The sequence below is a fragment of the Parendozoicomonas haliclonae genome, assembly GCF_900174585.1.
Taxonomy (GTDB): Bacteria; Pseudomonadota; Gammaproteobacteria; order Pseudomonadales; family Endozoicomonadaceae; genus Sansalvadorimonas; species Sansalvadorimonas haliclonae.
On record NZ_FWPT01000002.1, the window covers coordinates 517,662 to 632,245 of the forward strand.

The 114,584-nt window shown below is 50.9% G+C and carries 110 protein-coding genes, 1 other RNA gene and 1 pseudogene (1 of these 112 only partly in view); 51 read left to right on the plus strand and 61 right to left on the minus strand.

Translation table 11 applies throughout. The annotated features are described in order from the left end of the window. The first annotated feature begins 374 nt into the window (after positions 1-374). The 7 genes from EHSB41UT_RS05525 (at position 375) to EHSB41UT_RS05555 (ending at position 7,557) form a co-directional block, all read left to right on the plus strand. Positions 375-1,826: a tagaturonate reductase gene (locus EHSB41UT_RS05525; protein WP_087107609.1), complete on the plus strand. Its 1,452-nt coding sequence runs from the start codon at positions 375-377 to the stop codon at positions 1,824-1,826. 44 nt (positions 1,827-1,870) lie between these two features. Beyond that, positions 1,871-2,878, plus strand: coding sequence for a C4-dicarboxylate TRAP transporter substrate-binding protein (locus EHSB41UT_RS05530; protein ID WP_087107611.1), 1,008 nt, complete (start codon positions 1,871-1,873; stop codon positions 2,876-2,878). A gap of 60 nt (positions 2,879-2,938) precedes the next feature. After that, complete coding sequence (locus tag EHSB41UT_RS05535) at positions 2,939-3,442, plus strand: TRAP transporter small permease (protein WP_087107613.1); 504 nt, start codon at positions 2,939-2,941, stop codon at positions 3,440-3,442. Positions 3,443-3,460: 18 nt separating this feature from the next. Then, positions 3,461-4,750: a TRAP transporter large permease gene (locus EHSB41UT_RS05540; RefSeq protein WP_087107615.1), complete on the plus strand. Its 1,290-nt coding sequence runs from the start codon at positions 3,461-3,463 to the stop codon at positions 4,748-4,750. A 54-nt stretch (positions 4,751-4,804) separates the two neighbouring features. After that, positions 4,805-5,821, plus strand: coding sequence for a zinc-binding alcohol dehydrogenase family protein (locus tag EHSB41UT_RS05545; protein WP_278248140.1), 1,017 nt, complete (start codon positions 4,805-4,807; stop codon positions 5,819-5,821). A gap of 101 nt (positions 5,822-5,922) precedes the next feature. Then, positions 5,923-6,876 carry a sugar kinase gene (locus EHSB41UT_RS05550; protein WP_087107993.1) on the plus strand — a complete coding sequence of 318 codons (954 nt, stop codon included), beginning with the start codon at positions 5,923-5,925 and terminating at the stop codon, positions 6,874-6,876. A gap of 51 nt (positions 6,877-6,927) precedes the next feature. Further along, positions 6,928-7,557: a bifunctional 4-hydroxy-2-oxoglutarate aldolase/2-dehydro-3-deoxy-phosphogluconate aldolase gene (locus tag EHSB41UT_RS05555; RefSeq protein WP_087107619.1), complete on the plus strand. Its 630-nt coding sequence runs from the start codon at positions 6,928-6,930 to the stop codon at positions 7,555-7,557. Here the strand turns inward: EHSB41UT_RS05555 and EHSB41UT_RS05560 are convergent. The 7 genes from EHSB41UT_RS05560 to EHSB41UT_RS05590 form a co-directional block, all read right to left on the minus strand. After that, complete coding sequence (locus tag EHSB41UT_RS05560) at positions 7,547-8,338, minus strand: inositol monophosphatase family protein (protein WP_087107622.1); 792 nt, start codon at positions 8,336-8,338, stop codon at positions 7,547-7,549. The two genes, EHSB41UT_RS05555 and EHSB41UT_RS05560, sit on opposite strands and share 11 nt — an antisense overlap. Continuing rightward, a complete protein-coding gene (locus tag EHSB41UT_RS05565) occupies positions 8,328-9,086 on the minus strand; it encodes an MBL fold metallo-hydrolase (RefSeq protein WP_087107624.1) in 759 nt (252 codons plus the stop codon). Before EHSB41UT_RS05565 ends, EHSB41UT_RS05560 begins: the two co-directional genes overlap by 11 nt. Then, positions 9,083-9,961, minus strand: coding sequence for an ABC transporter permease (locus EHSB41UT_RS05570; protein WP_242667242.1), 879 nt, complete (start codon positions 9,959-9,961; stop codon positions 9,083-9,085). The genes EHSB41UT_RS05565 and EHSB41UT_RS05570 overlap by 4 nt, the downstream gene beginning before the upstream one ends. Then, a complete protein-coding gene (locus tag EHSB41UT_RS05575) occupies positions 9,958-10,806 on the minus strand; it encodes an ABC transporter permease (protein ID WP_087107626.1) in 849 nt (282 codons plus the stop codon). The genes EHSB41UT_RS05570 and EHSB41UT_RS05575 overlap by 4 nt, the downstream gene beginning before the upstream one ends. 69 nt (positions 10,807-10,875) lie before the next feature. After that, a complete protein-coding gene (locus tag EHSB41UT_RS05580; RefSeq protein ID WP_207626569.1) occupies positions 10,876-12,027 on the minus strand; it encodes an extracellular solute-binding protein in 1,152 nt (383 codons plus the stop codon). Between the two features lie 75 nt (positions 12,028-12,102). Further along, positions 12,103-13,161: an ABC transporter ATP-binding protein gene (locus EHSB41UT_RS05585; RefSeq protein ID WP_087107630.1), complete on the minus strand. Its 1,059-nt coding sequence runs from the start codon at positions 13,159-13,161 to the stop codon at positions 12,103-12,105. Between the two features lie 162 nt (positions 13,162-13,323). Next, positions 13,324-13,824 (minus strand): outer membrane beta-barrel protein, encoded by a 501-nt coding sequence (locus tag EHSB41UT_RS05590; protein ID WP_087107632.1) that lies wholly within the window; start codon positions 13,822-13,824, stop codon positions 13,324-13,326. Between the two features lie 334 nt (positions 13,825-14,158). Between EHSB41UT_RS05590 and EHSB41UT_RS05595 the strand changes: the two genes are divergently transcribed. Then, positions 14,159-22,207, plus strand: coding sequence for a tetratricopeptide repeat protein (locus EHSB41UT_RS05595; RefSeq protein WP_207626570.1), 8,049 nt, complete (start codon positions 14,159-14,161; stop codon positions 22,205-22,207). A gap of 13 nt (positions 22,208-22,220) precedes the next feature. Here the strand turns inward: EHSB41UT_RS05595 and EHSB41UT_RS05600 are convergent, their stop codons facing one another. Then, positions 22,221-23,228 (minus strand): family 20 glycosylhydrolase, encoded by a 1,008-nt coding sequence (locus EHSB41UT_RS05600; RefSeq protein ID WP_087107637.1) that lies wholly within the window; start codon positions 23,226-23,228, stop codon positions 22,221-22,223. A 184-nt stretch (positions 23,229-23,412) separates the two neighbouring features. Between EHSB41UT_RS05600 and EHSB41UT_RS05605 the strand changes: the two genes are divergently transcribed. The 8 genes from EHSB41UT_RS05605 (at position 23,413) to EHSB41UT_RS05640 (ending at position 31,802) form a co-directional block, all read left to right on the plus strand. Next, positions 23,413-24,315 carry an OmpA family protein gene (locus EHSB41UT_RS05605; protein WP_165767160.1) on the plus strand — a complete coding sequence of 301 codons (903 nt, stop codon included), beginning with the start codon at positions 23,413-23,415 and terminating at the stop codon, positions 24,313-24,315. A 316-nt stretch (positions 24,316-24,631) separates the two neighbouring features. Beyond that, positions 24,632-25,975, plus strand: coding sequence for a sigma-54-dependent transcriptional regulator (locus tag EHSB41UT_RS05610; RefSeq protein ID WP_087107640.1), 1,344 nt, complete (start codon positions 24,632-24,634; stop codon positions 25,973-25,975). 33 nt (positions 25,976-26,008) lie between these two features. Next, positions 26,009-26,329, plus strand: coding sequence for a flagellar hook-basal body complex protein FliE (gene fliE / locus EHSB41UT_RS05615; protein ID WP_087107641.1), 321 nt, complete (start codon positions 26,009-26,011; stop codon positions 26,327-26,329). Between the two features lie 33 nt (positions 26,330-26,362). Beyond that, positions 26,363-28,006, plus strand: coding sequence for a flagellar basal-body MS-ring/collar protein FliF (fliF, locus tag EHSB41UT_RS05620; RefSeq protein ID WP_087107643.1), 1,644 nt, complete (start codon positions 26,363-26,365; stop codon positions 28,004-28,006). Between the two features lie 47 nt (positions 28,007-28,053). Beyond that, positions 28,054-29,079 (plus strand): flagellar motor switch protein FliG, encoded by a 1,026-nt coding sequence (fliG, locus tag EHSB41UT_RS05625; protein WP_087107644.1) that lies wholly within the window; start codon positions 28,054-28,056, stop codon positions 29,077-29,079. Between the two features lie 20 nt (positions 29,080-29,099). Beyond that, a complete protein-coding gene (locus EHSB41UT_RS05630; RefSeq protein ID WP_087107646.1) occupies positions 29,100-29,936 on the plus strand; it encodes a FliH/SctL family protein in 837 nt (278 codons plus the stop codon). Continuing rightward, entirely contained in the window at positions 29,933-31,288 is a 1,356-nt protein-coding gene (gene fliI, locus EHSB41UT_RS05635) for a flagellar protein export ATPase FliI (protein ID WP_087107648.1), read from the plus strand. The genes EHSB41UT_RS05630 and fliI overlap by 4 nt, the downstream gene beginning before the upstream one ends. Positions 31,289-31,337: 49 nt before the next feature. After that, positions 31,338-31,802 (plus strand): flagellar FliJ family protein, encoded by a 465-nt coding sequence (locus EHSB41UT_RS05640; RefSeq protein ID WP_087107650.1) that lies wholly within the window; start codon positions 31,338-31,340, stop codon positions 31,800-31,802. 12 nt (positions 31,803-31,814) lie between these two features. On the opposite strand, the gene EHSB41UT_RS05645 is transcribed toward EHSB41UT_RS05640, so the two are convergent. The 13 genes from EHSB41UT_RS05645 to flgB all read right to left on the minus strand — a co-directional run bounded on the left by EHSB41UT_RS05645 (position 31,815) and on the right by flgB (position 42,644). After that, positions 31,815-32,279 carry a flagellar protein FlgN gene (locus EHSB41UT_RS05645; RefSeq protein ID WP_087107652.1) on the minus strand — a complete coding sequence of 155 codons (465 nt, stop codon included), beginning with the start codon at positions 32,277-32,279 and terminating at the stop codon, positions 31,815-31,817. A gap of 32 nt (positions 32,280-32,311) precedes the next feature. Further along, on the minus strand, positions 32,312-32,656 hold the full coding sequence (flgM, locus tag EHSB41UT_RS05650) for a flagellar biosynthesis anti-sigma factor FlgM (protein ID WP_165767161.1): 345 nt from the start codon (positions 32,654-32,656) through the stop codon (positions 32,312-32,314). A gap of 122 nt (positions 32,657-32,778) precedes the next feature. After that, entirely contained in the window at positions 32,779-33,933 is a 1,155-nt protein-coding gene (flgL, locus tag EHSB41UT_RS05655; protein WP_165767162.1) for a flagellar hook-associated protein FlgL, read from the minus strand. Positions 33,934-33,957: 24 nt separating this feature from the next. Beyond that, complete coding sequence (gene flgK / locus EHSB41UT_RS05660; RefSeq protein WP_087107658.1) at positions 33,958-35,913, minus strand: flagellar hook-associated protein FlgK; 1,956 nt, start codon at positions 35,911-35,913, stop codon at positions 33,958-33,960. 56 nt (positions 35,914-35,969) lie between these two features. Next, the gene (locus tag EHSB41UT_RS05665; RefSeq protein WP_087107660.1) at positions 35,970-36,290 is read right to left on the minus strand and encodes a rod-binding protein; all 321 of its coding nucleotides are present in this window, start codon (positions 36,288-36,290) and stop codon (positions 35,970-35,972) included. A gap of 13 nt (positions 36,291-36,303) precedes the next feature. Continuing rightward, positions 36,304-37,419, minus strand: coding sequence for a flagellar basal body P-ring protein FlgI (locus EHSB41UT_RS05670; protein ID WP_087107662.1), 1,116 nt, complete (start codon positions 37,417-37,419; stop codon positions 36,304-36,306). Positions 37,420-37,431: 12 nt separating this feature from the next. Continuing rightward, entirely contained in the window at positions 37,432-38,148 is a 717-nt protein-coding gene (locus tag EHSB41UT_RS05675; RefSeq protein ID WP_087107663.1) for a flagellar basal body L-ring protein FlgH, read from the minus strand. A 17-nt stretch (positions 38,149-38,165) separates the two neighbouring features. Continuing rightward, positions 38,166-38,951, minus strand: coding sequence for a flagellar basal-body rod protein FlgG (gene flgG / locus EHSB41UT_RS05680; protein WP_087107665.1), 786 nt, complete (start codon positions 38,949-38,951; stop codon positions 38,166-38,168). A gap of 159 nt (positions 38,952-39,110) precedes the next feature. Further along, complete coding sequence (locus tag EHSB41UT_RS05685; RefSeq protein ID WP_087107666.1) at positions 39,111-39,848, minus strand: flagellar basal body rod protein FlgF; 738 nt, start codon at positions 39,846-39,848, stop codon at positions 39,111-39,113. Positions 39,849-39,862: 14 nt separating this feature from the next. Further along, positions 39,863-41,077, minus strand: coding sequence for a flagellar hook protein FlgE (gene flgE / locus EHSB41UT_RS05690; RefSeq protein ID WP_087107668.1), 1,215 nt, complete (start codon positions 41,075-41,077; stop codon positions 39,863-39,865). Between the two features lie 61 nt (positions 41,078-41,138). Beyond that, entirely contained in the window at positions 41,139-41,792 is a 654-nt protein-coding gene (locus EHSB41UT_RS05695) for a flagellar hook assembly protein FlgD (RefSeq protein WP_087107670.1), read from the minus strand. Between the two features lie 25 nt (positions 41,793-41,817). Further along, entirely contained in the window at positions 41,818-42,246 is a 429-nt protein-coding gene (gene flgC / locus EHSB41UT_RS05700) for a flagellar basal body rod protein FlgC (RefSeq protein WP_087107671.1), read from the minus strand. A gap of 14 nt (positions 42,247-42,260) precedes the next feature. Next, entirely contained in the window at positions 42,261-42,644 is a 384-nt protein-coding gene (gene flgB / locus EHSB41UT_RS05705) for a flagellar basal body rod protein FlgB (RefSeq protein ID WP_087107673.1), read from the minus strand. A gap of 242 nt (positions 42,645-42,886) precedes the next feature. Here flgB and flgA point away from each other — a divergent pair, with 242 nt between their 5' ends. Beyond that, entirely contained in the window at positions 42,887-43,606 is a 720-nt protein-coding gene (gene flgA / locus EHSB41UT_RS05710) for a flagellar basal body P-ring formation chaperone FlgA (RefSeq protein ID WP_087107674.1), read from the plus strand. A 3-nt stretch (positions 43,607-43,609) separates the two neighbouring features. Here flgA and EHSB41UT_RS05715 read toward each other — a convergent pair whose 3' ends face one another. The 9 genes from EHSB41UT_RS05715 to EHSB41UT_RS24920 all read right to left on the minus strand — a co-directional run bounded on the left by EHSB41UT_RS05715 (position 43,610) and on the right by EHSB41UT_RS24920 (position 51,876). Continuing rightward, positions 43,610-44,566 (minus strand): flagellar motor protein MotB, encoded by a 957-nt coding sequence (locus EHSB41UT_RS05715; RefSeq protein WP_087107676.1) that lies wholly within the window; start codon positions 44,564-44,566, stop codon positions 43,610-43,612. 14 nt (positions 44,567-44,580) lie between these two features. Further along, positions 44,581-45,432: a flagellar motor stator protein MotA gene (gene motA, locus EHSB41UT_RS05720; RefSeq protein WP_087107678.1), complete on the minus strand. Its 852-nt coding sequence runs from the start codon at positions 45,430-45,432 to the stop codon at positions 44,581-44,583. Positions 45,433-45,434: 2 nt separating this feature from the next. Beyond that, positions 45,435-46,172 (minus strand): sigma-70 family RNA polymerase sigma factor, encoded by a 738-nt coding sequence (locus tag EHSB41UT_RS05725; RefSeq protein ID WP_087107680.1) that lies wholly within the window; start codon positions 46,170-46,172, stop codon positions 45,435-45,437. A gap of 24 nt (positions 46,173-46,196) precedes the next feature. Continuing rightward, complete coding sequence (locus EHSB41UT_RS05730; protein WP_087107682.1) at positions 46,197-46,679, minus strand: flagellar basal body-associated FliL family protein; 483 nt, start codon at positions 46,677-46,679, stop codon at positions 46,197-46,199. Between the two features lie 20 nt (positions 46,680-46,699). Further along, positions 46,700-47,983 (minus strand): flagellar hook-length control protein FliK, encoded by a 1,284-nt coding sequence (locus EHSB41UT_RS05735; RefSeq protein ID WP_087107684.1) that lies wholly within the window; start codon positions 47,981-47,983, stop codon positions 46,700-46,702. Positions 47,984-47,991: 8 nt separating this feature from the next. Further along, a complete protein-coding gene (locus tag EHSB41UT_RS05740; RefSeq protein ID WP_087107686.1) occupies positions 47,992-48,318 on the minus strand; it encodes a hypothetical protein in 327 nt (108 codons plus the stop codon). Further along, positions 48,311-48,748: a flagellar export chaperone FliS gene (gene fliS / locus EHSB41UT_RS05745; protein WP_087107688.1), complete on the minus strand. Its 438-nt coding sequence runs from the start codon at positions 48,746-48,748 to the stop codon at positions 48,311-48,313. Before fliS ends, EHSB41UT_RS05740 begins: the two co-directional genes overlap by 8 nt. A gap of 38 nt (positions 48,749-48,786) precedes the next feature. Next, positions 48,787-50,154, minus strand: a complete 1,368-nt coding sequence (fliD, locus tag EHSB41UT_RS05750) for a flagellar filament capping protein FliD (protein WP_087107690.1) — start codon at positions 50,152-50,154, stop codon at positions 48,787-48,789. Between the two features lie 162 nt (positions 50,155-50,316). Further along, positions 50,317-51,876 carry a flagellin N-terminal helical domain-containing protein gene (locus EHSB41UT_RS24920; protein WP_087107692.1) on the minus strand — a complete coding sequence of 520 codons (1,560 nt, stop codon included), beginning with the start codon at positions 51,874-51,876 and terminating at the stop codon, positions 50,317-50,319. A 440-nt stretch (positions 51,877-52,316) separates the two neighbouring features. On the opposite strand from EHSB41UT_RS24920, the gene EHSB41UT_RS05760 reads away from it, so the two are divergent. The 9 genes from EHSB41UT_RS05760 (at position 52,317) to EHSB41UT_RS05800 (ending at position 61,697) form a co-directional block, all read left to right on the plus strand. Further along, positions 52,317-52,586 carry a flagellar biosynthetic protein FliQ gene (locus EHSB41UT_RS05760; protein ID WP_087107693.1) on the plus strand — a complete coding sequence of 90 codons (270 nt, stop codon included), beginning with the start codon at positions 52,317-52,319 and terminating at the stop codon, positions 52,584-52,586. Between the two features lie 33 nt (positions 52,587-52,619). Then, positions 52,620-53,399 (plus strand): flagellar biosynthetic protein FliR, encoded by a 780-nt coding sequence (gene fliR / locus EHSB41UT_RS05765; protein WP_087107695.1) that lies wholly within the window; start codon positions 52,620-52,622, stop codon positions 53,397-53,399. After that, a complete protein-coding gene (gene flhB, locus EHSB41UT_RS05770; RefSeq protein ID WP_087107697.1) occupies positions 53,400-54,536 on the plus strand; it encodes a flagellar biosynthesis protein FlhB in 1,137 nt (378 codons plus the stop codon). A 155-nt stretch (positions 54,537-54,691) separates the two neighbouring features. Then, a complete protein-coding gene (flhA, locus tag EHSB41UT_RS05775; protein ID WP_087107699.1) occupies positions 54,692-56,794 on the plus strand; it encodes a flagellar biosynthesis protein FlhA in 2,103 nt (700 codons plus the stop codon). A gap of 182 nt (positions 56,795-56,976) precedes the next feature. Continuing rightward, the gene (locus EHSB41UT_RS05780; RefSeq protein WP_133060410.1) at positions 56,977-58,029 is read left to right on the plus strand and encodes a flagellar motor switch protein FliM; all 1,053 of its coding nucleotides are present in this window, start codon (positions 56,977-56,979) and stop codon (positions 58,027-58,029) included. 14 nt (positions 58,030-58,043) lie between these two features. Then, positions 58,044-58,436, plus strand: coding sequence for a flagellar motor switch protein FliN (gene fliN, locus EHSB41UT_RS05785; protein ID WP_087107703.1), 393 nt, complete (start codon positions 58,044-58,046; stop codon positions 58,434-58,436). Then, positions 58,436-58,759, plus strand: a complete 324-nt coding sequence (locus EHSB41UT_RS05790) for a FliO/MopB family protein (protein WP_087107705.1) — start codon at positions 58,436-58,438, stop codon at positions 58,757-58,759. Before fliN ends, EHSB41UT_RS05790 begins: the two co-directional genes overlap by 1 nt. Then, positions 58,759-59,499 (plus strand): flagellar type III secretion system pore protein FliP, encoded by a 741-nt coding sequence (gene fliP, locus EHSB41UT_RS05795; RefSeq protein ID WP_087107707.1) that lies wholly within the window; start codon positions 58,759-58,761, stop codon positions 59,497-59,499. The genes EHSB41UT_RS05790 and fliP overlap by 1 nt, the downstream gene beginning before the upstream one ends. Positions 59,500-59,921: 422 nt before the next feature. Then, complete coding sequence (locus tag EHSB41UT_RS05800; RefSeq protein WP_087107709.1) at positions 59,922-61,697, plus strand: N-6 DNA methylase; 1,776 nt, start codon at positions 59,922-59,924, stop codon at positions 61,695-61,697. Here the strand turns inward: EHSB41UT_RS05800 and gspM are convergent, their stop codons facing one another. The 11 genes from gspM to gspC form a co-directional block, all read right to left on the minus strand. After that, on the minus strand, positions 61,698-62,231 hold the full coding sequence (gspM, locus tag EHSB41UT_RS05805) for a type II secretion system protein GspM (RefSeq protein WP_087107711.1): 534 nt from the start codon (positions 62,229-62,231) through the stop codon (positions 61,698-61,700). Continuing rightward, positions 62,228-63,400 carry a type II secretion system protein GspL gene (gspL, locus tag EHSB41UT_RS05810; protein ID WP_087107713.1) on the minus strand — a complete coding sequence of 391 codons (1,173 nt, stop codon included), beginning with the start codon at positions 63,398-63,400 and terminating at the stop codon, positions 62,228-62,230. Before gspL ends, gspM begins: the two co-directional genes overlap by 4 nt. A gap of 40 nt (positions 63,401-63,440) precedes the next feature. Continuing rightward, positions 63,441-64,412, minus strand: a complete 972-nt coding sequence (gspK, locus tag EHSB41UT_RS05815; protein ID WP_087107715.1) for a type II secretion system minor pseudopilin GspK — start codon at positions 64,410-64,412, stop codon at positions 63,441-63,443. Further along, entirely contained in the window at positions 64,409-65,029 is a 621-nt protein-coding gene (gene gspJ, locus EHSB41UT_RS05820) for a type II secretion system minor pseudopilin GspJ (RefSeq protein WP_087107717.1), read from the minus strand. The genes gspK and gspJ overlap by 4 nt, the downstream gene beginning before the upstream one ends. Positions 65,030-65,034: 5 nt before the next feature. Beyond that, positions 65,035-65,421: a type II secretion system minor pseudopilin GspI gene (gspI, locus tag EHSB41UT_RS05825; RefSeq protein ID WP_087107719.1), complete on the minus strand. Its 387-nt coding sequence runs from the start codon at positions 65,419-65,421 to the stop codon at positions 65,035-65,037. Further along, entirely contained in the window at positions 65,418-65,972 is a 555-nt protein-coding gene (gspH, locus tag EHSB41UT_RS05830; protein WP_242667250.1) for a type II secretion system minor pseudopilin GspH, read from the minus strand. The genes gspI and gspH overlap by 4 nt, the downstream gene beginning before the upstream one ends. Before the next feature lie 18 nt (positions 65,973-65,990). Further along, on the minus strand, positions 65,991-66,446 hold the full coding sequence (gspG, locus tag EHSB41UT_RS05835) for a type II secretion system major pseudopilin GspG (RefSeq protein WP_087107723.1): 456 nt from the start codon (positions 66,444-66,446) through the stop codon (positions 65,991-65,993). A gap of 30 nt (positions 66,447-66,476) precedes the next feature. Beyond that, on the minus strand, positions 66,477-67,697 hold the full coding sequence (gspF, locus tag EHSB41UT_RS05840; RefSeq protein WP_087107725.1) for a type II secretion system inner membrane protein GspF: 1,221 nt from the start codon (positions 67,695-67,697) through the stop codon (positions 66,477-66,479). A 2-nt stretch (positions 67,698-67,699) separates the two neighbouring features. Continuing rightward, the gene (gene gspE / locus EHSB41UT_RS05845; RefSeq protein ID WP_087107727.1) at positions 67,700-69,217 is read right to left on the minus strand and encodes a type II secretion system ATPase GspE; all 1,518 of its coding nucleotides are present in this window, start codon (positions 69,215-69,217) and stop codon (positions 67,700-67,702) included. Continuing rightward, a complete protein-coding gene (gspD, locus tag EHSB41UT_RS05850; RefSeq protein ID WP_087107729.1) occupies positions 69,207-71,288 on the minus strand; it encodes a type II secretion system secretin GspD in 2,082 nt (693 codons plus the stop codon). The genes gspE and gspD overlap by 11 nt, the downstream gene beginning before the upstream one ends. Positions 71,289-71,358: 70 nt before the next feature. Next, positions 71,359-72,213: a type II secretion system protein GspC gene (gene gspC / locus EHSB41UT_RS05855; RefSeq protein ID WP_087107731.1), complete on the minus strand. Its 855-nt coding sequence runs from the start codon at positions 72,211-72,213 to the stop codon at positions 71,359-71,361. 351 nt (positions 72,214-72,564) lie between these two features. On the opposite strand from gspC, the gene EHSB41UT_RS05860 reads away from it, so the two are divergent. Continuing rightward, positions 72,565-74,661: a PhoX family protein gene (locus tag EHSB41UT_RS05860; protein WP_087107733.1), complete on the plus strand. Its 2,097-nt coding sequence runs from the start codon at positions 72,565-72,567 to the stop codon at positions 74,659-74,661. An 80-nt stretch (positions 74,662-74,741) separates the two neighbouring features. Here the strand turns inward: EHSB41UT_RS05860 and tatA are convergent, their stop codons facing one another. Then, positions 74,742-74,936, minus strand: coding sequence for a twin-arginine translocase TatA/TatE family subunit (gene tatA / locus EHSB41UT_RS05865; protein WP_087107999.1), 195 nt, complete (start codon positions 74,934-74,936; stop codon positions 74,742-74,744). Positions 74,937-75,117: 181 nt separating this feature from the next. Here tatA and EHSB41UT_RS05870 point away from each other — a divergent pair, with 181 nt between their 5' ends. After that, positions 75,118-76,005: a D-hexose-6-phosphate mutarotase gene (locus EHSB41UT_RS05870; protein WP_087107735.1), complete on the plus strand. Its 888-nt coding sequence runs from the start codon at positions 75,118-75,120 to the stop codon at positions 76,003-76,005. Between the two features lie 73 nt (positions 76,006-76,078). On the opposite strand, the gene EHSB41UT_RS05875 is transcribed toward EHSB41UT_RS05870, so the two are convergent. Continuing rightward, complete coding sequence (locus EHSB41UT_RS05875; protein ID WP_087107737.1) at positions 76,079-77,722, minus strand: 3-(methylthio)propionyl-CoA ligase; 1,644 nt, start codon at positions 77,720-77,722, stop codon at positions 76,079-76,081. A 200-nt stretch (positions 77,723-77,922) separates the two neighbouring features. On the opposite strand from EHSB41UT_RS05875, the gene nfsA reads away from it, so the two are divergent. The 6 genes and pseudogenes from nfsA to EHSB41UT_RS05900 all read left to right on the plus strand — a co-directional run bounded on the left by nfsA (position 77,923) and on the right by EHSB41UT_RS05900 (position 83,932). After that, entirely contained in the window at positions 77,923-78,645 is a 723-nt protein-coding gene (gene nfsA, locus EHSB41UT_RS05880) for an oxygen-insensitive NADPH nitroreductase (RefSeq protein ID WP_087107739.1), read from the plus strand. Between the two features lie 54 nt (positions 78,646-78,699). After that, the gene (locus EHSB41UT_RS05885) at positions 78,700-81,012 is read left to right on the plus strand and encodes a PP2C family serine/threonine-protein phosphatase (protein ID WP_087107741.1); all 2,313 of its coding nucleotides are present in this window, start codon (positions 78,700-78,702) and stop codon (positions 81,010-81,012) included. A gap of 53 nt (positions 81,013-81,065) precedes the next feature. After that, positions 81,066-81,475, plus strand: a transfer-messenger RNA (tmRNA) gene (gene ssrA / locus EHSB41UT_RS05890). Positions 81,476-81,548: 73 nt separating this feature from the next. After that, positions 81,549-81,731 (plus strand): annotated as a pseudogene (locus EHSB41UT_RS25020) (DUF6538 domain-containing protein); the annotation flags it as partial. Positions 81,732-81,740: 9 nt separating this feature from the next. After that, a complete protein-coding gene (locus EHSB41UT_RS05895) occupies positions 81,741-83,018 on the plus strand; it encodes a site-specific integrase (protein WP_165767163.1) in 1,278 nt (425 codons plus the stop codon). A gap of 173 nt (positions 83,019-83,191) precedes the next feature. Beyond that, positions 83,192-83,932 carry a hypothetical protein gene (locus EHSB41UT_RS05900; protein ID WP_133060412.1) on the plus strand — a complete coding sequence of 247 codons (741 nt, stop codon included), beginning with the start codon at positions 83,192-83,194 and terminating at the stop codon, positions 83,930-83,932. Positions 83,933-84,010: 78 nt separating this feature from the next. Here EHSB41UT_RS05900 and EHSB41UT_RS05905 read toward each other — a convergent pair whose 3' ends face one another. After that, positions 84,011-84,616 carry a recombinase family protein gene (locus tag EHSB41UT_RS05905; RefSeq protein ID WP_087107747.1) on the minus strand — a complete coding sequence of 202 codons (606 nt, stop codon included), beginning with the start codon at positions 84,614-84,616 and terminating at the stop codon, positions 84,011-84,013. Between the two features lie 226 nt (positions 84,617-84,842). On the opposite strand from EHSB41UT_RS05905, the gene EHSB41UT_RS05910 reads away from it, so the two are divergent. Both EHSB41UT_RS05910 and EHSB41UT_RS05915 read left to right on the plus strand, forming a co-directional pair. After that, a complete protein-coding gene (locus tag EHSB41UT_RS05910; RefSeq protein WP_087107749.1) occupies positions 84,843-85,370 on the plus strand; it encodes a helix-turn-helix domain-containing protein in 528 nt (175 codons plus the stop codon). Then, positions 85,367-85,621 carry a hypothetical protein gene (locus EHSB41UT_RS05915; RefSeq protein ID WP_087107751.1) on the plus strand — a complete coding sequence of 85 codons (255 nt, stop codon included), beginning with the start codon at positions 85,367-85,369 and terminating at the stop codon, positions 85,619-85,621. The genes EHSB41UT_RS05910 and EHSB41UT_RS05915 overlap by 4 nt, the downstream gene beginning before the upstream one ends. Before the next feature lie 139 nt (positions 85,622-85,760). On the opposite strand, the gene EHSB41UT_RS05920 is transcribed toward EHSB41UT_RS05915, so the two are convergent. Beyond that, entirely contained in the window at positions 85,761-86,201 is a 441-nt protein-coding gene (locus EHSB41UT_RS05920; RefSeq protein WP_087107753.1) for a hypothetical protein, read from the minus strand. Between the two features lie 373 nt (positions 86,202-86,574). Continuing rightward, positions 86,575-87,957, minus strand: a complete 1,383-nt coding sequence (locus tag EHSB41UT_RS05925) for a hypothetical protein (RefSeq protein WP_087107755.1) — start codon at positions 87,955-87,957, stop codon at positions 86,575-86,577. A 500-nt stretch (positions 87,958-88,457) separates the two neighbouring features. On the opposite strand from EHSB41UT_RS05925, the gene EHSB41UT_RS05930 reads away from it, so the two are divergent. From EHSB41UT_RS05930 to EHSB41UT_RS05950, 5 genes are all read left to right on the plus strand, one after another. Next, on the plus strand, positions 88,458-88,730 hold the full coding sequence (locus EHSB41UT_RS05930; protein WP_087107758.1) for a hypothetical protein: 273 nt from the start codon (positions 88,458-88,460) through the stop codon (positions 88,728-88,730). A 237-nt stretch (positions 88,731-88,967) separates the two neighbouring features. Further along, a complete protein-coding gene (locus EHSB41UT_RS05935) occupies positions 88,968-89,618 on the plus strand; it encodes a hypothetical protein (RefSeq protein WP_133060413.1) in 651 nt (216 codons plus the stop codon). Next, positions 89,615-90,106, plus strand: a complete 492-nt coding sequence (locus EHSB41UT_RS05940; RefSeq protein ID WP_087107761.1) for a pilin — start codon at positions 89,615-89,617, stop codon at positions 90,104-90,106. The genes EHSB41UT_RS05935 and EHSB41UT_RS05940 overlap by 4 nt, the downstream gene beginning before the upstream one ends. Before the next feature lie 79 nt (positions 90,107-90,185). Further along, the gene (locus tag EHSB41UT_RS05945; protein WP_087107762.1) at positions 90,186-91,349 is read left to right on the plus strand and encodes a trypsin-like serine peptidase; all 1,164 of its coding nucleotides are present in this window, start codon (positions 90,186-90,188) and stop codon (positions 91,347-91,349) included. Positions 91,350-91,436: 87 nt separating this feature from the next. Next, positions 91,437-92,321 (plus strand): DMT family transporter, encoded by an 885-nt coding sequence (locus tag EHSB41UT_RS05950; RefSeq protein ID WP_087107764.1) that lies wholly within the window; start codon positions 91,437-91,439, stop codon positions 92,319-92,321. A 2-nt stretch (positions 92,322-92,323) separates the two neighbouring features. Here EHSB41UT_RS05950 and EHSB41UT_RS05955 read toward each other — a convergent pair whose 3' ends face one another. Further along, entirely contained in the window at positions 92,324-92,572 is a 249-nt protein-coding gene (locus EHSB41UT_RS05955; protein ID WP_087107766.1) for a hypothetical protein, read from the minus strand. Positions 92,573-92,967: 395 nt separating this feature from the next. On the opposite strand from EHSB41UT_RS05955, the gene EHSB41UT_RS05960 reads away from it, so the two are divergent. After that, on the plus strand, positions 92,968-93,279 hold the full coding sequence (locus tag EHSB41UT_RS05960) for an RNA recognition motif domain-containing protein (RefSeq protein WP_087107768.1): 312 nt from the start codon (positions 92,968-92,970) through the stop codon (positions 93,277-93,279). A gap of 86 nt (positions 93,280-93,365) precedes the next feature. Here the strand turns inward: EHSB41UT_RS05960 and EHSB41UT_RS05965 are convergent, their stop codons facing one another. Beyond that, complete coding sequence (locus EHSB41UT_RS05965) at positions 93,366-94,631, minus strand: alanine racemase (protein WP_087107770.1); 1,266 nt, start codon at positions 94,629-94,631, stop codon at positions 93,366-93,368. A 9-nt stretch (positions 94,632-94,640) separates the two neighbouring features. After that, a complete protein-coding gene (locus EHSB41UT_RS05970) occupies positions 94,641-96,197 on the minus strand; it encodes an aldehyde dehydrogenase family protein (RefSeq protein ID WP_087107772.1) in 1,557 nt (518 codons plus the stop codon). 486 nt (positions 96,198-96,683) lie between these two features. Here EHSB41UT_RS05970 and EHSB41UT_RS05975 point away from each other — a divergent pair, with 486 nt between their 5' ends. Further along, the gene (locus EHSB41UT_RS05975) at positions 96,684-97,235 is read left to right on the plus strand and encodes an LPS-assembly lipoprotein LptE (protein ID WP_087107774.1); all 552 of its coding nucleotides are present in this window, start codon (positions 96,684-96,686) and stop codon (positions 97,233-97,235) included. Positions 97,236-97,243: 8 nt separating this feature from the next. Continuing rightward, positions 97,244-98,296 (plus strand): DNA polymerase III subunit delta, encoded by a 1,053-nt coding sequence (gene holA / locus EHSB41UT_RS05980; protein ID WP_087107776.1) that lies wholly within the window; start codon positions 97,244-97,246, stop codon positions 98,294-98,296. Positions 98,297-98,304: 8 nt separating this feature from the next. Here holA and EHSB41UT_RS05985 read toward each other — a convergent pair whose 3' ends face one another. Continuing rightward, the gene (locus tag EHSB41UT_RS05985; protein WP_087107778.1) at positions 98,305-99,255 is read right to left on the minus strand and encodes an AEC family transporter; all 951 of its coding nucleotides are present in this window, start codon (positions 99,253-99,255) and stop codon (positions 98,305-98,307) included. A gap of 143 nt (positions 99,256-99,398) precedes the next feature. On the opposite strand from EHSB41UT_RS05985, the gene EHSB41UT_RS05990 reads away from it, so the two are divergent. Then, complete coding sequence (locus tag EHSB41UT_RS05990) at positions 99,399-100,016, plus strand: LysE family translocator (RefSeq protein ID WP_087107780.1); 618 nt, start codon at positions 99,399-99,401, stop codon at positions 100,014-100,016. On the opposite strand, the gene EHSB41UT_RS05995 is transcribed toward EHSB41UT_RS05990, so the two are convergent. Continuing rightward, positions 100,013-101,350, minus strand: a complete 1,338-nt coding sequence (locus EHSB41UT_RS05995) for a phosphatidylinositol-specific phospholipase C domain-containing protein (protein WP_087107782.1) — start codon at positions 101,348-101,350, stop codon at positions 100,013-100,015. The genes EHSB41UT_RS05990 and EHSB41UT_RS05995 overlap by 4 nt on opposite strands. 215 nt (positions 101,351-101,565) lie before the next feature. On the opposite strand from EHSB41UT_RS05995, the gene EHSB41UT_RS06000 reads away from it, so the two are divergent. Both EHSB41UT_RS06000 and EHSB41UT_RS06005 read left to right on the plus strand, forming a co-directional pair. Next, positions 101,566-101,853, plus strand: a complete 288-nt coding sequence (locus tag EHSB41UT_RS06000) for a hypothetical protein (protein ID WP_087107784.1) — start codon at positions 101,566-101,568, stop codon at positions 101,851-101,853. A gap of 64 nt (positions 101,854-101,917) precedes the next feature. Further along, positions 101,918-102,208 carry a hypothetical protein gene (locus EHSB41UT_RS06005; RefSeq protein WP_087107786.1) on the plus strand — a complete coding sequence of 97 codons (291 nt, stop codon included), beginning with the start codon at positions 101,918-101,920 and terminating at the stop codon, positions 102,206-102,208. A gap of 61 nt (positions 102,209-102,269) precedes the next feature. Here EHSB41UT_RS06005 and ilvD read toward each other — a convergent pair whose 3' ends face one another. The 4 genes from ilvD to EHSB41UT_RS24445 form a co-directional block, all read right to left on the minus strand. Then, complete coding sequence (ilvD, locus tag EHSB41UT_RS06010; RefSeq protein WP_087107788.1) at positions 102,270-104,111, minus strand: dihydroxy-acid dehydratase; 1,842 nt, start codon at positions 104,109-104,111, stop codon at positions 102,270-102,272. Positions 104,112-104,238: 127 nt separating this feature from the next. After that, positions 104,239-104,652: an acyl-CoA thioesterase gene (locus EHSB41UT_RS06015; protein ID WP_087107790.1), complete on the minus strand. Its 414-nt coding sequence runs from the start codon at positions 104,650-104,652 to the stop codon at positions 104,239-104,241. 48 nt (positions 104,653-104,700) lie between these two features. Then, positions 104,701-105,753, minus strand: coding sequence for a helix-turn-helix domain-containing protein (locus tag EHSB41UT_RS06020; protein WP_087107792.1), 1,053 nt, complete (start codon positions 105,751-105,753; stop codon positions 104,701-104,703). After that, positions 105,746-105,937, minus strand: coding sequence for a hypothetical protein (locus tag EHSB41UT_RS24445; RefSeq protein WP_133060414.1), 192 nt, complete (start codon positions 105,935-105,937; stop codon positions 105,746-105,748). Before EHSB41UT_RS24445 ends, EHSB41UT_RS06020 begins: the two co-directional genes overlap by 8 nt. Between EHSB41UT_RS24445 and EHSB41UT_RS06025 the strand changes: the two genes are divergently transcribed. Further along, positions 105,920-106,795 carry a metal-dependent hydrolase gene (locus tag EHSB41UT_RS06025; protein WP_087107794.1) on the plus strand — a complete coding sequence of 292 codons (876 nt, stop codon included), beginning with the start codon at positions 105,920-105,922 and terminating at the stop codon, positions 106,793-106,795. The genes EHSB41UT_RS24445 and EHSB41UT_RS06025 overlap by 18 nt on opposite strands. Here the strand turns inward: EHSB41UT_RS06025 and EHSB41UT_RS06030 are convergent. From EHSB41UT_RS06030 to EHSB41UT_RS06045, 4 genes are read right to left on the minus strand one after another with little or no spacing between them, the layout of a single operon-like run. Further along, a complete protein-coding gene (locus tag EHSB41UT_RS06030; RefSeq protein ID WP_087107796.1) occupies positions 106,771-107,394 on the minus strand; it encodes a DUF3833 domain-containing protein in 624 nt (207 codons plus the stop codon). The genes EHSB41UT_RS06025 and EHSB41UT_RS06030 overlap by 25 nt on opposite strands. A 9-nt stretch (positions 107,395-107,403) precedes the next feature. Then, a complete protein-coding gene (locus EHSB41UT_RS06035) occupies positions 107,404-108,696 on the minus strand; it encodes an SAM-dependent methyltransferase (RefSeq protein ID WP_087107799.1) in 1,293 nt (430 codons plus the stop codon). After that, positions 108,693-109,571: a DUF1365 domain-containing protein gene (locus EHSB41UT_RS06040; RefSeq protein ID WP_087107801.1), complete on the minus strand. Its 879-nt coding sequence runs from the start codon at positions 109,569-109,571 to the stop codon at positions 108,693-108,695. The genes EHSB41UT_RS06035 and EHSB41UT_RS06040 overlap by 4 nt, the downstream gene beginning before the upstream one ends. Then, positions 109,571-110,980: an NAD(P)/FAD-dependent oxidoreductase gene (locus tag EHSB41UT_RS06045; RefSeq protein ID WP_087107803.1), complete on the minus strand. Its 1,410-nt coding sequence runs from the start codon at positions 110,978-110,980 to the stop codon at positions 109,571-109,573. Before EHSB41UT_RS06045 ends, EHSB41UT_RS06040 begins: the two co-directional genes overlap by 1 nt. A gap of 176 nt (positions 110,981-111,156) precedes the next feature. On the opposite strand from EHSB41UT_RS06045, the gene EHSB41UT_RS06050 reads away from it, so the two are divergent. The 3 genes from EHSB41UT_RS06050 to EHSB41UT_RS06060 all read left to right on the plus strand — a co-directional run bounded on the left by EHSB41UT_RS06050 (position 111,157) and on the right by EHSB41UT_RS06060 (position 113,927). After that, positions 111,157-111,771: a sigma-70 family RNA polymerase sigma factor gene (locus EHSB41UT_RS06050; RefSeq protein WP_087107805.1), complete on the plus strand. Its 615-nt coding sequence runs from the start codon at positions 111,157-111,159 to the stop codon at positions 111,769-111,771. Beyond that, entirely contained in the window at positions 111,768-112,451 is a 684-nt protein-coding gene (locus EHSB41UT_RS06055; protein ID WP_087107806.1) for a ChrR family anti-sigma-E factor, read from the plus strand. Before EHSB41UT_RS06050 ends, EHSB41UT_RS06055 begins: the two co-directional genes overlap by 4 nt. A gap of 96 nt (positions 112,452-112,547) precedes the next feature. Further along, positions 112,548-113,927, plus strand: a complete 1,380-nt coding sequence (locus EHSB41UT_RS06060; RefSeq protein ID WP_087107808.1) for a sodium-dependent transporter — start codon at positions 112,548-112,550, stop codon at positions 113,925-113,927. Here the strand turns inward: EHSB41UT_RS06060 and EHSB41UT_RS06065 are convergent. Both EHSB41UT_RS06065 and EHSB41UT_RS06070 read right to left on the minus strand, forming a co-directional pair. Then, positions 113,905-114,519 carry a PqiC family protein gene (locus tag EHSB41UT_RS06065; RefSeq protein WP_087107810.1) on the minus strand — a complete coding sequence of 205 codons (615 nt, stop codon included), beginning with the start codon at positions 114,517-114,519 and terminating at the stop codon, positions 113,905-113,907. The two genes, EHSB41UT_RS06060 and EHSB41UT_RS06065, sit on opposite strands and share 23 nt — an antisense overlap. Beyond that, positions 114,516-114,584: the 3' end of an MlaD family protein gene (locus tag EHSB41UT_RS06070; protein WP_087107812.1), read on the minus strand. 822 nt of this gene lie beyond the right edge of the window; 69 of the gene's 891 nt are visible here — the last part of the coding sequence; its start codon lies off the right edge, out of view; its stop codon occupies positions 114,516-114,518. The genes EHSB41UT_RS06065 and EHSB41UT_RS06070 overlap by 4 nt, the downstream gene beginning before the upstream one ends.

Sequence of the window (114,584 nt, forward strand, 5' to 3'; positions counted from 1 at the left end):
ATAAAAATTCAACAACTGTTTTCTAAATAAATAAGAGGTGTCTAATAAATAATAACCAAACCTAAAGAAACGCTTTGGTTAATTTCTAAACACTCTATTCAGAAGACATCTATCTACGTGGTGCCCGATCAAGTATGGCGGCATTCTAAAACGCACATTATCGAAAACCATTGACACACATCAAACACGACTGGCTTTCGATATATTTTTTGAAACAGTGTTCCATTTTACGTATTGACGCTAAAAAGAACTGAACTTATCGTCCGCCACATCATCAGGAATGCCTCTGCTGGTTAATTAACGACCAGAACAATCAGCACCCTGTTTTTCTCATTATTTGCGTGGTGCCCTCCTGCAAATCTGGAGAAAAGACCATGACCGCACTCGGCCAATCATTTCGCACCCAGCCGAAATATACCGAGAGAGTGATTCAGTTTGGTGAAGGCAACTTTCTTCGTGCCTTCGTCGATTGGCAGCTCGATATTCTGAATGAGAAAAACGGACTGGATGCCGGTATCGTCATCGTTCGTCCGATTGATACCAACCAGCCATCACTGAACGAACAGGATAGTCTTTACACAACCGTTGTACGCGGCATAGATGACAATGGCGAAACCGTAAGCCATAACCGGGTTATCACCTCCGTGACCCGTGAAGTGCAGATTTATAAGGAATTCGAGGAATACCTCAAGCTCGCTCATAACCCTGACCTGCGCTTCATTTTCTCCAACACGACCGAAGCCGGCATCGTTTGGAACGGAGATTGCCAGTACAACGACCAGCCACAGGTCAGCTTCCCGGCCAAGCTCACCCGCTTGCTGCACGAACGTTTCGTGACGTTTGAAGGTGCTGCCGATAAAGGTCTGGTTGTTATTCCGTGTGAACTGATCGACTACAACGGCGACAAGCTGTTTGAACTGATCAAGAAGCACGCACAAGAGTGGAAGCTGGAAGAGAGCTTCACCGCATGGCTGGAAACCGCCTGCACCTTCTGCTCCACCCTGGTTGACCGTATCGTTACCGGTTACCCACGTAACGAGATTGCCGAACTGGAAGCGCAGCTGGGTTATGAGGACAAGTTCCTGGTAACTGCCGAGTACTTCCATCTGTTCGTCATTCAGGGTCCGGCCTGGCTGGCAGAAGAACTGAAGCTGGAAGGCAGCGAACTGAACATCAAACTGGTTGATGACATTCGCCCTTATAAGGAGCGCAAGGTTGCCATCCTGAACGGTGCCCACACCGCAATGGTACCGGTTGCCATGCTGCAGGGTATTGAAACTGTTGGCAACGCCATGTCTTCCGAATTTGTGAATGGCTACGTGCGTGATCTGATTGAACAGGAAGTAATTCCGTCACTGGATCTGCCAAAGGAAGAACTGGAAACCTTTGCCAACGCAGTTTACGACCGTTTCAGCAACCCGTTCATTGCCCATCGTCTTCAGGATATCTCCCTGAACTCCATGAGCAAATTCAAAACCCGTCTGTTGCCGCAAATGATTGGCTACAGCGATAAGTTCGGCCAACTGCCGAAGCGTATTGTGTTCTCCATGGCGGCCCTGATGGCTCTGTATCGTGGGGAATTCAAAGACATGACGTTCCCGTTAAATGATGACGGCTACATCCTGGAATTCTTTGAAGCTAATAAAGGTCTGTACGAATCCGAACAGGGTCTTGAGGAGCTGGCTCAGAAATTCCTTGGTATGTCTCATCACTGGGATCGTGATCTGAATGAGATTCCGGAGCTGACCAGCACTCTGGCTCAATACCTGAATCTGATTATTCACGGTGAATTTAATCCGGAATCCATTCTGGCTGTTTTGAAGTAATCGTCCCCCTAAACGATACACACTGAAGTTAATTAGGAAGCCCCATGTTAAAACAATTTAAATTGAAGACCCGTAAACTGGCTAATGTTTGCGCACTGAGCCTTGGCGCCGCTATGGCGATGACTCCTGGCATGGCCAGCGCTCTGGATATCATGGTTGCCTACGGTAATCAGCCAGGCGAGCCAATTGATAAGGCTCTGCACCTGTGGGCAGAAAAAGTTGAAGAACGTTCCAACGGCGAGATCGAACTGAAACTGTTCCCATCCAGCCAGCTGGGCGCGGAAACAGAAGTGATGGAACAGGCCAAGATGGGCGCGCCAATCATCACTATCTCTTCTTACGGCAGCCTGATGGACATCGTTCCTGATCTGGGTGTTATCAACGCGCCTTATCTGACCCAGAGCTTTGACGACAAGTCCAAGCTGCTGAACTCCGACTGGTTCAAGGGCAAGTCCGAAGAACTGAGCAAGAAAGGTCTGCAGATCGTAGTTCCTGACGTGGTATACGGCACTCGTCACCTGATGAGCAAATTCCCGGTCAAGACCACTGAGGATCTGAAAGGCAAGAAGGTTCGCGTGCAGCAGTCCCGTCTGTTTATCGCCACCATCAAGACCATGGGCGGTGTACCGACTCCAATGTCTCTGGCTGACGTATACCCGGGTCTGGCTCAGGGCGTAGTTGACGGTCTGGAAAACCCATCTGTTGTGCTGCTGGGCGGCAAGTTCCACGAAGTCGCAAAAGAGCTGAACCTGACCGGTCACACCAAGCACATGTCTCCATTCGTTGCCGGTTCTGCGTTCTGGGAAACCCTGTCTGAAGAACAGAAGACCATCCTGATCGAAACCAGCCGCGACATGGTTAAGCACGGCGCTGAACTGGTTATGGCCAGCGAGGAAGCTGCTATCGAAGAACTGAAGGCCAATGGCGTGAAGGTTAACGAAGTAGACATCGCCGCGTTTGAAGAAAGCGCTCGCAAAATGGTTCAGGCCGAGTTCCCAGAGTGGACTCCAAACCTGTACACCGACACTCAGAAGCTGATGCAGTCTCTGTAATAGGCCATAGAGGAGAGCCGGCTTCCGGCTCTCCATCTTAAAAGTTCCGGAGCGTTCCGCATGGATCAGAATTCACCTAACTCCCCTGAAGCAGCCCCAAAGAAGCGTGTCGGTATGCCCGCTTTTGAATTGGGCATCGCAGGTCTTGCTCTTTCCGCCATCGTAATTATTACCGTGTGGGGTGTTTTCACCCGCTTCGTATTGAACGATCCAGCTCCATGGATTGAAGAAGCGTCACTGGCTCTGTTTATCTGGTTCTCCATGCTGGGTGCCAGCGCTTTGATGAAAGACGATGAACACGTACGCATTGATTTCCTGATCAAGAAGTTTCCACCATCCGTACGTTTCGTACTTGATCAAATCGTTCGCAATCTCATCATTATTGCATCACTGGGATTCATGGCTTATTGGGGTTTCAAGTTAATCCCGATGTCGACTTTCCGTTTAACACCGACACTTCAGATTCCCTATTCCTACATTCACTCGGCTGTAGCAATCAGCTCAGTGTTAATGATCATTCATTGTATTTTTAATATTTACAACGCTATTTCAGAAAAGAAATAGTCGCAGGAGTTTTAAAGGATGTCTGTTGTAGTTCCTGTCGGTATTTTATTGCTCCTGTTTATGATCGGTATGCCAGTTGCATTCTCGATCTTTATCGGAACACTGTCTTATTTCCTGTTCTTCTCGAACCTTCCAATGATGATGATGGTTCAGCGCATGGCGGGCGGTCTGGAATCCGTTGCCCTGCTGGCAATTCCTTTCTTCATTATGGCTGGCGTGTTCATGAACCACTCGGGTATCAGTAAACGCCTTATCAAATTCTGTGAAGACCTGACCGGCCATATGAATGGTGGTCTGGCCCAGGTGAACGTACTGCTGAGCACCCTGATGGGTGGTCTGTCCGGCTCCAACATTGCTGATGCGGCCATGGGTGCCAAACTGCTGGTTCCTGAAATGGTGAAGCGTGGCTACTCTGCCTCCTTCTCCTCTGCAGTAACCGCTGCCTCTGCACTGATCACCCCGATCATTCCACCGGGCATCGCAATGATCATCTATGGCTACGTAAACAACGTATCCATTGGTCGTCTGTTTATGGCCGGTATTGTTCCTGGTGCACTGCTGTGTATCTCCATGATGGTGCTGGTAAACCACATTTCCAAAAAGCGTGGTTACATGCCAATCCGTGAGAAGCGTGCCAGTGCCAAGGAAATCGCTTTCTCCGCCCGTGATGCCATGGCAGCGATGACCTTGCCGCTGATCATCATCGGTGGTATCCGCTTCGGTGTGTTCACCCCGACAGAAGCCGGTGCGATCGCTGTCGTTTACGCCCTGTTCCTCGGTTTCTTTGTCTACAAGGAAATGGATCTGGTGAAGCTGTGGGATTCCCTGAAAGAATCCACTCTGGCTTCTGCCAACGTGCTGTTCATTATCTGTGTAGCGGCAGGCTTCTCCCGCTTCCTGACCTGGGAACAGGTGCCACAGTCTCTGGCCGAGATGATCACCCAGGTTGTGGACAGCAAATATATGTTCCTGCTGGTTGTGAATGTGTTCCTGCTGATCGTCGGTATGTTCCTGGAAGGTAACGCCGTCATGATCGTACTGGCTCCTCTGCTGGCGCCTGTTGCTGCCGCCTACGGCATCGACCCTGTTCACTTCGGTATCGTGTTCATCTTCAACTCCGCCATCGGCACCGTTACTCCGCCGCTGGGCACCGTTATGTTCACCACGTGCTCCATCACAAAAGTGGACATTGAAGATTTCGTTAAGGAAGTCATGCCGTTCTGGATGCTGTTGTTCGCCATGCTGGCGGCCATCACCTACATCCCGGGCATCTCCACTCTGGTTCCAAACATGGTTTACGGCGGCTGAGTCTGACTCAGGCGCCACCAAGAAATTACCTCTGACTTTTCAGGACTGTTCACAATGAAAAAACTCGTTTGCCAAGAACCTCACGTGATGGAATACGTGACTGCTGACATGCCGGCTCCTAAGGCAGGTGAAATTCTTCTGAAGGTTGAAGCCGTGAGCATCTGCGGTACCGACATTCATGCCTTCGGTGGTAACCAGCCATTCTTTGAATACCCACGTGTTCTGGGCCACGAAATCTGTGGTCACATCGCCGAGCTGGGCGAGGGTGTAGACTCCGTTGCTGTTGGTGAGCGCGTTGCTGTGATCCCTTACGTAGCCTGCGAGAAGTGCCCGGCCTGCCAATCCGGCAAGACCAACTGCTGTGAAGCTATCTCCGTTATCGGCGTTCACCAGGACGGTGGTTTCTGTGAATACCTGACCGTACCGGCCAAGAACATCCTCTCCGTTGGTGATGTGGACCCTGAGCTGGCGGCCTTTATCGAGCCATTCGCCATCAGCGCCCACTCCGTTCACCGCGCCAAGGTGGCTGAAGGCGAACACGTTCTGGTGGTTGGCGCAGGCCCTATCGGTATCGGCGCAGCTGCTATCGCCAAAGCCTACGGTGCCAAGGTTGTTGTTGCAGATATGAACGAAGAGCGTCTGGCTCACGTTCGTCAGACCCTGGGCCTGGCGACTGCCAACCCTGGCGATGCCAACTATGCAGACACCCTGAAAGCCGAATTCGATGGCATTATGCCTGAGAAGCTGATCGACGCGACCGGCAACCCACACTCCATGAACAACGCCGTTAACGTGATCCGTCACGGCGGCACCATCGTGTTTGTTGGTCTGTTCAAAGGCAACCTGGACTTCTCCGATATTGAGTTCCACAAGCGTGAAACGACTATGATGGGCAGCCGTAATGCCACTATGGCCGACTTCGCTGCCGTTCAGAAGCTGATGGCGGAAGGTAAACTGTCCAAGGAACTGATGCTGTCTCACCGTTTCAACTTCCATGAAATCGGTCACACCTATCAGCAGGACGTTGTTGAAAATAAAGAGCTGGTTAAAGGCGTTATTCTTTTCAACTAAGGATTGTGTGACCCCTTTGCGGGTGTGAAAAGCAGGGAGATACACTCCCTGCTCCCCGCAAGCAGGACATGTTTGGCAGCCAGAACGATTTGGACTTTTACATGGATAATAAGCGCATAGCGTGTATCGGAGAGTGTATGGTCGAGTTATCCGATCAGGGTAACAACACCTACAAGCGCGCTTTTGCCGGCGACACACTCAACGCGGCTGTCTACCTGTCCCGATGCCTGCAGGGCACCGGCCACAAGGTGCACTATGTGACCGCCGTAGGGGACGACACCCTCAGCGACATGATGATCTCCGAATGGCAGTCCGAAGGCATTGTGTGTGACACCATTGCTCACATCAAAGACAAGGCACCAGGGCTTTACTCCATCTCTCTGGATGAGCATGGCGAACGTACCTTTAGTTACTGGCGTAATGATTCAGCCGCCCGCCGTATGCTGGATAACGGCCTGAACGAAGAGCAGCTGGAGCGTCTGACCGCAAACTTCGATATCCTGTTCCTATCCGGAATTACCCTTGCGATCCTGGATACCGAAAGCCGTACACACCTTATGAACCTGCTGCGTAAAGCCCGGGACAATGGCGCTGAAATCGTCTTCGACAGCAACTATCGTCCGTGCCTATGGGCATCTGAAGATGCGGCCCGTGATGCTATGGGTGAAACGCTGGCACTGGCTACCATGGCACTGGTGACCTTTGATGATGAGCAGGCTCTGTGGAACGATGAGTCCCCGGAAGCGACTACCAATCGTCTGCGTGAACTGGGTATCGCCAAAGCGGTTGTCAAACTGGGCGCGGAAGGTTGTCTGACCATTGACTACAGTGCACAGGACGAAGCGACTCCGGTCACAACAATCCCTGTTGAGAAGGTTGTTGATACCACATCAGCCGGCGACTCCTTCAACGGTGGTTTCTTGTCCGCCTATATGGAAGGCAAGGATCTGGAAACCTGCTGCCAGCGCGGCAACGCATTGGCTGGTATCGTCATCCAGCATCGGGGTGCCATCATCCCGAAAGAGATCACCGATACTTTCGCGCAAACAAACTGAAACAGGGGCAACAGCCCCTTTTTCATTAAAACGATATTCAGGACTGCAACAATGTCAGCGACTGTAGAAAAGCTGAAAGAATTAAAAATCATCCCGGTGATTGCCATCGACCGTGCGGAAGACATCATTCCTCTGGGCAAAGCTCTGGCGGAAAACGGCCTGCCTGCGGCAGAGATCACCCTGCGCACTGAAGCCGGTATTGAAGCCATTCGTCTGCTCCGCGAAGCTCAGCCGGATATGCTGATCGGTGCCGGTACCGTACTGAATGCCGAGCAGGCTCGTCTGGCCAAGGAAGCCGGCGCCAGCTTTATCGTCTCTCCGGGCTTTAACCCGAATACCGTAAAAGCCTGTCAGGAACTGGGTATCGAGATTATTCCGGGTGTGAACAACCCAAGTACCATCGAAGCGGCTCTGGAAATGGGTCTGACTAACCTGAAGTTCTTCCCGGCCGAGCCATCTGGTGGCGTGAAGATGCTGAAAGCCATGACGGCTCCGTATGTTGGCGTGCAATTTATGCCGACCGGCGGCATAAATGCCAATAACATCAATGATTATTTGGCGATTCCACAGGTTGTTGGTTGCGGCGGCAGCTGGATGGTGGAGAAGTCCCTGATCAACGAAGGTCAGTGGGAAGAGATCGGCCGACTGACCCGTGAAGCGGTAGCAGCTGTTAACGCGTAAGCTGATTCAATGCCTGATAAAGTGCTGGCGCCGCAGCCAGCGCTTTTCCGCCCTGCGCCAAAAAGCTCTGATCCGGCTCAAGGATCGTATTCCCTGCTTCTTGATTCAGCAACAGCCCCGCCAAGGCATCCCAGGCATTTAACTGCCCTTCAAAGAAACCATCCACACGCCCTGCTGCAGTCCAGGCCAGCCCTATACCGGCACTGCCCAGCCGGCGATAGTCGATGCCTTCCGCCAGCAATTGTTTCCCCAATAAATAGCGGTGTTCCTGACCGCCTTTAAAGGTCACACCTGTTGCGATAACAGCTTCCTGCAGGGATGTTGTTTTACCTGCGGTCAGCACTTCACCATTAAGAGTTGCACCTTCCCCTGCACAGGCAAAAAACATTTCATCCCGCTCAGGATCCAGCGTCCAGCCACAAACCGTTCGGCCTTGGTAAACCAGAGCCACCAGCACGCAATACAGGGGGATGCCACGAATAAAATTACCAGTGCCGTCTATAGGGTCAATCACCCAAGTAAAGTCGCTGTTTAAATCGCCAGAATGGTTTTGTGTCCCAAACTCTTCACCAACAATCCGATCCTGCGGCCAGCGGGTTTGTATGGCCTGGCGGAGAAACAGTTCAACCTGCCGATCAGCTTCTGAAACAAAGTCCTGCAGGCTTTTGCTCTCAATCTGCAATTGATCACGCCGGCGGAAATAGTCTGCCGCCTTCTGCCCGGCAACCCGAATAATGGCATCCATATTCTCACGACGGGCGGCTAACGTATCAGGCGTCATGCGTTATTTCTCCAGAGGCCATATCAAACAGATCACCACTCTCTGGAACCAAGACACGCTCAATCCCTTCAACCTGAAGCATCATATTTTCTCGAAAATCTTCCCGAATATGGTAAAGACAGAATGTGGTATCAGGATTAGCATCAACCAGTTTCAGGGTATGGGGAAGATTGCCATGCCACTGTCCACCCGCTTGCTCCGTAAGCGCAAAGGTTTCGATAAAAGCCATATCTGCCTTGTTAATAAGCTGCTCGCCTTCCTGCCCAACCAAACCATCACCACTATAAAAAAGCGCCTGCTCACCCTGAACCAGAATGGATTGATTGGTCACGCTATGGGTTGTGCTGGCAAAGGTCAGTTGGAACGGGCCAACGCTGGAGATTTCATCGGTCGTTATCCACACCAGATCAAACGACCACGGCTTATCGATTCCCCAAAAGGACACTTCAACCAGATGTTTTAAACGTTCCTGACTGTCCGGGTTGCAGATTATCTGCAGCGGCTTTTTACGTTGCCTGTCGTTTAGCCGAATAAGGTAAGGCCCGAGACCAAAGCAGTGATCAGGGTGAGCGTGGGTAAAGTAGATGGCATCAATCGCTTCACCATCGGGATAACAGCTATAAAGCTTCTGGGCCGCAGAGTAACCAAGATCAATTAACAATCGCCAGTCACCCTGCTCAACCACCACGGAAGAGTTAGGGTGAACAGGGTCAGACGCCTCACCACACCCCAGAACCCGTACCTTCATTTGCCGATCCTTGCCAGCATCTCCGGGCGCATAAACTTCTCAACCACCAGCATAAACAGAATGGAAGGCACCAGCAGAATCAGGGCGGTAATCGAGGCGATCTGGTAATTGCCCTCCATGCTGGCGTTATACAGCAGCATGGGTAGTGTGATCACATCCGGCGCCCCAACAAAGAAAGTGCCGGTGAATTCATCAAGGGATTCAAGAAAGACAAAGATACTCGCAGCCAGAATTCCCGGCAGGGCTTGTGGAAGAGTAATGGTAAAGAAGGTTCTTAGCGGAGAAGCGCCCAGATTACGGGCCGCCTTTTCCAGATCCTCATCAACACCACTGAAAGCGGCAACTGTAATCCAGACCGAAAACACCAGCCCGTGCACTGCATGCACCAGAACCACACCTGCTATGGTGCCGTTCAACCCCAGCTCATAGAACAATCGGGCAATATTCATATACACCGCCAGATTAGGAAACGCCTGAGGCATCAAAAACAACAGCATAACCAGAGCCCGTACCGGCATACTCCTTCGGGCTAATGCATAACCGGCCGGAACCGAGACCAGCAGACAAACAAACACTGTCGTGAGAGCAATGATCACGCTGGTCATCAGGGATGAGAACGCATCGCTGGTCGGGCTGAATACCTGTTCCCAGTATTTGGTGCCATAAGTCACCGGCAGTTTATGGGGAAAGTACCAGACTTCAGCCACAGCCCATAAAAGAAGGTTTAATAACGGCCCGAAAATAGCAACGGCCAACAGCAGAATCAGCAGGGCCTGAATTGCAACGCCTGCGATACCGGCAGGAAACCGGAGCTGAAAACCTTTTCCGGCACTGCCTTCAATCACTGAATCTTCATGGGAAGCTGTCTGCATCATGCCGCACCTCCTTTCAGGCTCTGCTGTTGATTACGCATGGAGAAACGGAGGTAGTACCAGGCCAGCCCTGCCGTCATTAACCAGGAGATAAACCCAAGGGCATTGGCAACACCATAATCGCCATAGGAACTGATGCGGAAAGCCATATCAGCAGTCAGCATGGTTGGCGTACCTGTGCCAATCATCAGCGGCACACTCAAAACCGAAAGCATGGTCACGATCGATAGAATCAGGGCGACACCAACAGTGCCGGATACCTGCGGCAGGATAATCTGAAAAAGAATACGGGCTTTACCGGCACCCAGGTTGGCAGCAGCCTGAATCTGAGAACGCTCCATCGCCGCCATGGCACCGGCAATCATCAGCGTAGCAAAGGCTGTCTGCTTCCAGACAAAGGCAAATACGATGCCACTCCAGTCGAGAAAGGAGACAGCCTCCAGAGGTGTGATCACATCAGCAGACATCAGGGCATTATTCATCAGCCCGTTTTTCGCCAGAAACGTCCGCATACATTGAGCGGCAACAATAAAGGGAATAAACAACGGCCAGCGATAAACCGCAGCCAGTACGGCTACCAAACGACGATTGCCGGATAAAGTCAGCGTGCCACCGATAGCAATGGATAACAGTGCAATCAAGACAGCAGACAGAGACACAATACCGAGGGTATAAAGAATATCCCGCCCATAGAGTTCTATGGCTTTGGCAAAGTGAGCAAAGCCGTAACCTTCCCCCGTAGCAAAGGCAGACTCCATAGAGGCCAGCAGAGGAACAACAAATAATCCGACCACCATCAGTAGCGCCGGAACAACCATTAACAGGGTTAAAGTGCGGGACTGGTTCATAAATCAGCTACAGACAAAAAGATCAGCAAGGACAGAACAGCTCTGCCCTTTATTCAGAATTAACGGGTATCAGTTGGAAACCTTACGCTCGTAGCTTTCCTTGATATCGTCAAAGTAAGCTGCCAGCGGGAAGCTCTGACCTTTACTGGACAGATCCTGCGGCGTGATTTCCTTAAACAGCTTGTTCCAGCTGGCCTGGTCCATCTGCGACTTCACATGTTGGGCATCGATGCCCGGATACCAGTTAAAGCGCTTCACAATGCCATTGGCCTGCACTTCCGGGCTGGTTGCCAGCTCGACAAAATCACGGGCCAGCTTCATATTTTCAGCCCGCTTGGGAATCACGTAGTACATAGGCTGGCCAGGCATGCCCGGAGCAATCAGTTGCAGCTTCACACTGGGTGGTACCTTGCCCTGCGCCTGCCAGGAATAGAACATATCCACCCAAACCGGGCCCATATGAATCTCGCCACGGTTCAGCATATCGAGGGTGCCGGCATTACCCGGAGTAAAGGTCACATTCTCGTTAAAGGCTTTCAGGGCGCGCAGCGCCTTATCCCAGCCATCTTTGGTTTTAGGATCATAAGAACCGGAGGTCAGAGTGGCGGCATCGGTGCCGTAGGCATAAATCCAGCCGGTTACGAAGCTCACACCGGACATCCCATTCTTGATGCCGTTGTAGCCAAACACCTTGGGATGTTTTTTGGTAAAGGCGATCAGCTCATCGTAGCTGGCTGGCGGGTTGGCAATCACATCGCTGTTATAGGCGATAGCGGTCTGGCTATGGAACATTGGCATAACATAGCCGTCTACATTAGCACCCAGCGCGTTCTTGGTAGTGGAACGGGTCGCCAGCTTGCCGGTATTAATCTCATCCTTAAAGCGGGACAAAAGATCATCTGAAACCAGCTTACCGCCAAACTTCTGGTGCACCACGGCCACATCAATATCGTAGCTGTTGGCGCCACTCTTCTGCTGAGCATTCAGCTTTTCATAAATCTTGTTGGAGCCGGCATCTCCCGGGCCTGAACCCACAACCCGAACCTTAACCCCGGGATGACTGGCTTCAAATTTCGGGGCCAGATACTCCTTCACATAGTCCACCATATTCTGGCTTCCGGCAGTGGAAACATTCAGTACCGTTTCCGCACTGGCAGTACCTGCTCCCAATGAAGTCATAGCCGTAAGACAAAGGCTGACTAACAGATTGTTTTTCTTCATGCGTTTATCCCTATGTTCGTTTTTATGTTTATTACTGCTATCCAAGACTGCTGATCGAGTACTTATAGGTAGTCATCAGGCCGCCTGTTTTCGCGCAGGAAAGATATGGAGTACATCAGCCGGAAGCGTGACAGAGACATGAGTGCCTTCCGCCAGAGGCTCCGGGTGATCAATAAGACAGGTGGTCTCACCCAGCTGAACCGTATGACGGTAGCTCTGGCCAAGATAAGCATTCTGCAGAACTTCCCCCCTCAGGCCTGAGGCAGAAGCATCGGTACTCAATTGAATCTCTTCACTGCGGAAGCGCACATCAACAGCGCCCTCATCTAAAGGAGAGTTCAGAACAACAGGCTCGCAATGCTCTCCAAGATAGAGATGCAGCCCGTCGTAGGATTGCCGGACTAAGCCGCTCAGCCGGTTATCCGCGCCCATAAAATCCGCAACAAATGATGTTTGAGGATTGCGGTATAACTCCTGGGGAGAACCCGCTTGTTCAATGCGCCCCTGATTCAAAATAATGATTCGATCAGCCATGGACATGGCCTCTTCCTGATCATGGGTCACCATCACCGCAGTAAAACCGAGTTTCTTCTGCAGACTCTTGATCTCATGGCGCACCACGGCCCGAACACGGGCGTCAAGATTGGAAAGAGGTTCATCGAGAAGAAGAATGGAAGGCTGCACAGCCAAGGCCCTGGCCAGAGCGACCCGCTGGCGCTGCCCACCAGATAAGGCCGTAACCGGGCGGTGTTCATAACCTTCAAGGTTCACCAGCTCCAGCATCTCTTGCACACGCTGCGCGATAGCGGTTTTATCCATACGCCGCAGCTTCAAGGCATAGGCAATATTCTGGAACACCGTCATATGAGGCCACAGCGCATAGGACTGAAACACCATAGCCATATCCCGCCGTTCTGGAGGCTGACGGGTTATCTCCTGATCACCTACGAAAATCTGACCAGACTGCACAGGCAAAAAACCGCTTAACACCTGCAACAGTGTTGTTTTGCCACAACCGGAAGGGCCCAGCAGCGCAACAAACTCGCCGCGCTGAATATCAAAGGAGATATCTTTCAAAATGGGAGCAGCATCATAACCAGCGGTAACAGCAGAAACAGAAAGACTTGAGGACATAAAAAAGGCGCTGTGCAGTTCATTATTTTTAATGAAATAGACTGCCAGCGCCGGATGATGGTTTTATGACGTATTTGTTTAGAAAATATGAAAGCAAGGACTGCCAGCACCGCTGGCAACCCGCTAAATCAAGGTACTGCTTTGATTAGAAGAAGCCCTTAATTAGAAGAAGTGCAGGGTGGCGGTCAGGTTGTAGGAACCGACATCCTCACCATCCATCTTGTAGTTGGTGTAGTTCGCGCCCAGCGCGAATGGACCAAACACTTCCATATCCGCACCGACAGACCACATCACATCGTAGCCATCATCGTTCTTGAAGCGGCTGGTCTGGCTGGCATCCAGAGTCCAGCGGTGCACGCCACCCTTGGCATAAACCTGCAGATCACCAAAGTTCCAGCTTGGCTTGATGGCTGCATAGGTGGAATCCAGGGAGACATCACCACCACCCTTCACATTACTAATATCAAAGCGTCCATGATTGGTATAACCGCCTTCCACACCGATAAAGGGCAGAATGCCGGTGCCTACGTGCACGCTGTAAGCCGTTTCGTCCTTACCATCAAAGTCGGACTGGCCCACAGATACGCCGCCATACAACCAGGAGTCTGCGAAAGAAGCGGAAGAGGCAGACAGGAAGGCCAGCGCCAGAAGAGTCTTTTTCATTTTTAACCTTTTGGTTCTTATACCGGGCCACATCCAACAGGCATCCCCCAATAAACAATCACGAGAATACCCAGCCCGGCGGAAGGCTTGGATTATAGGGCGGGGAAGCTGCCACGCAACCTGTTATGCCGTCCGGTTATCCTGTCAAACAGGTCCTGCCTGCTGACAAATCGGTTAGCCCCATAGAACAGTCTCACCGTGTTTATGCTCTAAGGCGCTTTACAGCACTTGGGGCAGGATGCGGGATATGGAGTCAGTACACGGTCAAGACCAAACGAGAGAAGGGTTTATTACACGTCGGGATGGCCAGCCAGAACCCAGCAGCCCCCGGCACATGCCCAATGGTGAACATGCCCCTCGGCCTCATACTGACCTCCAACAACGGAGCACCGAACCCTGCTCACCCGACCAGACTACGGCTCACGAAGAACCATTAAACGTGGTGATGAGCCAGTGCACCCAATGGCTCACCAGCAAACAATCTCAGAAAGTGCTGGACCGGTTGGCAGCCTATAACCCGCCCGGACTGACCGAACTGGAAAAGTGCCGAATCGCTACCGTTCGACTGGTCGCTTTATTTTGTACGCCTCAAATCGAGCGACAGGAATTAAACCGGCAGCTCCAGAGTTTCGCCATGCAGGCTCTGACTCTGCTTCTTACGGGAGATGAGGAACAGGCCAAAGCCATAGAAGGCTATTGCGTGATGGTCAGCGCTCAGTTTTCCCACATGCCAGATTTAAATAAAGAATCAGACAATAAAGGTGTCTGTGAACTTATCAAAGGCATGACATGCTGGGATTGCAATAAAGCCAATGCCCTTCGCCATTTTCGTGCCAGTTGCGCTGCCGGGCATCCCGGTGGGCAATATCTTGTTGGTCGTTTCTGTTTGCGCGATGAGCAAACACAGGAGGCACAGCAGTATTTCCAAAAAGCTTTGCAACAAGGCTTTGAGCCGGCCAGAGAGTTTCACACTTACTGTCTGGCCAACCAGGCCAGAGACCAGATCCATCAATACAAGCACCCCGGTGATACTGAATCCGTTACCAAAGCAATTGAGCTGACTCGGGAAGCGGCTCTGGCGGGTGATCCTCACTGCCTTGCGCTGTTGGGTATGGCTTACTCCCAGGGAGGCAATGGCCTTAAGCAAAGCTTTGCTCTGGGCACCTGTTACAACGAGCAGGCTCTGGCCTATGGCAGTGTGGCCGCCAAAGTTGTTCGTGCCATACAACTGACCGGCTGGAGCAAGGAAAACAGCACAGCCGAAGAGATTAACAGATACTCCTGCAACCTCCGGCCGCTGGAAGTTGCCCGGATGTACAAAGATATTCGCATTGCTCTGGAGGCAGAACATCAGCGTTTAAAGGCCACACAGCTGCCATTTTTGAAAGCTATGAATCTGCCACCGGTTCCCTCAAGCCTGCTGTCCATTACCCGAAGCTTTCATGAATCACTCAATTCCGTAGATTCCAGAAGCATCACACCTGCCGGAAGAACGATTTATGCTCGAGGGCGGCTCTGCCATGACCTGATGATGCTTATGGGCATCCCCGAATCCGGTCAGGAAGAACAGGCCAGAAAGCGAATGCTGGCTCAGGATCAGGCCGATGCGATTTATTGGGTCGGCGTCACCTATGCCTTTGGTATTGGTGTTTCTGTCGATAAAGCCCGGGCCAGACAGCTGTTCAATCAGGCCTTAGCTAAAGACTACGGGCCAGCAGCGGTGATGCTGGGTTATTTCGCTCGGGAAGAGGCTGCACAGGACCCTGCGGCACAAGCCCGCCAAAACTGGTACCACGACCGGGCTATTGCCATGCAGGTTGATGGTGCCGCCTGTGAATTAATGCACTGCCGGCTTCAGGATGGTTTTCCGGCGGATGGTTATCTCACCTTTCGGGAACTGCCCCGCACCTATAAAGATGCCAATGAGAGCTTTGAGCACTACAACATTGGTCGCTGCACCCAGCAGGAAACAACCGGACGACTGGTGACGCTTGGTGATGAAGGCAGCACCCGCGCCCGATTACTGCTCTGCCGTAAGTCCATTGAGCAAAACAAAAATAGAAACGCCCGTAAGTGCCTCAGTACTGAGCCGCAACTGATTACTCCAGAAGCTTTGCTTTTACAGCAATACCTGAACGATCAAAAAGATCTGCGGCTTGAGCAGCCGGAAGAACAGATCAATACTGCCTGCGCATTTCGGGCTCTGGATTTAATCACCAATCTTAGCTGTACCCTTCAAGATATCTCGACGGACCGACTGGTTTCTCTGCTTGTCAGTCAGGCCACAGAAAGAGAGTGTCTGAGCCTGCGGCAGGAACCCGGGATTGCTGGTGTTTGTGCTCTGTTGGTGCAGATGGCCGTCAGCTCCAAAAATCCCAACGAGCAACTGCTGTTAACCCGTTGCTGTTACTGGCTGAGTGGTGAGAAGGAACATGGCCAGGCTCTGGTTCAATGCCTGAAAAGCCAGGGTATGAACAGCGAGTTGGCTCATATTGAACGTCGCCTGCACAATGAAAACACGACACAGACCGACGAAGACCAATGGCATGAGATGCCACTGGTCTCAGAGCTTTACCGGCAGCAATTAATTAGCGCCATAGAATCTGTGGGAGCCCATGAAATCTCCCTGACAATAAAGCGTACACCTTTGGGTCGCCTCTCCCAGAGCGTGCATATTCCCGATCGGCTTGGGCTTTCCTCCGGACAACTGGGCTTATGTTATGGCAACAAAGCACGCCACTCTGGAGCGAGTTGCCTATCTAAAACAGCCTGCAACCCTGACCAATTGAGCCGGCAGCTGAATGATATCGATATTCCAGTTAAAAACTGTACTTTGCCAACAGCCAAGCTGCAAAAGCATCAACAGAATCTGGCGGTGATGATTCATAACTTCTGTTCCTCTGCCAGCAACCGTGCAGAACATCCGGAACTGTGTGGACGGATTTATTATCTGATGGGCCTTTGCTGTCACCACTTGAATCTGCCCGATGCAGCTGGTGATTACTTCGCCATGGCCACAGAACAGAACCATGACGATGCCTTTTTACCGGCAGCCATTTATGCCTGGGCTCGTAGTGATGCGGTCAGCTTCCAAATCTGGCTGCTGCGTGCGCCAGAGAGTGAAGATAAACAACGCTGGGTCCAGGAAAGGGAGATGGCCGCCATCCGTCATACCTTGCTGGAAGATCAACAACATATACCTCTCACCAAAGAATCACTGAATCAGGCCAAAGAACTGATGCGGATGGGCGATCACCACGCCATCAGTGAACTGATTCTGCAAGCACTGATCAGCACAGACCCGCGAGATACTGGCCAAGCGAAACTGCGGGCCTTTATCCATGAAGCCCTGTGTTGTGCGCTGGCTACTGGCTCCCTTTCCATCCTGCCCATGGCGGCAACCATTATGATGGATCTGATACGACTCAACCTGACAGCTCCGTTAGCTTTACTGCAGGCGATGAAGTCCATAAAGCCCTGCAAGCCGGAACCGCCTCAGGGTGACAAAAAGCGTATGCAGAGGCTGTTTGCCTCCGGCCCTGAACACACCGGTCTTTCAACTTTTCAGAAGACGCTGAACGTGATTGAAAATCACGGGCCGGAAAATAATACCGATGTGCATGTTTTAACCGCCGTTCTCTGTGATCTGGGCTTTATTCATGATGAAGCCATTGTCGCCCGCTACAGCAATGGCCGTTCCGGCCAGTACAGGATGAATCAAGGGCTGCGCAAGTGCATGACCGAGTTCGTGAAAGGGAATTATCAGGAAGTGCAGAAGATCTTTCTGGGTAATCTTCCGATTCCTATCGATGCCGGCGGTCTGCTGTTCTGCCAGATGCAGGTTTTCTGTGGCACCGAGAAGCACTCTACCCTCCCCGCGACCTTGAAGAAGATGGCCGCTAAAGGAATGACAACAGCCAATACCTGTCTGGCTGCACTGTCGCTGTCCAAGGGCAATACCGATAGAGCCAGACATCACCTTGCTCCTCTCAAAGAGGCCGCAACGCCTGACCCGGATGGTTTGTGTCTGCTGGCATTTCTTACACCCACAGAGCCTGGGCTATTAAAGCGTGCCGCTTCATTCTGCTCGGCACCGGCAATCGTGCATCAGGCCATGGAAGCCATACGCAGAAATAAGCCCGAAAAAGCCAGAGCCTTGCTGACTGCCCCCTGGATAAAAAACAATCCGGAAGCCCGGTCCATGATCGCTTATCTGGATAAAGTCACCCATGCCGAGGCCGTTGCTGCAGCTGGCCAATCGCCACTGGCAATATTCCGCTTAATAACTTTGAAGCTCAGCCTGAACGACAACGATCAGCTAAACCTTGGCAAGCTGATCAGTAAGCTCGCTGACAGTAAAAATCCTGATGAGTGGCATTTCCTGCAGGCTCATCCTGATCTTTCGCTGTTGCTGAATCATCTCGATATTCTCGAACTTGAGGAAGGTTTTCAGACCAGTAACAGCCCCCTATCCAAAGCGGCTGGAAAGCTGAGACAACGCCTGCAGGGCAAGGTGAATGGCGCAAATGGTTCTGGTGCTGACACTCATAAGGCATTACCGGCCGAACTGGCAAAAGCCAAACTGGATTCCTGGCTGTCTGCTCCGATAACGGCTCAAACCGAGAAAAGCATTCAGAAGCTGATGAAGATATGTCCAGACCTGAAGACATCAGAACATTGTCGTCAGGTTACCGAGCAGTTAATTAAAAATAATGCGCAGCAATGTGAAACCGCTTTCCGTTGGCTGGAACAATCGACAACCGCAGACCATCTGCCTGCATTGCTCATCCAGGCTCTGGGAACAGCCCTGGAACAACAGCCGATTCAAACGACATGGGCATTGCAGTTACTGACCACATTAAAACAGCACGATCAGCTTCACGGTCTGGAGACTGAACAACTCGCCACCATCATCAACCTGCTGTTGGTTCAGCGCCCTCTTGATTGCTCGTTAATTCTTGAGCTGGAGCAGCTGCATTCCCGTGGTGCGCCTTCCTGTCTGGCGCAGCAACCGGTTTCCAAATTACTGTTGTTACTTGATCAGAGCCAAAGCCAGCACACGACAACAGGAAAGCAGGATCAGGCCGCTGTGAGTCTGACAGACAGGCTTATTCAGACCATCGAAGAGCGGAAAGAGGATGTGCTGAGTGGTTCATCTGCAATAACTGCCAGCCAGCAAATGCGTCAGTTCTACCTCCATAGCAAACCGGCGGACTATACCAAAGCGCTTGAGTGGATAACCGCCGGTCATGCACAACCCAATGCGTGTGAAAAAGTTCTGACAGCGGAGCTGGAAGCAGCCCTGATACCACCTCTTGATCAGGAGTGGATTGGGCTTGTGGTCGAGCAGTTAAAGACGTCTTTGAAGGCGCAATCCAAAACAGCCATGAGCTTTCAGTCCAAAACCTTCCAGCTCACTTTGCAGTCCGCCATGAATGCCGCAGTCGATGCCGGACAGATGGAGCTGCTTCAGGTTCTGGTGCGGTTTATGTCGATCAAGCAGTTGCCAGTTCCTTCCGTGTTGAAATCTGCCACCTGCTTTCATATTTCCCAAATGATTCTGACTAAAGATGATCAGAAAACCAAAGTCGTCAAAGCCATTATGGTTCCGGCACTGCAGACCGAAGGTTGTGCTCTGCCTCTGGTTATTGAGGTTATCCAGGATTTAACCAGCCATAACCCGGCTCTGCCTGAAGCGTTTTTACACCCTTTCCTGAATATGATTGATGAGGCTGGTCTTAAGCGTCCTCTGCTTCGGATGCTGCCAGCCCAAACAGCCAGAGCACTGGGCCAAAAGTTGCTGGAGGAAAACGAAACAAGTCTCTGGTTAGACTTGCTCAATCAGGATATTCCAGAACATTGTCTGCAGGGTCTGAGCACCGATACGCTCTGTATTTTGTACAACAACAATGAGGATGGGAAAGGAATCCGGAAGCAGGCCAACAGTATTATTCTCAACGCTTTACAACAGCGTTGCAGCACGCAGATGGTCAGCCTGCCGGCGGATATTCTTTTGGATATCCTTGATCAGGTGCTTGAGCAAGCTTCATTTTCCCTGCCTGCGCTGGCTATCAATATCTGCCGGACCATGGCGCAGCAGATACCGGAGAATATTCCCGATATTCTGGAAAAACTGAAGGGTCAGAGGAGCAGTATGGCAGCCACACTGCTTCCGGCTCTCGATCAGCTGATGACTGAACTGCAAACCCTTTATGAAGTGGCCGGCCAAAATCCGGAAGAGATTATTGATGAACTATTCCGTGACAGTCATTCTCTGTTTATCGATATGGGTGCTATCCGTACACAGGCAGAGCTGGAGCAAACCAACTATCGGGTCTTGTTAAACCGCCTGAACTTCTGGATGAGAAAGTGTGACGACTTCAATCTCAAAGACAAACGCACGGATATTATCCAACAAACACGACAACTCACCCAAATGGCACAATCAGTCAGCCTGTTTGCGATGGTCGATCAGTGGCATGAGGCCGAAGAGGGACAGGAAAAACTGGAACTGTCTCGGCAGCTTATCCGGAAATTCTCCGATAGGGACAGGGTTGACTCTCAGCCGGGCTTGTCAGGCTCTGATCGCAATACACTAGATGAAATGTGGGATTACCCGGCACAGTTTGCAAAACAATTGCAGACTCTGTACCGGGATAAATCCATCCGTTACGGATCGGATGAATGGGCTTCTGCAACACAGCTGCTCCAGAGCACACCCAACTCACACCACCAACATGCGGCTTTAAGCAGTCACCTCTCCGAGATTTACAGCAAGCATATTCGGAGAAAGATTAATGAGTGCGAGCAGAAGCTGAATAGCGTAAATACCAAAGACCTTGGCAACCTGGTTGACCCTAAGGATATAGACGAGCAGATAAAGGGACTGGTTAAAGCGCAGGAAAGCAAGAGAACCGGAGAGTCGCTGCAGTTCAAAATTTCTACCCGCGTAACCCGGCTTGAGGAGCACTACGAGGACAGCCTGAAGGCGTACGCTTTTAAACAACAGGTTTTCGAGCTGCAGATGATGACGGCAACAGAGCGCCACAACCTGCCTCTTCAAAAACTGGAAGAACACAAACAAGCCTTGCGCCTGCACCATACCCAACACCCTGATGTTGGGATTGATGATGCTTTGCTGAAAGTGGTTTATCAGCAGGAACAGATTCTTGATTATGAGATTCTACGCCGTCGTTTTTACAAGAGTCATAAACCATCGGATGAGTATTCGATAAACCCACAGGAAACACTCTGGCTTTATCAGGAGCTTCAACCATTGTTGTTTAATGATTTGGCTCAGGAGTGGTTGCAATTGCCGCAAATCAGGCGAGAGGCTGAACAATTTATTGCCCAGCTTACCGACGATCTTGAACAAAAGCCGACCATGAATGCTGATGAGCGCCTGCAAGCCTGTGAGCAGCTTCATCAGTTAACCATTCAACTGTCTGATAATTCAGAAGACAGAGTACTGGCATTTGCCGAGTTCTATCAGCGCCAGGGGCGGCAGGATAAAGCCGATATTCATTGGGGCCGGCTGGCGGGTTCGAGCAATGAAGAGATCAGAGCCAAGATACCTCCGATGATTGCCCGCCAAAGCCGAATCAACCGGTTATCCGAGAGATTGATACGACTGGAGCCCGGTGCTGCATTGAGCGAGGAAATCCATCAGCTGGTCAGAGACCTGAGTGGCGAGCAGGATCAGGCCATTAAGCCATTGCTGGATCGCTACTATCGTCTGAATGCTGCTCATGATAAGACGACTCTTGAACGGCAACCAACCCCAGTCAAAGCGCGTCCGGTTAGCAGACCACAGTCTTCGGACTTATCGCTGACACAAACCCGGTCAGAAAGAGCCTCACACCGCCGTGAAAAAAAGCGGAAGGACAAACAGCCGGCAAAGCATCTGCTGAGTTTCACCTACGAAAGTCATGAGCCAAAAGAGAGACCTTTACCCTCTCAAAGATTAGGGCTGACACCACAGAGTACTGATGATCGCTCAAGGCCAGCGCGCTTAAACAGCAACGGCTCTCACCCTACAACTCAACAAACCTGGGCTCAGCATCTGACGCCTGAATCACGGGGCAACCCGATTGATAATGCGATCGCGACACTAACCGCCTTTAACAGCAATCCGGACTTACGGGCCCATATGCAACGGCTGATGCAGATTGATCCTTATATTCTGGGGGATGCCGGTAGGCAGCAAAGACAACAGCTGGCCGAGTTACTGGAGTTTACCGTGGCCTATATTGCTCAACAGTACAGCTGTCCGGAGTTACTGCAAAAGCTGCTGGATTGTGCAGGTGCAGTCAATCATTCAGAAGAGCGTGCGTCATCACGTTTTGCTCCCCTCTTTAAAAAGGATGAACGACGTTACGAATAAGTGAGAAGACACTTTATTTTTTACCGTCGTTGTACATTTTGATGAGCTTGACGCCTTCATGCAGAGGAGAGTATTGGTCTGGCCGGCCCTGTTCTTCCCGCCAGGTGGTAAAGATACGACCGAGGATATTCGGGCTGTTGATAAGTGTACTGTAACGCAGAGAGTCTTCTATCGCGCCGGTATCTTTCCAGCTGACCGGCAACACCCGGAAGCCTTCTTCAACAAACTCAGCCATGGTTTCATAGTCTTTGCGACGTTCCATCTGCCAATCGCAGATAATCATCTCTTTGGGAATGGAGCGGATAGCCTCACTTAAACCATCCCGGGACGAGAAGGAAATACCCAGTGGATGGGCTTTCCCATCAATCAGCCGATCGCCCCACATCATCACTTCCTGCTGCCGCTCTCCATTCAAGTGTTGATAGAGACGGTTAATGCCTTCGGCAAAGGCTTCGGCGCAATCCATATCCTTCTTATAAACAGCTTTGCGACTGCCCAGCAGAAAGATTTCATCCATACCGATATGGAAGGCTTTGGAATCAAAGGCCTCAATTAATTCATCAAAAATGGCAAACAAAATGGGGTAAAGCTCAGGGTTGGTCGGGTCCCACTCCCGGGATTCAATACCTTCATTATCAGGGTACTGACCCGGAGTTACATCAAACTGGGGATATTTGGTGAGTAGTGGAAAGGTATGCTCATTCCAAGACTGGTGGCTGATGCAGTGAAACTGAGGGATAACGTTGATATCGTGCTGACGAGCCAGCTCAACAAACGCCTGCGCTTCCTCTTTGCCGATATAGCCCTCACCACGACGCAGATCAGGATCACACTGGTAATTAAACTCGAAATCCACAGCCAGCAGGATATTGTTGACCCCAAGCCGGGAGAGGGTTTTCAAACGCTTGCCCAAATCCTTCAGAGCATCGGGCTTGGTGTAGCCAACCAAGTGAAGAATGCGCCATGGCGCGCCGCCCCAGTCACCACCATCCGGCGTTAAGATATTATCCAGCAGCCCCATGCGTCATTCCTTTGTACATCGTACGGCCAACATTGGAAAAATCCCTGAACACAGCCAACAAAACAACTTAACCATTTGTTTTTTATCAGTTTTTGTCAGACTGAACTGTTCACATACCCAAAGCGTAGCCGATCTGCTATTCAGTAAGGAAAAGGTATTCAATAGTTGTTCCCAGCAGGACGGGATGATGTACAGAAGTCAGTTCACACCACAAAACGCTCTCAGAAAAAGCCTTGTTATTGGCTCTTTGCTTGGTCTCATTTCCTCAAACAGTGCCTTGGCTCAACTGGTGGATATTGACCAGACGCAGTGGCAGGCATCCGGCGATAAATTTTCCTGCCAGCTGCGTCAGCCTCTGAATAATGGCTATGTAGAGTTTGTTGCCCGGGCCGGTTATCCGCTGGCTATCACGCTGGTTGAAGGTGACAAGAGCAGCAGCGGCTCTCTGGCCGTCTCCCGGCTCGCGGCTCCCTGGCAAAACAAGGATGATATAGAACCTCTGGGCAGTGGTGATATCAGCCCTGCCCAACCTTATATGAACAGCGGTACAGAGCCCTTGCTGGCGGGTCTGCAAAGTGGCAACTGGGCACAGCTGGCTCTGACCTTGAATCAGAAGACCCGGCATATCACTCTCAGTAATGCCGGGATTCATCAGCCAGCTCTGGACTTCCAGGGTTGCCGAAACCAGCTGCTGCCTGCCAGCTATGATCAGGTCAGTCTTGTGAGAGTGCAGTTCAGCAGTGGTAAGAACCGCCCACAACCCAGCTATTCCGACACCCTTAACAATCTGGCCATGTATGTCCGCACCGATAAAGAGATCACAGAGGTTCATATCGATGGCCATACCGACAGCCACGGCCACCATCTCGACAATCTGAAGATTGCCAAGGATCGGGCAGACAATGTTGCCGAGTACCTGAAGTATTTAGGGGTACCGGAGGATAAAATTATTCTTCGCTACCATGCCGAGCGTTACCCCATAGCCTCAAACAATACCAACTATGGCCGCGCCCAGAACCGGCGGGTGGAGATCCGGCTGATCAAGCAGAATACGCCTCCCGATCAGGATTCGTTCTTCTCTCCCTGATTTTCCTTTTGCAACTATGCCCCTTAATACGGCACTTCTGCCGGAAATCCGTCGTCTGATAATCAAAATTGAAATAGATATTCGCTTTTAAATAGCAAAACGATCTATTTCAGTAAGTTATGGCTGTTTCTTCTTCTCCTATATTTCAAAGGTGAATAAATAAAAACTTTTTATATTTCCTTGTCTTATTTCATTCCCATGACAAGTCACTGCATTTTGGCGCTCAGCTGCTCTGCGATGACTGAATTCGGGGCTGATAATGGCGGGGGCTGTCGGCTTTATAGAAGCCGCCTGAGCGATTGGATCATACAGGGATATGTACGATTACCGCGTTCTTCTGGTGGGAGAGAACTGCATAGCCCCACTGAAGTCACTGCCTTGTAAAACCCTCTCGGTGAACTCCGGGCAAGCCGCACTGGAACAGTTAACCAGCTTCCAGGCGGATATTATTGTTTACGATCTGGGTTTGTCCGATCTCTCTGCCCAAGACTTTCTGGAGCAAATCTGTTCCCGTCCACATGCTCCAGCCATTATTCTCACCACCGCTACGCCCGATATCACCGAAGCCGTACAGCTGATAAAGGCTGGCGCACTGGAGTATCTTTCCCGCCCTCTGGATACAGCTTCCTTACAGAAACTGAACGACCAGCTTCTGGCACGCAGTGCCGGACGGGACAACGTGATCACTCAGGCTCCTGAAAGTCAGCACCTTTATCAGGTCGCCGAACAGGTTGCCCGCTCTGAGGCCACCGCTCTGATTACCGGTGAAAGTGGGACCGGCAAAGAAGTTCTGGCCGGGTTTATCCATCGCCATTCCTCCCGCCGTGCCCAAACCATGGTGGCTATCAACTGTGCTGCAATACCCGAAAACCTGCTGGAGTCTGAACTGTTCGGCTATGCCAAAGGAGCCTTCACCGGCGCCCATACCGCCCGACCCGGAAAGTTTGAGCAGGCCAACCAGAGCACTTTGTTTCTGGATGAGATTGGTGAGCTGCCCCTACATCTGCAGGCAAAACTGCTGCGGGTGCTGCAGGAACGGGAAGTGGAACGAATAGGCAGCCAGCGTAGTGTAAAGCTGGATATTCGTATTATTGCCGCTACTAACCAGAACCTTGAAGAGCTGGTGAAACAAGGAAAATTCCGGGAAGACCTTTACTACCGCCTTAATGTCTTCCCATTGCGTTGTCTCCCTCTTCGGGAGCGATGCGGCGATATCCTACCACTGGCCGATTATTTTTTGCAGGCCTCCGGCAGCCAGAAGTCTCTATCCAGCGATGCACAGCAAAGTCTTCGAGACTACAGCTGGCCCGGTAATGTTCGTGAACTTGAGAACACCATTCAACGCGCTTTGGTGATCAGCCAGCAGCCTCAGATTCAGGGGCAGGATCTTATGCTGCCACAGTCGCTTTCTCGTCAGGCCTTCACGCCAGAAACAGACATCAGCGAAAGTCTGGAAGAACACTGTCGTAAGGCCGAATACCGCCACATTATTTCCGTACTCAATCAGCAGCAAGGCAAGCGAGAGCAGACAGCCCGTGTGCTGGGCATCACGACTCGAACCTTAAGAAACAAACTGTCCGAAATGCGCAGGTCGGGCATCAATCCATCAGAGCAGTCTTCGGAGCAACCCTTGACGAGCTCTGTACTGAACTCGCTCTAACGGTTTTTATCCATAGCGAATGGAGATAACACCATGGCTATCTCGACCCAGTCCATCAATCAGGTGCAGTCGCTGTTTCAGGAAAGCCCGCTCAGCCGGGAGATTATGGCTAACCAGCCAGCCGGCACCGATGCCCCCGGCTTTGGCGAAGTTATGAAAAAGGTGCTGGACCATGTGAACAGTCTGCAGGCTGATGCGGGCAATCGCATGGAAGCTGTGGAGACCGGCCAGAGCACCGATCTTCTGGGTGCAATGATTGCCTCCCAGAAAGCCAGTCTGTCATTCCAGTCATTGCTGCAGGTACGGAACAAGGTGGTATCCGCCTACGAAGAAGTGATGCGTATGCAGGTTTAAAACTGCTTTAAAAAGAACAACAAGGTGTAAGACATGGATAGTTCTGTACCCAGTGTAAAGCCCGTTGCGGGAGCTGTTGAAGCAGAAACCGTTGTGCAGCCAAGCAAGGCTAAACAAATGCTCCAGCTGCTGGTCACAATGCTGCGCAACAGCCCGCGTTCACAGCTGATGCTGATTGTGACCCTTGCTGGTTCACTGGCGCTGGGCATTGTTTCGTTTATCTGGTCACAGAATGCGGACTACCAGCCCCTTTATGGCAGTCAGGAACTGTACGACGTCTCCAGCGTGACCGAAGTCTTACGACAGGAAAATGTTAAATTCCGCATTCATCCACAAAGCGGTCAGGTGTTGGTGGATTCCACCCGCCTTGCCGAAGCGCGTATCAAGCTGGCTTCATCTGGTATTACCCCTGAGCAGCCCCAGGGGCTGGACATCATGGGTGAGGAGCAGTCGCTGGGCACCAGCCAGTTTGTTGAAGATGTGCGTTATAAGCAGGGGCTTTCCGGAGAGCTGGCCCGCACCATTATCAGTATGAAAGCGGTGCGTAATGCCCGGGTTCATCTGGCGATTCCCAAAAAAAGCTCGTTTATCCGTAAGACCGAAAAGCCTGCGGCTTCAGTCTTTGTTGAGGTTCTGCCTGGTCATCGTCTAGAGCGCTCGCAGGTAGAAGCCATTGTGAACCTGATCAGCAGCAGCGTAACCGGCCTGCCCCGGGACAATATTTCTGTGGTCGATCAGAAAGGCAATCTGTTATCCCGGGACCTGAATGTGGACGACGGTGGCTTTGGTGTTGCCAACAAGCAGCTGGATTACACCCGCAAGATTGAAGGTAACTACACCACCCGTATCAGCACCCTGCTGGAACCGATTGTTGGCCATGACAACTTCCGGGTTCAGGTAACCGCTGACGTTGATTTCAATCGTATAGAACAGACCTCTGAAGAGTATGACCCGGAAAACCGCCGGGTGATTCGCAGCGAATATTCCAAACAGACACTCACGGACACCGAAGCTGTTGGCGGTGTTCCCGGCGCTCTCAGTAACCAGCCACCGGATACCGGCGAAGGTAATGCAGCTCTTCAAGCCGATAAAGCCAACGGCCAGACAGAATTTACCCGTAACTACGAGCTCGACCGGGTTGTTCGGAAAGTGACTCAGCAGCAGGGTCAGGTTAAACGACTGAGTATTGCCGTCATCCTGAACCGAAACGCTTTTGGCGAGGATGCTGCTCCCGATACTAACGAGCTAAAGCAGCTGGTTCAGGATGCCGTGGGTTTCGACAGTGAACGACAGGATCAGATCAGCATTCATATGGCCGGTTTTGTGAAACCGGAAGTGGTTGAGATGCCAGTCATCCCATGGTGGCAACAGCCGCAAATTATTACCTACCTGCGTTACACCATCGGCGGTCTGCTGAGCTTTGCCGTGATTATGTTTTTGCTGCGCCCGCTGGTGAAACGGGTTGCCAATCCACCGCCACTGGTACAGGCACCGGAAGCTCTTGCTGCTCCTAAAACCGTTCATGGTCAGGAAGTTTATCTGGATGAATCCATGGCCCTTTTGCCGCCGGAAGTGGCGGACTTTGATACCCAATTAGTCAGTGCCCGAAAACTTGTTGATAAGGAGCCGGCTCGCGTTGCTCAGGTTGTAAAGATGTGGATGAGCCCCTCCGAGTAACCATTACGAGTAAACCGTTATGAGCGAACCATTATGAGTGAACCATTATGAGTGAACAGAACGCATCTCAGGATCAGGCCAACTCCGGCACCCAAAATGTTGCGGTGTTGATGCTCAGCCTTGGAGAGGAAGGTGCCTCTGAAATTTTCAAACACCTGAGTCCCCAGGAAATACGACAGGTCACTATGGCCATGGCGCAGATGCCACCGCTGAAAAGGGATGAGGTGCAGGGCGTGCTCGGGCAGTTCTTTCACCAGTATCGCTATGAGTCCGGCCTGCTCGGTGGCACCAAACAGTTTCTGCAGCGCAGCCTGAACAAAGCCCTGCCTGCCAAAGATGCAGACAGCATGATCGACAGTGTCTTTGGTCAGGAAAGCACCACTACGTCACTGGAAATGATCAAGTGGATGGATACGGCCATGATTGCCGAGATGATTGCCAACGAGCATCCGCAATTACAGGCTGTTGTGCTCGCCTATCTCGAACCGGAGCAGGCTTCACAGGTCTTGCAGAGACTGCCGGAAGCCAACCATCAGGAGCTGCTGTCCCGTATTGCACGGTTGGAGGAACTGCATCCTTCGATTCTGCAGGAGCTCAATGAGATGTTCGATCAGAACATGATCAAGATGACCTCCAGCCACAACAAATCTGTGGGTGGCCTGCGGCAGGTTGCTGACCTGATGAACAGGATGAATGAGAACTCCGCCCGGCAGCTGCTTGAGCACTTTAAAGGTAGTGATACGACACTGGCCGATCAGATCGAAGAACAGATGTTTGTCTTTGAGCACCTGACCAAGCTGACCGATGAAAACCTGGCCAAGGTGATTACTGAAGTGCCTCAGGAAACCCTGGCTCTGGGTTTAAAGGGCGCTTCCGACAAGCTGATGGGCAAGATACTCGCCAATATGGCTAAACGAACCGCCCGTTATCTGCAGAACGATATTGATAACCTTGGCAGCGTACGCGCCAGCCAGGTTCAGAAAGCCCGTCAGGACATCCTTGATGTTGCACGAAAGCTGGCTGACTCCGGTGAGATTGAGCTGAGTGCCCAGGATGAAGAGATGATCGAATAACAGACGTCAGGAAGAACGTTATGAAAACCACCGGCAAGATACTGAAACCCAATCATACGCCCAGCAATGCCCAGGCGGAGAAGGTCATGTTCCCAGCCTTTGCCAAGCCCGTTCAGCGGGAGCTGCCGGTGGATGAGCCCTCCGCCATTATTACCGAACCGGTTGTTCAGAAAACCCGTCCTGCGCCGTCCAACAATCAAACCTCCCACTCAGAACAAGATCGGCAGGAAGGTTTCCGCAGTGGTTATCAACAGGGGATAACCAAAGGGCAGGAAGATGGTTACAAACAGGGCTTTGCTGAAGGAACAGAGGCCGGTTTAAAACAGGGCCACGAGCAGGGTTACCAGAAGGGATTGGAAGAAGGCACAAAGGCAGGTGCAGATCAGGGTTATCAACAAGGCATGGAGCGCAGCCGGCAGGATATGGATTTCCTATCCGGCCAGATGAATCAGCAGCTCTCCCAGATTCGCAACCTGAGCCTGCAGCACCGGCAGCAGCTTTCCGAGTTGCTGACTCAGGTGATTGAAACGGCCGTCAGCCATATTACCCGGGTGGAGATGCGTAACCGCCCGGAACAGATTCACAAGGTGATTGAAGACACTCTTGAACAGCTTCCCGATCATCACGGCCGTTATCAGGTGCATTTAAATCCTGTGGATTCCGAACGTTTAATCCAGCTGCATCCAGAAATTCGTGAGCGGTGGACAATTATCTCAGCTCCTGAGGTCGCCCCCGGCGATTGCTATATCGAAGCCGAACACTCCGAAGCCGAATCCAGCCATAAGCAACGAATGCAGGATTGCCTCGAACAGGTGCGCCAGCATCTTCCCTCTGAACTTGAGAAGATTCTGGTATGAGTCATCTGCTGTCTGCGCTGAAAACCCTGCCGGTTGCACGCATGCATGGCCGACTCAAACGTATGAGCGGGCTGGTGCTGGAAGCAACCGGATGTCGTCTGGCGACCGGTGAACGTTGTCTGGTTGAGGGTGAAAATAATCTTCAGGTGGAAGCGGAAGTTGTTGGTTTTAATGGCGACCGCCATTTCCTGATGCCACTCACCAACCCGACCGGCCTTCGCCCCGGCGATAGAGTGAAGCCGTTGTCTGATGAGTGCGATATTCCTGTCGGCGATGGCTTGCTGGGGCGAGTGATTGATGGCCTTGGCAACCCTCTCGACCGTGGCCCTGCCATTAACGGCGAGAAGCATATTCGTCTGCATGCCGATCCGATTAATCCCATGAACCGTCAGCCTATTTCTACGCCTCTGGATGTTGGCGTGCGCTCCATCAACGGTTTGCTTACCGTAGGAAAAGGCCAGCGTATGGGTCTGTTTGCCGGGAGTGGTGTCGGCAAAAGTGTGCTGATGGGCATGATGACTCGCAATACTGCAGCGGATATCACCATCGTCGGACTGATTGGTGAGCGTGGGCGGGAAGTGAAAGAGTTTATCGAACAGACATTGTGTAATGGCGGCCTCGAACGGGCATTGGTTATCGCCGCACCTGCCGATTCCTCTCCTGTTATGCGCCTGAGAGCGGCCCAGCTTTGCCACCGTATCGCTGAGCACTTTCGGGATGAAGGCAAGGATGTTCTGCTGCTGATGGATTCCCTTACCCGTTATGCCCAGGCCCAAAGAGAGATTGCCCTGTCTGTCGGAGAGCCGCCAACCTCCAAAGGTTATCCACCTTCGGTATTTGCCTTGATTCCCAAACTGGTTGAACGAGCAGGAAACGGTGCGGAAGGCAGTGGTTCCATTACCGCCTTCTACACGGTGTTAACGGAAGGGGATGATTTGCAGGATCCGGTGGTTGATGCCGCCCGTTCGGTTCTGGACGGGCATATCGTTTTAAACCGTGAGCTGGCTGACAGCGGACACTATCCGGCTATCGACATTACAACATCCATCAGCCGGACACTGCCGCAGATAACCACAGAACAACACCAGCAAGGTATTCAGCAATTCCGGACCATGTATGCCCGCTACCAGCAATTAAAAGAGTTGGTTTCTATCGGCGCTTATCAGAAAGGGGCTGATCTGCAGATGGATCAGGCTATGGAGTTTCATCCCCAGCTGCAAGGTTATCTACAGCAGGGGATGTTTGAACAGGTTGACAGCAACAGCAGCATTCAACAGTTGTCGTCGATCTTTAACGGGGAAGCTGTTCAGCAGGAAGCCGTCGTTCAGAACAGTACAGCGACGCAGTCCTAGGCAATAACTGTCGCACAAAACAATAAACTCACAAAAACAAGGATGTTTTATGAGCCTCAATCAATCACACAATTCCACCACAGATAAAAGCATTCATTTACTGAATAAGTGCCTGGACCACCAGCGTACCCGGTTTGATCAAGCCCGGATGCGTACTCATCAGGCCGCCATGTTTCTGCGCAACCAGACCCTGCAGCTGGAAAAGCTGGATGCGGCTCTGGAGGACTATCGCAATACTCCGTCTTACCAAAAGCCTTTATCGCTGACCAACCAGATTGGTTTTCGCCAGCTGCTGCTGGATATCCGCGATCTGCAAAGCAATGAAGTTGAGCGGGAACAGAAAACCTTCCAGCGCTGTCAGGATGAAGCCCTGAAAGAACAGCAAAAAATTAAATCCATGGAAAAGGCGATGGAAAAGCTGAGAAGGAAACAGCAGCTTCTGGCCAATAAACAGGAACAGAAACAACTGGATGAGCAGGCGGCCAACCAGTTTTCCCGTCAGCAAATAATGTAGTCTGTAACCAAATCAGGCACCGGAGAGATTCTTCGGTGCCTCAATCACAATCTGGCCAAAACGATTGTAGGCTCGCCCCGGTATTTGTCCCCAGATCAGCCCCAGCAGCTTAGCCGTGACCGAACGCAGACGCCCCTGCAGGCGACCATTCACACTATTAATTTCCCGACACCGGGTGACTTTCAGTTCCAACTCTCGCCACTGCTGCTCGACCATAATTCGTCTTTTTTCCGGCAAGGCATTCAGGTAATCCTGCATTCCGGTTTCATCCGCTGAGAAGCCTGCAGCCACCAGCTGTTGATTACGCAGCAGCACATTCGAGCGGATACGCGCCAGATAGCTTTTTAACTGCCGGGTATCATCTTCCACAGCCGCCATATCCCGCTCAAGCAGGTGGCGATGCTGTGCCAGCAAGGTGGTTTCGAGAGAGTCGAATAGATTTCCGGCATCCAGAATATTACGGGCGAGAGCATCCATGATAAGAGAGTCCTGACTGAAATAATTATTTATTAAGAACGACCGGAGTCTTCTGCCAACTGCTTGAAGAAGGCCTGCATACGGTTGGCCAGCTGTTCATGATCCACCGGCATACGACCATTGCGGATGGCTTCTTTCACCTCTTCAACACGGGCCAGATCAATATCCTGCAGGGCTTCAACTTCACTGCCCAGAGCCTCCAGAAGCTGAGCTCCGGTGCTGAGCTCAACCTTATCAATACTGGTTTGTTGTGAAGAAGTAGAGGTAGCCTTACCCGACGAGACTCCCGAGGAAACTTTGGCAGCGCTGCCAACCGATGACTTTCTGGCGATGGGCGTTGAGCCGGAACGGGCTTTTATTCTGTCAGATTCGCTCATATCGGTTCCGGAAGTGTGGAGCTTATTATTGCCCTTCGGCAAAAAACCGACCGAACTTAAGTCTTTGGCTCCTGATACCCCTGTCATGATTCTTTTCCCCGGCATTCTTTATTTAAACTGGCTTATCTCAAATAATTAAACAGCGAGAGCCCCTGGATCTTCATATACGCCTGCTGACTGGCCTGAAGTGCCGTTTCCTGCAGGTTCAGGCGGGAAATCGCCTCGCTATAATCCAGATCTTCCAGCTCCGCCTTGAGAACCTGATCCATCAAAATCACGTCCTGATGGCTATTCAGGGTGGAGTCGAGCATATTCAGCCGCCCGCCCACATTGGTCTGAGCTTCTCCCAGTGAACTGATGGTCTGATCCACCACCGCAAGAGCCGTATTAATCTCCTGCTGCAGGTCACCATTCCCGTTGAGCGCGTCACTCAGCCGGGTCAAAGCGGTAAAGATATCCATATTCTGAATGGTGAAAGAGTCTCCCGCTGTCGGTATGCCATCCAGATCCACAGTGGCAATACCATTGATATCCAGCTGACTACCGGTGACGGTGACTGGCTCTGCCGGAAGCGTGTTACCTTGCCAATCGGTGGGAATAGCGGTCCAGTTGGTGCCATCAAAATTCAATTCAATAGAAGCCACCTCGGTAAACCGGCTGTTGTCCGTAATGGAATAACCTTGTGCCTCCGACACATTGGTTGCTCCAGCATCTATCCGGGCACCTTTGTCGAAAAATATATCAAAGCCGGGGTCGTTACTGGCCACCTTGGTTGAGGTACTGATCGCAACCATCCGCTGCTTGTCATCACCCTGATAATAGTACCGGCCACTCTCCTGGATAGGCTCATTCTGGGTACTGTTACCAGCGAACATATACTGCCCATCCGCCAGTCGATAATTGGCCAGACTTACGAGCTCATTAATCTGTTCATCGATCTCTCCTGCTACAGACTTCAGATTGCTTTCGTCGTAAGCGCCATTACCGGCCAGCAGTACACTCTCCCGAGTACGCTGTACGACATTGACCATATTGGCCAGCAAAGTATCTTCCTGCTGTAGCGTACCCTGGAGCTGATTCACGTTAGACACATACTGCTCCAGCGAGGCAATCTCTTTGTTGAAATGCTGGATCTTAACCGTGGCCAGCGCATCATCACTGGGCTGCTGAATACGTTTGCCCGAACTGATATCGTCAAAAGTTCTGGCCAGATTGCTGCTCTGCCGCTGCATCACAGTCATCATCATATTACTGAACTGGGTAGTACTGACTCGCATCGCCATTCACTCCCTGAAAAGCGTCTAGAACATTCTTAGCAAGGTATCGAAGGTGGATTGCGCCACCGAGATCACCTGGGCACTGGCCGCATAAGCCTGCTCGGCCCGCACAAGCATCATCGCTTCCTCATCGAGGTTTACGCCGCTGTATCCATCCCTGGCATCCCGCGCCTGCTCGTAGAGTGACTGGCTGGTTTGCAGCTCTGTGTTCACCTGCGAGGTCATGACCGCCATTCGTCCCACCAGCCGGGTGTAACCTTCCCCAAGACTGACGCCACCGTCGACAACCTGACCATTGATTACGCCATCACTAACCAGCTCGGCATTTTGCAGATCAACCAGGGCCTGTAACTGGGTGTTATCCCCCAGCGAGCCGGCTTCAGAAGCAAAAGCCAGTGACCGGGCATTTTCTACCGCGACACCAATCTCATCGGCAGCTCGGCGCGCAGGCTGGAGCAGATAAACCTCACCATCCTCCAGAGTGCCTTCATTGAGGCTGAGCTTTAACCCATCAAACTCAATAGGAGCGGAACCGGCTGCAGGAACGGCACCATTGGACACAACCAGTCCATCACTCTGCCGGGCAATCTGGTAGTTACCGCCATTCACAGTCAGAACATAATTGCTGGCCTGCAACATGCTGCTGTCGTCCACTGCCAGCAGCAAAGTGTCGTTTCCATTCGTAGCCAGTACACGATCCGCGGCTGGTATACCGCTGATAGGAAAGTTCAGCTCATAAACATCGCCATCGGCCAGGGTGCCGCCATGCAGTGTCAGCCCCAAACCATCAAAGCCTGCCGTGTTGATATCTGCGACCAGCCCTGTGGCAACGGATGCTCCTGTATCATCAGTAATATCGTAATTGCCGCCGGTCACTGTCAGGGTGTAGTTACCGCCGGGCTTTAATGCCGCCATATCGAGCACATCCAGGCTCAGTCGGGCGTCGCCAGTGTTATTGATATCAGGCTTGATCCTGTCGACAGACGAGAGCCAGTTCACATCATTCATCAGCTGACTGGTTGGCTCGCCCTGATGACCATCCAGATCGTAGCCACCCGCCAGCAGGCTGTTCACATTGTCGGAAAAGATTATTGCCAGCCGGCCAATCTCATTCTGTACCTGTGGCAGGATATCGGACTGATAGGACTGCAACCCACCAATCGTGCCTCCCAGATTGGCAGTCAGAGGAATGGTCGAAGCTGAGGTATTCAGATAAATACCTGCCAGATTAGGATCAACAGGGTGCTGCCCAACTGACAGAGTGTTGGTCTGACTGCCAAGCACCAGCGGATAACCGGACGTCAGATAGACATTCACCATCCCGTCCGGCTGGGGCAGAACATTCAATCCTGTAAGAGTCGCCAGTTCCTGTATCGCCTGCTCACGCTGGTCCATCAGATCATTGGGATTACTGCCATTACTGAGCGCAGCCTGAATCTGCTGGTTAAACCCGGCAATACTTTCTATGTAGGAGTTAGCCTGTGCGGTGGCCGTATCCAGCTGGATGGTTAACAAACGACTTTGGGAGTCCAACTGATCCTGTACGGTATTAAAACGTTGGCTCAAGGCAATGGCTTCACTGATCAGCTGCTGTCTGGCAGGCAAGGAGGCAGGGTCAACACTGGCGGCGTTTGCTGCAGCAAAGAACTGATCAAGACCGGCGGTAATAATGGAGCTTTCATTACCCAGATAGCTGTCCATCTGGGTCATATACTGGGAACTGACCATCTTCTCGTTATAGAGAGTGACACTGTCGCGAAGCTGGCCGATCAGAAAACTATCTGCCAGGCGTCGCACATCGGTGACCACAACACCGTTTCCGGTACTGGCCTGCCCGGGGGAAGTAGTCGCGATTGCCGAAAGCAGCACTTCCTGTCGGCTGTATCCGATAGTGTTGACGTTGGCAATATTATTACTGGTCACGGTCAGCTGCTTTTGCGCTGTCAGCATGCCGCTAATGCCAATATCGGAAAGACTCATAACACGCTCCTTGTGTTATCTCTTACACCAATTTTTTTAGCTCTCTACGTGCAGGTTTAACTCTCTACATCGATGGCTGTGCCGCTGTCCGGCTCACCACCCAGCTGTTTCACCAACATATCCGCAAGGCCAAACTTTCCAGACTGGCTCATCTCCTGAGCGATCTGGCTATCAAACAACGACTGATACATATCCATCTGTGAGCTGCCAAACAGAGAATCTTCTGCAAAGACGGCATTGGCCTGTCGGGCACTTTTCAACATCATGTTGATAAACAGGGATTCAAAAGCTTCGGCAGCTTCTTTTAAATCTTTCGGCGTTCCCTGCTTTCCCATTAAATCGACACTGGTGAGCAATGCGCTGCTATCAATATTCATCCGGTTATTCTCCCTAAATAACCACCAGCTCGGCCCGTAAAGCCCCAGCTTCTTTCAAGGCCTGCAGGATGGACATCAAATCAGAAGGCGACGCCCCGACTCCATTTATCGCAGTCACAATATCCTGCAAAGAGACACTCTCCGGCACATAGAACAAACTGCCGGTCTGTTCTTCAATCGCCACATTGCTGTTGGTAACTCCGACACTGGTTCCAGACGCCAGAGGGTTAGGCTGACTGACCGAGTTGGTCTCCTGAATCGTGACAACCAGACTGCCATGGCTGACTGCCGCTGGCAGCACCCGCACATTCTGCCCCATCACGACAGTGCCGGTACGGGAGTTAAAGATAACTCTGGCCGGTGGCTGAGCCGGTGTGACCTCCAATCCTTCCAGTACCGACATAAATGTCACCCGCTGACCTTGATCCCGTGGCGCTTTCACAATCACAGAAGCTCCATCCCAGGCCTTGGCCACTTCCGGCCCTAAGTGTTCATTCACCCGGCGAACAATACTGCGGGCATTGGTAAAACTGGGCTTCTTCAAAGTCAGGACAATTTCATCCCCACGGTTGAAACTGCTGGGTACGGAACGTTCCACCGTTGCGCCATTGGGAACGCGACCAACGGTCACCGTATTCACCGTGACCTTGGAACCTCCAGCCCCCGCAGCAGAAGCCCCCCCAACCACCATATTGCCCTGGGCAATGGCATAGATTTCCCCATCGATACCTTTCAGCGGAGTCATCAGCAAAGTGCCGCCTTTCAGGCTGGAAGCATCTCCGATAGAAGACACAATCACATCAATCTGCTGACCGGGGCGAACAAAGGGCGGCAGCTCGGCACTCACTGAAACCGCAGCCACATTCTTTAGTGCAGGGTCACTGGCATTCAGGGTAATGCCGAACTCCCGCAACATATTCACCAGCGACTGGGAGGTGAAATGCCCTTTCTTGGTTTTATCACCGGTTCCATCAAGACCGACAACCAGCCCATAACCCAAGAGCTGATTGGTTCTGACACCCTGAACATCCACCATATCCAACAAGCGTTCCGCCTGAGCACTGCCTGTCCAGAACAGCACGATGAATAACGTGATCAGCAGGCTCTCCCTGCCTGTTTTTCTGTTCATACTTCCGTGCTCCTAGAAAGGGAACCAGGGGCTGTTCAGCGCCCGAGATAACCAGCCCTGCCGATGAACATCCTGTTCAGGGCCAACACCGGAATAGGTAATATTGGCCTGAGCTATACGACGGGATGAGACTTCGTTATCCGTGGTGATATCTTCCGGACGAACCAGTCCTGTCACCTGAACAAACTCGGCATCATTATTCAGCCGCAGCCACTTCTCCCCCGCCACCCGCAAAGAGCCATTGGGCAACACGGCAATAACCTGCACACTGATAAAGCTCTCTTTGATTTCATTTTTGCGAGAGAGCTTGGAGCTGCCATTAAAGGTACGGTTAGGATTGATATCAAAACCCAGAGAGCGACCGCCACCAAGCAGTTGAGCACCGGTTTTCCCGAAGATGGTCGGATCAGGAATGGAGATACCGCCGCCTTTATTCAGGTCTGTGCCGGAGTCCTTAGTAATTTCTGTTTTATCTTCCAGACGCACCGTGAGGATATCGCCCACCCGATAGGCTCGCCGGTCAGAAAACAGCTGCATGGCATAGGAGCTTTTAAACAGACTGTCTTCCACATCTTTGGAAGGAGGTTTGGGCTGCATATAAGGCCTTGGCACGGAGATATCCGCAACCGGAGCTGGCCCTTCTTTGGTCTGCATCATCTCGCATCCCACCAGCATCCAGATCCAGCCAACAATCAGACATCGTGAGAAAAACGGTAAGGCAAACGTCATCGTTCATTTACCTCCGTTTAAAGTGTCTGATTGGCAAACTGCAGCATTTCATCGGTGGCAGAGATCACCTTTGAGTTCATCTCGTAGGCTCGCTGCACTGAAATCATATTGACCAGCTCTTCCACGACCGTGACATTGGAAGTTTCCAGTGTGTATTGCTTAACCGAGCCAAGCCCTTCCTCGCCGGCAACACCTTCAACCGGGTCACCACTGGCAGCGGTCTGCAGATAGATATTTCCACCTTTCGCCTGCAAGCCTGCCGGATTCACAAAACTCACCAGACTGATCTGCCCCAGCTCCAATGGCTCCACCGAGCCGGGCACGCTCACCATTACCCGACCATCCTCACTCACTGTCAGGTTGGTCACATCGGCAGGCACAACAATATTGGGTTCCACCGGCTGACCGGCTGCAGTCACCAGGCTGCCATCGGTATTCAGATGAAACTGTCCGTTACGGGTATAACCTGCCGAACCATCTGGAAGCGTCACCTGGAAAAAACCATTGCCAACAATGGCCATATCCAACGCCTGACTGGTAGTTTGGTAGCTGCCTGGAGTGAATACTTTCTGGGTACCGGCAATTCGCACACCACTGCCCACCTGCATACCGGAAGGCAAGGTATTCTGCTGATCCGATAAAGCACCCGGTTGTTTTTCTATGTGGTAGAACAGGTCTTCAAAACTGACCCGGTCACGCTTAAAGCCAATGGTGTTCACATTGGCCAGGTTATTGGAAATGATCGACATCTGGCGATCCTGCGCCGCCAGACCTGTTTTGCTAATCCATAATGCCGGATTCATACGACCTCCCTGTCGTTTGATCCTCTTTGTTACGTTGTGCGAGGAATTTGCATTCCTTCATCCGCTCCAGCAATACATCCATGTATTGAGTCGCTCTCAGGCCATCCTGGCCTTTGATGAAGCAATCCAAATCCTCGCCTGCAGCATTTGCGTTGTTTGCTATTCATCCCTTAACACACGGTCACCACTGGCTGCCATCTGCTCTGTGTTCTGCATGGTTTTTAACTGCATCTCGAACTGCCGGGAGAGATTCATAAACCCAATCATCTCTTCAATCGCACTGACATTACTGGTTTCCAGATGTTCCGGGCGCAGCTGCACTGCCCCATCCTGATCAGCATCTTCACCATCAAAGCGACGGAACAGGCCATCCTCACCTTTGTAGATATCTCCCGCCGCAGGATTTACCAGTTTGATCTGCCCAACTTCAATCAGCTCACCGCCACCTCCCACAGGAAGCACACTGACTGTTCCATCAAAACCCACCTGCACTTTTCGATAAGCTGTAAGATTCATGGCACCACCATTTCCCAGCACAGGATGACCTGCACCATTGACCAGATCACCGTCTGCAGAAACCATCAGATCACCAGCACGGGTATAGGCTTCCAAACCTTCCTTATCCTGAACCGCAATCCAGCCTTCACCGGCCACGGCAATATCCAGCTCCCGTCCGGTATGGTTTACAGCACCGGATGACATACGGCTCCCCACGCCTTTTGGCACGGTCATCACCCGGCTGGGCATACCATCGCCACTGGTTTCCACATAATCGGAGATCACAAAATCTGCACGAAACCCGGTTGTACTCAGGTTGGCCAGATTATTCGCATGTACCAGCTGCGCCTGCAGCGTACGACTGGCGCCTGATAAACCGACATAAAGGGATTTATCCATTTATTAATCCCTCGTCAGATAATATTCAGCAGGGTCTGAGTCAGGTTATTGGATGTCTCAATGGTTTTGGCATTGGCCTGATAGTTTCTCTGAGCTTCGATCAGTCGCACCAACTCAATGGAGAGATCCACGTTCGATTGCTCCAAAGCCCCAGCCTGCAGTGATCCAAGGGTACCGGCTCCAGCGAGGCCATAGATTGGTGCCCCCGAAGCAAAGCTTCCGCGCCAGAGGCTGTCACCAATCGGATTCAAGCCACTCTCATTGGCAAAGCCCGCCATAATAATCTGCCCCTGAACACGGGTCTGACCATTGGAGTACAGGGCCCGAAGGGAACCATTTTCATCCACTTCTATTCCGGTCAGCTTACCGGCAGGGTAACCATTCTGAAGGGCCTGGTTGACCGAGAACTCTGTTCCCAACTGGGTAATTTTGGACAGATCAAGTGTAAGATCGAGTGGATCGACACCTGAGATAGGTAAACCGGTCAGCTCAATATCACCACCTGAAGCCAGTGTGCCGTCATTATTAAAAACCAGTGGACCACCTGTAATCGTTGTTGCTGGATCCAGATCTTCACCATCAAACTGATAGTTTACATCCCAGTTGTTATCTGAAGTTTTGCTGAAATAAAGACTGAGGATATGAGGGTTGCCCTGACTGTCATAAATATTGAAAGCCATGGTGGAGTTGTAGGATTCAGGATCAGCCGCACTGAAAGTGCCACTGGTCGGCACCTGATTTCTGGCATCAAGGTTTAGCTGTCCGGTCAAAGTTGAGGAAGCACTGGCCTGCATATCCGCCGCACTCACCTGCAGATCCTGCTGGGTACCGGTCAGAATGTTGCCGTTCTCATCTGCCGAGAACCCCTGCAACCTCAGCCCCTGGTTATTCACCAGATAATTTTCCTGATCCAGTGAGAAGTAACCTGCCCGGGTATACGCCTGCTGCCCATTGTCGTTCAAAACAAAGAAGCCGTTGCCGCTTATCGCCAGATCAAGGGCACTGTTGGTATAGGTCAGATTACCCTGGGTAAACTGCTGAGATGTATTGGCAACTTTTACCCCGGCAGGCTTGCTGTTACCCCCACCAAGAGACGAGGCATAAAGATCGGCAAACTCACTCCGTGAGGATTTGAAACCAACGGTGTTTGAGTTGGCAATGTTATTACTGACGACCTCCAGATCCTGCTTGGCAGCCTTCATCCCGCTCAAACCGATACCAAATGACATAAATCAGCTCCTTCTGATTATTACTGCACGACTTATTCCTATACGATCTTGAACCGCAGCCTTACTCACCAACCCGGGCAATCTGGGACAGTGGCATAGCACCAATGCCAGCAATATTTAATTCAACCTCAGTTCCACCATTGGGAATCACGACACTCTCGACTGAGGAGGTCAGCGACACCGGAACCTTCAGCTGCTCACCGCCACTGGTCGCGATAGCAGACAGTGAATAAACACCGGCATCCAAATCCAGCTCTGATATATCAAATGCCTGTCGTCCGGCTGAAGACTGGCCAAGGTCCAGCTCACCAACGATCTGCCCGGAAGCATCCGAAACCAGCACCCGAAGGCTGTCAGCAATGGTTGGCAGAGAGACTTCGCCCCGAATACTATCTCCGTCGTTAATCTCAACAACACTGGTGGGTACAGTCACCGTTCTCCCCACCAGATCTGTTGCCTGCATAGCCTGGGAATACTGCATGGAACTCACCATACCGCTGAGGGTTTGATTAAGATTTTCCAGATTCTCGACACTGGTGATCTGCGCCAGCTGGGCAACAAAGTCCGTACTGCTCTTGGGTTGAAGTGGGTCCTGGTTATTCACCTCGGCCAGCAGCATCTGCATAAAGTCTTTTTGCTGCAGCCCTGCACTTTCACCCAGCTGTACACCACCGGTGTTGGTTACTGTTTTCTGGGAAAGACCATTGATATCCATATCACTGGCTCCGTGTTATTTGCTTTTATTGCCCAAGGGTCAGCAGCCGCTGCTGCATCTTCTTGGCAGTTGTCATGATTTCAATACTGGTCTGGTAACTACGGGAGGCCGACATCATATCCGCCATCTCGGATACGAGATTGACCTTGGGATAAAACACATAACCATCTTCATCCGCATTAGGATGGTCGGGTTCATACTGGCGCTGCTCATTCGTTGCAGTGATACGTTGAATATCTGAAACCTTGACCTGCACCGAAGCGTTAGAGAGAGGCCCGGCCGGGCCGGGATTATCCTGAAATACGGTAAAGACCGGCTTAAGTGCCTGATAGGCTTCTTCCGGGGTAGAACCAGCACTGCCGGCATTGGCGAGATTACTGGCGACAGCATTCAAGCGAATAGTCTGGGCGGTAGCGGAAGAACCGGCGATAGAGAAGATCTGATTAAGCGACATTGTTATTTATTTTCCTATCGACCATTAATAGCGCGAGCCAAACCTTTGAACTTCATATTCAGGAACGAAAAACTGGTCTGGAAGGCCAGCGCATTCTCGGCATAGTTCGCCTGCTCAACCCCCAGCTCGACACTGTTACCATCGGTGCTTTGCTGTTGAGGAATCCGGTACTTCACACTGCCATCACCCAGGCGATCCACACTGCCCATATGGTTGCCGGACGAAGACATCAACCGGCTGTTCTGCTGCTCCAGCACTGCGCCAAATTCAATATCCTTGGCTTTGAAGCCCGGGGTATCCACATTAGCGAGGTTACCGGCCAGTACCATGGCACGCTGAACCCGAAACTGCAGCGCGTCCGGATGAATACCCAATGCCTTATCAAAGTTGATCGCCATGTCTGTGTCCTGATCGTCCCTGATCACAATACAAATCTGTCTTCTAGATAGTGCGATTAATGTGCCAACTCTTGATTCTTAAGAGGACATCCCAAGCCAGAGCCTTTCCGTCACTTGCAGGAGTCCGTCTCTGGTTTAAGGTGAATAGATAACGATTAAAAAGCGGAAGGCATTTTCCGGTTTATCGGAAAACGGATTCCGGGTCAGCCAAAGAAGAATAAGTCTGGGAAGGATTCGCAGGTATGAACAGCAAGATAACCTTACTGACTTTTACTTTGCTCTCGACAGGGTTGGCAGCAAGCCAGAGTGACGCTACCAAAAACACAGTAAACCAGCAGATAGAAACCGCAGTAAAAAAAGTATTACATCAACAGGTTCTCAAGCACGCACAAACGCTGGGCAGTCGGGATATCTCCATCGCGCTGGCCAGACTGCCAAAGCTCAAGCTGGAACCCTGCAGTCATACGCCCTCAGTCAAAGAAATAGGTTCCGGAAAGATCACCGCTAAACTGACCCGGCGGGTGAATTGCCAACAACCCAAATGGTCACTAAATATCAGAGCCGAGATAGGCATCTATAAACCAGTTGTATCAAGTCAGGTCACCATCCCTCGCAATACCCGAATCCTGAAAGATGATCTGTTATTGAAGCGGGAAAATCTGCTGACGCTGCACGGTCGCTACTTCACCCGCATCAGTGATGTTGCCGGACAGATGAGTCGCAGGCAGATTTACTCAGATCGGGTGCTGCAGCCTTCTATGGTTGCCACACCGGATATGGTTAACAGAAACAGTGCCGTCGATATTGAAGCAGGTCAGAAGGGATTTCGTATTGCCGTGAAGGGAATGGCCCTGGATTCAGGATCGCTGGGGGATCAGGTACAGGTCAGAAATCTGTCCTCTGGTAAGGTGATAACCGCTATAGTGACAGGCAAAAATAAAGTCAGTATTTCTAGCTTTTAATTGTTATTCGGGAATATAAATTTCCGGAATCTGATTATCGTGGGCTTCCTGATCTGCCTGCTCAAGATCCGCTTCCGGAATAGGACTCTTCTTTGGCAAGCCATTTTGCTCAACAGGGGCAAACAGTCTTTTAATCCGCTGCGCCATAAAATCATTCAGGATCATCAGCTCAACCCGGCGGTTGGAGCCATCAAAAGGGTCATCCGGTATACGAGGCTCGTGGTCAGACAGGGCTGCCACCATAATAAACTGTTCATCCGGAACGCCGCCGAAGTTCAGAATCTTCTGAGCCATCAGTGCCCGCTCCCCTGAAAGGTTCCAGTTGCTGTAGCGATAAACGCGGGTCGGTGTGGCATCGGTATGGCCGCTGACCATGATCGCACTCTCGGTTTTACTCAGCACCTTGCCCAGGGCAATCAGAAGATCTTCATAAAATGGGGTAAGACGGCTGCTGCCACTCTCGAACATATGGTCTTCATCATGGTCGAGAATCACCAGCCTTAAACCTTCCGGCAACACTTCCATAAACACATACTCATCAAGATGCTTTTCATCCTTTACGCCACTCAGCATCTTCTGCAGCTCTTTCACCAGCTCCTCAAACTCTACCTTTTCACCGCGCTGGGGTGCCTGCATATCTCCCACAACTTCAGTGCCATCTTTGCCCTGACCATTAGGACCACTCAGGCTCATATCCTGAATAATATTGGGAGAACCACCAAGATCGATCGGGTGAGCAGAGCCTTGCTTGGTAAAGGAACCGGGGTCGGAAAAATAGGAGGAGATCACTTCTTTCTGCTGCTCATCAGTCACAGCCAGCAGCCATAACACCAGAAACAGAGCCATCATCGCGATGGCAAAGTCGGCTATGGCCACCTTCCACGAGCCGCCATGGTGACCATCGCCGTGGCCACCTTTGACCTTCTTTACAATAACGACTGAGCCTTTGTCTCCTGCCATGTTCTACTCCTGGCTCAGCCTTCGAGAATTTTTTCCATCTCTTCAAAGGAGGGGCGGCTTTCCGAAAAGAGCACCTTACGCCCGGCCTCTACCGCCATGGCTGGCGGTGTTCCATGACGGAAGCTGATCAGAGACGCCTTGATGCACTCCAGCGCCTTGATCTCATAATGTACAGAATGAACGATGGAGCCAGCCATCGGACCGACCACACCATAACCCAGGAATACCCCCATAAACGTACCCACCAGTGCCGCACCGATATGGGCACCCAACTGTTCCGGCGGGCCATCAAGTGATTGCATGGTAATTACGATACCCAGTACCGCCGCCATAATGCCGAAACCGGGAAGGGCATCGGCAATCTCCTGCAAGGCTTTCCCCGGCCGGGACAGCTCGCCTTCGTAGGTTTCGATCTCATGCTCCATCAGCGCTTCAAAGTTGTGGGTATCAAGGTTATCCACAAGTGAAAGGCGGAAATTATCGGTGATAAACAGCATGGTCTGGGGGGTTTTGAGAATACGCGGATAGCTTTTGAACAGTTCGCTGTTATCCGGATTCTCGATATGTTCTTCCAGCTGTTTTCTGCCGCCCTGTTTCCGGGCCACCTCAAACAGCTGATTGAGCATCTGTAGCAGGGTTTCGTAGTATTTCTGGTTGTAGCCGGTGCCAGTCAGGGTAAATTTGATATGCCGACCAGCCGCCGCCACCACCTTCCAGGGGTGGGCAATACAAAATGCCCCAAAAGCCCCGCCGGCAATAATCAGGATCTCATAGGGCTGCCAGAGGTTGATAAGGTTACCGTGGGCCAGCACGAAGCCGCCCAGAATGCTGGCTAACAAGATGATAAAGCCGGCGACTTTAAACATGGCTACTGACCCCAATCCTTCAAAAGAGCTTTCAGCTTTTTCAGCCCCTGCCCATGCAGCTGACAGATCCGGGCTTCCGAAACTTCAAACACCGCAGCAATTTCTTTCATATTCATATCCTGCACGTAGTACAGGTTGAAAATCTGCTGGGTTCTTTCCGGAAGCTCTTTTAATGCATCGGCCAGATCCCCCTGTTCACAATACTCAAAGATGCTTTCCTCGGAGGAATGCTCAGAGTCTTCGACCACTTCCCCGGCATCCTGCACCTCATCCAGACTCAGTAGCCTGGCTGCATGGGTGCTGTTCAGCAGCTTCTGATAGCGTTCCAGGGTAAATCCCATGGCCTCAGCCACTTCCCGATCATGGGGCGGGCGACCCAGAGTTTTTTCCAGATGGGTAAGAATTTTAGAGAGGTGCTGGGTCTCTTCGCGGGTACGGCGGGGGCGCCAGTCACCCTGACGCACCATATCGATCATCGCCCCATGGATACGATGGCGGGCAAACTGTTCAAATGTTGCGGTCTGGCTCTGGTCGTAGCGTCCGGCGGCTTCAATCAAACCGACCACACCGGACTGCATCAGATCATCAACGGTCGCGACATGCCCTACAGAACTGACCAGATGCAGAGCAATTTTACGGACCAGCCCTAAATGCTTGCGTACCAGTTCATCCAGACCACCAGCCGCAGCAGGTTTGCTCTGTTGTTGGTATGCCGCGATTCCCTGCTGGTTCATAGCCATCGGTCAGATGTCTTGAGAATATGATTATTGGATAACCATATTCACAATCATGACATCCTCGACCTGCTCACCGCCCAACTCAGACAATGCCTCACGTACCTTCTCCAGCGAGCCTTTACGCAGACGGTCCGGTGTGTCAGCCAGCAGAGCATCTTTGTAGGTCATACCATTGAGAAAGCCAATCAGCTCATTACGGATCAGGGGCGTATTTTCTTCCAGCACCATCACCATGGGCTCTTCGCGGGTCATGATGGCCAGCTCAAGTTGCAGATAGTGGGGTTTGCGGTCACCGGTCAGGGAGATAACAAAGGGTTCCAGATTGTGGAACAACGCCTTCTTAACAATTTCTTCTTCGCTCTCTTCCTTTTCTGCGCCCATCATAAAGAAAGCCGCTCCGCCGCCCCCCACAACCAGCAGGCCAACGATGGCAATAATCAGCATCATGCTGGAAGAGCTTTTGCCGCTCTCCTTGCTGTCCTTTTCCTTGTTATCGTCTTCGTCAGCCATAATCGTTCCCTGTTAATTTTTTATGCGTAAATATCCAGAAGCCCTGTCGCCTGGGACGGCGTAGCAAGAGCACTGATTTGCGATTCCATCATGGAGGTATCAGTGATATTGCTCTCACGGGAAGACAGCAGCTCTTCTCCTCCTCTGCCCTCGCCCATGGAGCGTTCATGGGATATATCCACATTCACCAGATTCATCTGCTGCTGATCAAAAAACTGCCGGAGTCGATCAACCTGCTGGTTCAACATATCCCGTAACTGAGCATTGCCAGCCTGAAACTGCACGGCGACCTGATCACCATCCACCTTCAGCATAATTTTTAGCTGCCCCAATTCAGGAGGATCCATCCGCAGAGTGGCTTGCCGCTGGTCTTTATTGAGCATCACCATCAACCGCTCGCCCATCTGTTCCCCTTTAATGGCCTGCCCTGAGAGCTGCTCCTGGAATGAACGTGTGGGGTTGGCAAGGAGCTTCAATGCTTCTGCACTTTCGACAGAGGTTTGAGGAGATAAAGGCGAATCCGAACGAACCTGAGAGAGTCCATGATTTTGTAAGGATGGGTTCTGTAAAGATTGCTCCGCTCTTAATTGCGGTTGTTGATTCGTCGTCTTGATCAGCTCGTTGAATTCCTGAAACTCTGGATCAACAGTGATTGGTGTTTTTAGCACTGTCAGAGGCTCTAATGTGCGCAGTTGCTGACTAACCTCAACAGCCGGTTGATAAGTTTGCGAATCGGATTTCACCATTTCCAGTGGTTGTTGGTTCTGTAATGGCAGTGACTGGGAACGAGAGGCTTGCTGCTCAACATCCTGCGCCAAAAGGCTATGGACTGACTCAGTAGCAGTCAGAGATTTATAAACTGGCTGCCCCGTAGGTAACCCCGTAATCGGTAAAACAGCTCTGCCGTTTAAGCTTCTATCTATTGGGTGTGAGACAACGGCAATCCCTGAAGCCAGCTCCAATTCCGAAGCAGTTGATGAGGCAGATAACTGCGGGTTAATAGCCGTCGAGAGTATGTTGGCAAAAACTGGGAAACCTTCGCTACCCTGCCCTTCCGCTGTGAGCAGTTGCTGCAAAAGTTCCTGATCTTGCAGCAGAGAATCAGGTAAAAAGGTTAATCCCTGTTGCGCCGGGGCTGTTCTTAAAGAAGAGACTCTGGCCGGAAGAGCCATGGCCTGCGGCAGGCTTTGGGGTAAGTTTGAAGAGAAAGCAGAAGACGTTGAGGCATGCTGCAGATTCAGCACCGCAGACCCCATAGGCAGGGCAACAGTTGGCAATGTTGCGGGTGCAGCAGAACCTTCCATGCTCAGTCTTACTCTCCGTATCCCTTCATTCGATCAGTCGCGTGATAATGACGAACAGCCCTGAGCTTGCTGCCTTGCTGGTCCAACTGTTCTTTCAGCTGATTCCGCTCACTCGTCATTTCCTCAACAATACGCAGGTATTGCTGCTGCAAAGCCATTAACGCATCCCGCAGTTCACCATCCGGTAGTTTATCGGCAAAAGCCTGTTCCGCCATTTTCCGAACACTGTGCTCCCGGGTCATTAACAGACTCCAGTCCCTTAAATCCCAGGCTTGCTGAAGCTCATGCCGGGCCTGATGAAAATGTTCCGCAGTCAGCGCTGAAGCTTCAGGCATGGCCACTCACTCCGGCAGAAGACTGTTGATCAACTTTTGGCAGCGGCGCTGGAGCCTGCTTGCCAATGCCATCCCAGGCTTCACGTATAGACTTCATCAGTCCAATAACTTCGGTCACCTTATCCAGACTGTTTTCCGGACCGGCTGCCAATAATTGCTGAACCGAGTAGCGATACAGGCTGCGCAGGTTCTCTGCCAGCTCTCCACCAGCCTCAACATTCAAGGAAGAATCCAGCGCCATAAGGATCTCAATGCAATGGGAGATCTGATCCCCTTTCTGGTCCGGCTGGTTGCGTTCCATACAGCCTTTTACTCTGGCCAGGGATACCATCAGCTCCTGAAACAACAGCTGAATCAACTTGTAGGGGTCGGCTGTTTCCGCCTGTGCCTTGCTTTGCACATTACGATAGGCTGTCAGACCGTTACTCATCCCAATAGTCCCTTCCCTGGTCAGTCGGTAAATAGGGTTTAGTTGTCGTTATTATTCAGTGCGTTTAGATTGTTGGTCAGCCAGCTACTGGTTGAGTTGAACTGGCTCAGGGACTGCTCCATGGCCAGAAAACGATCTTCCCAATAGGCACGAACCTGCACCATACGGGCATTAAGATCTTCCAGCTCACGATCCAGATCCACCAGACTTTCATTCAACCGGTCCATACGCGCTTTCAGTATGCCGCTGCTTTCATCGTAGCGATCAAGAACGGTCGAGACCTGACCAACTAAACCGTTATCGGCCGCAAAGAAATTTTGTAAGGCAGAAAAATTTTCACTGACAGCCTCACTCAGTTGCTCACTGTCTATAGTCAGAGTGCCATCGTTGGCGGTACGAATGCCGAAGTCGAGCAGACGAAGCCCCTCGCCATCAACGTCAATCTCAGCACCAAGTGCACTGCGTAGCGAATTCACCAACGCCCTTACCGTAGCGTCCCCGGTCAGGGCTGCAGCGCCGGAGCCCTCCGAGTAACTGGTGAGGCTGTTTATGGTGGTGATCAGCGAGTTATAAGCCGAGACAAAACCCTGGATTGCACTCTCGGAGCCGCTCTTGTCCAATGAGATATCTATAACAACAGGAGAGGTAGTGACCTCCTTGATATTCAAGGTCACGCCATCGATCACATCTTCAAAGCTGTTACTACTGCTGGTCACGGTGATACTTGCCGGATTGGCAGGATCACCAATCACAATCTGGGCATCCTTTGCGGCTTGTAGCTCAGAGAGGTCTGCCAGCAAATCAACATCTTCGGTGCCCAGCACCAGCCCGTCGCCATTAATCTCAACAGCAAAGGCTTCGCCAGTCTCGTTACTGTTGATTAATAAACGTTGCTGATCACCATCATTAATAATCGCTGCTGACACGCCGGGATTATCCTCAGCGTTATTTATGGCATCGCGGATACCTTCCAGCGTGTTATTGGAGCTATCCAACTCCAGAACCAATGGTTCTTCCCCAGCCACCGTCAGCGTGAGCTGCCCGGTGCCAAAGGTGGTTCCCTGATCAAACTTACCGGTAGTTTGCTGCTGATTGGTTGCCAGCTGCTGCACGGTGAATGAGTAGCTGCCGGTCACGGCATTATCACCAAGGGAGACAGACAGTGCAGAAGAATCACTGACTGAAGCCTTGCGGTCATCAAAGACCTCCGACTCCCCCAGTTTTTCCAGAGCTGAATCAAAACTGTTGATAGCACCCTGCAACTGCCCGAGAGCAGAGAGTTCAACAGTATCGGAGGTTTGCTGCCTTTGAAGGGAGGAAAACTTGGGAGCGCTCTCGGCCTGCACAATAGAGTCAACAAGTGCCGCCGTATCAATACCTGAAACCAATCCGGAAAGCTGAAGCATGGCCTTACCTGGCTGATTAGCTGTGTAATAAAAAGGAAATAAAACGAGGTAAAACGGCTTCCCCAAAAAAAGAATAGACGAGGAATTACCTCCCTCGTCTATTCCTGCTCAGCTTGCTGGTCATTAAAGGCTGACCAAAGCTGATCTTTTTACTTCAGAGACTTATCTCAGAAGAGACAGCACGTTCTGGCTGGACTGGTTCGCCTGAGCCAGAATCGCAGTACCTGCCTGCTGCAGAACCTGATACTTGGCCAGGTTGGCAGTCTCCGCCGCAAAATCAGCATCCATAATCCGGCTTCTGGAAGCGGATACGTTTTCGCTGATATTGGAAAGGTTGGAGATAGTGGAGGTCAGACGGTTCTGGATAGCACCGAGGTCTGCACGCTGGTTATCGATAGCCTGCAAAGCACCATCAATAATCGAGACAGCATTCTGGGCGCCTGTCAGAGTTGAGATATCAACTGTGCTGACGGCTTGCTCGGATGTAGTTCCTGGGGTTGTTGTGGCTGTGGCAGTCACTGTACCTGATGCCAGGTTATCAGTACTTTCATAGGACAGAACGGTTCCAGTTACTGTGAGAGCAACGTTACCTTTGGCGGTGTATGCCGTTGCACCAGAAAGGTCTGCAGGATCAGTACCGATCGTCACACTACCAGTAGCAACAGATGTTCCGCCATTTTGTACATCATAGGCTGCAGTAATTGCATCAGTTCCTGTACCACCCGCAGTTGAGTCAGACGCAACTTTTAAATCAATATTCGCACCATCTGTATTACTGAAAGTAATGACGATATCTCCTGAACTTTCAGTTGCGCTAACTGTAACACCAGCAACACCAAATGCCGCTTGTGCTGTAGCGCCATTAATTTTTGTCACCAAAGCGGTTGTTGTGGCAGCTGCAGACGTTGCATATGCTTCAGTTACTTCAACACCTGCGATCGAAATCGTTACATCTTCACCAGTGTTATCCACATTGTCCAGATCAGAGAGTGTCAAGGTCCCCTCGGTACTAGCTGCAGCAGTCAGACCAGTAACATTAGTTCCAATGGCATCACTGACATCCTTGGCGCTGGAAGCACTACTAATGGTTACATCAGTATCGGTTCCATCTACATCAAAAGTCAGTGTCTGATCAGCGATGGTGACACCAGCTAATTCGATATCATCAAAAGCATAAGCCGTGGTGCTTGCAGCAGTGACCTCACCAGTCAGATCAGCAGCTTTCGCAGAACCAATGGAAACATCAATACGATCATTGGCAGTGGTGTTAGCACCAATCTGGAAGCTTTCTGAGTAATCACCAGTCAGCAGCTTCTGACCACCAAAACTGGTGGTTTCAGCGATACGGGTTAATTCTGTTTTCAGCTGAGTTACCTCAGCATTCAGAGCTGCACGCTGTTCGGCACTGTTGGAACCATTGGCAGACTGCAGGGACAGCTCACGCATACGTTGCAGAATATTGGTGGATTCCTGCAGGGCACCTTCAGCCGTCTGGGCCAGGGAGATACCATCATTAGCGTTACGGATAGCCACGCCAAGACCACGAATCTGGGAAGTCAGCTTGTTAGCAATCTGCAGGCCGGCCGCATCATCTTTGGCGCTGTTGATCCGGAAGCCGGAAGACAGACGCTGCATGGCATTCTGCAGGCCCATACCGGAAGTAGACAGGTTCCGCTGAGCATTCAGCGAGAAGATATTCGTGTTAACGGAAAATGAGGACATTCGATTCTTTCTCCATCCATGGATTAGGGACTTACTCTACGAGCTTCCATTCAGGGTTTGCCCGAGAAGCAGGCCCGTCCTCTAACTGTTCGGAGAAGTGGATTGGCCCCTTAAGAGATAAACGAAGTTTTTTCCTAACAATTCCTGACATTTACAGTGTTTTTTTGACCGAAACAAATCGCCTTTAAAAATTCATATTCAATATGTTGCAGATTCTGACACCGCTTCTAGATTGATAATTAAAGGGAATTAAAAAACGAATTAATTGTTTCGTTTTGAAATAACCTGATAAACCCAACGTAAATAAAGGCTGTATAACTGGGTGCTTGGTCTTGGGTCAGGATGACCCTTTTGCTTGATACAGGGACGTATCAATCTTTTTCCGAGTATCCAGTTATGCCGCTTTAACCCTGAAGCCCCTGCCCGCGACCAATACAACCATGACTCCGGAAACCGTTGTTGATCTGTTAAGGGATACCCTGACCATGATTGTGATTATGGTTTCGGTCATTATCGGCCCGGGCATGCTGCTGGGTCTGGTGGTCAGTATCTTTCAGGCGGCAACCCAGATTAATGAACAGACCCTGAGCTTTCTCCCTCGTCTTCTGGCCACTCTTGTCACTATTGGAGTGACCGGGCACTGGCTGATCCGGGAGTTTATGGACCTGTTCCAGCGAATGTATGAGGTCATACCCAAGCTGATCTATTGATCACCTTATATAAGGAAGAAGTCACACCTGCCTATGGACCTGTCGACTGCCCAGCTGACCGGCTGGATGGGGCAGCTGCTTTGGCCCCTGTTCCGGGTGGCCGGTTTGCTGCTGACAATGCCGATTATCGGCTCGGCCATGGTTCCGGCTCAGATTCGTCTGGTGCTGGCGTTGGTGATCACCTTGATCATTGTTCCTCTTCTCCCCGCCATGCCTGCTGTTGAGCCACTATCCACCGAGAGCCTTCGGATCACCCTGCAGCAGATACTGATAGGCGGCATGGGCGGCCTGCTGCTGCATATCTATTTCGCGATTTTCGCCATGGCCGGACAGATGGTTTCCCTGCAGATGGGCCTCGGTATGGCGATGATGTACGACCCGGTAAATGGTGTCAGTATTCCCATCATTGCCCAGATTTATCAGGTTATGGCCACTCTGATGTTTCTGGCGATTGATGGCCATCTGGTGGTGATTAATATTCTGGTGAGCAGCTTTACTGCAATACCTGTAGGGATGGTGACCGCTGACACACTGGATCTGAATACGCTTACGCTACAGGTCGGCTGGGCTTTGGGAGCAGCGCTGTTAATCGCGCTGCCTGCCATTACTACCATGCTGCTGGTGAATATTGCCTTTGGAGTTATGAACCGGGCAGCACCACAACTGAATGTGTTCTCCCTTGGCTTTCCCATGAGCATGATGGCGGGGCTGATTGTGCTGGCTGTTTCCATATCCGGTATGCCCGGCCTGTTCACCAGCATTACCGAACAGGCTCTGGCTCTGCTCTCCGGCATGATAGGGAGTGCTCGCTAGATGGCAGAAGAACAGAGCAGCGCTCAGGAACGTACCGAGGAGCCCAGTCAACGCCGTCTTGATAAATCCAGAAAAGACGGCGAAGTTGCCCGCTCCCGTGAGTTAGTCACCACTTGCCTGTTCCTTGGCGGCGTTTGTGCCGTTCTCGCCTTCAGCCCGTTTATTGCCGGCCGGTTCAATTCACTATTCACCATGAATCTGAATCTTCGAGTCGAAGCACTCAGAGATGCCAGCCACCTTCCGGCTCATCTGGGTGAAAGCGTGCTTATGGGTATCGGAGCCTTTCTGCCTGTCTTCGCGGTAATTCTTTTCTCGGTATTGGTTGGCAGCCTGATCATGGGTGGCTGGGTCTTTTCCAGCAAACAGTTCGCACCCAAGTTCAACCGACTAAGTCCCTTGCAGGGGCTGAAGCGCATGTTCTCGGTGCGTTCGCTGGTTGAACTGGTGAAGTCCATCCTCAAAGTCAGCCTGATTGTTGGTGCGCTGGTATTTGTAATCACTTACCAGTGGCCGGAGCTTTTATCTCTCAGCAAACAGGGAACCAAACCCGCGCTGATGCACAGCCTGATGCTGGCCGGTACCGGAATACTCTCTTATGCACTGGGGCTGGCCTTGATTGCCGCTATCGATATTCCGTTCCAGAAGTGGCAACACATTAAAAAGCTGCGCATGACCAAGCAAGAATTGAAAGACGAGAACAAGGAAACCGAAGGCAGCCCGGAACTGAAAAGCCGTATCAAGGATATGCAACGCGAGCAGGCCAATCGCAGAATGATGCAGGAAGTTCCCAAGGCTGATGTCGTTATCCGGAACCCCAGCCATTACGCAGTCGCCCTAAAGTACGACACCAATAGAGCCAGGGCACCGTTTGTGATTGCCAAGGGTGCTGATGAAATTGCCGTGAAGATTATCCAGATTGCTGATGAACATCAGCGCCCTGTCGTACGTTCTCCGGCATTAACCCGAGCCATTTATTATTCAACCAAACTGAATCAGGAAGTGGCAGCAGACCTCTACATGGCGATCGCTCAGGTACTGGCCTACGTTTATCGATTACGACAATACAAACAGGGCATGGGGCCACAACCCACACCTTTGCCGGATGAGTTCGAGATACCCAAACATCTAAGGCATTAAACATGCCACGAATAAAAATGCCAGAGAGCCAGAAGTGAGAGTTGCTCTCTCAAAGGTCAGGATGACCTGAGAGCGACCCGGTGCAGGGATAGCACCGATGGAGCGGAGAGAGCAACACTCACTTCAAGGCTGAAACCAAAAAAGAGAACCAGGGAATGGCAGAACAGGCAGCAGCAAAAGCATCACCACTGGCGAGCATTGGCAAGCTTCAGATCGGCATTCCGATTATGGTGCTGATCCTGATGGCCATGGTCACCCTTCCCATGCCTGCTCTACTGTTGGATATGTTCTTTACCTTTAATATCGCGCTCTCACTTCTTGTTTTGTTAGTGAGTATTTACGCTCGCCGCCCATTAGACTTTGCCGTATTTCCTACTCTGCTTCTTGTCGCGACCCTGCTGCGTCTGGCTCTGAATGTCGCCTCAACTCGTGTCGTACTTCTGCAGGGCTATAACGGCAGTGATGCAGCCGGGAAAGTGATTCAGGCTTTTGGTGAAGTAGTAATAGGCAACAGCTATGTAGTGGGTATTGTCGTGTTCGCCATTCTGGTGATTATTAATTTTGTTGTGGTCACCAAGGGTGCCGGCAGAATTTCAGAAGTATCTGCACGTTTCACATTGGATGCCTTGCCCGGTAAACAAATGGCCATTGATGCCGACCTGAATGCCGGCCTGATCAATCAGGAAGAAGCACTGTCTCGCCGTAAGCAGGTTACCAGCGAAGCTGACTTCTACGGAGCCATGGATGGTGCCAGCAAGTTTGTACGGGGTGATGCGGTGGCCGGATTGTTGATTCTCGCCATCAATATTATTGGCGGGTTGATGATCGGCACCATGAAGTACCAGATGGCTTTTGGTGATGCCTTTAATGTGTTCTCGCTGCTGACAATTGGTGATGGTCTGGTTGCACAGATACCTTCGTTACTGCTCTCAACTGCCGCTGCCATTATGGTGACCCGGGTTTCTGAAACCGCAGAAATGGGCGAGCAGATTACCAGCCAACTGTTTGCCTCACCCCGCGCGCTCTCTGTGACAGCGGGCGTTATTTTGATAATGGGTATCGTGCCCGGCATGCCGCACTTTGCTTTTCTCTCCCTGGGCAGTGCCATGGCTGGAGCTGCCTGGTGGATTCATAAACGCAATATTGCAGCCAATAAACAGGAACCTGTTGAGCCGGCTGCCGCAGCTGCACCAACCACAGAATCCCCACTGACCTGGGAAGATGTGCCATCTATTGATCCGCTGGGCTTAGAAGTCGGCTTTCGCCTGATTGCGATGGTGGATAAAAAACAGGGTGGGCAGATGCTGGGACAGATCAAAGGCATCCGTAAAAACCTGTCTGCCCGTTTAGGTTTCCTGATTCCCAGCGTCCGTATCCGGGATAACCTTTCTCTTTCCGCCAATGGTTACAGCATCAGTCTGCAGGGCGTGAGTGTGGCGGAAGGCCAAGTTGAACCAGACAAGATGCTCGCTATCAATCCGGGTCAGGTCTATGGCGATCTGGAAGGTCTGCCATCCAAAGATCCGGCGTATGGACTGGACGCTATCTGGATAGATGGCGAACTGCAGGAACAGGCCAGCAGTCTGGGTTATACCGTGGTGGATGCTGAAACCGTGATTGCCACCCATATCAGCAAAGTGATTGAAGACAGTGCCAGTGAATTGCTGGGGCACGATGAAGTCCAACAGCTGCTGGAAAATCTGGGCAAACAATCTCCCAAGATGGCTGAAGAACTTGTTCCCAAACGTCTGTCTGTGAGCCTGCTGCAGCAAGTGCTGCGCGAACTACTCAACGAACGCGTCTCTATCTCCGATATTCGCACCATTGCCAACACCCTGCTGGCCACCGATGAAAATATTAAAGACCCGCTGCTGCTTTCCGGCAGAATTCGTGAAGCCCTGCGTCGCAGTATTGTTCAGAACCTGATTGGCTCCCAGAAAGAGATGCCGGTGGTCACACTGGATGAAAGACTGGAAGAGCTGTTACTCAAGGCGCAGCAGCAGGCTATACAGAATGGCAAGACCTCACCGGATGCCGTTGCTCTAGAGCCAAATATTTCCAACCAGCTACAGGCCAACCTGCCAGAAGTTACTCGACAGATGCAGAACGATGGCAAGCAACCCATCATCATCGTTGCGCCGCTTCTGCGGCCACTACTGGCTCGCTACGCCCGCCTGTGCACAGATGGCTTACAGGTTCTGTCGTTTAATGAGATTCCGGAAAACCGGGATGTGCAGATTATCGGCAAGGTGGGATAACAAAAGTCGGATAAATAAAAACGGGAAACTCACTGGCAGGAACGCCAGCAGGTTTTATAGTCAATAAGATGCGCTGAATTTCGTTGGCTTTCGATGCGCCAGGAATAATTTTTCAAAGCTCTGCCAAAGATCGCAAAGATGCGATCACCAAAACACAAGCGCAGAGACGCAATGGAAAGGTTATGGAAAACGAATCCAGTAATAACAGCGTTGAAGGCAAGCTGGCCGACAGAAATGTTTCTGTGACCAGTGAACGTCTCGAAGCCCTGCTGAACAAAAGCCGCAAGAATGAACGTATTCATGTGGGCGAACAGTTCGATGGCCTGCAGCGTTTTGACCTGACCAATCCGGATTACAAAATCCATGATCTGGTTCCCACCCTCTCGGTGTTGTACAAACGTTTCGCCCAGCTTCTCAAGTTCAGTCTCTACAACCAGTTTCGTAATAATCCGGAAGTCGAATTCACCGGAGTGGACTCCGTTAAGTTCGTAAAATTTGATACCGAATCACCGGATAACAGCCTTCATATTTTTAAAGTGAATTCGCTTAAGTCCGTGGGTTTTGTCACCGTCAGCAATCAGCTGATTGGCGCACTGATTGACCTGTTCTTTGGAGGTTCCGGCAAGACCGAGATCGATGCCGCCAGAGAGATGTCCACCACAGAGAAACGGATGCTGAACAAGTTTCTCAATGCAGCCATGGAGAACCTGCAGGAAACCTGGGAAAGCATTCTGCCCTTTGATGTAGAGTTGCAGACGGATCAGTCCACACCCATCTCAACTCTGTTTACCAATGATACCGAGCTGTTGCTGGTCAGCCGCTTCAAGATTTCCATGGCTGACACAGAAGGAACGCTGGAAATCGTTCTTCCCTACAAATCCCTTGAACCGATTCGTGAGCGAATTCAGGCCTACCGCCATACCGATCAGGATCCGCACTGGGAAAACAATCTGCGTGGCAATGTGCTGATGGCGCCGGTCGAGATCAGCGCCACCATGTGTCAGGTGGATCTGATGCTGAAAGATATTCTCGGGCTGAAATCCGGAGACATTATTCAAACCAATATTCCCGGTCAGGTCACCGTGAAGGTGTCTGGCCTGCCCTGCCTTAAAGCTACGGTCTGCACGATTGATGACAGTCTGGCACTGAAGATTGTCCGCCGCCTGAAACCCGGCAGTCATGAACGGTCTTATAAATCCAAATCCCCTCTTCATTTTGATGGAGAGCAGAATTGAGCGAGGAGAATGGCATGAGTGAGGAGAACAATCCGTCCCCCAGCGACCAGCCTGCCCCTGAGGGGAATGAGCAGATAAAAGATGTGGGGGTAGAAGAGCTGGCGAAAGCCCATGAAGGCGGTACCAGCTCGGTAAAAGAGAGTGGCGCACCGGACCTTGGTTTGCTGCTCGATATTCCAGTCACGCTATCTCTGGAGTTAGGAAGTACTCGCATCAATCTTGGTGATTTGTTGCGTTTGAATAAAGGGGCGATTGTTGAATTAGAAAAAGAAGCCTCCGAACCACTGGAAGTAAAAGTAAATGGAACGCTGATTGCCTATGCCGATGTGGTGGTTGTGAATGATCGTTATGGCATCCGCATGATTGATGTAATCAGTGAATCAGAAAGACTAAGGAAACTCTCTTGATGGCAATGGATTACTTTTTACAAATTGGCCTGCCGCTGATTGGCATTGTCGGTTTGATTCTTGTTCTTGGTGTTCTTGGAAAGCGTTTAAATCTGGCCAAACCTTTAGGGAGTGGCCCTATTAAAGTGATGGCCAGTGTTCCGGTTTCCAATCAGGTGAAGCTTTGCCTGATTGAAGTTGGCGGCCAGCAAATGTTAATCAGTGTTTCCGGTCAGCAGACCAACTGCCTGCATACCCTGCCTGAACGTGTGCCACAAAGTGAGTCTGGCACACCTGATTTCTCTCGCTACATGCAGAACCTGCTCAGCCGGAACGATCAGTAATGCGTACACTGGGTTACGTTTTTACTCTCGCCCTACTTATTGGATCGCAAGCGATCCATGCTGCACCGCAGGGGATGGATGTTCTGACCATAACTCAGGATGGCAACAGCGAGCAGTACAGCGTAACCCTGCAAGTACTGTTGTTAATGACAGCACTGAGCTTCCTGCCCGCAGCTCTTCTTATGCTGACCAGCTTTACCCGCATCATTATTGTTCTTGCCATACTCCGGCAAGCTCTTGGACTACAGCAAACACCACCAACCAGGGTGCTGATAGGAATAGCCCTGGCCTTAACCCTGCTGATTATGACTCCGGTTTTTGAAAATATTTATGCGGCAGCCATCACGCCTTACCTGAACGAGCAGCTCAGCCTGATGGACACGCTAAAGATCGCCTCCAAACCAATAAAAGAGTTTATGCTCGCCAATACCCGCACCACGGATATCGAGCAGTTTCTGGCAATTGCCAATATGCAGCCCCCGGCTACCCCAGAGGATTTGTCCTTTTCTATCCTGATCCCGTCTTTTATCACCAGCGAGCTGAAAACCGCTTTTCAGATCGGTTTTATTATCTATCTGCCCTTTCTGGTGATTGATCTGGTGGTGGCCAGTGTTCTTATGGCGATGGGTATGATTATGCTCTCCCCACAGATGATTTCCCTGCCCTTTAAGCTGATGTTGTTTGTTCTAGTGGATGGCTGGGCCCTGACCATGGGTACATTAGCCAGTAGTTTCTTTTAGCCTCTCTCAGCTTTATTTATTGTCGATGTTTTATTGAATAGCGAGCCTTCTTTACAGCCCAAGTCTTACCTTATTCCCCCATTCCCTGCATAGTCATACCGCACTGAATTCCCCAACCTCATTCCCCCTGATCCTTTTCAAACGCACACGTACGCCTTATGAATACCTCCAAACAAAGCAAAGTCATGCGTCAATCATCAGCCCGACAACAAGAATTACCATGAAGAACCAACCATAATCGGAAATAAAGATGTGAGTTAAATAATCAGCGCCTGATTATTTAATTTCCTGAAAACTAAATTTTCTTACCTGTAATTTTCAGAGGAAGCTTCTTATATTTATTTTATACAACATAATTTTCGGCAAAACCGGACAGAGAATTAACTGCGCTGTCGCCCGGCTTCAAAAGCAGAGAACAAGAAATGAGCAGAGATGTTATTGCGCGAATAATCCAGGATCTGGACAGCTCACAAGGCTGGTACATTTCAGCCGTTCTTCTGGCAGGTCAGATAAGCTGCTGGCTTAAACTCAAAAAATCTGAGCAACAGTCTGAGAGTCTCAGCTGCGTAAACCTGAAGACTGCCTTTCAAACCTTGATCGAAAGCTCTTCGGAAAGCAGCCAGTCACCGATTATTGAGAAGGTCTTTCAGGATGATCGGATCAGCAAGTTGCCAGAGCCTCTTGGCACTCAACTTATCGAAAGCCTGATAGAGGCGGATCAGCGAGGCCTGCTCAACTATTCCGAGATTCCCAAAGCTCTGGCCGAGCAGTTGAACCATTGTCAGGACGATCAGCGTCCCTGGGTACTCCCGGATGAGGTTGCCAGGTTAATGCTCTCCCTGCTTGAGAGACCAAAAGGAAGCTCCCTTTACTGCCCTTTTTCCCAAAGTGTCACGTTGCTTGCAGCGGCAGGAGCAAGACAGACTACTCTGGAGTTCTGCGACAGCAACCTATTAGCGAGTATCAGCTTGCTACTGGGAGACAACACCTACACGCAATCCTTTACCGATCCATTGAAACAACCCGCCTATGTCGAACCCGGTGCGCTCCAACGTTTTGATTACAGTGCCTGCTGCACACCAACCAAACAACGCTACCGCGTTAACGATCTCAATGATCTTTATGGACGCTTTCCAGAACAACCGTTGTATGGTGATGTTATTCATATCCGCCATCTTATGAGCCAGACACTTAAGCGCTCTGCCGTTGTCGTTTCATCAGCCATGCTGCAGCGCACCAAGGGTAAGGAGAAAGCCTTTAAGTACTGGCTGCTGGAGAATGGTTTTGTGCGAGCGATTATTAAACTGCCATCATGCTGTATCCCCGGCTATCGCAATACCGCCAGTCTGTTGGTTCTGGACCGGCAGGAGAAAAACGACAAGGTTATATTGTTTGATGCCAGCAAGGCTTACTTTCATCAATCAGGTAAAAATGGCCTGCAGGTCTTACGCAATGCCGACGCTATAGTGGAGGCTTTATGTAATAACAGTGCAGAAAAAGCCAGCAAAGACAGCCCCAATAAAATAACCGTGTCGGTCGCCGAGATTATCGAAAACGATACCAACCTTGATATCAGCCGCTATAGACAAACAAATAATCAAAAAGCGTCAGGCGGGCGACAAACCTTACCGCTGTTTGAAGTCGCAGAATTGATTCGGGCTCAGGCTCTACCGCAAAGCTCTGGCTCACCCGCCAGACATTTTTTGGAAGCAGCACCTGCTGATATCACTTTATCGGGAGAGGTTATGCATCCTGATAAGGCTCTCGCGGTAAGTTCCCAATCTCTTCCTCGTGCACTGAGCCAGAAGCTCAAAGCCGGAGATATCGTACTGACTATTAAAGGAAACACCGGGAAGGTAGGGCTGGTGCCGTCTATCTGTGGCGATAACTGGGTGGCCGGTCAGGCCTTTCAGATTATTCGACTCCGACCCGACTCGCCAATAAAAGACTCCCGCATTCTATTTCAGTATCTGACGTCAGAAGCCGGTCAGCACTATCTTAATTCCATTCGTTCAGGAACCAGTGTCGCCTTCCTGCAGACCCGGGATATTCAACAAATGCCGATCCCGATGATGACCAGTGAAGAACAGAGTCTGGCATTACAATCCTGGCAGGAGATTAAAAAAATCCATGCCGAGATTGCGTTGCTCAGAGAGAAGATCGACCAACAGCACAATGCACTATGGATAAGCGACTAATTATAAACGTGTCAGTTCTAACCGCTTAATCGAAACAACCCCGGACTGTTGGGCTTTTTCCAGCTGCACCCGATCGGCAGTGACTTGATACTCCTTCTCCAGACTGTCCAACCAGACCATAACCCGCGTGAAAGGTGCATCTGCCAGAGTTACCTGCACACCATTGCCACTGCTGCGCAGACTTTTGATCACCAGCTTATGCTGACCGGCAGACTGGTTAACGACACGATTCAATGGCTGATGGGAGCCTTTCGGTACGCTATTTCCTGAAACTTGTCCCGAAGCCTTCAGTTCACTGATTTGGGTCGCCATGGTCTCAACCCGAGCCAACATTTGCTGACTGTTACCAACCTGCTCCTCAAGCTGCGCCCGTTGGGCTTTGATCGGCTGGATAATTCCCATCCAAATAATCCAGATGGTGATCACCGGCCCCAACAGAACGCATAGATGCTTTTCCCGCTCAGATAGGGTATTCCAATACTGAAGCCCACGGCTGCGCCATTCCTGAAGGCGGCTTGCTACATTGCTGCTCATGATGCCACAGTTCCCTTATTCACCCCCTGAATCACCACCACTCCTTTTGCAGAACCAGACCGGCCTGATGCTTTATCAGCTGGCTGCTGCTCAACACTATCAATCGATACTTTCAACGCGACTGGAACAGCGTCACGGAAAAGATTAAAAGCCTCAAAGTTTCGGGCTTCTGCAGTAATTCGCAATTCTTTACGGCTCTGTTGATAGTCCATGCTGATCACAGTGATACCGGAAGCTTTAGCAAAAGCCGGTGCCAGTGTATCCAGAATAGAAGGCATGGAGAGCTGTTCTGAAGCCTGACCAGAGTTCAAGCTATCCAGCTTTTGCTGCATCTGGGATTCAAGACGAACAATGCGCTCCCCAGGAAAGAGTTGCTGATAGATAGAGCGTGCCTGTTCGTGTAGCTGTCGGTTTTGCTCTTCAAGGTTGACGTTATGCAATAGCCCCTGGGTGATAAAAGTGCCAAGGGTTACAAATGCCAAAACAGCTGCTGTCCGCCAGACTCTTATTTGTTTCAGTGACCGGGATTGCGGCTGCCATTGCCCCTGCAACACATTCACCGGAGACTCACAGGCCTGTTGATAAAGCGGTCGCAGTGAGTCGAGCTTGTTATGAGCGACCGGACGGTCCTGCGGATTGATGCTTTGCAGATACAGGGAAACCCAGTCCTGTTCACAGACACCGGCTTCATAACGTCCGCTGCGCACCAGACATTTATTATCCAGCTCGGCAACCTGAATAGCGGGCTCTTCATCATCCACCCAAGGCAGTGCCAGAACGTCAGGTAACCACTGTTTTGCTTCCAGACCGGCATCAGTCAGCCACTGCCTCCAGAGCTGCATTTTGTGCTCGGCAATACAGGCCAGAGAAACAATTCCATTCTGGTGATTCAGAACCGCCAAATGCAGCTGCTCCACATCCTCCGCCATATCGTCTTCAATACGCCAACGCAGTGATTTCAATACCGCGGATGAAATGCGACCTGTTTGTTCCAACTGGTGCAAGGCGACCGATTCACCGGGAATCAAAACGATGCAGTTCAGGCCGGAAAAGCGTTGAGCCAATTCCGGCAGGTTTTCAAGCGTTCCCCGCCCCTGCTCTTTGGCCGTGCACCAGTAAACCGGCTCATCTGCCGAGGAAGGCAGCCTCAGAACCAGACTATTAGCCATAGACTGCACCTGTCTTCATTATTTTTATTTCAGACATCATCTAGAATGCTGCCCCATATTTTCTTGAAATCACCTGCAGGCTCTCTTTATCTTTGCGCTGCAGCAGACTCACCAGTCCCGCCTCAGCATCGAGATAACGCACTCTGGCTTTCACCTGAAAGTATTTACTCTCTGTCGTCAGGATCAGGGAAACAGCCCCATTAATTTCTTCTGAGGGGCGTGCTTCCAGCAAAAATTCACTGACAGTTTCCCAACCGTCTGAAGGCCGGCGAGCAAGAATATCTTCGGCCTGCTCCAGAGACAGCTGCCCAATAAACGCAGCAGCCAATAACGCCGGCTTTTCTTTGGTAAGAGTATTCACATTCAGCAGCAGATCATCTTCCGGCAGCGCACAGAGATACGGCATTATGGTGCGGGCTATCTCGGCATTCACACCATCGACCGCCCGCCACTCGCTGATATCGCGCATCGGTGCACGACCGGCCAGATAAGGCATGGGGCGAGCCAGATAGGTACTGTCGCCGTACTGAACATCCTTTTGCCCGCTATACACCCAATCCCGTGAAGCCCGGGCAATACGCTGAGCACGGAAGGTATCAACCTCCAGCACTTCCATCAGGCTGATAAACACCTCCAGCGGGTAGGTCGCCTGCTCCTTAGTCATATCGTCAACAGCCAGTGCATTGATGTTGAAGCAGCTGCGGGCATCGGTAATTTCTCCAGCAATCTGTCCCTGCTCAACCGGAAAGATCATGCCGCTACGCGCCCAAGCCTGCCCAGCATGTATCACCTTGTCATCGTCTTCAAAAGTCTGTTCCAGAACCTGAATCGCCAGCTCTTCCGCTGATCGTGCATACCACCGCGCCTGATCCATATTCTGGCCACTGCTGACGGTTCTGATCTGGTGACGAAAACCAAAGGTCAGCTCCGCTACCAACAGTGCCATCATGGCCACAACCAGCAGTACCGTGAGCAGCGCGACTCCGCGTTGCGCTGAGAGGCCTGTACTCATAATGCGGCTTCCCAGGCAGAGGCGATGGAAAACACACGTTCAATCTGGCCAATACCAGATAGCTTCATCCTTACCATGACACCGTCCGGTAAAATATCTTCACTATCTTGAGAATCTTGCCAGCGTCCATTGCGATAAAACCGAAACTCCAAACCGTTCACACCTTCCAGCAACAACTGCACTTCTGGTTCGGTGTTCTCAACCGGATCCAGTGTGTAGTGGAAAAGCCGTTCCAGCCGATCGCCTTGCACCCTGTACGCCACCTTCTGATTTTCCGAGCGGGGCAGCCGTTGTTCGGGATTGCGCCAATGGCCCCGGGTAAAGCTGATGCCTTCATCATCCGAACCATTCATCCCGTCCTCGGAGAACAAACTCTGCTGAGTTAAACGACCATCCATGCGTAGGCCACGATCAACGATATGTCGAAAGTCCTGCTCAATAACCAGCATGGCAAGATTCACATTTTGCATCCGCTTCTGAATATCAACCGTAACAGCACGGGCATCCCTGACACCCGCCATCAGCTGATAAGCCCCGAGCCCCACCATGGCAAAGATGGCGATGGCTACCAGCATTTCCAACAGCGTAAATCCATGAACACGAGACCTGCGATTCATCGGTATCACCGCCGATACATATAACTTTGCAGGCTTGCCAAAACCGGTGCCTGTGAATTGTTATTGGAGGCAGCTAACGCACGCACCTCGACCTCAATCATACGAAAGTCATCGTTACCGGTTTCAACGCTACGTCTGCGCACCTGCCATTCACTGTCACCCTGCATCCGGGAGTGTTTGCTCCACTCACGCCCTGGCCAGCGCCCTTCAAGATGAATCTGCTCCATCTCGTTATCCGCCACCCAGCGGGCCAGTGTTGTCTGTTGCAGGGTATGGGTATTGGCCATATTTTCCCGCACCGTCTGCATCACCGGAATGCCGACCAAGGCCAGCACAGCCAGCGCTAACAGCACTTCCAGCAGAGTAAAACCTTTGGCAGTGGCGCGATTCATGATTCCATCTCCGCCACACGCGGGTCCTGAACGCGGATATTGCCCATCTCTGTCAGTACAACCAACAGGGTATGGCCCGAAGCCTGAATAGAAACCTGGCCGGGCGAAATTTCACCAGAAGACCAGAGGTAAATATCCGGTTTATTTTCAATGTCCGTTTCGCGGTCTTCGCTCTTCTCTTCCTGGGCCAGACTCTCCTGCCAGACACTTTCTCCCGGTTTGAAAGACAACTGCAGTCCATCGGGCATATCCCGTGATTGTAGGGTTCGGATCTTATCCACATCCTGCCATTCACCACTGCGGTAAAAGACAAAGCTATAACCGTACTGCGTCAGCCGAATACCATAATCCCGCCCACTCACCAGAGCTTCACTGCGCGCCAAGGCCGCCACAGCAGCAAACTGCTCTGCCTGAGTTTCTGTCTGGCGACGGCTGTCCTTTGGCAGCACACTGCCTACAACATAAGATCCAGCCAGCCCGATTAGCAGCAGAACCAGCAGGATCTCCAACAGGGTAAAACCTTGTTGTGGAACACGACGGAAGAAGTGCACAGACAAGTCCGTCGGTCCTTAAGAAGAAATATTCCAGTTGCCGATATCGTCATCGCTGCCGGCAACGCCATCAGCACCGGCAGAGAAGACATCCAGCTTGCCGAACTGCCCCGGGTTCTGCAGCAGGTAATCATTGCCCCAAGGGTCTTTCGGCAGACGACGGATATAACCATCATCACGATAATTGCGTGGCTCAGGAGCACCTGATGGCTTACGCACCAAGGCTTCCAGGCCTTGATCAGTCGATGGATACATCTTGTTTTCCAGATGGTACATATCCAGAGAGTTTTCCAGAGCGACGATATCGTGTATCACCTTTTTTTCATCAGCCGTGTCTTTATTACCGATCACATTGGGCACCACCATGGAGGCCAGAACGCCCAGAATCACAATGACCACCATGATTTCCAACAAGGTGAAGCCGTTCTGCTTACCGCCGGATAAACGACGCAATCTTTTCTTGGAGTTATTCATTATTGGTATCTCTTGTACTTCGTTAATTTTTTAACCGGCCACCAGCGCATTCAAATCCAGCATCGGTGTCAGAATCGACACCACAATAAACAGCACCATTCCAGCCATAGACAGAATCAGCAGCGGACCAAATATTCCCAGGGCAATACTTACCTGGTTATCAAAAAGACGATCCTGAGCATCAGCGGCACGCGCCAGCATGGACTCCAGCTCACCGGATTTTTCGCCACTGGCAATAATGTGCAGCATGGTCGGAGGAAACAGTCGGGTCTGATCAAGTGCATGCCAGAGGCTTGAGCCTTCACGTACCTTTTCCGAAGCCTGCAAAAGAGCTTCACGGATATGGGTGTTGACCATCACCTCTGCCGAAATTTTCATACCATCCAGCAGCGGAATATTGCTGCTGGTCAGAATGCTCAGAGTGCGGGCAAAGCGGGATGTATCTACGCCAATCAGCACCGGTCCAATCACCGGCATACGCAATAGGAACTTGTCGTGTTTCAAGCGCAGAGCGGCAATGCGTAACAGTCGCTGCCGGATCACCAACGCAACAAGCAGACCGGCCAGAATATGTATGCCGTAGTCACGGACAAAATCACTGATGGCTATCAAGGCCAATGTGCTGGCCGGCAGGTCCTGCCCCAGATGAGCAAACTGTTCCACCACTGTCGGAACAACCGTGGTCAACAAGGCCGCGACAACACCAATCGCCACCAGAGTAAGAATCACCGGATAGACCATGGCCTGAATCAGCTTGCCCTGAATCTGCTGTCGCTGCTCGTTGTAATCAGCCAGACGTTCCAGAACCGTATCCAGATGACCTGATTTTTCACCGGCCGCAACCATCGCCCGAAATAAGCTATCGAATGCCTCAGGATAAGCTGACAAACTGTCCGCCAGAGTCTGCCCTTCCAGCACTCGGGAGCGAATGTTGGTGATCATCGCTTTCAGATGGGCCTTCTGAACCTGGCGACTCAGTGCCTGCAAACACTCTTCCAATGGAATAGCCGCAGCAACCAGTGTCGCCAGCTGACGAGTGATCAGCGCGATATCAGCCGTTGATGCACGACGCCGAAAGAGCGGTACACGGGTTTTCACCCGCTCGGTTCGCACGGAACCCGGTGCGACGGATACCGGAGCAAGACCTTCCGAGCGCAGCTGCTGACGAAGCTGGCGAGGTGTATCAGCTTCCCGGACACCTTTCTTGCTGCGCCCGCGCTGATCCAGGGCTTCAAATTCATACACGGCCATGGTCAGTCTTCCCGGGTTACACGCAGAACTTCTTCCATGGTGGTTACACCTGCCAGTACCTTGGCAAAGCCATCCTGCTGAATGCCGGGCATACTCTGGCGAACAGTCGCTTCAATCTCCTGTTCGGACGCGCCGTTATGAATCATGGTGCGAACGTTATCGCTGACCAGAAACAGTTCATGAATACCGGTACGTCCGCGATAACCGGTCTGGTTGCAACTCTGGCATCCCTTCGCCTGCCAAATAGGCTGTTCGCTATTTTCTGAGAGCCCCAAAAGGTGTCGTTCGGCCATACTGGGCTGTCGAGGCTCCCGACACTCACTGCACAATGTGCGTACCAGCCGCTGGGCCAGCACACCCAGCAGACTGGACGACAGCAGAAACGCTTCCACCCCCATATCCCGTAAACGGGTTACCGCGCCAATGGCGGTATTGGTATGCAACGTGCTGAGAACAAGATGACCGGTCAGGGAAGCCTGCACCGCAATCTCGGCAGTTTCCAGATCCCGGATTTCGCCGACCATCACCACATCCGGGTCCTGGCGGAGAATAGCCCGCAAGCCTCGGGCAAAGGTCATATCAACCCGCGGGTTCACCTGCGTCTGGCCTATACCTTCAAGGTCATATTCCACCGGGTCTTCTACGGTCAGAATATTGCGATCGGCCGAGTTAATAGAGCTGAGCCCGGCATACAACGTGGTGCTCTTACCCGAACCGGTAGGGCCGGTCACCAAAATAATGCCGTGGGGTTTCTGCAGTAGCCCGCTGACCTGCTCACGAATGGTGTCGGTCATCCCGAGGCTGCTCATACTCATCTGTACACTGTTACGGTCCAGCAGTCGCAGCACGATACGCTCACCATGACGGGAAGGCAGTGTCGAAACCCGCACATCCACAGCCCTACCGCCCAGCCTCAGTGATATACGACCATCCTGAGGAACCCGCTTCTCGGCAATATCCAGCTTGGCCATTACCTTGATACGGGAAACCAGCAGCGTTGCCAGACGACGCTGTGGGCGCAGAATCTCCCTCAGTACACCATCAATACGGAAACGAATAACCAGAGAGTTTTCAAAAGTCTCAATATGAATATCCGAAGCACCATCACGGATAGCTTCGGCCAGCATCACATTAATCATCCGGATAATCGGCGCGCCATCATCAGCTTCCAGAAGGTCTTCACTGTCTGGCAGCTCTTCCGCCAGACTTTGCAGACCTTCGTCGTTACCAATGGATTGCATCAACTGACGAGCGACTGAGGAATCCTGCTGGTAAAACGCGCCCAAACGCTGATCAAAATCTTCTTCTGAGAGAACCTGTACCTGAAACGAACCATCCAGCACCCGGCGTACTTCACGGAGCGCAGCCGATGCCGGCAGATTCTTGTAATACAGGCAGTAACCAACTTGTGGCTGATAATCCAGCAGCACCCCAAACCGGCTGGCAAAGGCAAAAGGCAGCTCTACCGCCGAACGTTCACCGCTCTGAATTCCTGCGTTAACTGTGGCTTCAGCCAGCATTGCCCACCTCATCATCGTTCAGACGGTGACGGGCTTCGTCGAGCAGCTGTTTGTGGTTGATCTGCCCGGACATATCTTCCGGCAGAACCGGAACCTCGGCATCCGGCATCAGGGCAATACCACTCTCCTGCTCAGCCACCTGACGGGCACGGATAAAGCTGTACTTCTGGCCGCTGATTTCTGCTAGTACATTGTCGTCACGCACGATGGTCGGGCGAATAAATACCATCAGGTTACGCTTGGTCGTAGTGCTGGACGTTGAGCGGAACAGCGCTCCAATGCCAGGGATGTCCCCCAGCAGCGGCACTTTAGACACACTCTGCTGAACATCGTCGTCAATCAGACCGCCGATAATCACAGTATCTCCACTGCCTACCATCACGGCCGTCTGTACCTGACGGGTCGAGAAGGTAATGTCGACTGGCGTAGTGCCATTAATTTTGGAGACTTCCTGGGTGATATTCAGCTTCACTGAATCACCTTCATTCACCTGCGGAAGAATCTCCAGTTTGATGCCGACATCTTTCCGCTCAATGGTCTGGAAAGGGTTATCATTATTTTCGCTGGAGGTGGCACCAGTCAGGGTCGGTACTTCATCACCCACAAGGAAGGACGCCTGTTCATTATCCAATGTCATCAGGCTGGGTGTGGCCAGCACATTGGACTTAGTAGAGTTACTGACGGCCTGCAGCAGCATGGCCCAGTCACCGGAAGTAACAGCAAAGGCACCACCGCTCAAAGCTGAGATAGCGTTGGCCAGAGCCGTGTAATCACCGGGCGTATCTGGATTCTTGGTCACGGTGCCATTCTCGCTGACCACCGTTGTGCCTTTCTTTTCCCGGGCATTGGCCAGCCCCAGTCCTATTTGCCCAATCGGCACGGCATTGCCGTTGGCAAACTGGACAACACCACCGCTGCGACTGGCAAACTGGGTTGCCAGTGTGATTCCTTCACCATCGAACACTTCCACGATGATGGCTTCAACCAGCACCTGGGCTCGACGAATATCCAGCTGCCGAATCACCTGATCCAGCACCTTCATCATATCGGGCTGGGCGGTCACGACCACGGCATTGGTCTGGGCATGCACATTGATATTGAAGTTACGTTTGAGGGCTGCACCTTTTTCATCGACAACAGTCTGGCCCACACCTTCCAGCACCGGCTTGATCTCTTCTGCCTTGGCATACTTGAGATAGAAGACGCGGGTATTACCGTAGCTCTTCTGTTCGGCATCCAGACGACTGATAATCCGGCGGGCATGGGATATCTGGCTGTTAGTACCAGACAACACCAATCGATTGCCTGCCTCGTCAGGCACAATGGAAAGGCTGACACCTTTAACCTTCTTACCGCTCTCCTGCTCAAGCGCCATCAGAATGCGCGCCATATCCACAGCGGAAGCATGGTTCAGCTGCACAATATCGACCTGCTTACCACCTTCCCTATCAATACGACTGGCGATATCCACCAGCTTCTCGACATTGTTGGCACGGCCAGTCAGCAGCAGAACATTGGAAGGGGCAAAATGGACGACACTGCCATCGGTATCATTCAGCTGCCGGAGAATCGGTGACATCTCATGAACCGGAACATTTTTAAGTGGCATCACCCAGGTCACGACTTCGCTGCCTTCACCCGGTGTCTGACCGTCCGCAACCCGTACGGCAACCATCTTGGCTTTCTTGCCCTGAATCACTTTCATCACGCCGTTGCCAGCATCAACCAGCGCATAACCATGAACCTCCAGCACACTCTGGAAAAACTGGTAGTACTGTTCGGCACTCAGGGTCTCATAGGAACGGACCGTGATCTTTCCCTTCACACCCGGTTCAATAATGATTGTTTTATTCAGGCTGCTGCTGACGGTATTAATAAACTCCTGAATATCCACACTCTGCAGATTGACAGAGTACTGAACCTGCTGTGCCTGCTGGGCATAAACAGAGGGTGCGGAGAAAAGAACGGAAGCGCACAACAACGAGGTCGACAGAAGCGTCGCAGCGAAGAGAGGACTGCGCGAGCTCTGCTTATGGCCCCGGTTGGATTCTGGTCGATTAAAATTTGTCATCCGAAATATTGTTCTTATAAAAATATTAGAGTTCTGGTTACTAAGGACTATTAACAATTAAACATACGACTCAGGTTGAAAGATCAATCTGATAAATCTGCCCCTGTCGCTCTACGGTCAGGGATATCCGGTTTAGTCCCGGAAGGTTCTGCATAAAAGCCATGGCCTCCTTCTGGGAGGTCAGGTCATAACCATTGATAGAGAGGGCAATATCACCACGCTGGAGTCCGGCTTTATCAAACAGCTCTGGTCGTGAGCCCGGATTCACCCGGTAACCGACAAGCTCGCCATTCCGTTTCACCGGAGAGATGTTAATCATCTCCATCAAGGAGCCTGGATTATCCAGAACACCCTGCTTTAACTCTGGTGCCGTGCGCGATACCTGACGCGTCGGCTGAACATTGCGGGCTATAGCCTTTGGCTGATTGGCTGCACCAGCAAAGAGAATGGCTTCACGGCGGCCACGGGTTTCTACAATCACCCGCCCCGGTTCAATGGCAATAATCGTGGCATTAGCGCTCTTCAGCTTTTCACCCACCCGGTAACTGCTCTCCCGGGACTGCTCTTTCAAAATCACCAGAGAGTGTTCGGGGCTGTTGCTCACCAGCATGCCGGTAATACGGGCCTTAATACGGGAAGCAGGCACATTTTCATTCTCTGCGGGCCGGACTGGTTGCTGGGCGACCGGCCCAAAGATTTCCAGTGAATCCAGAGCCGAATAACGTACCGAGGACGGTATAGATGATATTGAGTTCTGGTCAGGGCTCCAGGCCGGAGCCTTCCCCGCATCTGCTGCTGGAAACATCACCCAGAAAAGACTGGCCAGCTGATGGGCAAGAATGACCACCAGTACGACTTCTATGACAAAAGCAAAACGGGCTTCCGATCTCCGTAACGCCAGGGCCTGTTTGACCTTTGTAAACATGGACACTTAAAACACCGGTATCTTTATAATTCTGAATTCTGACCTTTCAGCGTCAGCAACTGATAGATTGAATTCCACCAGCGAAACATGAAAGTTTCATGACAGGCCATCTTTTGCAAGAGTGATCCGCTCAATACAAGACAAAATTCAAATATTTATTTTTTATACGCACCCGATCGTTTACATAGCATTCACCAGCTACCGAAACAGACATTCCCTCCGGTTTAATCCTGGAACAGCAAAGCCCCTATAAATTTTTCTGTCACAGAACAGACATCGAATTGTCATCCAGCTGCCGTTTAATTCTTCAGGCCTGATGCTCTCATCAATTACAAACCGAAGGATAAAACGATGAGTAGAGATACTTTTGATCCAACGATCTATAACAAGAGTGACAACCAGCCTATCTCCGCAGTTCTGGAAAAAGAACTGACCCGCCGTGGCATTCTTAAGCGCGGTGGTGCGGTTGCTGCTTTTAGTGCTCTGGCCGGTTTTGGTCTGACTGGCTGCAACGATAATGATTCTGATGATGTTGCAACGCCTGCTGAGCCAACTCCACCTGTTGAACAACCTCTGACTCTCGGCTTTGAATCCATTGCCGGCTCCAAAATTGATGCCGTTGCTATCCCTGCCGGTTACTCTGCCTTTGTACTGGCACCTTGGGGTACTCCACTGAACGCCAATGCTAACCCATGGAAAGACGACGGAACTAATACGGCTGAAGATCAGCTGAACGCCGTGGGCATGCATCACGATGGCATGCACTTCTTCCCACTTGGTGAAGGCACCACAGAAGGTATTCTGTGCATCAACCACGAGTACATTGATAGTAGTGCTCTGCACCCGGAAGGCCCAACCGAAAACGACGGTGTTCGTCCAACCGAAGAAGCCCGTAAAGAGATTAACGCTCATGGTGTGTCCGTTATCCATATCCGTCTGGAAGACGGTATCTGGGATGTCGTACCTAACAGTGAATACAACCGCCGCTTCACCTCCGGTACTGAAATGGACGTGGCCGGCCCAATCGCTGACAGCGACAAGAACCTGCTGATCACCAAGTACACCGAAGAGAAAGGCAACGCCAAAATTGCCCGTGGTACCAACAACAACTGCGGTAACGGCCACACCCCTTGGGGCACCTACCTGACCTGTGAAGAGAACTGGCCTGGCTACTTCGTTCGCAAGGACGATAAAGAAAACTGGACGGCTGAACAGGTACGTCTGGGCATCGATGATGAGGAAACCCGTTATCTGTGGGAGACCGTGCCGGCATCAGAAGAGAACGAAACCGGTGAGTTTGCCCGTTTCAACATCACCCCAAGCGGTGCCGATGCCACAGAAGATTACCGTAACGAAGCCAACGGTCACGGTTATATCGTTGAAATCGACCCTTACACCCCAACATCCCGCGCCGTGAAGCGTACTGCCCTGGGTCGTTTCCGCCACGAAGACTGCTCCTTCGGCAATGTTGCTGAAGGCAAGCCTGTTGTCTTCTACTCCGGTCACGACGGCCGTTTCGAGTACATCTACAAGTTCGAGTCCAAGGAACTGTGGGATCCGGCTGACGCTTCTCCATCCGATCGTCTGGCGACCGGTGCCAAGTACATGAACGAAGGCACTCTGTACGTTGCTCGCTTCAGCACGGAAGGTGTTGGCCAGTGGATTGCCCTGACTCCTGATGCGACCACCACCAAAGGTGAGCGTCTGGGTGACGTTGAAGGTTTTGCAACTGTTGCTGAAATTCTGCTGAACACCCCGGGAGCAGCTGACCTGCTGGGCGCGACGCCAATGGATCGCCCTGAGTGGACTGCCGTTGATCCTAAGACTGGCGCCGTTTACGTCACGCTGACCAACAACACCCGTCGTGATAATGAAGACGACGATCCGGACAACGATACCAACGTTGCCAACCCTCGTGCCAACAACCGTTTTGGTCACATCATCCGCTGGACCGAAGGTGAAGAGCCTACCAGCTTTGACTGGGAGTTCTTCCTGTTCGGCTCCCCAGCTGCCGGTGACTCCGAGACCAACAAGTCTGGTCTGGATTCACTCAACGAACTGGCCAGCCCTGACGGCCTGGCATTCGATGAACGCGGCATCCTCTGGGTTCAGACCGATAACGGTGCATCCGAGGTGAAGGATCAAACCAACGACCAGATGCTGGCTATTGTTCCTTCCGAGCTAAAGATGGCTGAAGATGGTTCTCCGGTTGTAAACAGCACTAACCAGGATCAGCTTAAGCGTTTCTTCGTTGGCCCTAACGGCTGTGAAGTCACCGGTCTGGCGTTTAACAACGATGACACCAGCTTCTTCGTGAACATCCAGCATCCGGGTAACTGGCCGTTCAGCAACAACGCTGCCGAGATTACTCCGGAAGGTACTGAAGTGCGTCCACGTGCGGCAACTGTCGTGATTATGAAAGAAGATGGTGGTGCGATCGGCGTTTAATACGCCTTTCGTTCCTACATACTCATGCAAACCAAGAGGCCCGGCAAATGCCGGGCCTCTCTTCGTTATTACATAACTTATTATTTTACTTCTGCTTCATGGCTTTCAGTCAGACGGCTGTCATGTTCGTCACTCTTGCCCATACTGTTCCGAAAACCCTTGATCGCACTGCCCAGATCACTGCCGATTCCCTTAAGGCGCTTGCTGCCAAACAGCAGGATCACAATCAGCAATATAATCACCAGCTGCCAGGTACTGATTCCACCAAATCCCATAATTTCTTCCCGTTTATTATTACGTTGTACAGGTCCAGACCTGCCAATCCCTGAAGAATTGTCCGTGGGAAAGATGTAGGAAATATGACAAACCCACCTCCGATTGGCGCAGGTCGGGTCGCACAGCTGGTGTTTTCTGTTATAACCCTCAGTCAGCCCCTCAAGAACCAGAGATGTCAGCATGGCGGATCCCGAAGTATCGCAGAATGTTATCCTCAGTCACCTGAACGAACTCCCTGTTCTTCATATCAAAAACAAGTCCGCAACAGCCAGCATCGCCCTGCAGGGAGCGCATGTTTACGAGTATCAGCCACACGGCCAAAAGCCGATGCTGTTTGTCTCCGATGAGGAGCCGTTTAAAAAAGGATCCGCTATCCGCGGTGGGATTCCCATCTGCTGGCCCTGGTTTGGCGCTCACCCTGACGGAGCCAAACATCCGGAGTATCCATCCCATGGGTTCGCCCGCACCACAGAATGGGAGTGGGAGGTGCTGGAAGATGGTGAGGAGCGCACGGATATACGACTATGGATGGAAACAGACGGCAAGAACCCGGCCTTCCCGTTCCCGGTACTGGTTGAACTGCTGGTATGTGTCGATCAGAACCTCAGCCTCTCTCTTACTACCAACAATTTGGGTTCACAGCCTTTCACACTGACCCAGGCCATGCATACCTATTTCTCCTGCAACAATATCGCCGATGTGCAGCTGCATAATCTGGAAGGCTACACCTACTATGATTCCCTGAGCCTGAATCAGGGCGCCATTACCGATGAGTTCCGCTTTGACCGGGAGATCGACTGGGTGGTTCTGGATGATGGTCAGCCGGTAGGTTTCGGCGGGCTGGGCCACTGGGATATCAATATGCGGCGCAAGGGCAGCAACTCACTGGTGATCTGGAACCCATGGATTGAGAAATCCAAAACCCTCAGTCACTTCCGGGAAGAAGAGTACAAACAGATGTTCTGTGTGGAGGCGACCAATACTTCTGAAGACAGTCGTATTGTATTGCCGGAAGGCAGCCAGACCTTATGCCTCTCCCTTGAATATCAGGAGCCAGCCGGGCTTTAAGTCCGTACGTTAAAAGCAAAAGGCGCTGGTCATGTAATGATGACCAGCGCCTTGTCTTTAACCAGAACCGTTATCAGGCAGGCTCAGCTTCCGCAGCCTTGTTCAGAAGATAGTCGGCGTATTCTGTACGCAGGTTGACCTTCAGCAACTTGCCGGTCGCGGTATGAGGCAGTTCAGATACAAACACCACATCATCCGGCAGCCACCACTTGGCAACTTTATCGGTCAGGTATTCCAGAATCTCGGACTTGCTGACTTCAGCACCTTCATTCTTAACGACCAGCAGCAGCGGGCGTTCATCCCACTTCGGATGAGCAACACCAATCACACAGGCCTCAGCAACGGCCTGATGTCCGACAGCAGCATTCTCCAGATCGATAGAGCTGATCCACTCACCACCGGATTTGATCACATCCTTGGAGCGATCAACGATACGCAGGTAGTTTTTGCTGTCGATAGTCGCAACATCACCGGTATCAAACCAGCCATCATGCCAGTTGCTGGTATCGTCAGACTTGTAATAGCTCTGCACTATCCATGGACCACGAACCAGCAGGCGACCACGGGCAACGCCGTCGCGGGGCATTTCATTGTTTTCGTCATCGACGATCTTCATCTGCACGCCATAGATCGGACGACCTACCGACTGCTGCAGCGCATAACGCTCTTCCAGCGGCATCTCCATCATGGCGCGAGTCTGGCAATTGATAGTGCCGATCGGGCTCATCTCGGTCATGCCCCAGGCATGAATCAGGAACGCATCATGACCTTCCTGGAACTTCTTGATCATGGAGAGTGGCGCTGCAGAACCACCGACAATCACGTTCTGTACGGATTCCAACTTCTTGCCAATCGCTTCCATATGGTTAAGCAGCATCAGCCATACCGTCGGCACACCCAGCAACAGGTCAGGCTGCTCGCTTTCGATCAGCTCCCACAGGGAAGCACCATCCATACCCGCGCCCGGGAATACCAGCTTGGCGCCAGTCATGGTGGCAGCGTAAGGAATACTCCAGGCATTTACATGGAACATCGGCACAACCGGCAGCGCACAGGTCAGGCTGCTGATGCCAATAGCTTCATAGCCAATGGAACCCATGGTGTGGATCATGGTGGAACGATGGCTGTACAGAACACCTTTCGGGTTACCGGTGGTACCGGAGGTGTAGCAAAGGCAGGCCGCCTGTTGCTCATCCAGCAAAGGCCAGCTGTAGGTTTCCGGCTCGTTCTTGATCAGGGTTTCATAACAGATGGCATTAGGCAGGGAAGTCTCCGGCATGCGATCTTCATCGCACAGCACAATAAAGCCTTCCACATTGGTGATCTGATCCTTAATCGCTTCCAACAGCGGAACAAAGGTCAGGTCCACAAAAATCCAGCGGTCTTCAGCATGGTTGATGATGTAGACCAGCTGTTCCGGGAACAGACGGGGGTTGATGGTATGCATAACCGCACCGGTGCCGGAAACCGCAAAATAAAGCTCGTAATGGCGATAGTTGTTCCAGGCCAGCGTTGCTACCCGGTCACCCTGCTGCACGCCCATTTTCTCCAACGCATTAGCAGCCTGCTTGGCCCGCTTTGCAGCATCGGACATGGTATAACGATGGATATCACCTTCGCAGCGGCGGCTGACAATTTCGGTATCGGGGTGGGTCTGTTCGGCGTGATCAAGAAGGCTGGAAATCTGCAGGGGCAGATCCATCATATTGCCTAACATAAGCGTCCCTCTGTTTTATTGTTATTTGTCGAGAACATTTTTATAAGTTTTATTGAGCACTGCTCTCTAGACACGGCAAAGGTGAAGGGAAACCATGCCTGCAGCACTACTTCCTACAACCCTACCAGAACAGCTTTGCAGTGTAGAAGCACTCCGTAATATATTCCTGAATATCAGCCATCAAAAGAACAAGCCCTACAATGAACAGCACCATCGAGACTCTGCTCTCCCATCGCTCCATACGCAAATTCAAAGATCAGCCGCTGACGAAAGAGCAGCTGGACACCATTCTTGCCTCCGGTATTGCCGCTTCCTCTTCCAGTCTGATTCAGGCGGTTTCCATCATCCGGGTGACAGATACCGAAAAGCGTAAAACCCTCGCACAACTCGCCGGAAACCAGGCTTACGTGGAAAGCTGCGCGGAGTTTCTTGTGTTTATTATTGATTACCAGCGCCATGCGGCTATCAAGCCAGCCATCAATGCCGAGTTCACCGAGCTGACCCTGATCGGCGCGATTGATGCTGGCATCATGGCCCAGAACTGTCTGGTGGCTGCTGAGTCCATGGGGCTGGGTGGTGTATATATTGGTGGCCTACGTAACAGCACCGAAGCCGTCGATCAGTTGCTTGATCTGCCGCCCTGCACCGCCGTTCTTTTTGGCATGTGTCTGGGGCATCCGGATCAGTCGCCGGAGATCAAACCTCGCCTGCCTATGGAGGTGCTTGTTCATGAGAACAGTTATCAGCCTTTAGACCAACAGCTGGTCAAAGAGTACGACCAGACCATGAAGGACTACTTCGCCAGCCGCTCAGATAACCGCAAGGATATGAACTGGTCAGAGCAGATTACCGATAAGCTCTGTGGCGAGTCGCGCCCGCATATTCTGCCTTACCTGAACAGCAAAGGGCTGACCCGGGTTTAAACCCATCTGGCGGGGTCTATCGTTTAAAGAGGATAACCAGCAAGGAACAGGGTTATGGCTTACCAGATGGGGCCCTCCTCTCCCAAAACAACAGTAAAAAGCCTGCAGGATGATCTGAGTCGTCTGCCCAAGAACACGGAAAATACCGACCGTGCCTTTATCACCAAGGCCGGTCGGGTAGTCACAGCTTCTGCCTATTACAAAGGAGAAGGAGGCAAGCCCGATGCGCTCTCTTTCGAGGATTGTCAGGCAAAACTTCGGGAGTCTCTCTCTTCAATGGCCCAGAAAAAGCTCTGGGATCGTGATGTGAAAGAAGCCTCCAAACAAATCGATGACTCCTTGCACGTTAATATCGCCCATATCCGCAATATGGTGGCGGCTCTCGCCAAAGCGCCCGACCAGCCACCGGCTCCGGCGGTTGATCCCAACACAGGTATGCACCAACCGCCACCACATCAAAACCCATCGCCCAAACCACTGAAACGCCCGCCTTCGCCGACAAGCAACGAGATTGAGATCACCGTCGGTAATTATCAGGAGCAAGGCCTTGAGCCTGCACGAAGGTTGGCTGTCGATCTGGATGGCTGGTTTCAGGATCATGGCAACCCTCAGGCTTTTGAAAACCTGCTCCACTATCTGGCCAGCAATACACCTTTCCCATTGGTGCCGGGGGAGGTACAGAAAGCTGCAGCGTATCCCGGCGGAGTTTTAGCTTATATAAACCGAGAGAGAGTAAGCCCGAAGCCACAACCCCGAGTAAGCAGGACGCCCCAGAGAGCACCTGTGAAAACCATGAATGATTTGCGCACAGAGGCCAAATCACTCTTTGGTAAAGGTCATTACGTGGATGCTTTCCGTGCCTACCAGCAAATTATTGAAAACCGGCACTTCGATGAGGATCCTGCCTGTTACACCAAGTGTGTAATGAATATGGCATCGATGCTCGGGCCGGAAGGCGAGCTGCCCAACTTCCCGGAATATCCGCTGTATCGTCTAATTCCCCATCTACAACATCTGATAGAGTCGGAAACCACCGACCAGTTGACCAAAGAGTTTCTCCGGGATATTGAGCAGCAGATGGGTCAGCTTGATCCCACAACCGGTCAGCCTTCACCTGACAGACCACGCTATCCTCAATCACAACATTCTCGATACCAAATTGCAGAGCAGGTTGTTGAACAGCGACCAGTTAATGTGCATAACACCCGGCTCTCTCGCTCCAGGTATTCAGGTAGTACCATGATCGATGCAAATCACCCACCACTGTCGGCAGAGCGCACCCAGCGGTTAAGTGAGCGCAACAGGAATGTTTCGACCAAAGACATTGAAGCGATGGAATATGAGGTGGAGCTTGATCAGGGCAAGATCCACCAGAGAATTACCGATGCTGTAACCCGTGCGCAGAATAGCGCCCGCCAGCAACCAGATATGCCTGACTTTGTGGCGCATCCGGATCACCTGATTCGCCGGGGGGATATTCCTGATTTCAAATCTGAAAATTTAGGCAGCACCAGTGCCGCAGAAGCCAAAGGCAAGCGGACGAGTATGGAAGATGCTCACACAGCCAAACAATTCACCATCAAACTCACCAATGGTCAGCCGGTGAACATAGGCATGACCGCCGTTTGTGATGGACACAGCGTTAACTATGCCGGGCACCTCGCATCAAAACACGTGACCAAATCTCTGCCGGATGCGCTCACCAGACGGCTGGAAGAATTTAACCCGGATGGGCTGACCGAAGCCGGTATCTGGAATGCCATCAGTCTGGCCTTGGTGGATATTGATCGCAGCGATTATCTGTTTGAGCCGGGTATTGATTACACCGGCACCACCGCCAATATCGCCTTGACCATCGGTGACCGTCTATGGGTTGCCAATGTTGGCGACAGCCGGGCGCTGCTGGTGATGCCCAATGGCTCTTACATCCAGGCCTCAGAAGATGCCAAACCCGATCTCGATCCACAGACCCAGCAGCCGAACCACTTCACCCAGGAAGCTATTCGTCGGGGTGGTCAGCTTGATACTTATGGCAAACGGATACACCCAGGCGGAGGCGGTAAAGGCAATCTGGCTACGACTCACTCGCTGGGTGACCACAATATGGGTGGCATCATCTCGGCCCGACCGGATATTACCTCCTACCCACTGGATCGCTTGCAAGGCGCCACTCTGATTCAGTGCTGTGATGGCGTTTACGACGTTGCCTCCAGCGCACAGGTGGCCAGGCTGTTTACCAATGCCAGGCATCAGGGGATTCGCTCAAAGCAGGAACAGGCTGAGCTGTTGGTAGAGGCCGCCTACGAGGCTGGTTCTGGTGATAATCTCAGTGCGTTAGTAACAGATATTGATGCAATGCGCTGGTAAAGCCGGTTAAACATTGCTGGAACTTCTCTTATGCACTAATACTCTTAGGTTATGGGGACGATTCGGATTCGACGACGATAACGAACCCCGAGGTGCATGCCGAGAGTTGGTAATCACTCTCGTAAAACAATGATTACTGGTTATTAGCTGCCAAAACTCAAGCTAATGACGAGCTTTACGACGCTCCAGCTGTTGTTACAGCTGCTGCGGCGTAATTTCGTTACCTAAACAGTAACGCTCGTCCGGTCTATCCGCCCCGTCTGTCGGGAGGTATTCAGACCGTCATTGCAGACAGACTCGCCGTGATCAGCGCCTGGCTTTGATCGGTTAAAACCTTACAGGATCGGCCTGTTTCATCCCGACCGCTGGATCGTGACAGGTTTAAATCAAAGGCGGATCTAAGCATGTAGAGCCAAGGGCAGAGTATCGGCGGACGCGGGTTCAAATCCCGCCGTCTCCACCAAACAACCCCAACCCATTGTTTTTAAAGTGCTTTTCCATGAGACGCTGCAAGGTGCCACATCAGGGTGGTACAAATGCGAGCTTCGTATTTAATAAAATCAAGACATGGAACTAAGTACTATTTTCGGATAGTAATCCCAAAAAACCTGCGAAAAACGCTAGGAAACAAGCGAGAAATACGCAAATCCTTAGGCACAGACTCCTATGCTACAGCAAAGCGGAAAGCCATAGAGTTATGGCTCTTACTAACAGACTGCTTTGCACAAATGACCGAGAAGAACGAAAAACAACAGGATAGTTCTATTGAGCTTGGCTTAATTGCATACGGGGATATGGTCTTTGACTATGGCGATCCTGCCAAAGACCTTGACGCTGTAACTCAAGCAATCGAACTTGGGCTTATCCAGAAGCCCCGATTCACTGAGTCACCTACAAAGCCTACCCGGAAATCATATAAATTCGGTGATCTGATAGACTCGTTCATCGATGAATACAAACAAGATCGTCCTAAAGTAGCGGATACTACTTTCAAGCAATACAGAGGCTACCTAACCGTAGCGTGTGCACTACTTGAAAATCCCCTCCTTTCAGAAATTGATCAAATTACAATCAAACAAATGAAGGAGCTTCTGATATTTGCACCAGCCAATGCAAAGCAACGCTTTAAGAATGATTGGGTGGCGTACAGAGCTGCTGCGGTATCAAAACAACATAAACATACCTTGTCGCATGAAAGTGTAAAAAATCACCAGCAATGGGTTAAAAACTACCTTAAATTTTGTTTTGAGAATGGTCACACGGAATCTGATCTTTCAGAGTACGTCAAAGTGCTTAAAGTATCGAAAGACAATAAAACAAAGCGAATTCCTTTCACCGCTGATGATTTGAAAAAAATCTTTTCAGGACACCTCTACAACGGTTCAGAACCTGTATATCCAGCAAGGTATTGGCTTCCGGTTCTTGCTTTATATACCGGTGCTCGAATAGAAGAAATCTGCCAACTAAATGTTTCTGACATCAAGAAGAGTGACGGTGGGAATTGGTACATCGATATCAATGATGAAGAAGCAGGCAAGAAGCTCAAAACAGAAAACGCTGTACGCCATGTGCCTATCCATCCCCAACTGGAAAGGGCTGGATTTCTGGAGTTCGTCAAATCAGTTCAAACTGAAAATTTGTTTGTAGAAGGATTGTCCAATAGAGCCAAAAAGTCGTCCAACTTATCGCAATGGTTCAATAGGGATGAACCTCGATGCAAAGGCTACTTTGTGCGCTGCGGCATTACTAAGAACGGAAGCCGTGGAAACCGGGAATGGACAAAAGTCTTTCACAGTTTCCGACATACCTTTATCACCGCTTGTAGGGATTCAGGCCTACAGGATAGCTATATTGCTGCCATAGTCGGTCACGAACAAGCCTATGCCATAACACATGGATACGGCGACAAGTACAGCACAGACCTACTTGCCACGGAGATGGACAAGGTAATTCTGCCTGAATTTCCACTCCCCACTAGTTTGATACCTTACGGCGCTTTTTCCTGATAACTAGAACAGGCCATGTAAAGCCAACTAAGGACAAACCACAGGATTAAGTGAAAACCCGAAGAGGTAAAATAAAAAGCACAAAAAAACCGGAGATGGAGGGCTCCGGTTTTTTGTGGTCAGAGGCTCGCAAAAGTTCTGACCCAAGTGGCAAATCACTATGGAATTCTATCATGACGACAGACCAGCACAAGCACTGTCAGCGCTATCAACCTTCCAATCCCCTCCCCACTCAGAATGGGATTTGGAGACAAGAAACAACACCTAAATCCTCCTCCACCCTTACAAAAACAAGGCTTGCAGCCGAATCAAAAGAAATCAACCTACTTACTGCCAGAATCATCCCCTATCTGACAAAGTTAAATCTCAAAACCAGAAAGGGTGATCTCCGTAGTGTGGACAGGTTACTTCTGACAACAGCTGCAATGCTTGGAGCGGCAACAGCCGCTCAAGCACTGATTCTGTACAGAGTTTCACAAGAACCCGGGCAGAACCCAAAACAGTTACTTCAGAAGCTCACAAAGCGTATCCAGCGAGCCGGCCTCAGCGTGCCGGCCTGGTGGTTTGCGCCAGAGGCGCAACACACCAATAACCCGCACATGCACGGCCTTTTGCTGGTGGACAAGTCAGAGCTAAAAGCTATCAAAGCATGTTTCAAAGGTTTAGGTAGTGAATTGAAAACGCCTTGGTCAAAAGCACTGAATCACGATCTAACCTTGTTTCTGAATCCTCAGAAGAGAGAAACCCTCCGGGGATACCCTACCTACTGTCTGAAAGAGAACCCAAAAATCAGATACAACGAAGCATCCCAAAAATTAGCTTCAGAGCTTTACGATAGACTCAAGGCACTCTGCCATACCCAGAGATGGAAAAGCCCCGCAGGGGCGGTTCTAGGGACTCTCATGAGTCATTAAATTTAAGTACTGGCTGAAGTCCACTAGCCATAGACAAGAAAACCCGGATATACCGGGCTTTTGTTCGCTGGTGGGCTGTTAGACAGTAAGTCCGCCCCGTTCCTTGTTTGTCTGTGTAGCTGTGATTTCATCTCGGATTCTGTAGACAGTCTTTCGACCAATCCTCAGCTCTTCGGCAATCTTTGTTGCCCCCATACCAGCAGCCAGCAGCCTTTGTACTTCCTTGCGGTCTATGCTTTGCTGTCTGCCCTTGTACTTGCCCTTAGCCTTGGCAATCGCCACACCTTCACGCTGTCTCTCTGCCCGGATAGACAATTCAAACTCAGCGAAGGAACCCAGCATGTTCAGCATCATGGTTTGCATGGCTTTTGCCTGCCCAGTTGCCAGCGCATCAAACACCATGTTTTCTTTGTGGAAGTGAACAGAGACACCCTGAGCCATCCAATCGTCCACCAGCTTACGAAGATCAGTCAGACTCCGGGACAGACGGTCAATGCTCCACACATGTACTGTGTCGCCTTTACGGACAAAACGACACAGGTTATCCAGTGCAGGACGCTTTGTGTCTTTACCGCTCGCCTTGTCTTCAAACACTTGGTCAAAATCCATCCCGGCAAACTGACGATCTGTGTTTTGCAGAACTGTACTAACCCGGACGTATGCTACTTGCTGACCTTTGCTCATGACTCTGTGCCCTGCGTGTGTTATTTACATCTAAGATGTGACACATGGTACTGTGTCATAAATCAGAGTCAATGTATTTGACACACATTTTAAAGACACATGACACGTGTCACTGAGGTATACCCAAATGACACATATCTAATGCACTTGTAACTCTTACATATCGCACCCATTAGACGACAGGAGTAAAATATTAGCACTTCCTAATATGTGACGGTGTTAGAACATGACAGATACAAAGCCGACTCGAACAACAGAAGCAGAGAAGCGGGAAATAATCAGGCTACGGATTGAAGGTCATTCACTCCGGGCAATCGCATCACGTACAGGACGCACCACAACAACGGTCAGTAACGTCCTGAAGGCTTACCCGGTAGACATTGCCAGCCTAACCACAGAAGCCCTCAGAGAAGCTCAGGAGAGCTTTAAACGAACCCTAGACCCGGAGTGGCTCGCAGCAGTCGCAGCACGTCAGACCATACGCTTACTTCAACAGACAGACGAACTCCACCAGCGGGTAGCAATGGCGATGGTAGAGACAGACCCGGAAAGGTTTGTAGCACTCGCCAGAGGAACCACAGCTCTCTCTACAGCCCTTTCAAACATGGCTCGCACCTATCAAGCGGTGTTACCTATGAAGCAGACAGAAGACGATTCAGAAGCTCTCCCGGAACTGGTGGTCAAGATCATGTCAGATGATGACGTAAGAGCCCTCAGAGCACAGCAAAAGGCAGAACAGGAGTTGGCAGCGTGAAAGGTTACGAACGCATCTCAGTAGGACTCACAGAGGAACAGGCAATGGATTACAGTGATACTCCATTCACAGAGGGGGCTATCCATACGTCAGGTGCAACCCGTGTCAGACTGGTACAGGAACCGACCCCATACCAGAACACCTACCATTCACACAGACAGGACAATCTGTCCCGGCTCGGCAGAGTGTCACAACAGGCACAACGCCCTGATGAAACCAACATCGAATATCAACAGCGTGTGAATCGCTAACCAATTATCCTTGCTGTGCAATCAGCCAGCCCGGAGTAATCCGGGCTTTTTCGTCAGAGGGGGCTGCTTGTCATACCCTTAGAAGCAAACGACAGCGGCTCATTCCCTGCGTTTCAACCCGGACACCCGATTTTGAAAATTACATCTCCAATTCAATCAGATAGCGATTCGACCGATCATTTATTCCCTGTGACCTAGCTGATACCTTGTCCTTATAACCCCTTTTTGTATCTCCAGATTCAGGAATTAGTACATCGAAACTAGAAACCCAATATGCGTATAGATCTTTCAGCTCAGTTAAGGCATCTGGTGATGACTTTAAGAGCTCTCGCACACTTTTATATTCTTCTTTTCTTTTTACCTTGTATTTACCTACACAAGAATATGCGTCCTTATCCATTGAACCTTTCATTTCTCCCATAAGAAGAGCGGTCTCAGTCAATAACTGACAAGTATAAAAGTCCAATTTCATACCATTTGCGAGCTTCTGCGCCTTCGTAAGATTTTCGCCAGAAAGGCCAGCAAAGGACACATTTGCGAGGCATAGCAGGACACCGAGTAAAACTGAACGACCCAGCACGGTAACACCTTATAGAGTAGTGATTTGTTGAGCCGTGAAAGTACCACCTACACAAAGATCATGTACTTGGCATAGTTACAAAAAACACATCACATACGTGCCTAGATCCAAAAAAATCGCACTCAAGTCAATTTTGCGCCACTAGACGTGACTCCGTTCGAGTGGATAATGCACCCTTGAAGTAATCTCAAATATACATTTAGGTGGTACATACTTGCGCAGATTTCAGGGAAAGCAATTGCAAATCATAGGGTTGCGAGCGCTGGGTTCAAATCCCGCCGTCTCCACCAATCATTGCTTCAAGATTTAATAGACGTTGCAATTTTTACTAGTAAATAACTTTATATGAAGATCTTTCTCACCCGTTGCTTGCTCAAGCTTCTGAACTTTTCACTTCACCAATTTTTTGCCGCGCCAGCTTTTTCGGATTGATAGCTACAGAAGAACCTCCAGAGCCAAGCTTAAGATCAACAGAAGAAGCCGCTCCCATTAGGGCTGACGCGAGCTGATCTGCAGGATGCTGAACACTTTCAACCTGGCCTCTCTGCCCTTCAAAAAGCCCCCGACTAAGACTCTCAAGTAACTTCTCAGGAATCTCACCGTCCTTCTTCTCATTCCACTCTAAGGTTGCTTCAACCAGCCATCCCGCCCTCTCCATATCCAGCTCAAACTCCTTATTTCTAAATTCGGCCTGAGCGTGGCGATCAGCCCACTGGGTCATCCATCTAATAGAAAACAATGCCGTCCCCAGAAAGGCAACTGTCATTAGCAGCTGTCGAAGTGCCAGATAGATAATAAAAGAAGTCGGTACAGATCGACCAATTCCCCCAGCCATATCTGTAGCACCATCGACACCTAACTCTATCGTATAAATTTTGAGGCTTTGTGCGAGCTCTTGGCCATACTCATAAGAAAACCATCCCAATCCGCTCATCAACAAAAATAAAAGTATCGTAACGGGTATTCGCTTGCGATTAGTCCGCTGAGTCAGATAAAAGTTTTCTTGGCGGTTCTTGATTTCTGAGAGAAGACGTTGATGAATCCCTCGTCTTTCAAATGTATTTTTCAGATCATCAAAACTCTTTTTTTCGCTATCAAACTTACTTCTTTCAACACTCAACAGATCTTTTTTATGTAAAAAGTTCCGTTCTAGCTCTTTTTCACGAGCTTTGAACTCTTGCTCCAACTCTTCGCGCTTTGTGCGATATTCATCAGCTAGACTAACGCCATGCTCCGTCACTTTATTAACTGCACTCACGGCAGTCTCTTCAAAGCGCTCAATCGTTGACAAATGAAGAGCGTTTAGGTCTTGGAGGCCTATTTCAGACGATGGAATATTTGTGACTTTCAAAGATAACTTTTCGTATAACTTTGCAAATCCTTTTTCAAACTCTTTAAACAAATGGTTAAGTGCCGAATTAGGATCAGTACGAGATACTATGATCTCATCCCATACTGGATCTGGCGTCTCAGGTAGGCTCCCCCCTCTGAATAGAGTCACAGAAACATTGAAATTACTAGATGAGTGCTGCTTATGTGTTGACAAGGTAAGCCTTGATGTAAAAATAGACGGACCCATTAATACATCTTCTAGCTGATCAGCCTCTTTGCTATTCATCTCACCAATAACAACGGTCCGTTCAGATCCAAGCATTGTAGCTTTGACGGTATAGCTGTCAGTTGACATAGCCTCTGCCAATTCTAAGAAAGCATCATAGATGACCTGATCAGTATGCCTTGGTATTGAAAATTTCATAAAATCCCATTTCTTCGCTTTTCACAGCAGATTACCACCCATTATTCTTTAGCTACAATGGCACACAAAGAATCTCTCTAAAAAGTCAAAATTGGCATAAAAAAAATGATATAAGACAAAGGGATGCTAAAACAGACGCTATAAAAATTTACAAAAACGTATCAGCCAAAATGGCTAAAAATCATATAATTGTAAAAAATTTCGTAAATTAGCCTAAAGCCTTAAATCACTCGTCTAGGCATTGATTAGAGCGCTTTGATATCTACCCCAAACCAACGCAACATGCATAAAAAACAATCCACTCTATATTTTATAATCCGAAAATCACCAATACAGTCTTACAACACCTATTTGATAAAGGCATAATCACAGACAAATAAAAGGGACTTCCGGATTTCACCAGGCGCAGGATGTATGCGGTGCAGGATCGGGGAGCGGTAGCGTCTTCAATAATTAACAACACGTCATTCAATAAAATGCTGTCACTGAGACAGTAAGCCATGAATAAAAACAATAAACAGTCTTATCTGGATAAACTGAACACCCCCCTTCCGGAAAGTATCACCAAACCAGTTAAAACCCGGACAATGGTCATCGTCTTGTCTATTGCCTTTAGTATTTTCGCACTGATCGCCAGCCTAAAAATGGGAATAAAAGATGGGCTGACTTTGACTCTGGTGTTCGCTGTTGGGGGCATAGTCTCTTACTGGCTGGCGATAGATACTGCCGAGGCCTCGGAAAAGCATCCTTTTGGCCCACGTAAAAAACGCTAATCCTTCACTTAATAACAACATCTAACCTCATAGACGGATCTTGCTATGTCATGGACCCGATTCCATTATCTCTGCCGTAGTACCGCAGCCTCACTGGCTCAAGGCAGTTCTCCCGCAGCTGCCATACAACAAGCGGAAGAGAAGTCATATAGCTATCTTTATGGCGACAAGCTTTCTTCAGGCTCAACGCCCTATCGATTGAAGGAAGAGCTTCTGACGATCAATAACCGGGAGAGCATGCAGGCAGCGGCACAGACTTACTCACAGATCAACTTCTCTGCACTGGAAACGAAAACCAGAAAATACAACGATGCTGGCAGCTATTTAATTGCCACAGCCAGCCTCTATATTTTCATTAGTTTTCTTTTCAGAATGAAGGTCTATCCAACCATTGAAACGATTTTCTCCAATGCGGATATTACGCCTTCTACAAACTTCATCTGGCTTATGGCTAATTGGGAGTTGATTACCGGTATTACAACCGGATTTTTATTCCTCTGTTTTGCCTTCTCCTATCCTATCAAACATATTCGCGATTTCAGTTCCGATATCTCCGACAAACTGCTTTATAAGATATTTCTGCCAAGCAGCATCCGGACAAGCTATTCCAATATTCTGGACATACTTCGCTTCCCTCTCGGCTCAACCGGGGGCACGTCGGCATCACCCTACATCGCCAGCCTCACTGATGCGGCCAAACACTCACAAAACAGTCTTTGCGAAGAGATCAACATACTGCTGACACTGGAAGTCAAAAAACTGGAGAAGCAGTGCGACCGCTTGAACAAAGCCATTTTATCCATGGCAGCAATCGTAATTGTTCTCTCTATCTGCCTCTTTTTACAAACCACCTATTCAACAATATTTTTGCTGGGGAATATCGTATGAAACAAGTAAAAGGATTTACGCTGATTGAACTGATGGTTGTGGTGGCCATTATCGGTATTCTGGCTTCCGTAGCCATGCCGCAATATCAGATGTACATACACCGCAGTGAAGTTGTTGATGCACTCACCTTCTCAACCTCTGTCAGAGAAAAGGTTGCCAGCTACCATGCTGAGAATCTGGGCTTTCCAGCCAACAACACCCAGGCCGGTGTTCCCGCTCCGGAACTGCTGATTGGCAACCGTGTCACCTCTATCACGGTTGAAGCCGGTGCCATTCATATCCAGCTGGGCAACAAGTCCCCTAAACCGCTTCACGGTAAAACTCTGACCTTCCGCCCAGCTGTCGTTATTGGCAGTGTTGCCAGCCCGATGTCATGGCTTTGTGGATATGATGAACCAGTTCCGGGGATGAAAGCTGTTGGGCAGAACAAAACCGATATTCCCAATGAGCTGCTTCCCTCGGCTTGCAGAAATAAATTAGAATCCTGAGCCAGAAAGACTGCTGATCACTATCGATAACGAAAATCAAGATCAGCGAGATAATAAATAATCATTATTTAGCCTTTGTATGAAACTCCGTATCTTCGCTCTATCAGCTCTGTTATTTATTGCCACATCAAGCCAGGCAATTATCATTCGTGGTGAAAGCCGTGAGCAGATTACCGATATGGACAATGCTCCCAGCCAGATCATCAAGAGAACCGGACTGCTTCTCTCCTACTCTGCTGGAAATACAAAGCCTTCATCCTGCTCTGCCACCATCATTGGGGAGAACCATCTGATCACCGCTGCGCATTGTGTGGTGGACAGTGGTGCTGGTCGGGTAAAAAAACGAATCGAGTTTTTCCCTCGATTCCGCGGGGAAAACTACCGTTTCCCCGGGCGGCGGTACATCAGCAAAGCCTGGATATCCAAGGAATATTTAAAGCAGGCCAAACTAAAAGCCTTTGATGCCGAAGGTGACCTGAAATCAATCAATCCTAAAGAGATGCAGCACGATCTCGCGATACTGGAAGTGAAGCCTCTCAATGGTAAAAGCGTCAATTCACTGGGTATGGCCGGTTCATTCTTTACTAAAAAAAATGAGCAAGGCCAGTATCCCGATGATGTCTATGAAATGCAGCTGGCATCCTATCCATCAGACAAAGAAGATGGAACGCTCTGGTATGAGGAATGTTTCGTCAAGCATGATTATGCCAATATTGCCCGCACATCCTGTGACACAGCGCCCGGAGCAAGCGGCTCCAGTATTTTCCAGTACGATCAGGAGTACGATCAGTACTATATCAAAGGTGTTTTGAGTGCCGATGCCAAAGCGGAAAACTATGTAACCTGGTTCACTCAGACAACCTTCGGGGCTCTGAGCGCACTCATCAAGAATGAGGGAAGCACCCAGAGCTACTTTAAAAGCTTTTCTATCAATACCGAAGATGCGACTTATATTCACATAAAGAATAGCTGTGAAAACCGTGTAGATTTGCTGGTGAGATTATACCGTGACGATGAATGGCGAATCTTGCAAAAAAACCGTCTGAATACAGGAGATGTCGCCAGCTTTGGTAAAACAGACAGCTTTGGCCACTATTACTATTTTGCCAAAGACCTCTACGATGGCGGAACCTGGTCAGGCGACTCTGTCTCAGCAACTTATAAAGGCAAAAAGGTCTGGCTGAAGAAGAAAACAATCTCAAAAAAGAACACCGATAACTTTATTAATTTAACCTGCGATTAAAGTCTCTGTTCATCCTGCTGTGATCCCGGCCGTACGTCATTTATCATACGATCAATAACTCCAAGAATGGCCGCAGGGAGCATGAAAATGCCCGTAGTCGCAGAACAGAGCACCACCAAAGGGGTCGCCATGGCCCTGCTTACCGCCTTGCTGACATCCGCTTCTGCCGCTGCCGGTAAACATATCTCCGCTACAGTCCCACCAACGACAATTGTCTTTGTTCAATACCTTGTCTGTGTGGCTGTTATGATCCCCTGGCTGCTGAAGCAACCTGCCGGGCAGATGAAAACCACAAGACCATGGGTTCATATTGTCCGGGGGCTCAGTGGCTGGTTGTGCTTCCTGACCTATTTTATTGCCCTCGAACATATCCCGCTGGTTGATGCCTCTCTCCTCCGTAACGCCGCACCGCTGTTTATCCCTCTGGTTGCCTGGCTTTGGCTGCGCATTCTTGTCCCAAGAATTCGCTGGACCTTTATGATTATCGGCTTTGCCGGAATCGTGCTGATTCTCCAGCCCGCCGGGAGTGATACCGGTATCTGGCATGTGATTGGTTTGATGTCCGGCCTTTCTCTGTCCCTGTCCATGCTTGGCACACGAATACTGTCTTCTACCGAGCCACAGGAACGGATCCTGTTCTACTACTTCGCCATATCCATGGTCTGCAGTATCCCTCTGGCGGTCGTTTACTGGGAACCTGTGCCTCTGGAGGCCTGGCCATGGCTGATAGGAATCGGCTTATCGGTATGGGTCATGATGCGCTGTTATACGCTGGCGTACAGCTATGCCAAGCCCAGCATCATTTCTCCGATCAGTTATATGGGCGTGGTCTTTGCCGGACTTATTGGCTGGCTGTTGTGGAACCATACGCCGAATGCCGTCAGCCTTCTGGGCATGGCCATTGTTGTGGCTGCCGGCATTCTGAGTGTGATTGTGTCGCAGAAAGCGGAACAGAAAACTCCGGACAAATAAGGTCAGTGATAGGTGGCGTTCACGGATGAACCACCCAGTGATACCGCGTAAAGCATGGCTTCCAGAGCTTCGGTTTTACTGACGCCCCCTTCTATCAGGCTTTGGGCCAGGTACTTGTTGATATCCAGCCCGGAGGCCAGAGCATCGGTGATAATTCCTTCGAGACGTTTAACAGGCGTTGAAATAGTGACGGTTTCGGATGAGCTTGGTACATCCAGAGGGAGATCTGTTTCGGCGCATGGTTTTGTCATTATTGTTCTCACTACGGCAATATTTCATGCTCTTTTATAGGAATCGTAAGCGCGAAGCCATCGTCTTTCTTTTACCGTCCCTGTGTCAAGATGGCAGACATTTGTCAGACAAAAATAAAAGACAGCATGCCCTTTTGTATATATTTTGCACTGTGAAATTGACTTTAAATTTGAAGAAATTAGCTATTCAAAACACAACTTTGATTCAAATCACCAAATCGGATTACTACCGTTTTTTTCGCCCTGAATAGCTTTGCAATCCCATAATATTTCTGGTGTAGTTCACGCCTTGAGGACGTTTTTGATCGTTATGCCAAGCAGATTTGTGATCTGATGGTGTGAACTGAACGAAAGTCCAGTACAAAATTATGTAATCACCATCGGGGCATTTAAACATGGCTCAAAACAAACTGTTTATCGGAAACCTGTCTTTCCGTGCAACTGAAGAAGAACTGAACGAAGTATTTGGTCAGTATGGCGAACTGGAAGAAGTGAAAATCATTCTGGATCGTGAAACTGGTCGTTCCCGTGGTTTCGCTTTCGTAACTTTTGTTGATGAAGCTTCTGCTCAGGACGCACTGAAACTGGACGGTACTGCTGTAAGCGGTCGTGATATCCGTGTAAGCATCGCTACCGAGCGCCCACAGCGTCCAGCTGGCGACCGTGGCATGCGCAACGATCGCGGTAACCGTGGCAACCGTTTCTAAGATTGCCTGATTCTTGAGTGCAGCTGTTAATAACGACTGCACTCAACACTTCTCTTTGACGTGTTTATTAAAAATTATTTTAAAAATTAATAATCCTGATTAAACGTCGCCCACTCCCCAACAACTTCTCCTTTTCTAACCAACAGGATTCGTCCAAAGTGCAGAAAAACATATTCACTTTGTGTTGGCCTTAGAAAAACAAAGTCATCAACTTTTAAATCTGTCTTTTCGGAACCCATAAATAATTCCTGATTCGTACTGCGACCAAAAATCGGATTATTGCTAAGCCCTTTTGGTGAAACTGGCTTCGCTTTCCACCAGCCGCCATAAATATAGAACGACTTAGCCATATTCGGCGTTAAGGATTTCCAGAGAGGAGATAGCTTCTCAAGAAAAGGAATATTCATTTGATTATCAGACTTTAATACCGGTGTTGCGATAAAAGCCGCTTCCTGATGAACATCCAGTGTATCCAGATCAAAGTCCACCGGTTTAACAAAGGCTGAGCCCAGCGCAATCTCATTAGCTGGGATGCTGTCCATATCCTGATACAGACGATAGGTCATGCTGCCACCGGCATTAAAGCACAGGTCATCGGAATACAGATCGGGGTGACGCAGACGAACAAAGTCCACGAACTCCCGGTACTCATCCATCACCGACTTTCTGATCTCATCCTGCTTGTTGGCAAGGAAGAACGGTACCTTGGCCAACTGCGGCTCGTATCCCATAAAGCCACTGAATTTTAAATTGTCCGGATTTTCGGCAATCACCTGCAACAGCGGTTCCAGCTCCCAGAGCTGATTGAGACCACCACGATGCAGACCAACATCCAGCTCAATCGATATCTTCAGGCAAACCTTCTGCTCTTTGGCCAACTCCAGATACTGCATAAGCCGTTCACGGGTATCCACCAGCCACTGAATCCGTTCAACCGCACCCAGCTCCTGTTCGCGGGAAGCTTCAAGAACGCCAGCTACGGCAACAACGGGAAACGGCTTGCCAATCAGAAAATCAGCCTGAGGAAAGCGAACCAGGAGTTGTTTAAGAAATGGCTGATGGAAAACCATCAAACGGTTGGTTCCCAGCTTGTTCTGAATATATTCGAGCAACTCAAAAGAAGGCAGGGACTTACCGACAACTCTCAAATGGCTGGTATCGCCAACAAAGTTTTTCACCTTCTCGATGTTGCCATCAAGCCTGTCCAGATCGAGAACCATACGGGGGTAACAGACACCCGCCTCTTTCAAGGTGTTCTGTAACTGCTGGAAATAAAGAGAGTGAGGTTCACCCCGATCCCGGCGCCACCAAAAGTATCCTGCCAATGCTGCAAGCAGAAGAAGTAGTTTCATAATCGTGTTCTATCTGGCGTTTTTCTTAAGTAAGTTTTCCAGTGCCAGCCCGACTTTCGCCAGAGCCAGCAATTTCCCAGGCCCAGTCGGACGTGTAACAGCCGTCATCAAACGGCTCATCAATGACAGCTTCTCACTGGAGTAGGGATACCAATTCGGTTCCGGCTTGCCTCGAGTATTATCAATCAGCACAGCCTTGGAGCGGGTCATGCCCAGTAAACCTTCAGCGCCTTTCATCCGCCCGTAACCGGAGTACTTCACGCCACCAAACGGCAGGTTGACGTTACCTTCTGTAAGCATGACGTTATTAATATTCACACAGCCAGCTTCCACTGCACGGGTCAGTCGATCAGCTCTGCCGTCATTGGTTGTCCAGATGCTGGTACTCAGCCCGTAGTCACAGGCATTGTGCAGCTCAATCACTTCATCATCGGTCTCGAAGGCATACACCGGCACAACCGGCCCAAATGTCTCTTCTGAAAACAGCTTCATCTCTTTGGTCACGCCCAGCACGATCGTTGGCTGGTACATACCATTGCCAGCCCGCTCACCACCACAAAGAATGGTTGCTCCCTTATCCCGGGCATCCTTTACCTGACTGTCGATAATATCCAGCTGAAAGGGTGTAGTAATACCACCCACATCTGCATCGGCATCAGTTCCCAGAGTGATGTGCTTGAACGACTCCTGCAGCTTATCCACAAATCGGTCGAGGATATTGGACTGCACATAAAGCCGTTCAATCGCGGTACAGCTTTGTCCGCTGTTATGCATATTGCCCCAGGTTGCAGCACCGACTGCACGATCAAGGTCGGCATCGTCACAAACAATCATGGCATCTTTGGCGCCCAGCTCTGCCACTACCGGAATCACCATGGGAGCAGCCTGGGCGAGTATTTTTTTGCCAGTGCGGACACTGCCGGTAAAGGCAATAAGATCTGGACGCCGGGCAATCAGGCTCTGGGCGACATTGCCTCCACCCTGAACAATGGTGAGCGCCTTGGACAGTAAAGGAGAAAGCTGTTTGATCTCCTCAAAAATGCCATCCATCGGGGTTTGCTCTGAGGGTTTGATAATCACCGCATTGCCGGCGGCGAAAGCAAACATGGCAGCCGTGCCGGCAATCGCCAGCGGCAGGTTCCAAGGCGAGATAACCAGAACCACGCCACGGGCTTCATGATAGATACGGGATTTTTTACCAAACAGGGTAATCGGAGTGGAAACTGTTTCATCAGCAAGAATGCGCTCGGCATTTTCTGCCAGCCAATGACAGTCCTCTATCATCTGCACCATATCAGAGAGCATGGCATCACCACGGCAGCGGCCAGACTCTGCAACAACACGATCAAGCAAACGCTCTTCGTTATTCTGCAACCATTCGATAACCCGGTGAATCTCTCTCGCACGTTCTTTCGCAGATGTCGCTCGGATAACAGCACTGGCTTCTTTCGCCTGTTGGAAAGCCGCTGCAATATCTGCCTCGGAAGCTTCAGTCAGACTGTAGAGTTTTTCCTGTGTGACCGGGTTGATCACGTCAATTTGCTGCGCTGCTTCAACCTGATGCATGGTTCCGGCACTCCCGCGATGAGAATATTGTTTTGATTATGTCGCTCCGGACTGCTGCGTTGGGGGAATTGCAGCAATATGGAAAGATAGTACCAACACCACCCAGCCAAAACCAGAACGATCGTACAATATTGATCAAATCAGCCACAGGAATGGCCTGCGAAAAGAAGAAGTGTGTTATTGCCATCATCTTTTACAGTTCGTTTTAAGCGCCCGAGATCTGTTGTTTTGTAACAGGAAGCAGTGAGAATAATCACTACGGTTACAACGTCCAGCCAACCGGTTTATTTTTATTCTCAGGCCATAACTAATGTGAACTTAAGCCACATTAAGTGGTTCTTATTACCCGCAAAACACAAAGAATACCGGTAGAATCGATTCGCTTTCATGCCTATAGGGCAATAACAGCAAACACATCGTTTTCCGTGAGGGAGATGGTTATAATTCCTGATTCAGGATTGATCAGTCTAAAAGCGAACCCGTCATATGAACCGAATTCAAAGGATTTTTTCGCCGTTTCTGGTGGTCATGCTGGCCGTTATGGTTAGCGCCTGTGGCTTCCAGCTGCGCGGAACCGTCAATGTAGCCTCAGACCTTAAGCACCTTTCTATCGAAGGTGGTGAACGTGACTTCCAGCGTCTGCTGATGCACCGACTGGAGCAGGCGGGTATCGCAATTACCGATTCAGCTCCTTACAAGGTTGAAATCCTGTCCCTGACCGATGATGAAATGCTGGCCAGCACCTCAGGTGGCAACATCGTCACTGATTATGAGCTGACCGTCACCCTGAACTGGCAGCTGGAAAGTGAAAGCGGCGAAGTTCTGCTGCCAGCCCAGAAGCTGACCCAGCAGGGTGTTTATCAGCGCTTTATTAATGAGTACAACGCTTCCCAGAATGCCCGTGAGCAAACCATGGAAGAGCTGCAGCAAAACCTGGCCATGGCACTGACTCGTCGCATCGCGGCTCTGACCGACGCCGAACTGCAGGCTCTTGCGGATCAGGCCAGAGAACGTGCTGCACAGACTGAGGCTCAGTAAACCAGCCTATGAAGCTGCGCCATCTGAATGATCTGCCCAACCAGCTCCGAAAGGAGCTGGCACCCGTTTATATAATTGCCGGTGATGAACCGTTGCAGGTTGAAGAAGCCTGCGACAGTGTTCGTTCAACGGCACGGGAGCAGGGTTATACTGATCGCATCGTCCACCACGTTGATGCTCACTTCCCCTGGCAGGAAATCCTTGCCGAGGCCAATAGCCTGTCCCTCTTTGCCAGCCGTCAGATTATCGAAATACGGGTTCCATTCGATAAGATTGGTGATGGCAAAAAGGTGCTGCAGGAATATGCTGAGAACCTGCCGCCGGATACTCTTCTGCTGTTGATTACCTCCCGTATTTCCAAAAAACAGGAAAGCGTGAAGTGGTTCTCTGCCCTTGAGCAGCGTGGCGTTTATGTGCAGGTGTGGCCGGTTGAACCGCATCAGATGGCCGGCTGGATTGGCCAGCGGCTGAAGCGGAATGGTCTGCGAGCAGAGCCGGAAGCAATTACCCTGCTGGCCGATTTGCTGGAAGGCAACCTTCTGGCCGCTGCTCAGGCTGTCGAACAGCTAAAGCTGGTCGCCGACCAGAATGCCATCACTCTGGAAACCGTGCGCAATGTTGTTGCTGACAACGCCCGCTATGATGTGTTCGGTCTTGCGGATGCAGTGCTGGCTGGAGATGTACGCCACAGTCTGCGTATCTACAATGGCCTGATAGCAGAAGGTACAGAGCCCACGATTATGCTGTGGGCTTTGGCGCGGGAACTGCGGCTGGTCAACCATATGGCCAGCGGTATGCGACAAGGTTCAGGCATTGATCAGGTGATTGATCAGGTTTCCAGTGCCCATAAACAGGTACCTTTCCTTTTGAAAAAGAAAAAGGGCAGCTATCAGGGCTTTATTCACCGTCATGGTGAACGGGCGATTCGGGAGATGATCACCAAAGCAGCCACTATCGACCGCATTCTCAAAGGTGCCGAACCGACCATGAGTGCCAACGATGAACTTCTGGCACTGGCCATGCGCATGGCCGGACTTCCGACACCTGCTTCACTCGTATAAAGAGTGCCTTAAATCAGCCCCCAGGTACGCATCAGAAACAACCCAAGGCTTACCACCGGTAATGCTCCGATAGACGTCAGCAGAATAATGTTGGCGGCCAGATCACTATTACCATCGTAAGCCTTGGCCATTACAAAACTGGCTGCTGCTGTCGGGCAGGACAGCATCAGAAATACCGTTCCCAATTCCATTCCCCGATACCCCGCCCATATCATCAGCGGCATGGTTGCTGCCGGCAGCAGTACCACCTTGAAAAGGCTCGCCCAAAACGAGGCATGACTGGTTTTAGTAAAGGCCTGAAGGCTCAATGTTCCACCAACTCCAAGCAAAGCCAGCGGCAGAGTAATCTGAGCAAAGTAGTGACCCACCTTGGTAATCACACCGGGAATAGTCAGTCCGGTAAAACTGAACCCGACACCGGCAAACACAGCAATGATCAAAGGATTGCAGATAATATTGCGGGCAATTCTGCCAAGGTCGATCTTCTGCGTTGCATCAGACTGGTAATAGCTGAGAAAAAACACCGACAGAATGTTATAGATGGGAACCGTAGCCGCCATCATCAGCGAAAGCTGAGCAATCCCGGGTTCGCCGTACATATTTCCGGCCAGAGCCAGACCAATAATCGCCAGATTGCCCCGAGAGGCACCCTGAATAAATATCCCTCTGTCTCTCCTCTCTGGCACAACCTTTAGAGACAATAACCAGGAGAAGAAAAAGCCACCTACGGCGGTAATAAAAGCCAGCAGCAGGAGTCGCGAATCCATAGCCTCCTCTTTGCCAAAAGAAGACAGGCTGAAAAACAACACGGCCGGCAGCCCGAAGTTAAACACCAGTCGGGAAGAAACCGTTATAAAGTGATCATCAATAAACCCTGTACGCTTCAGTACAACTCCCGCCAAAAGCATGATGCAAACAGGCAGGGTCACTCCCACAATAAACAGCAGCGTGTCCAACATCTCAAACCGACCAGGGTATATTTCAAAGACAAGAACGATGATACTTGCAGGCACTGGCTCAAGGACAGAGCACCATCCAATCAAACCACTGAATTCTGCCGGATCTGATACTATTCCGGCTCAATAAACATAAGGGTGTTGTTATGAGCCTGACCGAGTGGCTGCCAATTCTCGCTATCTGTGTTTTGGGGGCGATGACACCCGGACCCAGCCTGGCTGTTGTTCTGCATAACACCATGAACGGTTCGCGCCTGCACGGTGTTGTTACCGGTATCAGCCACAGTCTGGGCATTGCTATTTATGCGCTGGCGGCAACGACCGGTCTGGCATTGCTGATCACCGGCTCTCCCTTCCTGTTCCGCTGTATTACCTGGGGCGGTGCTGCTTATTTGATCTGGCTGGCCATTAAGGCTTTTCGGGCACCGGTATCTTCCGGTGAAGACGAGTCTGTTGAGAAGGTAAAAACCCTGACGTTTCAGGAAGCGGCTCGGCAAGGGTTTCTGATCTCTTTCCTGAATCCGAAGATTGCCGTGTTCTTTCTGGCACTGTTCAGCCAGTTTGTCACCCCCGGCGCAGAAGCTGTGCAGCAGGCCATCATGGTGCTGACGGCAACGATCGTTGATGGAGGATGGTATGCACTGGTGGCGCTGGCGTTCAGTCATCCACGACTGTTGCCATGGTTGCAGCAGAAGTCCGGAGTGATAAATAAATTAACGGCCGTTGTTCTGCTGTTGATCGCCGTACGAATTCTAATGAATTAATTCTGTTCGAGATGCTGCTGATTAATCAGCATGCAGGCCCGGTACACATCGCTGGCGCCGATAAAATCCTGAAGCACGATATTCACATGCCGCCCTCTTTTGACGGCGGCATTCTCCAGATAGCGGGTAAAACCTGAAGGATAACGCAGGGTCTTCGCCAGCATCTCCGTTGCACTTGGATAACCGGGAATGGCCATATTCTTGATGTCTTTATCGGTAGGGGTCAGCACCATCTGGGAGACATAAAAGATGTTTTTATTGCGGTTCACTATCCCATCCCGCAGGCTGTTCAAAAGCTCATCCGGACGATTTTTGTCATACCAGGGATTGGTCAGTGAGCGATAACGGCTCCAGATCATAGAGTCATCCTGGCTATCATTCGCCACCACAATCACCTGTCGGCCGGCATTTTGCATCTGTGGAATAGTGACTGACATCCCCATAGATGGCGGAGCAATTCGGTATCCCAATTCATCCCGCAATAAGTTGTACATGACCTTGCGCTCAGCCGATGACATGCCATGGGTTTCCTGCACATGGAAGATCACCACCTCTCCCGGATTCTCTTCCACAAACCGCCGCAGACCATCAACAATATTCTGCATTGAGTCTCCCACCAGCCCGTGAGCCGCTACCAGCTTGCCATCAATGCTGCGGGCACGAATATCCAGGTACCTAGCCCCTCTTTTAAGCTGCTCGTAAATATCATGGCGCTGGTTTTTCGACCAAAGTGTCATGACCTGCTTCACGGGAATGGTCAGCCCGGTGTTTTTGAACTTGCTCAGCAGATCCAGCACTTCCTGATCCTGATATGGGTCTGTGGCTGATAAGCCATTGATGGTGTAACTCCCGGAGTTATGGGTGCCCGGCATGCAGATACTGTGGAGTGGGATATTACTGCTGCCAAACAGCCGGTACATCCATGATTCGGAGGGAGGAACATCACCCTTGGCATCAAAGCGTAAATTAATGCCGTAGAGCTTATCGATTCGCTTTGCCTGACCGAACTCAACTTCCACCCCTTTCAAATGGCTGTAATCCAGCTGACGAACCTCCTTCCAGCTGCCAAAGCTCTTCTTCTCGTAGATTTTTACGGTATTTCCCAAATCAGCGGCCAGACACCGCTCCTTGCCCCATTTAAGGTGATACCGATCACCATCCTCCGGAAAGACCTTATCCCGGCCCTTGTGTACCGAGAAAGCTATGCTCAGATTGCTGGCAACCGCTGCGGCATTGGTGTGCAGGCGATTGTTAAAGCACACCTCATTGTCGGCAGCCTGCGCTTCGCGGAACAATCCTAGAACCAGAACAAGGGTAACGACCAAGACTTTCATCGTATTCTCTGCGTCGATAGCAATTGCCGGTTTTATCGGCAGGATGCCAATGAATCTGCAAAATCGTATCGACCTTGGTCGTGCCTTTAAGACGCATAACCCTGACCAGATCTAGACCTAAGCCGTAATTTCCCCTCCCGCTCCGAACTTCACTCCCTGAGCCCAGTCAATGGTAACGAAAGGAATACAACAGCCGGCAGGCACAAGGAGGTTTTATGGAACGCAAAGAGATCGCCTGGACACTGACCCGCGCAGCGGGTGTATGGATGCAGATTCTGGCCATCCAGATGCTGCCGACTTTGGCGCTGGCGCTGCCGGAAATGGCGAATATCCTGCTATCCTGGGACACGCTGATGGAGCACCACACCCTGCTTACCCTCTTCAGCCATGGCCCGGTCGCTCACTCCGGTGGCATCCTGAGCCGTTTGGGTATCTATCTCGTGGCTGGCTTCTATCTGATGGCCCGTGGTGAGAGCCTGATTCGTCTGCTTAGCAAAGCCTGAGAGATAAAGAGCGCTTTTCGCAGGCCGATAGGGCGGTTAATAACCGCCTTCAGGAGCCCCGGCCATGCAAGGAGCCTCAAAAGCCGACCAGACCGCTCAGCAGCAGGGCTTTGCCTGCCCGGTCTCTGCTCGCAGCTTTTCCGCAGAGGAGAGCAAGCAGTTCCACTTTTACACCGAACATATCGTCGGTCAGTTCGATGATGCGGCCTCGCTCCCCATGCCCAAAAGCAATAAAAGGGAGTGGCTGGGGCGGTTGCGGGATTATTTAATGGAAGAGGGTCAGGTTAGCGAGCCTAACAAGCAAAAGATGGCGGCATTGATGAAGCTTTATGATGCTCACTGGATTGAAGAATAATCCTATCCTTGAAACAAAGAACCCGGCCAAACAGCCGGGTTCTTTGTATTAAAAGGATAAATCAGTCAAACAGGCTTAAATCCCTCACCGCTCCTTTATCAGCACTGGTCGCCATCTTGGCATAAGCCTTCAAAGCCGTAGACACCTTACGCGGGCGCTCCTTGAGCGGTTTCCAGCCCTCCTTGCCTTTGGCATCCATAGCCGCACGGCGTGCAGCCAGCTCTTCATCGGTCAGTTTGACATTGATGGTCCGGTTGGGAATATCGATCTGGATAATATCGCCCTTCTCAACCAGACCAATCGCACCACCAGCCGCAGCTTCGGGCGAAGCATGACCGATAGACAGACCTGAGGTACCGCCAGAGAACCGGCCATCGGTCAGCAGCGCACAGGCCTTACCCAAACCTTTGGATTTCAGGTAGCTGGTTGGATAGAGCATCTCCTGCATACCCGGACCGCCCTGCGGACCTTCGTAACGGATGATGACCACATCACCTTCCTTCACCTTGCCATCGAGAATATCGCTGACGGCGTCTTCCTGGCTTTCACAAACGTGAGCCGGGCCTTCAAACACCAGAATGCTTTCGTCTACGCCGGAGGTTTTCACCACACAGCCATCAACAGCAATATTGCCGAACAGGACTGCGAGGCCACCTTCCTGGCTGTAGGCATGCTCCAAAGCACGGATACAGCCATTCTCCCGATCGGCATCCATACTTGGCCAGCGGGTGCTCTGACTGAAGGCTTGTGTCGTACGAATGCCAGCAGGACCCGCTTTATAAAAGGTTCGGACATCTTCATCTTTGGTCTGCATGATATCCCACTTGGCGAGCGCCTCTTTCACCGAAGCACTGTGAACGGTAGGAATATCGCTGTGCAACAGACCAGCACGATCCAACTCCCCCAGAATGCCGACAACGCCACCCGCACGATGGACGTCTTCCATATGGTATTTCTGGATATTCGGCGCCACCTTGCAGAGCTGCGGCACCTTGCGGGAAAGACGATCAATATCTTTCATATCGAAATCGATCTTACCTTCCTGGGCCGCCGCCAGAAGGTGCAGAATAGTATTGGTGGAACCGCCCATGGCGATATCCAGACTCATGGCATTTTCAAACGCCTTGAAGCCGGCAATATTTCGCGGCAGCAGTGATTCATCATCCTGCTCGTAGTAGCGGCGGGTGATATCAACAATCCGTCGTCCCGCTTCCAGAAACAGCTGCTCACGATCAGAGTGGGTCGCCAGCATGGAGCCATTGCCTGGCAGAGATAAACCCAAGGCTTCGGTCAGACAGTTCATGGAGTTGGCGGTAAACATACCGGAGCAGGAACCACAGGTTGGGCAGGCGGAACGCTCATACTCATCCACCTTTTCCTGATCTTCATCGGAAGCAGCGATGACCATGGCATCTACCAGATCAAGCTTGTGCTCAGCCAATTTGGTTTTCCCGGCTTCCATCGGGCCACCGGAAACAAAGATCACCGGAATATTCAGACGCATGGCCGCCATCAACATTCCCGGGGTGATCTTGTCACAGTTGGAGATACACACCAGCGCATCGGCGGTGTGGGCATTCACCATATATTCTACGGAGTCGGCAATAATATCCCGGCTGGGCAGGGAGTAGAGCATGCCGTCATGACCCATAGCGATACCGTCATCGACAGCAATGGTATTGAACTCCTTGGCAACACCACCTGCTTTCTCAATCTCACGGGCCACCAGCTGCCCCATGTCTTTTAGATGAACATGGCCTGGCACAAACTGGGTAAAGGAGTTGGCAACCGCAATAATCGGCTTCTGGAAATCGCCATCGGTCATACCGGTGGCACGCCAGAGCGCACGGGCTCCGGCCATATTCCGTCCGTGGGTGGATGTACGGGAACGATATGCGGGCATGGGCGACCTCTACAAGCTATCACAGACCGCCTTCAGCGAAGGCTCACTTTTATCAGCAGCCTGTGTTTTTTCTGATTTATTTCGATTTGTGGCAGAAGATTACACCAAAACCCGACACATTAGCGATTCATTCTGCTTTTTCCACATCCAGCAGATGTTTTTCCAGTTCTGCACGGATAGTGTCGGGGATGGGCCGTGACTGTTTGGCGCTGTGATCAAAGTGAATCATCACCGCATCACCACGGGCACAGCACTGGCCTTCCTGCCAGACTTCCTGACGAATCGTCATCGAGGAATTACCGATCTTGGCCAGGCCGGTTCTGATCTCAACATCACGACCGGTGCCGTAATGAATCTCGGCCAGAAAATCGACTGAGATACGGGCAATAATCAGCTTCCAGTTGTTCACATCCATATCCGGAGTAAACAACTGAAAGATAGGCTCGCGTCCAGCCTCAAACCAGACCGGCACCACTGTGTTATTGATGTGGCCCAGGGCATCGGTTTCACAAAAGCGCGGGGCCAGAGTTTCTACGAACATAACACCTCAAATCATTTTACTTATTATTGTCTGTGCAGCTTTCCAGCCTCAGCTGTCTTCCGGCTCAAGCTGCTGCCGGTAATAACCGGGGGTATGACCGGTCCATTTGCGAAAGGCCCGACCAAAGTTGCTGGGATCATTGTAATCCAGTCGTTCAGCAATCTCGTCCACAGTCAGACGACTGTTCTGCAGATAGTGAATGGCCAGTCGTTCACGCTCTTTGTTGATCAAATCACGGTAGGTGGCATCCATCTCCTGCAGCTGACGACGGAGTGTACGGGGTGAGATAGAAAGATAGTCCGCCGTCTGTTCCAACGACGGAATCACACCTTCACGGCTACGGATAAAAGCCAGAACCTTGCCGAGCAGACCGGTTTCTACCTTCATATCCTCAAGCTGCTTCTGACACTTCCGCTCGGCAGCTTCACGGGTAATGTCGTCGGCCATCGGCAAAGGTTTGGAAATATAACTGGCAGGAAAGCGGAACTGGTGCGCCGGCTGGTCGTAGACCACCTGCATATCACCAAAATCAAAGTCGTCGTAATAGTCCAGTTTGGACAAAGCCAGATGCAAATCGTGTCCTTTAGAAGCATGGGGTCCATAGCTGAACATCCGCATCACCTGATGGGTGCCGATATAGGCCTCGACATAAAAACGACGGTTATCGCCTAGATCCATCGCCTCATCAAACTGCAGAATGGCGACTTCGTCCTTGATATCCAGCGACACCACCATCAGAGGAAAGCGGGTGCCCATATACTGGACGGACATATTTACCATCTCACCAATGGAGCTGCTGGCGAGTACGGCTGTACCCAGCACACCATGACTGGCCAGATTCATACGCAGGCCAAGATGCCAGCCCAGACCGGGCTCGGGGGATTTCTGACGACAGAGGGTCACCAGGCGATCACAACGCTCAAAGTCCAGAGTGCTGTCGTCCTGAACGAGTTCTTCCGGACGAATACCGGCGGCCATCAGCAAAGGCTGTTCGTCAAAGCCATACTCTCCCATCAACGCCAAAAGGTGGCGAATGTAGACCATGGGAATGGCAATTTTTTTGCGAATGCGTTTTCTGGTTTGTTCTTTTACTTCATTCATAGGCTCTAAAAACACCCTGATCCGTCACCGCTGCCAGTACAGCCACCGGCATAATGATGGACGATACAGCCACAATAAGAATACGCTGAACCTGTGTTATAGCTTCTTCATTATTACCATAATGGCGTGGTGATGACACTGAAAAGCGCTCATCAGAGAGCAAGCCATGACTGCAACCAACCATCCCAAGCGCCCTGCCGGAGTCGATGTAAAACCCAGACACGTTCAGTTTGATCTGAAAGACCTGGACCATTACTGGCACGGTGGCGACCCGTTCAAAACCCACTTTTTCAATGGCCTCTCCACGCTGTTTCCTCAGGGCGAGCGCTTCTTTATTGATTCCGTTCGGGCAGTGATGGATAAGGTTGAAGACCCAACTCTAAAAGAAGAAGTGAAAGGCTTTATCGCTCAGGAAGCCATTCATGGTCACGAGCACGATAAATACAACCAGATGCTGCAGGATCAGGGGTTTGATATCGCAAAGCTGGAACGCCATCAGGATTGGTGGACGAAACTTGGCCACAAAACCATGACCAAGAACCAGCAGCTGGCAACAACCTGCGCCGTTGAGCATTTCACCGCGATCATGGCCAATGCCATTATGGAAGATCCTGAGCGCTGGATCGGTGGGGCGCCCGAAGCCATGCAGGCCATGTGGCACTGGCATGCGATTGAGGAAACGGAGCACAAAGCCGTCTGCTTTGATGTGTATAACGAAGTGGGTGGTTCTTACATCGTGCGTAACCTGATGATGATGCAAACTACGATTCACTTCTCTTACATGATCGCCCGCCATGTCTGCCACTTCCTGGCCAAAGATAAAGTGCTTTGGAAATGGCAAACCTGGAAGACCGGTTACCAGTTCCTGCTTGGTAAGCGCGGAATTATCCGACAGGTGTTCAAAGATTATCTGGATTACTATCGCCCGGGCTTTCACCCTTGGCAGCAAGACAACAGCCGTCTGGTAGACGGCTGGAAAGAGAAGTACGACGATCGTTTTCTGCGCAAGTCGAAGGGTCAGGAGTTAGCTGCAGCGTCCTGATCTTTTGAAGGATTGCAGGCCTTATCGAGCAGGTTGCCCTCTTTGCTGAAAGCAAAGGTCAACCTGCCAACGTTGAAGCCCCACTTGGTCACCTTGGCAATATTCAGCAGGATGCCATCGTCCTGCAGATAGAGGCGATCATCAAAGTTAAGCCGCCATGTCCGGCCAGACACCGGCAGTTCCAGCTTGTACTTCCAGAAAAAGGTATTGCCGGCACTCTGCCCTTTGGCCAGACCGATCACATCACCTGCTGTTCCTTCGTACTGGTTATCCGGGAGAATTTTTATCTTCCAGAGACGGGTGGATTCCGTACCATCTTCATAAGTGAAACGCTCATCCAGTTCCAGAACGTTGTTCTCCACCTTGCCATCCATTTCGACTTTGTAGCAGCGGGTCACATTACCGGAGCGATCCTCAAAAACACCCCAGGCCCAGGTCCGCCCCTTGAAATAATCCTCGATTTTTAAGGTTGGGCTGTCCATATCAATCACCGGTTCCCGTTTCAGTTCCACAGTATCAATATTGAGGTTGGCCAGTGCCATTACCGGCATCAACAGGGAGAGAACAAAGCCGACTATTTGCTTGCTTATATTTTTCATGGCGCTCCCTCATAACGGCTTCTGTAGCTTGTAGAGCCGCACATCAATGCTGTCGCCATTAAAGCCGGCTTCACAATAGGCCAGATAGTAATTCCACATCCGGCGGAAACGTTCATCAAAACCCTGCTTCTGAATAGTTGGCCATGCAGAGTTAAACCGCACATACCACTCCACCAGCGTGCGGGCATAATCGCGACCAAAGGCCAGCGTGTTATCCATTACCAGACCGGCCTTGCTGATCTGTTCCTGCATAATCTTGTGGGACGGCAACATGCCACCGGGGAAAATATACTTCTGGATAAAGTCAGCCCCTTCCCGATAGCTTTCAAACCGCTCGTCATCAATAGTGATCACCTGCAGCACAGCAATACCGCCCGGTTTCAAACTGTCGTAGATCTTCTGGAAATAAACCGGCCAGTGGGCCTCACCGACGGCTTCAATCATCTCTACAGAAGCAATGCGATCGTACTGACTTTTCACATCGCGATAGTCTGTAAGAGAGAAGGCAAACTTTGATTGATCGGCCAACCTGTCTTTAGACCATGCCAGCTGCTCATGGGACAGTGTCACCCCGTGGTAGCTGCCCAGTTCACGCTCTGATAACACATCCGCCAGACCACCCCAGCCGCAGCCGATTTCAAGAAGGTTGTGATGCTGTTCGATCTCCAGCCAATCGAGAATGGCGTTGTATTTATTCAACTGCGCCTGTTCGAGCGTATCCTCTCCATTTTTATAAAGTGCACTGGAGTAAGTCATGGAAGGGTCGAGCCATAGCTTGTAGAAGCTATTGCCGAGATCGTAATGGGCTTCGATATTTTTCCGGCTACCCCGTTTGGTGTTGTCATTCAAACGGTGTAGAAGACGGTTAAATTTCTGGCTCAACCAACTAGGCTCGAAGACCTGCTCCAGCCGACTCTCATTCTGCATGGCCCATTCAGTGACTTGACGGATATCGGGAGTATCCCAGTCTTCAGCCATATAGGTTTCCGCCCAACCGATAAGTCCACGACGGGAGCCATTAATCACAGCCCAAGGATTGATAAGGCGAATGGACGGAACAGCTTTGCTTCCATCAAAAGTTCCCAGAGTCACCGGCTTGCTGCCCATAATGCTGAGCTGCAAGGCAGAGACACCCGCCTGTTTAAATTTACCCGCCAGCCAACCCGCACAAAGACGAGCCAGCAAAGGAAGACCTTCTGTAGCGCTGGTGTCGCATGCTTCTGATGACGTTTTTGATGACGCTGTTGATGAAGTGGTTATTGCCAGCACCTCATCGGATATCTGACGCTTTGCCGGATTCATAGGCTGCTCTCCCTGCCAGATAACATGGCATTCTCTGAACTTATTAATGGCTTTTTATGGTTGTTATGAATGTGGGTATCGATGTTATTTGCCCTGAGACTCAATCCCCGGCTCCAGCGAAAACGCCCTGTGGCTTTATGGGAAATAATTGCCACCCCTTTCAGCCAGAGGCGCAACGCCTCCCAATGAATGGCACCAATAACTTTCAAGGTCATAAAGGGCAGTGATAAAGCCTGCCGAAGTATTTGCCGGTCAGATATGGCTTTACGATCACCAGAAAAGACCGCACCAAACACTCGCTGGGCACCGTTGAACAGACTGATGCCCAACACAACAGACTGCTCGGGTAGTTTGATTTTGAATTGGTAAGCGTGTCCTGCGGTTTCAAAAAACGGCGACACATGCAGCTTCTTACTGACTTCCTGTCGGATGGTCTGCCCTGCACCTTCAGGTTCTGCAATCACATAAGAGTGACGTTCACCAAAGGTGTTGGTGACTTCATACACAACGGCGGTTATCTGATTATCAGCGTCATAACAGAAGAACGTTGCCAGCGGATTAAATGTGTAACCCAGAATCCGTGGATAGCAGAACAGGGCAATGCGCTTTGGCTCTGCTATACCCTGCTCCGCAAGTAATTCAGATACATACTCCCGCAGCGTTTGTCGGGGAACAGAGTCCGACCAGTTGCCATGATCGCCAGTATGAAAGGAAACCAGATTAAAACGGTTTAATGAGAACAGCTTGAGAGATTGATTCAGCTGCTCCAACTCATCCAGATCAAACAGCCAGGAGGTGACGCGATAACTGAACCTGTGCTTTTTGGGGTGTAACCGATTATGCATCAGCACCCCACTGTAAAGTGCGGAATTCATTACCGCACTCCTGCCTGCATAAATGAGGCTTCTGTAAATGTTGGCGTAGCCCGACTGTACCAGTGCTCCGGCAGATGCAGACGATCATTTTGACCTTCTACTCGCCATGGTCGGCACTGTCCGCCCAACTCTTCGGCTACCGCAAGGCCGGACTGCAAACCATCTTCGTGGAAGCCATAGGCAAACCAGGCGCCGCAGAACCATGTGCGGTTGCGTCCCTGCAGTTCCCATAGTCGGGTTTGTGCTTCAATGGCACCTTGATCAAAGACCGGATGGTCATAAAGAAAACTTCCATGAATCATCGATGGTTCCATCTCGGGATTCAGAGTCACGAATAACGGCAGATCATCAATATGCTGCAGGCGGTTCATCCAGTAAGTGACTGCCGGGCCAGTGCCTTTCCCAAGATTGCCTTGCGTCTGAGTCGCCTCGGAGGTGTTTCCAAGATAATTCCAGCTAGCCCAGGCTTTTCTGTTGCGGGGCATAAACCGTTTATCACTGTGCAGCAGCGCACGGTTGCGCTGGAACTTAAATGCCCCCAGCAGCAGCTGTTCCAGCTCGTCAGGTTCCTGTAACAGTTTTAGAGTGGTATCCGCATGGCAGGCCATCACCACATGATCAAAGGTGTGTTCCCGTCCCTGAATATCCAGCACCTCAACCCGATCAGGATAACGACGCACTTTGCGCACACAGCTGTTCATTAAGACATGGGGGCCGATATCGGCAATCATTCTGCGAACATACTCACGGCTACCACCGGTGACCGTTCGCCACTGGGGGCGATCAGACAACTGCAACAGCCCATGATTTTCACAAAAGCGCAGGAAAGCCAGCGCAGGGTAATCCAGCATCTTATCAGCGGGTGTGGACCAGATCGCTGCCCCCATTGGCACAAGATGCTCATTCACAAACGCTTTGCTGTAACTGTGTTTTTCCAGCAGTTGACGCAGGCTGATATTGGCACCCAGCGTCTGCTGCCACTCACCACTAGCGCGATAGAAACGCAGGATATCCGTGATCATCTGCCAAAAGCGCGGACTAAACAGATTCTTACGCTGGGCAAATAATCCGTTGAGATCGGTGCCAGCGTATTCTGTTTTGCCATTGTTGAGGGACACCGCAAACGACATATCGGTTTCGGAAGACGGAACATCCAAATAATCAAACAGCGCCGTTAAATTGGGGTAGGTGCGTTCGTTAAAAACAATAAATCCGGTATCAACATCAATCTGACCATTCTTGCCGGAAAGAGTCACTGTATTGCTGTGGCCACCAAAACGGTCATCCTTTTCAAACAAAGTGACATTGTGCTGGCGGGACAACAACCAGGCACTGGAAAGCCCAGCAATGCCCGAGCCTATAACCGCAATATTCAGGCCTCTGTTTTTTGTTTTGGGTGATGACGACATGGTGGAACTCGTGAAGTGAATTAACACTTATTACGAGCCCCTAATTAAAGCGGATCACTCAATCAGCTTTTACTGTCCCAAAGGGTGATCCTTATAGGTATTTTCCTCGTAGAAATGCTGAGTAGCTGATAACGTAATGAAAGAGTATGTCGCACCTCAGCCAGATCAGAGTCAACATGGACACATTTGGAAGTGCCTCAGAACCACGGGGCAAATCGCCCAACAGCAGTGCGCCCAATAACAGCGCGCCTGACAGTATCAATCAAAAGCTGGTTGATCTTGGAAGGTATCGGGACAAACGCCTGTTCCTCGCCATTTACGATCACTTTGCCCCACGCCTGAAAAGCTATCTGGTTGGTCGCGGAGCCCACAGCGAGATTGCCGAGGAGCTGGTTCAGGAAGCCATGCTCTCCGTCTGGCGTCATAGCAGCACCTACAACCCGGACAAAGCCACGGCGTCTACATGGATCTTCCGCATCGCCCGAAATCTGTGGATTGACCGGATGCGCAGAGACAAGGCTCACCTGTTAACATCGCTGGATAGTTGCCCAACCGATCTGTATCCGGATTTGAGCTTCCAGCCCAGCCTCGCCCCACTGGATGGAGACACGCTTAAATCAGCTATTAATAACCTGCCTCAACAGCAGGCGCAGCTGGTGTACAAGGTTTATTACCAGGGCAAAACCCACAGGGAGATTGCTGACGAATGTGATATCCCCCTTGGCAGTGTGAAATCAGGTCTGCGTCTGGCCTTCGGCAAGCTGAAAAATGCATTAGGAGGTGAGCTATGAAACCTCAACATCATCCCGATTCCAGCTCTCTGATGAGCTATGCGGCCGGCAGCCTGCCTGACTCGATCGCCACAGTAATTGCCTGCCATGTTTCCACCTGTGAACAGTGCCAGCGCAATGTCGCAGAAGCCGAGCAGCTCGGCCGTTTCCTTATGGAGAGCTCGTTACCGGAGCAAAGTGAGGAAGAGTCGCAACATATCGATCTGGCCCCCAATGCCCGTGACGATATTCTTGCCCTTATAGACAGCGATGAATATGTCGAGCCGCAAGTCGTAGTCGAAAGTGATGTGCAGGAAGCCCCCTCTGATGTTCCCCTGCCGTTACAACCTCTGCTGGGCAAAAGCCTCGACAACCTGCTCTGGAAAAGCATGGCTCCCGGCCTGAAACAGTTTGTTCTTCCGGCAACCAGCGGCACCTTACGCCTGCTGCGCATCGCACCAGGTACCAGCATGCCGATTCACAGCCACACAGGCTCAGAGGTGACGCTGGTACTGCGAGGTTCCTACTACGATGAGATGGGGCGGTTTGGAGCCGGCGATGTGGCGGACCTTGATCCCGAAGTAGAACATCAACCGGCAACTGCAACCGGTGAAGACTGTATCTGCCTGATTGCAACAGACGCTCCATTGAAGTTCTCCGGACTGGTCCCCCGGCTGCTACAGCCTTTCTTCCAGCTCTGATTCACTCCCAAAAGACGGCCGATCTCCTAACCGGCCGTCTAGGGTTTGTTAACAAGTGCGGCTGCTAGACTGTTCTCAAACGATAAGGGAACAAAAATGCCGGACACCTCTCTGGACACAGAGCCACCTACCAAAACACCCTCCCGAGCCGGCTTTAGTTCCCGGCTTGGTTTTGTTCTGGCGGCAGCCGGTTCCGCAGTAGGTCTTGGCAATATCTGGAGCTATCCCACTCAGGTGGCAGAGAATGGTGGAGCCGCCTTTGTTGTTATCTATTTTCTGCTGACCATTCTACTGGCTTACCCCGCACTGGTGGCCGAGCTGTTGATCGGACGTTACGCCCAGAGTAATCCCGTCTCGGCGTTGGAAAAGCTTCCAGAGAACATTGTCTGGCAACCGGTGACCCGGCTGACGGCTCTGATTGCCGTGCTGATGATCTGCCTGATCTTCAGCTTTTACAGCATTGTTGGTGGCTGGATTATGGGGTTTACTCTGTCGCCACTGCTGGAACTCCTCAGCTTTAACACCGCTGCTCACTGGCTGGAAACCTTCTCTCCCGCCAGAAACCTGCTTTTGGCCGTGCTGTTTACTATTGCCACGCTGGCCGTGGTGAATGGTGGTGTCAAAGATGGCATTGAGCGCTGGTCTTCAAGACTGATGCCGCTGTTGATTGTTCTGCTGCTGGCGTTGATTGCTTTTGTCACAACCCAGCCGGGAGCCATGGAAGGGTTAAAACACTACCTCGTACCCGATATCTCCCGTATCGATACTTCACTGGTACTGAGTGCACTGGGGCAAGCATTCTTCTCAATGTCTCTCGGAGTGGGCGCGATGATGGTTTACGGCTCCTACCTGAGCAAAACCAGTAATCTTCCAACAGTCGCATTTCAGGTCTGTATGCTGGATACAGCGATCGCCTTTCTTGCCGGTCTGTTGATTATCCCCGCGTTGTTTGTCGCCCTGAACCTTGGGATTAATATTTATTCGGAATCGGGCCAGCTTATCCATAGCGATACGCTGGTCTTTGAGGTGCTGCCGGCCTTGTTTGGTGCCCTTGGGAGCTTTGGCGTTCCCGTCGCGATAGCGTTCTTCTGCTTGATGAGTATTGCTGCCCTAACCTCTTCCATCTCCATGCTGGAAGTACCGGTCTCCTGCCTGATTGAACGTGCAGGAATGAACCGCACCAAAGCCAGCACGCTGGTCTGTTTAGGCGTATTGCTGATAGTGGCACTGGTCACGTCTTCTTTTGATCCGCTGTTTGGTGCCATTGTTACGCTCACCACCCAGTATGCCCAACCCCTCAATGGCCTGCTGTTCTGCCTTTATGCGGGATGGCTGATGGGGCGCAACAGAAAGCTGCAGGAGATAAGAAAGGGCTGGCCAGAAGTAGAGCAGTCCCTGTTCTGGAGAATCTGGCCCTGGTATATCCGAATAGTCTGCCCAACTCTGATTGCGATTATTTTCCTGGCAGAGCATTAAGCTGCACAGCAATCTCTTCGCTAAGCTCCGCCAGCAGCAGACTAAAGCCTTGGGCAACAGCTTCACCGGAAGGTGTTGCTAGTTCAGTAGATTTCAAATCACGAAGCGTCATATCGGAAAGGTAGTCAGGGTTCGAGGCAATGATCTTTTTGTTGGCATTCCTGATCTGCCATGCGGCTTCCAGTGCCATACGTGAATCTTCCACTATCAGGTTCTGAACTCTGACCACAACAACAAAGCCCGGGCTGCTATCCGCAAACCAGGGACCGACACTGACATCCTTTCGCCTGGACAGACGCAAAAGATTTTCCCTCAGAGTCTCCGTTACCAGTCCCTGAAGCTCCCCACCCCAACGCTCATACTCCATCTTATTGATCTGGTAGGCGCCATCATTCCAGGTAATCTGGCGGCTATCCATCCAGCTGGGAACGGTAACCGGCATCAGACCAACAGACGTTGCAGCCCCCAGTACCCGATCATCCGGCGCATCAGCCTGCAGACGGTAATAGCGATTGGAAGGGGAAGACGAACAGGCGGCAAGAAGACCACCCATTACCATAATGATTGCGACAGATTTCAGTATACGAATCATGGCTGTTTCTCCCGCTTCCCTGTTAACAGAGCTTCCGGCTGCTCTTCCAGTGTCTCTGCCAGCTC

What these genes read in the sequence shown, in the direction of transcription:
- gspI (WP_087107719.1), bottom strand. Translation starts at nt 65,421, where the DNA reads ATGAATCGCGCCACTGCCAAAGGTTTTACTCTGCTGGAAGTGCTGTTA.
- motA (WP_087107678.1), bottom strand. Translation starts at nt 45,432, where the DNA reads ATGTTTAAAGTCGCCGGCTTTATCATCTTGTTAGCCAGCATTCTGGGC.
- EHSB41UT_RS06050 (WP_087107805.1), top strand. Translation starts at nt 111,157, where the DNA reads ATGGACACATTTGGAAGTGCCTCAGAACCACGGGGCAAATCGCCCAAC.
- EHSB41UT_RS05675 (WP_087107663.1), bottom strand. Translation starts at nt 38,148, where the DNA reads ATGACGTTTGCCTTACCGTTTTTCTCACGATGTCTGATTGTTGGCTGG.
- EHSB41UT_RS05930 (WP_087107758.1), top strand. Translation starts at nt 88,458, where the DNA reads ATGAATAAAAACAATAAACAGTCTTATCTGGATAAACTGAACACCCCC.
- EHSB41UT_RS05940 (WP_087107761.1), top strand. Translation starts at nt 89,615, where the DNA reads ATGAAACAAGTAAAAGGATTTACGCTGATTGAACTGATGGTTGTGGTG.
- EHSB41UT_RS06040 (WP_087107801.1), bottom strand. Translation starts at nt 109,571, where the DNA reads ATGAATTCCGCACTTTACAGTGGGGTGCTGATGCATAATCGGTTACAC.
- fliP (WP_087107707.1), top strand. Translation starts at nt 58,759, where the DNA reads ATGCGTACACTGGGTTACGTTTTTACTCTCGCCCTACTTATTGGATCG.
- EHSB41UT_RS06005 (WP_087107786.1), top strand. Translation starts at nt 101,918, where the DNA reads ATGCAAGGAGCCTCAAAAGCCGACCAGACCGCTCAGCAGCAGGGCTTT.
- EHSB41UT_RS05900 (WP_133060412.1), top strand. Translation starts at nt 83,192, where the DNA reads ATGACGACAGACCAGCACAAGCACTGTCAGCGCTATCAACCTTCCAAT.
- fliI (WP_087107648.1), top strand. Translation starts at nt 29,933, where the DNA reads ATGAGTCATCTGCTGTCTGCGCTGAAAACCCTGCCGGTTGCACGCATG.
- ilvD (WP_087107788.1), bottom strand. Translation starts at nt 104,111, where the DNA reads ATGCCCGCATATCGTTCCCGTACATCCACCCACGGACGGAATATGGCC.
- EHSB41UT_RS05995 (WP_087107782.1), bottom strand. Translation starts at nt 101,350, where the DNA reads ATGAAAGTCTTGGTCGTTACCCTTGTTCTGGTTCTAGGATTGTTCCGC.
- flgC (WP_087107671.1), bottom strand. Translation starts at nt 42,246, where the DNA reads ATGTCGCTTAATCAGATCTTCTCTATCGCCGGTTCTTCCGCTACCGCC.
- EHSB41UT_RS06055 (WP_087107806.1), top strand. Translation starts at nt 111,768, where the DNA reads ATGAAACCTCAACATCATCCCGATTCCAGCTCTCTGATGAGCTATGCG.
- gspL (WP_087107713.1), bottom strand. Translation starts at nt 63,400, where the DNA reads ATGGCTAATAGTCTGGTTCTGAGGCTGCCTTCCTCGGCAGATGAGCCG.
- EHSB41UT_RS05790 (WP_087107705.1), top strand. Translation starts at nt 58,436, where the DNA reads ATGGCAATGGATTACTTTTTACAAATTGGCCTGCCGCTGATTGGCATT.
- EHSB41UT_RS05905 (WP_087107747.1), bottom strand. Translation starts at nt 84,616, where the DNA reads ATGAGCAAAGGTCAGCAAGTAGCATACGTCCGGGTTAGTACAGTTCTG.
- EHSB41UT_RS05590 (WP_087107632.1), bottom strand. Translation starts at nt 13,824, where the DNA reads ATGAAAAAGACTCTTCTGGCGCTGGCCTTCCTGTCTGCCTCTTCCGCT.
- EHSB41UT_RS05565 (WP_087107624.1), bottom strand. Translation starts at nt 9,086, where the DNA reads ATGAAGGTACGGGTTCTGGGGTGTGGTGAGGCGTCTGACCCTGTTCAC.
- gspM (WP_087107711.1), bottom strand. Translation starts at nt 62,231, where the DNA reads ATGAGCAGCAATGTAGCAAGCCGCCTTCAGGAATGGCGCAGCCGTGGG.
- EHSB41UT_RS05955 (WP_087107766.1), bottom strand. Translation starts at nt 92,572, where the DNA reads ATGACAAAACCATGCGCCGAAACAGATCTCCCTCTGGATGTACCAAGC.
- EHSB41UT_RS05670 (WP_087107662.1), bottom strand. Translation starts at nt 37,419, where the DNA reads ATGAACAGAAAAACAGGCAGGGAGAGCCTGCTGATCACGTTATTCATC.
- EHSB41UT_RS05600 (WP_087107637.1), bottom strand. Translation starts at nt 23,228, where the DNA reads ATGGGGCTGCTGGATAATATCTTAACGCCGGATGGTGGTGACTGGGGC.
- flgB (WP_087107673.1), bottom strand. Translation starts at nt 42,644, where the DNA reads ATGGCGATCAACTTTGATAAGGCATTGGGTATTCATCCGGACGCGCTG.
- EHSB41UT_RS05550 (WP_087107993.1), top strand. Translation starts at nt 5,923, where the DNA reads ATGGATAATAAGCGCATAGCGTGTATCGGAGAGTGTATGGTCGAGTTA.
- EHSB41UT_RS05595 (WP_207626570.1), top strand. Translation starts at nt 14,159, where the DNA reads ATGCCCAATGGTGAACATGCCCCTCGGCCTCATACTGACCTCCAACAA.
- EHSB41UT_RS06015 (WP_087107790.1), bottom strand. Translation starts at nt 104,652, where the DNA reads ATGTTCGTAGAAACTCTGGCCCCGCGCTTTTGTGAAACCGATGCCCTG.
- EHSB41UT_RS06035 (WP_087107799.1), bottom strand. Translation starts at nt 108,696, where the DNA reads ATGAATCCGGCAAAGCGTCAGATATCCGATGAGGTGCTGGCAATAACC.
- EHSB41UT_RS05555 (WP_087107619.1), top strand. Translation starts at nt 6,928, where the DNA reads ATGTCAGCGACTGTAGAAAAGCTGAAAGAATTAAAAATCATCCCGGTG.
- EHSB41UT_RS06025 (WP_087107794.1), top strand. Translation starts at nt 105,920, where the DNA reads ATGACTGCAACCAACCATCCCAAGCGCCCTGCCGGAGTCGATGTAAAA.
- fliD (WP_087107690.1), bottom strand. Translation starts at nt 50,154, where the DNA reads ATGCTTCAGCTTTCCGGATTGGTTTCAGGTATTGATACGGCGGCACTT.
- EHSB41UT_RS05885 (WP_087107741.1), top strand. Translation starts at nt 78,700, where the DNA reads ATGGCTTACCAGATGGGGCCCTCCTCTCCCAAAACAACAGTAAAAAGC.
- nfsA (WP_087107739.1), top strand. Translation starts at nt 77,923, where the DNA reads ATGAACAGCACCATCGAGACTCTGCTCTCCCATCGCTCCATACGCAAA.
- EHSB41UT_RS05925 (WP_087107755.1), bottom strand. Translation starts at nt 87,957, where the DNA reads ATGAAATTTTCAATACCAAGGCATACTGATCAGGTCATCTATGATGCT.
- fliN (WP_087107703.1), top strand. Translation starts at nt 58,044, where the DNA reads ATGAGTGAGGAGAACAATCCGTCCCCCAGCGACCAGCCTGCCCCTGAG.
- holA (WP_087107776.1), top strand. Translation starts at nt 97,244, where the DNA reads ATGAAGCTGCGCCATCTGAATGATCTGCCCAACCAGCTCCGAAAGGAG.
- EHSB41UT_RS06060 (WP_087107808.1), top strand. Translation starts at nt 112,548, where the DNA reads ATGCCGGACACCTCTCTGGACACAGAGCCACCTACCAAAACACCCTCC.
- gspE (WP_087107727.1), bottom strand. Translation starts at nt 69,217, where the DNA reads ATGCTGGCTGAAGCCACAGTTAACGCAGGAATTCAGAGCGGTGAACGT.
- EHSB41UT_RS05525 (WP_087107609.1), top strand. Translation starts at nt 375, where the DNA reads ATGACCGCACTCGGCCAATCATTTCGCACCCAGCCGAAATATACCGAG.
- flgL (WP_165767162.1), bottom strand. Translation starts at nt 33,933, where the DNA reads ATGCGAGTCAGTACTACCCAGTTCAGTAATATGATGATGACTGTGATG.
- flgM (WP_165767161.1), bottom strand. Translation starts at nt 32,656, where the DNA reads ATGAGCGAATCTGACAGAATAAAAGCCCGTTCCGGCTCAACGCCCATC.
- EHSB41UT_RS05610 (WP_087107640.1), top strand. Translation starts at nt 24,632, where the DNA reads ATGTACGATTACCGCGTTCTTCTGGTGGGAGAGAACTGCATAGCCCCA.
- fliG (WP_087107644.1), top strand. Translation starts at nt 28,054, where the DNA reads ATGAGTGAACAGAACGCATCTCAGGATCAGGCCAACTCCGGCACCCAA.
- EHSB41UT_RS06020 (WP_087107792.1), bottom strand. Translation starts at nt 105,753, where the DNA reads ATGAATGAAGTAAAAGAACAAACCAGAAAACGCATTCGCAAAAAAATT.
- EHSB41UT_RS06065 (WP_087107810.1), bottom strand. Translation starts at nt 114,519, where the DNA reads ATGATTCGTATACTGAAATCTGTCGCAATCATTATGGTAATGGGTGGT.
- flgG (WP_087107665.1), bottom strand. Translation starts at nt 38,951, where the DNA reads ATGAATCCGGCATTATGGATTAGCAAAACAGGTCTGGCGGCGCAGGAT.
- EHSB41UT_RS05630 (WP_087107646.1), top strand. Translation starts at nt 29,100, where the DNA reads ATGAAAACCACCGGCAAGATACTGAAACCCAATCATACGCCCAGCAAT.
- flhA (WP_087107699.1), top strand. Translation starts at nt 54,692, where the DNA reads ATGGCAGAACAGGCAGCAGCAAAAGCATCACCACTGGCGAGCATTGGC.
- EHSB41UT_RS06000 (WP_087107784.1), top strand. Translation starts at nt 101,566, where the DNA reads ATGGAACGCAAAGAGATCGCCTGGACACTGACCCGCGCAGCGGGTGTA.
- EHSB41UT_RS05580 (WP_207626569.1), bottom strand. Translation starts at nt 12,027, where the DNA reads ATGAAGAAAAACAATCTGTTAGTCAGCCTTTGTCTTACGGCTATGACT.
- EHSB41UT_RS05715 (WP_087107676.1), bottom strand. Translation starts at nt 44,566, where the DNA reads ATGGCAGGAGACAAAGGCTCAGTCGTTATTGTAAAGAAGGTCAAAGGT.
- fliE (WP_087107641.1), top strand. Translation starts at nt 26,009, where the DNA reads ATGGCTATCTCGACCCAGTCCATCAATCAGGTGCAGTCGCTGTTTCAG.
- EHSB41UT_RS05935 (WP_133060413.1), top strand. Translation starts at nt 88,968, where the DNA reads ATGCAGGCAGCGGCACAGACTTACTCACAGATCAACTTCTCTGCACTG.
- fliF (WP_087107643.1), top strand. Translation starts at nt 26,363, where the DNA reads ATGGATAGTTCTGTACCCAGTGTAAAGCCCGTTGCGGGAGCTGTTGAA.
- EHSB41UT_RS05685 (WP_087107666.1), bottom strand. Translation starts at nt 39,848, where the DNA reads ATGGATAAATCCCTTTATGTCGGTTTATCAGGCGCCAGTCGTACGCTG.
- EHSB41UT_RS05695 (WP_087107670.1), bottom strand. Translation starts at nt 41,792, where the DNA reads ATGGATATCAATGGTCTTTCCCAGAAAACAGTAACCAACACCGGTGGT.
- EHSB41UT_RS05730 (WP_087107682.1), bottom strand. Translation starts at nt 46,679, where the DNA reads ATGGCTGACGAAGACGATAACAAGGAAAAGGACAGCAAGGAGAGCGGC.
- EHSB41UT_RS05910 (WP_087107749.1), top strand. Translation starts at nt 84,843, where the DNA reads ATGACAGATACAAAGCCGACTCGAACAACAGAAGCAGAGAAGCGGGAA.
- flhB (WP_087107697.1), top strand. Translation starts at nt 53,400, where the DNA reads ATGGCAGAAGAACAGAGCAGCGCTCAGGAACGTACCGAGGAGCCCAGT.
- fliR (WP_087107695.1), top strand. Translation starts at nt 52,620, where the DNA reads ATGGACCTGTCGACTGCCCAGCTGACCGGCTGGATGGGGCAGCTGCTT.
- gspK (WP_087107715.1), bottom strand. Translation starts at nt 64,412, where the DNA reads ATGAGTACAGGCCTCTCAGCGCAACGCGGAGTCGCGCTGCTCACGGTA.
- EHSB41UT_RS06030 (WP_087107796.1), bottom strand. Translation starts at nt 107,394, where the DNA reads ATGAAAAATATAAGCAAGCAAATAGTCGGCTTTGTTCTCTCCCTGTTG.
- EHSB41UT_RS05575 (WP_087107626.1), bottom strand. Translation starts at nt 10,806, where the DNA reads ATGAACCAGTCCCGCACTTTAACCCTGTTAATGGTTGTTCCGGCGCTA.
- EHSB41UT_RS05950 (WP_087107764.1), top strand. Translation starts at nt 91,437, where the DNA reads ATGCCCGTAGTCGCAGAACAGAGCACCACCAAAGGGGTCGCCATGGCC.
- EHSB41UT_RS05645 (WP_087107652.1), bottom strand. Translation starts at nt 32,279, where the DNA reads ATGGATGCTCTCGCCCGTAATATTCTGGATGCCGGAAATCTATTCGAC.
- gspG (WP_087107723.1), bottom strand. Translation starts at nt 66,446, where the DNA reads ATGAATAACTCCAAGAAAAGATTGCGTCGTTTATCCGGCGGTAAGCAG.
- EHSB41UT_RS05800 (WP_087107709.1), top strand. Translation starts at nt 59,922, where the DNA reads ATGAGCAGAGATGTTATTGCGCGAATAATCCAGGATCTGGACAGCTCA.
- EHSB41UT_RS05965 (WP_087107770.1), bottom strand. Translation starts at nt 94,631, where the DNA reads ATGAAACTACTTCTTCTGCTTGCAGCATTGGCAGGATACTTTTGGTGG.
- tatA (WP_087107999.1), bottom strand. Translation starts at nt 74,936, where the DNA reads ATGGGATTTGGTGGAATCAGTACCTGGCAGCTGGTGATTATATTGCTG.
- EHSB41UT_RS05760 (WP_087107693.1), top strand. Translation starts at nt 52,317, where the DNA reads ATGACTCCGGAAACCGTTGTTGATCTGTTAAGGGATACCCTGACCATG.
- EHSB41UT_RS05860 (WP_087107733.1), top strand. Translation starts at nt 72,565, where the DNA reads ATGAGTAGAGATACTTTTGATCCAACGATCTATAACAAGAGTGACAAC.
- EHSB41UT_RS05570 (WP_242667242.1), bottom strand. Translation starts at nt 9,961, where the DNA reads ATGATGCAGACAGCTTCCCATGAAGATTCAGTGATTGAAGGCAGTGCC.
- EHSB41UT_RS05535 (WP_087107613.1), top strand. Translation starts at nt 2,939, where the DNA reads ATGGATCAGAATTCACCTAACTCCCCTGAAGCAGCCCCAAAGAAGCGT.
- EHSB41UT_RS05735 (WP_087107684.1), bottom strand. Translation starts at nt 47,983, where the DNA reads ATGGAAGGTTCTGCTGCACCCGCAACATTGCCAACTGTTGCCCTGCCT.
- EHSB41UT_RS05640 (WP_087107650.1), top strand. Translation starts at nt 31,338, where the DNA reads ATGAGCCTCAATCAATCACACAATTCCACCACAGATAAAAGCATTCAT.
- EHSB41UT_RS05870 (WP_087107735.1), top strand. Translation starts at nt 75,118, where the DNA reads ATGGCGGATCCCGAAGTATCGCAGAATGTTATCCTCAGTCACCTGAAC.
- EHSB41UT_RS05740 (WP_087107686.1), bottom strand. Translation starts at nt 48,318, where the DNA reads ATGCCTGAAGCTTCAGCGCTGACTGCGGAACATTTTCATCAGGCCCGG.
- EHSB41UT_RS05780 (WP_133060410.1), top strand. Translation starts at nt 56,977, where the DNA reads ATGGAAAACGAATCCAGTAATAACAGCGTTGAAGGCAAGCTGGCCGAC.
- EHSB41UT_RS05990 (WP_087107780.1), top strand. Translation starts at nt 99,399, where the DNA reads ATGAGCCTGACCGAGTGGCTGCCAATTCTCGCTATCTGTGTTTTGGGG.
- EHSB41UT_RS05585 (WP_087107630.1), bottom strand. Translation starts at nt 13,161, where the DNA reads ATGTCCTCAAGTCTTTCTGTTTCTGCTGTTACCGCTGGTTATGATGCT.
- flgA (WP_087107674.1), top strand. Translation starts at nt 42,887, where the DNA reads ATGAACAGCAAGATAACCTTACTGACTTTTACTTTGCTCTCGACAGGG.
- EHSB41UT_RS05975 (WP_087107774.1), top strand. Translation starts at nt 96,684, where the DNA reads ATGAACCGAATTCAAAGGATTTTTTCGCCGTTTCTGGTGGTCATGCTG.
- EHSB41UT_RS05560 (WP_087107622.1), bottom strand. Translation starts at nt 8,338, where the DNA reads ATGACGCCTGATACGTTAGCCGCCCGTCGTGAGAATATGGATGCCATT.
- gspC (WP_087107731.1), bottom strand. Translation starts at nt 72,213, where the DNA reads ATGTTTACAAAGGTCAAACAGGCCCTGGCGTTACGGAGATCGGAAGCC.
- EHSB41UT_RS05945 (WP_087107762.1), top strand. Translation starts at nt 90,186, where the DNA reads ATGAAACTCCGTATCTTCGCTCTATCAGCTCTGTTATTTATTGCCACA.
- gspD (WP_087107729.1), bottom strand. Translation starts at nt 71,288, where the DNA reads ATGACAAATTTTAATCGACCAGAATCCAACCGGGGCCATAAGCAGAGC.
- EHSB41UT_RS05895 (WP_165767163.1), top strand. Translation starts at nt 81,741, where the DNA reads ATGACCGAGAAGAACGAAAAACAACAGGATAGTTCTATTGAGCTTGGC.
- gspJ (WP_087107717.1), bottom strand. Translation starts at nt 65,029, where the DNA reads ATGAATCGCAGGTCTCGTGTTCATGGATTTACGCTGTTGGAAATGCTG.
- EHSB41UT_RS05970 (WP_087107772.1), bottom strand. Translation starts at nt 96,197, where the DNA reads ATGCATCAGGTTGAAGCAGCGCAGCAAATTGACGTGATCAACCCGGTC.
- EHSB41UT_RS24445 (WP_133060414.1), bottom strand. Translation starts at nt 105,937, where the DNA reads ATGGTTGGTTGCAGTCATGGCTTGCTCTCTGATGAGCGCTTTTCAGTG.
- EHSB41UT_RS05530 (WP_087107611.1), top strand. Translation starts at nt 1,871, where the DNA reads ATGTTAAAACAATTTAAATTGAAGACCCGTAAACTGGCTAATGTTTGC.
- EHSB41UT_RS05605 (WP_165767160.1), top strand. Translation starts at nt 23,413, where the DNA reads ATGATGTACAGAAGTCAGTTCACACCACAAAACGCTCTCAGAAAAAGC.
- flgK (WP_087107658.1), bottom strand. Translation starts at nt 35,913, where the DNA reads ATGAGTCTTTCCGATATTGGCATTAGCGGCATGCTGACAGCGCAAAAG.
- EHSB41UT_RS05540 (WP_087107615.1), top strand. Translation starts at nt 3,461, where the DNA reads ATGTCTGTTGTAGTTCCTGTCGGTATTTTATTGCTCCTGTTTATGATC.
- EHSB41UT_RS05665 (WP_087107660.1), bottom strand. Translation starts at nt 36,290, where the DNA reads ATGAATATTGATAGCAGCGCATTGCTCACCAGTGTCGATTTAATGGGA.
- EHSB41UT_RS05960 (WP_087107768.1), top strand. Translation starts at nt 92,968, where the DNA reads ATGGCTCAAAACAAACTGTTTATCGGAAACCTGTCTTTCCGTGCAACT.
- EHSB41UT_RS24920 (WP_087107692.1), bottom strand. Translation starts at nt 51,876, where the DNA reads ATGTCCTCATTTTCCGTTAACACGAATATCTTCTCGCTGAATGCTCAG.
- EHSB41UT_RS05545 (WP_278248140.1), top strand. Translation starts at nt 4,805, where the DNA reads ATGAAAAAACTCGTTTGCCAAGAACCTCACGTGATGGAATACGTGACT.
- EHSB41UT_RS05725 (WP_087107680.1), bottom strand. Translation starts at nt 46,172, where the DNA reads ATGGCTATGAACCAGCAGGGAATCGCGGCATACCAACAACAGAGCAAA.
- EHSB41UT_RS05875 (WP_087107737.1), bottom strand. Translation starts at nt 77,722, where the DNA reads ATGTTAGGCAATATGATGGATCTGCCCCTGCAGATTTCCAGCCTTCTT.
- fliS (WP_087107688.1), bottom strand. Translation starts at nt 48,748, where the DNA reads ATGAGTAACGGTCTGACAGCCTATCGTAATGTGCAAAGCAAGGCACAG.
- gspF (WP_087107725.1), bottom strand. Translation starts at nt 67,697, where the DNA reads ATGGCCGTGTATGAATTTGAAGCCCTGGATCAGCGCGGGCGCAGCAAG.
- EHSB41UT_RS06045 (WP_087107803.1), bottom strand. Translation starts at nt 110,980, where the DNA reads ATGTCGTCATCACCCAAAACAAAAAACAGAGGCCTGAATATTGCGGTT.
- EHSB41UT_RS05985 (WP_087107778.1), bottom strand. Translation starts at nt 99,255, where the DNA reads ATGTTGGACACGCTGCTGTTTATTGTGGGAGTGACCCTGCCTGTTTGC.
- flgE (WP_087107668.1), bottom strand. Translation starts at nt 41,077, where the DNA reads ATGTCATTTGGTATCGGTTTGAGCGGGATGAAGGCTGCCAAGCAGGAT.